The organism is Mycobacterium arosiense ATCC BAA-1401 = DSM 45069 (assembly GCF_002086125.1).
Lineage (GTDB): Bacteria > Actinomycetota > Actinomycetes > Mycobacteriales > Mycobacteriaceae > Mycobacterium > Mycobacterium arosiense.
On sequence record NZ_MVHG01000001.1, the window covers coordinates 1 to 115,343 of the forward strand.

At 66.9% G+C, this 115,343-nt stretch carries 102 protein-coding genes, 2 tRNA genes, 3 rRNA genes and 2 pseudogenes (1 of these 109 running past the window's edge); 72 read left to right on the top strand and 37 right to left on the bottom strand.

The annotated features are described in order from the left end of the window. Positions 1-1,084 (bottom strand): annotated as a pseudogene (locus BST14_RS00005) (13E12 repeat family protein); the annotation flags it as partial. Between the two features lie 242 nt (positions 1,085-1,326). Between BST14_RS00005 and BST14_RS00010 the strand changes: the two are divergent. From BST14_RS00010 to BST14_RS00025, 4 genes are all read left to right on the top strand, one after another. After that, positions 1,327-2,739 (top strand): IS110 family RNA-guided transposase, encoded by a 1,413-nt coding sequence (locus BST14_RS00010; RefSeq protein ID WP_083062566.1) that lies wholly within the window; start codon positions 1,327-1,329, stop codon positions 2,737-2,739. Positions 2,740-2,985: 246 nt separating this feature from the next. Beyond that, complete coding sequence (locus BST14_RS00015) at positions 2,986-4,137, top strand: metallophosphoesterase family protein (protein WP_083062567.1); 1,152 nt, start codon at positions 2,986-2,988, stop codon at positions 4,135-4,137. Further along, entirely contained in the window at positions 4,134-6,755 is a 2,622-nt protein-coding gene (locus tag BST14_RS00020; protein WP_083062568.1) for an AAA family ATPase, read from the top strand. Before BST14_RS00015 ends, BST14_RS00020 begins: the two co-directional genes overlap by 4 nt. Before the next feature lie 99 nt (positions 6,756-6,854). Next, on the top strand, positions 6,855-8,099 hold the full coding sequence (locus BST14_RS00025; RefSeq protein ID WP_083062569.1) for an alpha/beta fold hydrolase: 1,245 nt from the start codon (positions 6,855-6,857) through the stop codon (positions 8,097-8,099). Here the strand turns inward: BST14_RS00025 and BST14_RS00030 are convergent. From BST14_RS00030 to BST14_RS00045, 4 genes are read right to left on the bottom strand one after another with little or no spacing between them, the layout of a single operon-like run. Then, positions 8,086-9,720: an ABC transporter family substrate-binding protein gene (locus BST14_RS00030; protein ID WP_142279209.1), complete on the bottom strand. Its 1,635-nt coding sequence runs from the start codon at positions 9,718-9,720 to the stop codon at positions 8,086-8,088. The two genes, BST14_RS00025 and BST14_RS00030, sit on opposite strands and share 14 nt — an antisense overlap. Positions 9,721-9,766: 46 nt before the next feature. Then, the gene (locus tag BST14_RS00035) at positions 9,767-11,602 is read right to left on the bottom strand and encodes a dipeptide ABC transporter ATP-binding protein (protein WP_083062571.1); all 1,836 of its coding nucleotides are present in this window, start codon (positions 11,600-11,602) and stop codon (positions 9,767-9,769) included. Then, positions 11,599-12,534: an ABC transporter permease gene (locus BST14_RS00040; RefSeq protein ID WP_083062572.1), complete on the bottom strand. Its 936-nt coding sequence runs from the start codon at positions 12,532-12,534 to the stop codon at positions 11,599-11,601. Before BST14_RS00040 ends, BST14_RS00035 begins: the two co-directional genes overlap by 4 nt. Next, positions 12,531-13,508, bottom strand: coding sequence for an ABC transporter permease (locus BST14_RS00045; protein ID WP_083062724.1), 978 nt, complete (start codon positions 13,506-13,508; stop codon positions 12,531-12,533). The genes BST14_RS00040 and BST14_RS00045 overlap by 4 nt, the downstream gene beginning before the upstream one ends. Positions 13,509-13,720: 212 nt before the next feature. On the opposite strand from BST14_RS00045, the gene BST14_RS00050 reads away from it, so the two are divergent. Beyond that, positions 13,721-14,212: a beta-class carbonic anhydrase gene (locus BST14_RS00050; RefSeq protein ID WP_083062573.1), complete on the top strand. Its 492-nt coding sequence runs from the start codon at positions 13,721-13,723 to the stop codon at positions 14,210-14,212. A gap of 3 nt (positions 14,213-14,215) precedes the next feature. Here the strand turns inward: BST14_RS00050 and BST14_RS00055 are convergent, their stop codons facing one another. Further along, positions 14,216-14,656: a PaaI family thioesterase gene (locus tag BST14_RS00055; protein WP_083062574.1), complete on the bottom strand. Its 441-nt coding sequence runs from the start codon at positions 14,654-14,656 to the stop codon at positions 14,216-14,218. Positions 14,657-14,811: 155 nt separating this feature from the next. On the opposite strand from BST14_RS00055, the gene cysD reads away from it, so the two are divergent. Genes cysD through BST14_RS00070 form a run of 3 tightly spaced genes read left to right on the top strand, consistent with a single transcriptional unit; the run spans position 14,812 to position 18,186 of the window. Further along, the gene (gene cysD, locus BST14_RS00060; protein ID WP_142279201.1) at positions 14,812-15,801 is read left to right on the top strand and encodes a sulfate adenylyltransferase subunit CysD; all 990 of its coding nucleotides are present in this window, start codon (positions 14,812-14,814) and stop codon (positions 15,799-15,801) included. Further along, on the top strand, positions 15,801-17,642 hold the full coding sequence (gene cysC / locus BST14_RS00065) for an adenylyl-sulfate kinase (RefSeq protein WP_083062576.1): 1,842 nt from the start codon (positions 15,801-15,803) through the stop codon (positions 17,640-17,642). The genes cysD and cysC overlap by 1 nt, the downstream gene beginning before the upstream one ends. 58 nt (positions 17,643-17,700) lie before the next feature. Further along, entirely contained in the window at positions 17,701-18,186 is a 486-nt protein-coding gene (locus BST14_RS00070; protein ID WP_083062577.1) for an Rrf2 family transcriptional regulator, read from the top strand. A gap of 16 nt (positions 18,187-18,202) precedes the next feature. On the opposite strand, the gene BST14_RS00075 is transcribed toward BST14_RS00070, so the two are convergent. Both BST14_RS00075 and BST14_RS00080 read right to left on the bottom strand, forming a co-directional pair. Beyond that, positions 18,203-18,592 carry a VOC family protein gene (locus tag BST14_RS00075; protein WP_083062578.1) on the bottom strand — a complete coding sequence of 130 codons (390 nt, stop codon included), beginning with the start codon at positions 18,590-18,592 and terminating at the stop codon, positions 18,203-18,205. 46 nt (positions 18,593-18,638) lie between these two features. Further along, the gene (locus BST14_RS00080) at positions 18,639-19,061 is read right to left on the bottom strand and encodes a VOC family protein (protein ID WP_083062726.1); all 423 of its coding nucleotides are present in this window, start codon (positions 19,059-19,061) and stop codon (positions 18,639-18,641) included. 57 nt (positions 19,062-19,118) lie between these two features. Here BST14_RS00080 and BST14_RS00085 point away from each other — a divergent pair, with 57 nt between their 5' ends. Beyond that, positions 19,119-19,997, top strand: a complete 879-nt coding sequence (locus tag BST14_RS00085; protein WP_083062725.1) for an LLM class flavin-dependent oxidoreductase — start codon at positions 19,119-19,121, stop codon at positions 19,995-19,997. 70 nt (positions 19,998-20,067) lie between these two features. Next, on the top strand, positions 20,068-20,940 hold the full coding sequence (locus tag BST14_RS00090) for a tetratricopeptide repeat protein (RefSeq protein WP_083062579.1): 873 nt from the start codon (positions 20,068-20,070) through the stop codon (positions 20,938-20,940). A gap of 33 nt (positions 20,941-20,973) precedes the next feature. On the opposite strand, the gene BST14_RS00095 is transcribed toward BST14_RS00090, so the two are convergent. Beyond that, complete coding sequence (locus BST14_RS00095) at positions 20,974-22,701, bottom strand: potassium channel family protein (protein ID WP_083062580.1); 1,728 nt, start codon at positions 22,699-22,701, stop codon at positions 20,974-20,976. Between the two features lie 207 nt (positions 22,702-22,908). Then, on the bottom strand, positions 22,909-23,280 hold the full coding sequence (locus BST14_RS00100) for a nuclear transport factor 2 family protein (protein WP_083062581.1): 372 nt from the start codon (positions 23,278-23,280) through the stop codon (positions 22,909-22,911). A gap of 33 nt (positions 23,281-23,313) precedes the next feature. Between BST14_RS00100 and BST14_RS00105 the strand changes: the two genes are divergently transcribed. Next, positions 23,314-23,883 carry an NUDIX domain-containing protein gene (locus BST14_RS00105; protein WP_083062582.1) on the top strand — a complete coding sequence of 190 codons (570 nt, stop codon included), beginning with the start codon at positions 23,314-23,316 and terminating at the stop codon, positions 23,881-23,883. Between the two features lie 82 nt (positions 23,884-23,965). Here the strand turns inward: BST14_RS00105 and BST14_RS00110 are convergent, their stop codons facing one another. After that, positions 23,966-24,658, bottom strand: coding sequence for a VldE C-terminal domain-containing protein (locus BST14_RS00110; protein ID WP_211280623.1), 693 nt, complete (start codon positions 24,656-24,658; stop codon positions 23,966-23,968). An 86-nt stretch (positions 24,659-24,744) separates the two neighbouring features. On the opposite strand from BST14_RS00110, the gene BST14_RS00115 reads away from it, so the two are divergent. Beyond that, positions 24,745-25,248 (top strand): nitroreductase family deazaflavin-dependent oxidoreductase, encoded by a 504-nt coding sequence (locus BST14_RS00115; RefSeq protein ID WP_083062583.1) that lies wholly within the window; start codon positions 24,745-24,747, stop codon positions 25,246-25,248. Positions 25,249-25,275: 27 nt separating this feature from the next. Here the strand turns inward: BST14_RS00115 and BST14_RS00120 are convergent. After that, positions 25,276-25,348, bottom strand: a tRNA-Arg gene (locus BST14_RS00120). Positions 25,349-25,475: 127 nt separating this feature from the next. Here BST14_RS00120 and argS point away from each other — a divergent pair. From argS to BST14_RS00230, 21 genes are all read left to right on the top strand, one after another. Further along, complete coding sequence (gene argS / locus BST14_RS00125) at positions 25,476-27,128, top strand: arginine--tRNA ligase (RefSeq protein WP_083062584.1); 1,653 nt, start codon at positions 25,476-25,478, stop codon at positions 27,126-27,128. Between the two features lie 56 nt (positions 27,129-27,184). Then, positions 27,185-28,543, top strand: coding sequence for a diaminopimelate decarboxylase (gene lysA / locus BST14_RS00130; protein WP_211280628.1), 1,359 nt, complete (start codon positions 27,185-27,187; stop codon positions 28,541-28,543). Positions 28,544-28,546: 3 nt separating this feature from the next. Continuing rightward, on the top strand, positions 28,547-29,872 hold the full coding sequence (locus tag BST14_RS00135; protein WP_083062586.1) for a homoserine dehydrogenase: 1,326 nt from the start codon (positions 28,547-28,549) through the stop codon (positions 29,870-29,872). Then, on the top strand, positions 29,869-30,951 hold the full coding sequence (gene thrC / locus BST14_RS00140) for a threonine synthase (protein ID WP_083062587.1): 1,083 nt from the start codon (positions 29,869-29,871) through the stop codon (positions 30,949-30,951). The genes BST14_RS00135 and thrC overlap by 4 nt, the downstream gene beginning before the upstream one ends. A gap of 41 nt (positions 30,952-30,992) precedes the next feature. Next, positions 30,993-31,928 carry a homoserine kinase gene (thrB, locus tag BST14_RS00145; protein ID WP_083062728.1) on the top strand — a complete coding sequence of 312 codons (936 nt, stop codon included), beginning with the start codon at positions 30,993-30,995 and terminating at the stop codon, positions 31,926-31,928. Positions 31,929-32,195: 267 nt separating this feature from the next. Continuing rightward, positions 32,196-34,052: a transcription termination factor Rho gene (rho, locus tag BST14_RS00155; protein WP_083062589.1), complete on the top strand. Its 1,857-nt coding sequence runs from the start codon at positions 32,196-32,198 to the stop codon at positions 34,050-34,052. Positions 34,053-34,242: 190 nt separating this feature from the next. Beyond that, complete coding sequence (gene rpmE / locus BST14_RS00160; protein WP_083062590.1) at positions 34,243-34,473, top strand: 50S ribosomal protein L31; 231 nt, start codon at positions 34,243-34,245, stop codon at positions 34,471-34,473. Positions 34,474-34,572: 99 nt separating this feature from the next. Beyond that, positions 34,573-35,646 (top strand): peptide chain release factor 1, encoded by a 1,074-nt coding sequence (gene prfA, locus BST14_RS00165; RefSeq protein ID WP_083062591.1) that lies wholly within the window; start codon positions 34,573-34,575, stop codon positions 35,644-35,646. A gap of 69 nt (positions 35,647-35,715) precedes the next feature. Further along, positions 35,716-36,621: a peptide chain release factor N(5)-glutamine methyltransferase gene (prmC, locus tag BST14_RS00170; protein WP_368731243.1), complete on the top strand. Its 906-nt coding sequence runs from the start codon at positions 35,716-35,718 to the stop codon at positions 36,619-36,621. Beyond that, entirely contained in the window at positions 36,614-37,273 is a 660-nt protein-coding gene (locus BST14_RS00175; protein ID WP_083062593.1) for an L-threonylcarbamoyladenylate synthase, read from the top strand. The genes prmC and BST14_RS00175 overlap by 8 nt, the downstream gene beginning before the upstream one ends. Positions 37,274-37,320: 47 nt before the next feature. Then, a complete protein-coding gene (locus tag BST14_RS00180; RefSeq protein ID WP_066864565.1) occupies positions 37,321-38,511 on the top strand; it encodes a glycosyltransferase family 4 protein in 1,191 nt (396 codons plus the stop codon). A 215-nt stretch (positions 38,512-38,726) separates the two neighbouring features. Then, positions 38,727-39,221, top strand: a complete 495-nt coding sequence (locus BST14_RS00185; RefSeq protein ID WP_083062594.1) for an ATP synthase subunit I — start codon at positions 38,727-38,729, stop codon at positions 39,219-39,221. After that, on the top strand, positions 39,214-39,972 hold the full coding sequence (gene atpB / locus BST14_RS00190) for a F0F1 ATP synthase subunit A (RefSeq protein WP_083062595.1): 759 nt from the start codon (positions 39,214-39,216) through the stop codon (positions 39,970-39,972). The genes BST14_RS00185 and atpB overlap by 8 nt, the downstream gene beginning before the upstream one ends. Positions 39,973-40,057: 85 nt before the next feature. Beyond that, a complete protein-coding gene (locus BST14_RS00195) occupies positions 40,058-40,306 on the top strand; it encodes a F0F1 ATP synthase subunit C (RefSeq protein ID WP_024636915.1) in 249 nt (82 codons plus the stop codon). A gap of 9 nt (positions 40,307-40,315) precedes the next feature. Beyond that, on the top strand, positions 40,316-40,849 hold the full coding sequence (locus BST14_RS00200) for a F0F1 ATP synthase subunit B (protein WP_083062596.1): 534 nt from the start codon (positions 40,316-40,318) through the stop codon (positions 40,847-40,849). 6 nt (positions 40,850-40,855) lie between these two features. Continuing rightward, positions 40,856-42,196 (top strand): F0F1 ATP synthase subunit B/delta, encoded by a 1,341-nt coding sequence (locus BST14_RS00205; RefSeq protein ID WP_083062597.1) that lies wholly within the window; start codon positions 40,856-40,858, stop codon positions 42,194-42,196. Positions 42,197-42,263: 67 nt separating this feature from the next. Beyond that, positions 42,264-43,952 carry a F0F1 ATP synthase subunit alpha gene (gene atpA, locus BST14_RS00210; protein WP_083062598.1) on the top strand — a complete coding sequence of 563 codons (1,689 nt, stop codon included), beginning with the start codon at positions 42,264-42,266 and terminating at the stop codon, positions 43,950-43,952. A gap of 6 nt (positions 43,953-43,958) precedes the next feature. Continuing rightward, complete coding sequence (locus BST14_RS00215) at positions 43,959-44,867, top strand: F0F1 ATP synthase subunit gamma (protein WP_083062599.1); 909 nt, start codon at positions 43,959-43,961, stop codon at positions 44,865-44,867. An 18-nt stretch (positions 44,868-44,885) separates the two neighbouring features. Further along, positions 44,886-46,334 carry a F0F1 ATP synthase subunit beta gene (gene atpD, locus BST14_RS00220; protein ID WP_083062600.1) on the top strand — a complete coding sequence of 483 codons (1,449 nt, stop codon included), beginning with the start codon at positions 44,886-44,888 and terminating at the stop codon, positions 46,332-46,334. Between the two features lie 34 nt (positions 46,335-46,368). Further along, positions 46,369-46,734, top strand: coding sequence for a F0F1 ATP synthase subunit epsilon (locus BST14_RS00225; protein ID WP_083062601.1), 366 nt, complete (start codon positions 46,369-46,371; stop codon positions 46,732-46,734). A gap of 7 nt (positions 46,735-46,741) precedes the next feature. After that, entirely contained in the window at positions 46,742-47,185 is a 444-nt protein-coding gene (locus BST14_RS00230) for a DUF2550 domain-containing protein (RefSeq protein ID WP_083062602.1), read from the top strand. 17 nt (positions 47,186-47,202) lie between these two features. On the opposite strand, the gene BST14_RS00235 is transcribed toward BST14_RS00230, so the two are convergent. Next, positions 47,203-47,784 carry a cob(I)yrinic acid a,c-diamide adenosyltransferase gene (locus BST14_RS00235; RefSeq protein ID WP_083062603.1) on the bottom strand — a complete coding sequence of 194 codons (582 nt, stop codon included), beginning with the start codon at positions 47,782-47,784 and terminating at the stop codon, positions 47,203-47,205. Between the two features lie 68 nt (positions 47,785-47,852). Here BST14_RS00235 and murA point away from each other — a divergent pair, with 68 nt between their 5' ends. The 4 genes from murA to rrf all read left to right on the top strand — a co-directional run bounded on the left by murA (position 47,853) and on the right by rrf (position 54,586). Then, on the top strand, positions 47,853-49,106 hold the full coding sequence (gene murA, locus BST14_RS00240; protein WP_083062604.1) for a UDP-N-acetylglucosamine 1-carboxyvinyltransferase: 1,254 nt from the start codon (positions 47,853-47,855) through the stop codon (positions 49,104-49,106). A 361-nt stretch (positions 49,107-49,467) separates the two neighbouring features. Continuing rightward, positions 49,468-50,998, top strand: a 16S ribosomal RNA gene (locus BST14_RS00245). Positions 50,999-51,280: 282 nt separating this feature from the next. After that, a 23S ribosomal RNA gene (locus tag BST14_RS00250) occupies positions 51,281-54,391 on the top strand. A gap of 82 nt (positions 54,392-54,473) precedes the next feature. Further along, positions 54,474-54,586, top strand: a 5S ribosomal RNA gene (gene rrf, locus BST14_RS00255). Together the 16S, 23S and 5S rRNA genes form the textbook arrangement of a ribosomal RNA operon. A gap of 58 nt (positions 54,587-54,644) precedes the next feature. Here the strand turns inward: rrf and BST14_RS00260 are convergent. The 3 genes from BST14_RS00260 to BST14_RS00270 form a co-directional block, all read right to left on the bottom strand. Beyond that, positions 54,645-55,148, bottom strand: a complete 504-nt coding sequence (locus tag BST14_RS00260; protein ID WP_083062605.1) for a methylated-DNA--[protein]-cysteine S-methyltransferase — start codon at positions 55,146-55,148, stop codon at positions 54,645-54,647. Then, positions 55,145-56,632: a DNA-3-methyladenine glycosylase 2 family protein gene (locus BST14_RS00265; RefSeq protein ID WP_083062606.1), complete on the bottom strand. Its 1,488-nt coding sequence runs from the start codon at positions 56,630-56,632 to the stop codon at positions 55,145-55,147. Before BST14_RS00265 ends, BST14_RS00260 begins: the two co-directional genes overlap by 4 nt. 222 nt (positions 56,633-56,854) lie before the next feature. Continuing rightward, positions 56,855-57,754 (bottom strand): LysR family transcriptional regulator, encoded by a 900-nt coding sequence (locus BST14_RS00270; RefSeq protein ID WP_083062607.1) that lies wholly within the window; start codon positions 57,752-57,754, stop codon positions 56,855-56,857. A gap of 137 nt (positions 57,755-57,891) precedes the next feature. On the opposite strand from BST14_RS00270, the gene BST14_RS00275 reads away from it, so the two are divergent. Then, positions 57,892-59,073 carry an MFS transporter gene (locus BST14_RS00275; RefSeq protein WP_169926026.1) on the top strand — a complete coding sequence of 394 codons (1,182 nt, stop codon included), beginning with the start codon at positions 57,892-57,894 and terminating at the stop codon, positions 59,071-59,073. A gap of 17 nt (positions 59,074-59,090) precedes the next feature. On the opposite strand, the gene BST14_RS00280 is transcribed toward BST14_RS00275, so the two are convergent. Both BST14_RS00280 and BST14_RS00285 read right to left on the bottom strand, forming a co-directional pair. After that, entirely contained in the window at positions 59,091-59,465 is a 375-nt protein-coding gene (locus BST14_RS00280; protein WP_083062609.1) for a hypothetical protein, read from the bottom strand. Positions 59,466-59,524: 59 nt separating this feature from the next. Continuing rightward, positions 59,525-61,159, bottom strand: coding sequence for an adenylate/guanylate cyclase domain-containing protein (locus tag BST14_RS00285; RefSeq protein WP_083062610.1), 1,635 nt, complete (start codon positions 61,157-61,159; stop codon positions 59,525-59,527). A 45-nt stretch (positions 61,160-61,204) separates the two neighbouring features. Here BST14_RS00285 and nucS point away from each other — a divergent pair, with 45 nt between their 5' ends. After that, positions 61,205-61,876 carry an endonuclease NucS gene (gene nucS / locus BST14_RS00290; protein ID WP_083062611.1) on the top strand — a complete coding sequence of 224 codons (672 nt, stop codon included), beginning with the start codon at positions 61,205-61,207 and terminating at the stop codon, positions 61,874-61,876. A gap of 23 nt (positions 61,877-61,899) precedes the next feature. Further along, the gene (locus BST14_RS00295; protein ID WP_083062612.1) at positions 61,900-62,205 is read left to right on the top strand and encodes an Rv1322 family protein; all 306 of its coding nucleotides are present in this window, start codon (positions 61,900-61,902) and stop codon (positions 62,203-62,205) included. A gap of 9 nt (positions 62,206-62,214) precedes the next feature. On the opposite strand, the gene mce is transcribed toward BST14_RS00295, so the two are convergent. Further along, positions 62,215-62,682: a methylmalonyl-CoA epimerase gene (mce, locus tag BST14_RS00300; protein WP_083062613.1), complete on the bottom strand. Its 468-nt coding sequence runs from the start codon at positions 62,680-62,682 to the stop codon at positions 62,215-62,217. An 89-nt stretch (positions 62,683-62,771) separates the two neighbouring features. Between mce and BST14_RS00305 the strand changes: the two genes are divergently transcribed. Together BST14_RS00305 and BST14_RS00310 are read left to right on the top strand one after the other, a co-directional pair. Then, positions 62,772-63,953 (top strand): acetyl-CoA C-acetyltransferase, encoded by a 1,182-nt coding sequence (locus BST14_RS00305; RefSeq protein WP_083062614.1) that lies wholly within the window; start codon positions 62,772-62,774, stop codon positions 63,951-63,953. 177 nt (positions 63,954-64,130) lie between these two features. Then, positions 64,131-65,048: a tetratricopeptide repeat protein gene (locus BST14_RS00310; RefSeq protein WP_083062615.1), complete on the top strand. Its 918-nt coding sequence runs from the start codon at positions 64,131-64,133 to the stop codon at positions 65,046-65,048. Positions 65,049-65,051: 3 nt separating this feature from the next. On the opposite strand, the gene glgB is transcribed toward BST14_RS00310, so the two are convergent. Together glgB and BST14_RS00320 are read right to left on the bottom strand one after the other, a co-directional pair. Beyond that, complete coding sequence (gene glgB, locus BST14_RS00315) at positions 65,052-67,247, bottom strand: 1,4-alpha-glucan branching protein GlgB (protein ID WP_083062616.1); 2,196 nt, start codon at positions 67,245-67,247, stop codon at positions 65,052-65,054. A gap of 23 nt (positions 67,248-67,270) precedes the next feature. Beyond that, positions 67,271-69,364 carry an alpha-1,4-glucan--maltose-1-phosphate maltosyltransferase gene (locus BST14_RS00320; RefSeq protein ID WP_211280624.1) on the bottom strand — a complete coding sequence of 698 codons (2,094 nt, stop codon included), beginning with the start codon at positions 69,362-69,364 and terminating at the stop codon, positions 67,271-67,273. Between the two features lie 226 nt (positions 69,365-69,590). Between BST14_RS00320 and glgP the strand changes: the two genes are divergently transcribed. Continuing rightward, complete coding sequence (glgP, locus tag BST14_RS00325) at positions 69,591-72,248, top strand: alpha-glucan family phosphorylase (RefSeq protein WP_083062618.1); 2,658 nt, start codon at positions 69,591-69,593, stop codon at positions 72,246-72,248. Here the strand turns inward: glgP and BST14_RS00330 are convergent. Together BST14_RS00330 and BST14_RS00335 are read right to left on the bottom strand one after the other, a co-directional pair. Further along, positions 72,245-74,260, bottom strand: coding sequence for an ATP-dependent DNA helicase (locus BST14_RS00330; protein WP_142279203.1), 2,016 nt, complete (start codon positions 74,258-74,260; stop codon positions 72,245-72,247). The two genes, glgP and BST14_RS00330, sit on opposite strands and share 4 nt — an antisense overlap. 11 nt (positions 74,261-74,271) lie before the next feature. After that, positions 74,272-75,579 (bottom strand): nicotinate phosphoribosyltransferase, encoded by a 1,308-nt coding sequence (locus BST14_RS00335; RefSeq protein WP_083062619.1) that lies wholly within the window; start codon positions 75,577-75,579, stop codon positions 74,272-74,274. Between the two features lie 66 nt (positions 75,580-75,645). Here BST14_RS00335 and clpS point away from each other — a divergent pair, with 66 nt between their 5' ends. The 8 genes from clpS (at position 75,646) to rdgB (ending at position 81,526) form a co-directional block, all read left to right on the top strand. Next, complete coding sequence (gene clpS, locus BST14_RS00340) at positions 75,646-75,951, top strand: ATP-dependent Clp protease adapter ClpS (RefSeq protein WP_083062620.1); 306 nt, start codon at positions 75,646-75,648, stop codon at positions 75,949-75,951. Positions 75,952-75,975: 24 nt separating this feature from the next. Beyond that, the gene (gene aosR / locus BST14_RS00345; protein ID WP_083062621.1) at positions 75,976-76,557 is read left to right on the top strand and encodes an oxidative stress transcriptional regulator AosR; all 582 of its coding nucleotides are present in this window, start codon (positions 75,976-75,978) and stop codon (positions 76,555-76,557) included. A 10-nt stretch (positions 76,558-76,567) separates the two neighbouring features. Further along, positions 76,568-77,617: a P1 family peptidase gene (locus tag BST14_RS00350; protein ID WP_083062622.1), complete on the top strand. Its 1,050-nt coding sequence runs from the start codon at positions 76,568-76,570 to the stop codon at positions 77,615-77,617. A gap of 61 nt (positions 77,618-77,678) precedes the next feature. Continuing rightward, positions 77,679-78,371 (top strand): rhomboid family intramembrane serine protease, encoded by a 693-nt coding sequence (locus BST14_RS00355; protein ID WP_083062730.1) that lies wholly within the window; start codon positions 77,679-77,681, stop codon positions 78,369-78,371. Further along, positions 78,368-79,195 (top strand): glutamate racemase, encoded by an 828-nt coding sequence (gene murI, locus BST14_RS00360; RefSeq protein WP_083062623.1) that lies wholly within the window; start codon positions 78,368-78,370, stop codon positions 79,193-79,195. The genes BST14_RS00355 and murI overlap by 4 nt, the downstream gene beginning before the upstream one ends. Before the next feature lie 72 nt (positions 79,196-79,267). Beyond that, the gene (locus tag BST14_RS00365; RefSeq protein WP_083062624.1) at positions 79,268-80,050 is read left to right on the top strand and encodes a cyclic nucleotide-degrading phosphodiesterase; all 783 of its coding nucleotides are present in this window, start codon (positions 79,268-79,270) and stop codon (positions 80,048-80,050) included. Between the two features lie 85 nt (positions 80,051-80,135). Continuing rightward, on the top strand, positions 80,136-80,915 hold the full coding sequence (gene rph, locus BST14_RS00370; RefSeq protein WP_083062625.1) for a ribonuclease PH: 780 nt from the start codon (positions 80,136-80,138) through the stop codon (positions 80,913-80,915). Further along, complete coding sequence (rdgB, locus tag BST14_RS00375) at positions 80,912-81,526, top strand: RdgB/HAM1 family non-canonical purine NTP pyrophosphatase (RefSeq protein WP_142279205.1); 615 nt, start codon at positions 80,912-80,914, stop codon at positions 81,524-81,526. Before rph ends, rdgB begins: the two co-directional genes overlap by 4 nt. Before the next feature lie 34 nt (positions 81,527-81,560). Here rdgB and BST14_RS00380 read toward each other — a convergent pair whose 3' ends face one another. Then, positions 81,561-81,914 carry a DUF3817 domain-containing protein gene (locus BST14_RS00380; RefSeq protein ID WP_083062627.1) on the bottom strand — a complete coding sequence of 118 codons (354 nt, stop codon included), beginning with the start codon at positions 81,912-81,914 and terminating at the stop codon, positions 81,561-81,563. Continuing rightward, positions 81,911-82,291 (bottom strand): hypothetical protein, encoded by a 381-nt coding sequence (locus BST14_RS00385; protein WP_083062628.1) that lies wholly within the window; start codon positions 82,289-82,291, stop codon positions 81,911-81,913. The genes BST14_RS00380 and BST14_RS00385 overlap by 4 nt, the downstream gene beginning before the upstream one ends. Positions 82,292-82,384: 93 nt before the next feature. Here BST14_RS00385 and BST14_RS00390 point away from each other — a divergent pair. Continuing rightward, positions 82,385-82,468: transfer RNA gene (locus BST14_RS00390), tRNA-Leu, on the top strand. Between the two features lie 421 nt (positions 82,469-82,889). Next, positions 82,890-83,174 (top strand): annotated as a pseudogene (locus BST14_RS29295) (hypothetical protein); the annotation flags it as partial. Between the two features lie 4 nt (positions 83,175-83,178). Here BST14_RS29295 and BST14_RS00400 read toward each other — a convergent pair. Then, on the bottom strand, positions 83,179-83,601 hold the full coding sequence (locus BST14_RS00400) for a thiol-disulfide oxidoreductase DCC family protein (RefSeq protein ID WP_083062629.1): 423 nt from the start codon (positions 83,599-83,601) through the stop codon (positions 83,179-83,181). Between the two features lie 158 nt (positions 83,602-83,759). Between BST14_RS00400 and BST14_RS00405 the strand changes: the two genes are divergently transcribed. From BST14_RS00405 to BST14_RS00415, 3 genes are all read left to right on the top strand, one after another. Next, positions 83,760-86,375: an ABC transporter ATP-binding protein/permease gene (locus BST14_RS00405; RefSeq protein ID WP_083062630.1), complete on the top strand. Its 2,616-nt coding sequence runs from the start codon at positions 83,760-83,762 to the stop codon at positions 86,373-86,375. Beyond that, complete coding sequence (locus BST14_RS00410; RefSeq protein WP_083062631.1) at positions 86,372-88,123, top strand: ABC transporter ATP-binding protein; 1,752 nt, start codon at positions 86,372-86,374, stop codon at positions 88,121-88,123. Before BST14_RS00405 ends, BST14_RS00410 begins: the two co-directional genes overlap by 4 nt. A gap of 75 nt (positions 88,124-88,198) precedes the next feature. Beyond that, the gene (locus BST14_RS00415) at positions 88,199-89,266 is read left to right on the top strand and encodes a phosphotransferase family protein (RefSeq protein ID WP_083062632.1); all 1,068 of its coding nucleotides are present in this window, start codon (positions 88,199-88,201) and stop codon (positions 89,264-89,266) included. 4 nt (positions 89,267-89,270) lie between these two features. Here BST14_RS00415 and BST14_RS00420 read toward each other — a convergent pair whose 3' ends face one another. The 3 genes from BST14_RS00420 to BST14_RS00430 are packed head-to-tail and all read right to left on the bottom strand — an operon-like array spanning position 89,271 to position 91,771. Continuing rightward, entirely contained in the window at positions 89,271-89,699 is a 429-nt protein-coding gene (locus tag BST14_RS00420; RefSeq protein WP_083062633.1) for a pyridoxamine 5'-phosphate oxidase family protein, read from the bottom strand. A gap of 49 nt (positions 89,700-89,748) precedes the next feature. Further along, positions 89,749-90,570 (bottom strand): mycofactocin-coupled SDR family oxidoreductase, encoded by an 822-nt coding sequence (locus tag BST14_RS00425; RefSeq protein WP_083062634.1) that lies wholly within the window; start codon positions 90,568-90,570, stop codon positions 89,749-89,751. A gap of 28 nt (positions 90,571-90,598) precedes the next feature. Then, positions 90,599-91,771 (bottom strand): acyl-CoA dehydrogenase family protein, encoded by a 1,173-nt coding sequence (locus BST14_RS00430; protein ID WP_083062635.1) that lies wholly within the window; start codon positions 91,769-91,771, stop codon positions 90,599-90,601. Between the two features lie 129 nt (positions 91,772-91,900). Here BST14_RS00430 and fabG point away from each other — a divergent pair, with 129 nt between their 5' ends. The 6 genes from fabG to BST14_RS00460 all read left to right on the top strand — a co-directional run bounded on the left by fabG (position 91,901) and on the right by BST14_RS00460 (position 97,394). Beyond that, positions 91,901-92,635, top strand: coding sequence for a 3-oxoacyl-ACP reductase FabG (gene fabG / locus BST14_RS00435; protein ID WP_083062732.1), 735 nt, complete (start codon positions 91,901-91,903; stop codon positions 92,633-92,635). Next, positions 92,632-93,855: an acetyl-CoA C-acetyltransferase gene (locus BST14_RS00440; protein ID WP_083062636.1), complete on the top strand. Its 1,224-nt coding sequence runs from the start codon at positions 92,632-92,634 to the stop codon at positions 93,853-93,855. Before fabG ends, BST14_RS00440 begins: the two co-directional genes overlap by 4 nt. Then, on the top strand, positions 93,852-95,051 hold the full coding sequence (locus BST14_RS00445) for a CoA transferase (protein WP_083062637.1): 1,200 nt from the start codon (positions 93,852-93,854) through the stop codon (positions 95,049-95,051). Before BST14_RS00440 ends, BST14_RS00445 begins: the two co-directional genes overlap by 4 nt. A 23-nt stretch (positions 95,052-95,074) precedes the next feature. Next, complete coding sequence (locus BST14_RS00450) at positions 95,075-96,268, top strand: acyl-CoA dehydrogenase family protein (protein WP_083062638.1); 1,194 nt, start codon at positions 95,075-95,077, stop codon at positions 96,266-96,268. Positions 96,269-96,272: 4 nt separating this feature from the next. Further along, the gene (locus BST14_RS00455; RefSeq protein ID WP_083062639.1) at positions 96,273-96,953 is read left to right on the top strand and encodes a GntR family transcriptional regulator; all 681 of its coding nucleotides are present in this window, start codon (positions 96,273-96,275) and stop codon (positions 96,951-96,953) included. Positions 96,954-97,031: 78 nt separating this feature from the next. Next, positions 97,032-97,394 carry an Rv1352/Rv1906c domain-containing protein gene (locus tag BST14_RS00460; RefSeq protein WP_083062640.1) on the top strand — a complete coding sequence of 121 codons (363 nt, stop codon included), beginning with the start codon at positions 97,032-97,034 and terminating at the stop codon, positions 97,392-97,394. Here BST14_RS00460 and BST14_RS00465 read toward each other — a convergent pair. The 6 genes from BST14_RS00465 to BST14_RS00490 all read right to left on the bottom strand — a co-directional run bounded on the left by BST14_RS00465 (position 97,391) and on the right by BST14_RS00490 (position 104,481). Next, positions 97,391-98,917, bottom strand: a complete 1,527-nt coding sequence (locus tag BST14_RS00465) for a class I adenylate-forming enzyme family protein (protein WP_083062641.1) — start codon at positions 98,915-98,917, stop codon at positions 97,391-97,393. The genes BST14_RS00460 and BST14_RS00465 overlap by 4 nt on opposite strands. Further along, a complete protein-coding gene (locus BST14_RS00470) occupies positions 98,910-100,463 on the bottom strand; it encodes a class I adenylate-forming enzyme family protein (RefSeq protein WP_083062733.1) in 1,554 nt (517 codons plus the stop codon). Before BST14_RS00470 ends, BST14_RS00465 begins: the two co-directional genes overlap by 8 nt. A gap of 4 nt (positions 100,464-100,467) precedes the next feature. Further along, positions 100,468-101,937, bottom strand: a complete 1,470-nt coding sequence (locus BST14_RS00475; RefSeq protein ID WP_083062642.1) for a class I adenylate-forming enzyme family protein — start codon at positions 101,935-101,937, stop codon at positions 100,468-100,470. Next, positions 101,937-102,731, bottom strand: a complete 795-nt coding sequence (locus BST14_RS00480) for an enoyl-CoA hydratase/isomerase family protein (RefSeq protein ID WP_083062734.1) — start codon at positions 102,729-102,731, stop codon at positions 101,937-101,939. Before BST14_RS00480 ends, BST14_RS00475 begins: the two co-directional genes overlap by 1 nt. Then, positions 102,728-103,540 carry an enoyl-CoA hydratase/isomerase family protein gene (locus BST14_RS00485; RefSeq protein WP_083062643.1) on the bottom strand — a complete coding sequence of 271 codons (813 nt, stop codon included), beginning with the start codon at positions 103,538-103,540 and terminating at the stop codon, positions 102,728-102,730. The genes BST14_RS00480 and BST14_RS00485 overlap by 4 nt, the downstream gene beginning before the upstream one ends. 119 nt (positions 103,541-103,659) lie before the next feature. Further along, the gene (locus tag BST14_RS00490) at positions 103,660-104,481 is read right to left on the bottom strand and encodes an enoyl-CoA hydratase/isomerase family protein (protein ID WP_083062644.1); all 822 of its coding nucleotides are present in this window, start codon (positions 104,479-104,481) and stop codon (positions 103,660-103,662) included. A gap of 171 nt (positions 104,482-104,652) precedes the next feature. On the opposite strand from BST14_RS00490, the gene BST14_RS00495 reads away from it, so the two are divergent. Beyond that, complete coding sequence (locus tag BST14_RS00495; protein WP_083062735.1) at positions 104,653-105,348, top strand: hotdog family protein; 696 nt, start codon at positions 104,653-104,655, stop codon at positions 105,346-105,348. Next, positions 105,345-106,253 (top strand): enoyl-CoA hydratase/isomerase family protein, encoded by a 909-nt coding sequence (locus BST14_RS00500; RefSeq protein ID WP_083062645.1) that lies wholly within the window; start codon positions 105,345-105,347, stop codon positions 106,251-106,253. The genes BST14_RS00495 and BST14_RS00500 overlap by 4 nt, the downstream gene beginning before the upstream one ends. 17 nt (positions 106,254-106,270) lie before the next feature. Here BST14_RS00500 and BST14_RS00505 read toward each other — a convergent pair whose 3' ends face one another. Further along, entirely contained in the window at positions 106,271-107,083 is an 813-nt protein-coding gene (locus tag BST14_RS00505; protein WP_083062646.1) for a TetR/AcrR family transcriptional regulator, read from the bottom strand. A gap of 181 nt (positions 107,084-107,264) precedes the next feature. Here BST14_RS00505 and BST14_RS00510 point away from each other — a divergent pair, with 181 nt between their 5' ends. Together BST14_RS00510 and BST14_RS00515 are read left to right on the top strand one after the other, a co-directional pair. After that, entirely contained in the window at positions 107,265-108,062 is a 798-nt protein-coding gene (locus BST14_RS00510; RefSeq protein WP_083062647.1) for an SDR family NAD(P)-dependent oxidoreductase, read from the top strand. 43 nt (positions 108,063-108,105) lie between these two features. After that, positions 108,106-109,122, top strand: a complete 1,017-nt coding sequence (locus BST14_RS00515) for a dihydrodipicolinate synthase family protein (protein ID WP_083062648.1) — start codon at positions 108,106-108,108, stop codon at positions 109,120-109,122. Between the two features lie 61 nt (positions 109,123-109,183). Here BST14_RS00515 and mbp1 read toward each other — a convergent pair whose 3' ends face one another. Further along, a complete protein-coding gene (gene mbp1 / locus BST14_RS00520) occupies positions 109,184-109,423 on the bottom strand; it encodes a microaggregate-binding protein 1 (RefSeq protein WP_083062649.1) in 240 nt (79 codons plus the stop codon). A gap of 278 nt (positions 109,424-109,701) precedes the next feature. On the opposite strand from mbp1, the gene BST14_RS00525 reads away from it, so the two are divergent. The 6 genes in view from BST14_RS00525 to BST14_RS00550 are tightly spaced (at most 38 nt apart) and all read left to right on the top strand, a layout consistent with a single transcriptional unit that may run on beyond the window. Further along, positions 109,702-110,547, top strand: a complete 846-nt coding sequence (locus tag BST14_RS00525) for an enoyl-CoA hydratase (RefSeq protein WP_083062650.1) — start codon at positions 109,702-109,704, stop codon at positions 110,545-110,547. Positions 110,548-110,577: 30 nt separating this feature from the next. After that, positions 110,578-111,780, top strand: a complete 1,203-nt coding sequence (locus tag BST14_RS00530) for an amidohydrolase family protein (RefSeq protein ID WP_083062736.1) — start codon at positions 110,578-110,580, stop codon at positions 111,778-111,780. Positions 111,781-111,812: 32 nt separating this feature from the next. After that, positions 111,813-113,405 carry an acyl-CoA synthetase gene (locus BST14_RS00535; protein ID WP_083062651.1) on the top strand — a complete coding sequence of 531 codons (1,593 nt, stop codon included), beginning with the start codon at positions 111,813-111,815 and terminating at the stop codon, positions 113,403-113,405. Positions 113,406-113,443: 38 nt separating this feature from the next. Beyond that, positions 113,444-114,274, top strand: a complete 831-nt coding sequence (locus BST14_RS00540) for an amidohydrolase family protein (protein ID WP_083062652.1) — start codon at positions 113,444-113,446, stop codon at positions 114,272-114,274. A gap of 1 nt (position 114,275) precedes the next feature. Beyond that, positions 114,276-115,322, top strand: coding sequence for an acyl-CoA dehydrogenase family protein (locus BST14_RS00545; protein WP_083062653.1), 1,047 nt, complete (start codon positions 114,276-114,278; stop codon positions 115,320-115,322). Continuing rightward, positions 115,323-115,343, top strand: the 5' portion of a protein-coding gene (locus BST14_RS00550; RefSeq protein ID WP_083062654.1) for an acyl-CoA dehydrogenase family protein. It continues 1,173 nt past the right edge of the window; only the first 21 of its 1,194 coding nucleotides appear in the window; the start codon lies at positions 115,323-115,325; its stop codon lies beyond the right edge, outside the window.

A 115,343-nucleotide genomic window follows, 5' to 3' on the forward strand; every position in this document is an offset into this window, starting at 1 on the left:
TTTGGCGTACAACACGATTCGCTGTCCGGGGTTGGCGAGTCGCTTGGTGTGATACAGGGCCAGGGCTTTGCCTTTGTCGAAGATGGCCAGGTAGTGGTGGGCGTGGCGGGCCAGCCGGATGACGTCGCTCATGGGCAGCAGGGTGCCGCCGCCGGTCAGGGCCCGTCCGGCGGCGGCTTCCAGTTCTGCCAGGGTGGTGGTGACCACGATGGAGGCCGGCAGGCCGTTGTGCTGACCCAACTCGCCCGAAGCGAGTAGGCCCCGCAGCGCGGCGTTGAGTGCGTCGTGGTGGCGCTGGGCGGCGCTGCGGCTATCCCGTTCGATGGCCTGTTCGCTGGGGGCGCCCTCGATGCGGGGGGTGTCGTCGAGGGGGTTGCACATGCCGGGTGCGGCGAGTTTGGCCAGCACCGCTTCGAGGGTGGCGCGGGTTTCGGGGGTGAGCCAGCCGCGCAGCGCCGTCATGTCCGTCGGGTTGCTGGGTGCTAAGGGTCAGGCCGCGTTGGCGGGCGCGGTCTGCGTCGGTGAAGGTGCCGTCGGGGTTGAGGCAGTCGGCCAGCACGGCGGCGAGTTTGTCGAGGTGTTCGGGCCGGTAGCGGGTGCCTTCGGTGGCGAGTTTGGCCTCGGCCTGTTCGCGGGTGGCCGGGTCGATCCAGCCGGGCAATTGGTGGTAGAACTTGCGGATCACCGCGACCTGCCCGGGTCCCAGGGTGCCCTGGCGCTGTTTGGCGGCGGTGGCGGCCAGCGCCGGTGCGATGGGCTCGCCGGTCAACCCGTGGCGCGGGCCGAGGTCGGCGGCTTCCTTGATGCGTCGGGCGGCTTCGGCGCGGCTGATCAACGTCCAGTCGGCGATCGCATCCGAGAGCTTGCCGCCCAACTCCGCGGAAGTCGATTGCCGGGCAAGGGCGTTGATCAGCGGGTGCTCAAGGGACGGTATCCGCCGGCGCAGCCGCTCGAAGCGCTGCAGCAACGCCAGTTGCTCCGGGGTGGTCAACGCCTGGCAATCGAACGCTACAACCCCGTCGAAGGCCGCGTCGAGCGCGTCCAACGCCGACGACAGCGCCTCGCGATCAACCACTGCTCCCACACCCTCAAACTAGCCACCCCCACCGACATTTAGGTTTAGTGGGCGTCCGCGGACGGCGCGAGCCCACCGACCGGAACATCTTGGTGATTCCTGATTTTTGAGTGGCCGTCCGAGGGCGCGTCTCGGGTGCCGACTGGTGTCTCTATTCGGGAACTTGGAGCCGCTGGAGAGCGGACTTCTACTTACGGAATGTCTGGGCCATGCCCGTCGGAGCCGGGGACTGACCTGGATCCGTCGAAAGGATGTGCGTGGAACTGATATTGGGTATCGACCTGGCCTGCCGGACTGCTCACCAAGCATCGCTGGCTCGCCCTGATGGGACGTTCGTATGGACCGGACGAAAGTTCTTCACCCGACCCGCCGAACTTGAGAAACTTTGGAAGGCGATCGAACTCGGCAAGCAAGACACGCTGCGCGTCGTGATGGAGCCGACCCGCAACGCATGGGCCCCGCTCGCATCGTGGTTTCGCCACCGCGGCGCCCGGATCTCGATGGTGCCCACCACCCAGTCGGCAGACCTGCGCGCCTACTACTCCAAACACACCAAAAACGATCGTCTGGATTCCAGGCTGCTGGCCCGACTGCCGCTGCTGCACCCCGAAGGGCTGCGCGAGCACACCGGTGACGGTCCGGCCGAACCGCTGCGACGGGTCGTCAAAATCCGCTCCTCGATTGTCAAACGCCGCACCGCGGTCTTCCAGCGACTCGACGCCCAACTCGAGCTGCTCGGGCCGGCCTGGTACGACGCCCTGGGATCCAACTACGGCAAGGCCGCACTGGCGCTGCTCGCCCGCTACGGCGACCCCCACAGCCTGATCCGTCTCGGACACGCCCGGCTGACCCGGTTCCTGATCCGCCATTCTCGCGGCGCCTGGCGTGAACCCCACGCCACCATGCTGTTGACCGCTGCCCAAGAATCACTGCAGCTGTGGGGATCTGGCGCGGATGCCCGCATCGACTTCGCCGAACTGGCCGCCGATATCGCCACCGAGGCCGAACAAGCTCAGATGCTCACCGAGCAGATCGACGACCTCGACGAGCGCTGCGCCAACCTCTACGCCGAGGCCGACCCCACCGCAATCATCGCCTCAGCACCCGGCGTTGGGCCCGTCACCTGCGCCATCATCGCCGGCCGCATCGGCGACCCGCACCGATTTCATTCCCTGGCCGCGATCCGCGCCTATTCGGGTCTCGTTCCCAAGCTCAGCCAGTCCGGACAAGCCGAACACCAGCACGGGCTCACCAAAGCTGGCGACCCGCTACTGCGTGAAGCCCTCTTCAACGCCGCCGACCAGGCCCGCAAAATTGATCCGCAACTGGCCGCAAAATACCAACGCCTGATGAGCACCGAGCGACACCACGACTCAGCGATCTGCCACATCGCCACCATCCTGCTCACCCGCATTGCCACCTGCTGGCGCACCGGCCAGCACTACGTTCTGCGCGACACCGACGGCCGCCCGGTCACCGAGGAGGAAGGCCGCCGCACCATCCGCACCCACCACACCGTCGACAAGAAGACCCGCATCAACGCTGCTAGCAAGCGTTACTCACAACGCCAGAAAGGCAGGACAGGCCGGGAACAACAGGAGTCGCCAAGCGCTCCAATTCACCGGCCCGTCCATCCCAGGATAAAACCCACCGAAGTCGCTTAACTCCACCGAAGCCGCTTGACTCTCGTTAGGAACTCAGAACCCGGCCCACAAGCCGCCATAGATTCACACTCGCGCAATTGATTTGGGATGTGCGACTATTGTCCGCTCGATGCGCGGCACGGCCCAGGCCGGTGCCGTCCGATTTCTCGTACCGAGACCTGCCGGTCGAGGTCCCGCGTCTTGTCGGTGCGCAGACCTAAACTCGCGATGCCTCGGTAACACGCACTTGGAAAGGGGGTTGCGGGCATGCGATTCCTGCACACCGCCGACTGGCAGCTGGGCATGACCCGGCACTTCCTCGCCGGTGACGCGCAACCACGCTATTCGGCGGCCCGCCGCGACGCGGTTGCCAACCTGGGGGCGCTGGCGGCGGAGGCGGGCGCCGAGTTCGTCGTCGTGTCGGGTGACGTCTTCGAACACAATCAACTTCCCCCCAAGGTCATCGGGCAGTCCTTGGAAGCCATGCGCGCCATCGGGATTCCGGTCTACCTGCTGCCCGGCAACCACGATCCCCTCGACGCCTCGTCGGTGTACACCAGCGCGCTGTTCACCGCCGAGCGTCCCGACAATGTGGTGGTGCTCGATCAGGCCGGCGTGCACCGCGTGCGTCCCGGGCTCGAGATCGTCGCCGCGCCGTGGCGCTCGAAGGTCCCGACCACCGATTTGGTCGCCGACGTCCTGGACGGCCTGCCCGCTGCCGCGGTCACCCGGATCCTCGTGGCGCACGGCGGGGTGGACACCCTGGATCCCGATCGGGACAAGCCCTCGCTGATCCGGCTCGCCACGGTTGACGACGCGCTGTCCCGCGGCGCGGTGCACTATGTTGCGCTCGGGGACAAGCACTCGCTCACCCAGGTCGGCGGTAGCGGCCGGGTGTGGTATTCCGGCTCCCCGGAAGTCACCAACTTCGACGACGTGGAATCCGACCCCGGCCATATCCTGGTCGTCGACATCGACGAAGCCGACCCGCAGCGCGCGGTCACTGTGACCCCACACCGCGTCGGAACCTGGCGGTTCGTCACCATGCACCGGCAGGTCGACACCAGCCGCGACATCGCCGACCTCGACGTCAACCTGGACCTGATGACCGAGAAGGACCGGACCGTGGTGCGTCTGGCGCTGACCGGCTCGCTGACGGTCACCGACCGCGCCGCGCTGGACGCCTGCCTGGACAAATACGCACGGCTGTTCGGGTGGCTGGGCCTGTGGGAACGTCACACCGACCTGGCGGTGATGCCGGCCGACGGCGAATTCAGCGATCTCGGCATCGGAGGTTTTGCGGCCGCGGCAGTCGAAGAGCTGGTGGCGACCGCTCGCGAGGAGGGCTGCGCCACCGCCGCCGACGCGCAGGCCGCGCTTGCGCTACTGCTGCGCCTCACCGATCGGGGTGCGGCGTGAAGCTGCACCGGTTGACCCTGACCAACTACCGCGGGATTCCGCACCGGGAAATCGAATTCCCCGATCACGGCGTCGTGGTGGTGTGTGGCGCCAACGAGATCGGCAAGTCGTCGATGATCGAAGCCCTGGATTTGCTGCTGGAAGCCCGGGACCGCTCGACAAAGAAGGAAGTCAAACAGGTCAAGCCCACCCACAGCGACGTGGGCTCCGAAGTGTCCGCCGAAATAAGTTGCGGCCCTTACCATTTCGTCTATCGAAAGCGGTTTCACAAGAAGTGCGAGACGGAGCTGACGGTGCTTCGCCCGTGCCGCGAACAACTGACCGGCGACGAGGCCCACGAACGGGTCCGGGCGATGCTGGCTGAGACGGTGGACAGCGACCTGTGGCACGCCCAGCGGGTGCTGCAGTCGGCGTCGACCGCCGCGGTGGATCTGTCCGGGTGCGACGCGCTCTCCCGCGCACTTGATGTCGCCGCCGGCGATAGCGGGGGGCTGTGCGGCACCGAGCCCTTGCTCATCGAACGCATCGACGCCGAATACGGGCGTTATTTCACCCCGACCGGACGCCCGACGGGCGAGTGGGCCGCCGCGATCGCCCGGCTGGCCGACGCCGAGGCCGCGGTCGCCGAGTGCGCGGCCGCGGTCGCGGAGGTCGACGAACGGGTGGCCCGCCACGCCGTGTTGACCCAGCAGGTCGCCGACTTCTCCCAGCGGCGCATCGCCGTCGGCCCGCGGGTGGCCGCCGCGCAGGAAGCCGCCGAAAAGGTCGCCGCGCTCACCGCGGAGCAGCGCGAAGCCCAGCTGGTCGCCGACGCCGCGGTCGCCACCGCTGCCGCCGCCGACGGCGCCCATACCGCACGCCGGCAATTGCTGGCCGAAATCGACACCCGAGCGAAGGCTGTCGCCGAAACGCAGGCGCAGGCCGAAGAAGCGGTCGCTGCACAAGCCGCGGCGCACGCGGAGGCCGAAGCGTCCGACGCCGCGCTGCAGCAGGCCGCCGATGCCCTTGCCGAGCTGCACGGCCGGGCCGAATCCGCGCGGTGCACGGTTGATCGGCTCGCCGGCCGCGAAGAGGCCGACCGGCTGACCGCCAGGCTGGCCAAGATCGACGCCATCGAGCGGGATCGCGAGCGAATCGACGCCCAGCTCACCACCATCGCGGTCACCGAGGCGGTGCTACGACGCATCGAGGACGCCGCGGCCGCCGTCGACCGCACCGGCGACCAGTTGGCGCTGACCTCGGCGGCCATCGAATTCACCGCTGCCGCGGACATCCGCCTCATCGTCGGCGGCCGGCAGGTCTCGCTACAGGCCGGGCGGAGCTGGTCTACCACCGCCGCGGGACCTACCGAGGTGGAGGTCCCCGGAGTACTCACCGCCCGGGTCACCCCGGGCGCGACCACGCTGGACGTTCACGCCAAACATGCTGCAGCACAAGAAGAGTTGGTTGCGGCACTGGCGGCCGGAGACGTGGCCGACCTCGCCGCCGCGCGATCCGCCGACCAGCGCCGCCGGGAGCTGCAGGGCACCCGCGATCAGCTCGTCGCAACCCTGGCCGGCCTGTGCGGCGACGAGCGGATCGAGGAGCTGCGCTCGCGGCTCGCCCAACTGCACGCCCAACACCCCGCCGAGGCCGATGCCGTTCCCATGGACATCGGGGCCGCGCGCGCCGAACTCGCCGTGGTGGTTCAGGCCCGCGAGGCCGCGTCGAGCGAATGCGAGGCGCGCCGTCAGGCCGCTGCCGCGGCGGCTACCAGGCTCGCCGAGGTGTCAACGCGGGCAACGGTTCTGCAGAACACCCTGGCGGCTCAGCGCGCGGAATTGGATGCCGCCACCGGACGGCTGACCGCCGAGCGGGTGTCGGCCGGTGATGCGGAACTTGCGGCTTCGGCGGACACGGCGCTGCGCGCGGCGCAGGCCGCGCAACAACGCGTCACCGAAGTCGCGGAAGCCCTGGCCGCGGCCGCGCCCGATGCGGTCGCCATCGAATTGGCCAATGCCACAAGGGAAGCCGACTCGCTGCGCGAGCGCTATGAAGAGGTCGCGCGCGCACTGCGCGAAATCACCATAGAACTCTCGGTATTCGGCGGTGAGGGCCGCCAAGGCAAGCTCGACGCCGCGGAAACGGAGCGTGAACACGCCGCCAGCGAACACACCCAGGTGGGCGCTCGCGCGCGGGCCGCGCAACTGCTGCGCTCCGTGATGACGCGCCACCGCGACACCACCCGGCGTCGCTATGTCGAGCCCTATCGTGCGGAACTGCAGCGGCTCGGCCGTCCGGTGTTCGGCCCCACTTTCGAGGTCGACATCGACAGCGACTTGTGCATCCGCAGCCGCACGCTGGACGGCATCACGGTGCCGTACGAATCCCTGTCCGGCGGGGCCAAGGAGCAGCTCGGCATCCTGGCCCGGCTGGCCGGCGCGGCCCTGGTCGCCAAGGAGGACGCCGTCCCGGTGGTGGTCGACGACGCACTCGGTTTCACCGACCCGGACCGCTTGACCAAAATGGGCGAACTGTTCGACACCGTGGGAATCCACGGGCAGGTGATCGTGCTGACCTGCAGCCCCCACCGCTACGACGGTGTCAGGGGCGCGCACCGCATCGATCTCAGCGCTTAGCCCAACCGGCCGGCCGCGGCCGATATTGCCGGGCTCCGAGCAATCCGGTGCCACACCGGCGCCTCGCCTGCAGAATGGGACCATGTTGGGCCGACGCGAATGACGATGAACGCGAAGCGCAGCCGGATGCAGCAGAAGCTGGCGCAACTGCCCGGTGTGCGACCCGTGCGCAGGCCAATCTCACCGCACAGCGCCGAAGAGTTCGATCTTTACTACGTGCGCGCGGGCCGCAAGTCTTCTCGTCCGGTGGTCATCATTCCCGGGGGTCCGGGGGTGGCGTCGGTGCAGATGTACAAGGGGCTGCGGCGGCGCGCGGCGGCGGCCAGCCTCGACGTGATCATGATCGAACATCGTGGGGTGGGCATGTCGCGTCACGACGATTCGGGCGCCGATTTGCCCCCGCAGTCGATGACCGTGAACCAGGTGGTTGACGACGTGGCCGCGGTGCTCGACGACGCGCAAGCGGAGTCGGCCGTCATCTACGGGGCCTCGTACGGCACCTATATCGCCGCCGGGGTCGGGGTGCGGCATCCGCAGCGGGTGCGGGGCATGGTGCTCGATTCGCCGCTGCTGTCCCGGCACGACATCGTCATCGTGCGCCGCGCGATTCGCCGGTTGCTGCTCAAGGGCGACAGCCCCGAAACCGCTTCGGTGGCACCCAAAATGCGCAAACTTGTCGACGCCGGGATCATGGATGCGGCGGCAACACAGGTCGTGGCGACGATATACGGCTACGGCGGGACCGATCTGCTCGAGCGGCAACTCGACCTGCTACTCGATGGCCGGAAGTTGCTGTGGTGGGCGCTGTCCCGGTTCACCAGCCTGGGCAACCTGCCGTATCGCTACGAGGAAGACCTGGTGAGCCGCATCGCCTTCCGCGAACTGGACTACGCGGCCGAACCCGACGGCCTGCCGCTCGACCCGGCCGTGGCGGAAAGCAAAACGCGCACACAGCGGGTGACTTTCGAGGACGAGCCCTATGACCTGCCGGCCGAAATGCCGAAATTCGACTGGCCCACCGCGGTGGTCTCCGGTGGTCGGGATCTGATCACCCCGCCGGCGGTCGCCCAGCGGGTGGCGTCGCTGCTGCCCAATGCGCTGCTCTTGAGCCTGCCGAGCATGGCGCACAGCGCGTTGGACTTCCGTGAGGCCGTCGCGCTCGCCAGCGCGGATGCGGTTCGGCGGGGGGACCTCAACGGGCTGGCCGCACGGGTGGCGGCGCTGGACGCGCTGCCGCCGCGCCCCGAAGTGCGACTGCTGTGGAAGGCGCTCGGAGCGGCGGCGATCGCCGAGGGCGCGCTGCCGATCCCTCATCGGCTGCGGCAGCGGCTCAACTTCGCGTGAACCCGATAGCGGTGTAGTCGAGGTCGGCGAGGCCGGCCGCGCCGAAATTGGCCAGCGTGCTGCGCACCGCGACATCCCCGGGCGACTGCGTCAGCGGAAGGCTGAATCCCTCGGCCCAGATGAGCTTGTCGACATCGTTGGCCAGTGCCCGCGCCTTGGCCGGGTCGAGTTCTTCCAGGGTGTTCTCGATGGCCGCGTCGATCCGTTCACTGCCGATCTTGCCGAAATTACTTTCCCCGTCCGACTTGTAGATTTGGGTCAGGGCCGAGAGCGGGAATGCGTCCCCGAGCCAACCGAATTGGGCCATATCGAAAGCCCCGACGTTGATGTAATTGGTGAAAAAGCCGCTGCCGGACCGGGAGACCAGCTCGAGCTTGACCCCGATCTGGGCGAGGCTGTGCTGGGCGATCTGGGCGAACTGTCGGCTGCCCTGGGCGTCATAGAACAAATCGCGGATAACCAGCTGTCGGCCGTCCTTCTCCCGGAACTCGCCGGCCCGCTTCCAGCCCAACGCGTCGAGCTCCCGGCTGGCCGCGGCCGGATCGTAGGGAAGGACCGAGCTGTTGTCCTGATAGCCCTGCTGCCCTGCCACATAGATGTGGTTGCCCAGCGCCACCGGGCTACTGGTCAGACCGTATTGCACCACCCTGGCGATGGTCTGCCGGTCAATGCCCTTGGCCACCGCGACGCGCAGCGCCCTGTCGGACAGGATCGAGCCCGGGGCGCCGTTGAAAGTGAAGTGTGACCACGCCGGTGCGGGCGCGCGCCGGATCGAGATTCCCTTGGTGCGCTGGGCGATGGTCAGCTGGTCGATCGTGCCGACCCCGGTGGCGTCGATGGTGTTGTTCTGCAGCGCCGGCAGCCGCGCGGCATCGTCGAGCACCAGGTAGGTGATGGTGTCCAGGCGAGGCCGCGCCCCCCACCATTTCGGGTTGCGGCTCAACATGATCCGCTGGGTGGTCCGATCCAGCGAAGAGACGACGAACGGCCCGGCCGACGGGCCGGGAGCCGCCAGCTGGCCGTGGTTGAACGCCTCCGGGGTCGCCGTCATGCTCTTGGGCAGCAGCATGCCGTTGCCGGCGAACATGCCGCGCCATTCGGCGTACGGCTTGGCGAAGGTCATGATGGCCTGCCGGTCGTCGACGCCGCGGGTGACCGAGGCGACGCGGTCGGCGCCGCCGGGTCCGGCGATCTCGAAGGCCTTGTCGGCGCCGCTCAGGGCGTGGATCTGGCTGGCGATATCCTCCCAGGTGATCGGCGTGCCATCGGACCACACCGCCCTGGGGTTGATCGTGTACGTAACCACCTGTGGCGCGGTGCCGGTGAGCTCGATGCTGGTGAAGTAGTCGGTGTCGACCGTCGTGGAGCCGTCCGGCCCGATGATGAAGGCCCGCGGCAGGGTGGCCTTCATCATCGCGGAGACGTCGGCCGAATTGCCGTCGATGTGCAAGATGTTGAAGTTCGGCGGAAATTCGGTGAGCGCCAGCCGCAGGTCACCGCCGTCTTGCAGAGTGGCCGGATCGTGCGGGTTGACGTCGCTCGTCGAGCCGATCCGCGCGTTCTGGCCCGTTTCGGGGACCAGGCTGACGGCCGGCGAGCAGCCCGACAGTGCCAGCGTCATCGCGGAGAACACCGCGGCGAAGCGGATTCCCCGACGCGCCACCCGGCTAGGCACGTCTGGCCGGATCCGGTCGCGGCACCGCGTTCAGCAGCCGCCGGGTGTATTCGTGTCGCGGATCGTCGAAGACTCGGCGGCTCTCGCCCTGCTCCACGATCGAGCCGGCATACATCACCACGACGTCGTGCGCCAGGTGTTTGATAACCGAAAGATCATGGGAGACAAACAGATACGATAGGCCGAACCGCTCTTGCAGGTCCAACAGCAGGTTGATGATCCCCGCCTGGATGGATACGTCGAGCGCGGAAACCGGTTCGTCGAGCGCCAGGATCTTCGGTTGCAGCGCCAGCGCGCGGGCGATGCCAATGCGCTGCTTTTGCCCGCCGGAGAATTCGGCGGGGTAACGGAGCGCGTCGGCGCGGCGCAGGCCCACGATGTCCAGCAGCTCGGCGACGCGCGCATTGGTGTGACTCTTGTCGAACCCGTTGGCCCGCAAGGGTTCCGCCAGCAACTCGAACACCGGTAGCCGCGGGTCCAGCGACGCGACCGGGTCTTGGAACACGACCTGGATGTCGCGCCGCAGTGATCGCCTGCGCGCCGTGCTCAACGTGGTGACATCGGTGCCCAGCACTTCGATCGAACCCGATTGGGGCCCGGTGAGTTCCAGGATCTCGTGCAGGGTGGTCGACTTGCCCGAACCGGACTCCCCGACGATGCCCAGGGTGCGGCCCTGTCGCAGCTCGAAACTGACGCCGTCGACGGCGCGGATCTCACCGGCGCTGCGGCGCAACACGCCCTTCGTCAGCCGGTAGGTCTTGGTCAGGTCGCGCACCGCAACCACCACCGAGGTGTCGGCCGATCCCGCTTGAGGGGCTTCGGTGCTCACTCCGTAGATGTCCGCGGCGCTTCGGCCGTCAACCCGCTCGGTGCGGATGCAGGCCGCCCCGTGATCGGTGCCGACGGGAAGCAATTCCGGCTCCTCGAGCCGGCATTCGTCGATGGCCAGCGGACAGCGCGGCGCGAACGGGCAGCCGGGATCCAGGCCGACCAGCGACGGCGGCGCCCCGGGGATCGGCACCAGCCTGGTGCCCTGGGCGGCGTCGAGTCGCGGCACCGAACCCAGCAGCCCGACGGTGTAGGGCATGCGCCGATCCCGGTACAGCGTTAACACATCGGCTGATTCGACGATCCGCCCGGCATACATCACCAGCGCCCGGTCGGCGAACTCGGCGACCACACCGAGGTCGTGGGTGATGATGAGCACCCCGGCGCCGGTGATGTCGCGGGCCGTCTTGAGCACCTCGAGGATCTGCGCCTGCACCGTCACATCGAGCGCGGTGGTCGGCTCGTCGCAGATCAACAGGTCCGGGTCGTTGGCGATCGCGATCGCGATCACCACCCGCTGCCGCTCGCCGCCGGACAGCTCATGGGGGAACGCGCGGGCGCGCCGTTGCGGCTGGGCGATTCCCACCAGCTCGAGCAGTTCCACCGCACGCCTGCGGGCGGCCTTCTTGCCCACCCGGGGCTGATGGATCTCGATCGCCTCGGCGATCTGATCGCCGACGGTGTAGACCGGCGTCAGCGCCGACATCGGGTCCTGGAACACCATGCCGACCGTCTTGCCGCGAAAGCGCGACATGGCGTCGTCGCCGAGGCCCAGCAGTTCGGTGCCGTGCAACCGGACCGAGCCGCGCACTTGCGCGTATTCGGGCAACAGGCCGATCGCCGCCATGGCCGAAACGGACTTCCCGGAACCGGATTCGCCGACCATCGCGACGACCTCTCCCGGTTCGATGCGGTAGCTGATGCCGCGCACGGCGGTCACCGGCGCGCCGCCGGCTCCGAAGGTGACGGCCAAGTCGGTCACCTCGAGCAGCCCGCTCATCGGCCCCCACCCCGCAACCCCGCGCTGCCGGGGTCGAGCGCGTCGCGCAACCCGTCGCCGGTGAGGTTGGCGCACACCAGGATCAGCACCAGCACGCCCGCGGGAAACAGAAACACCCACGGAAAGGTGGTCGCCGATTGGGTGCCGTTGGCGATCAACGTTCCCAGCGACACGTCCGGCGGCTGGATGCCGAAACCCAAAAAGCTCAGGCCGGTTTCGGCCAGGATGGCCGAGGCGACGTTGAGCGCGGCGTCGATGATCAGGATGGAAGCCACATTCGGCACCACGTGGCCGATGATGATGCGACGGCTCGATACCCCCATATACCGCGCAGCCCGGATGAATTCGCGTTCCCGCAGACTCATGGTCATGCCGCGCACCATGCGTGAACTGACCATCCACCCGAACCCGGCCAAGAGCAACACCAGCATCAACACGTTGGCCGAGGTCTTGATGCGCGGCGTCACGATGGCGATGAGGATGAAGCTGGGCACCACCAACAGCAGGTCGACCACCCACATCAGCGCACGGTCGCGCCAGCCACCGAAATAGCCTGAGATCGACCCGACCGTGGCGGCGATGCCGGTGGAGATCACCGCGACGCACACGCCGATCAGCATCGACTTCTGCATGCCGCGCAGGATTTGCGCCAACAGGTCCTGACCCAGCGCGTTGGTGCCCAGCCAGTGCCGCGCGTTCGGCGGCTGCAGCAGCGCGGTGAAATCGAGGTCTTCGTAGGAGTACGGCAACACTGCGGGCAGCGCGTAGCAGCCGACGAACAACCCAACCAGCAGCGTCAGCGAGGCCACCGCCAACCGGTTGCGGCCAAACCGCCGAAGCACCAGGGCGCGCCGCGAGGCGAAGTCGGTGACCTCGTGACCCGAAAAGCCGTGGGCGCCATCGATATCCGGTGCGGGGGTGGCGGGGGTCATGACACCCGCACCCGTGGATCAAGAGCCGCGTAGAACACGTCCGAGAGCAGACCTGCCAGCAACACCACCGCACCGGAGAACAGGGTGATCGCCGCGATGATGTTGGTGTCCTGAGTCGCGATGCCCTGCACCAGCCATTCGCCCATGCCGTGCCAGCCGAAGATCTTCTCCACGAACACCGCTCCGGTGACCAGGCCGGCCACCCCGTAGGCGAACAGGGTGGCCAGCGGGATCAGTGCGGTCCGCAGCCCGTGCTTTACCAGCGCCCGCCGGCGGGTCAGCCCTTTGGCACGGGCGGTGCGAATGAAATCCTGGCCCAGGACGTCGAGCATCGCGTTGCGTTGGTATCGGCTGTAGCCGGCCGCAGCGGCCAGCGCCAGGGTCAGCGACGGCAGGACCAGGTGCCGCAACCGGTCGAGCAGTTGAGCGCCGACCCCGGCGGTCACCCCCGGTGAAGTCTCCCCGGTGTAGTCGAAAACGTGGATGCCCAACACCCAGTTCGCCCGCAGCGCACCAAGGATCAGCAGGCTGGCGATCACGAATGTCGGGGTGCTGAGCACCAGCAGCGCCACCATGGTGACGACGCGATCGCTGAGCCGATACTGCCGAATGGCGCCCCACGCGCCGGCCGCGATGCCCAGGACGGTGCCCGCCAGCGAACCGATGACGAGCAGGCGCAGGGTGACTCCGACGCGACGCCACAGTGTGGTCCCGACGGGCTGCCCGGTGACCGTCTTGCCGAAGTCGCCGCGGACGGCGTGTGACGCCCAGTGCGCGTAGCGGATCGGTATCGCCTCGTCTAGGCCGAGCGAGTGGGCTTTGGCATCGATCACGGCCTGCGGCGGCCGCGGGCTGCGCTGCAGCAGGCTGTCGAGTGGCCTGAAGGCCACCGACGTCAGGCAGAACGTGAGAAACGATGCCAGCGCCAGCAGCGCCACGTAGTTGAGCAACCGGCGTGCCAAAAACCGAGTCATGCCCGTCCGCACACCCCACGTCGCATTGGGACAGGCTATCGAGCCGGCGGCACAGCGTCGCGCGTTGCGGCGTCCGGCGCGCTCGGTCGCCTTTCGATCCGGTTGATTCTCACGGGTGAATCGCGTGTGATCGGTTGTTAGGATCCACCGCGGCACCGGGCCGTGCAGCAAACGCATACGTATCGGGCCGCGACACTCCCAAGGAGGCTGGTGTGACGGTTACCGATGATTACCTGGCCAATAACACCGACTATGCGAGCACCTTCAAAGGGCCACTGCCGATGCCGCCGGCCAAACATGTCGCGGTCGTCGCCTGCATGGATGCCCGGCTCGATGTCTATCGCATGCTCGGGCTCAACGAGGGGGAGTCCCACGTCATCCGCAACGCCGGCGGGGTCGTCACCGACGACGTCGTCCGCTCGCTGGCCATCAGCCAGCGGTTGCTGGGAACGCGGGAGATCATCCTGATTCACCACACCGACTGCGGCATGCTCACCTTCACCGACGACGACTTCAAGCGCGGCATCCAGGAGGAGACGGGCATCAAGCCCTGGTGGGCGGCCGAGGCGTTCGGCGACCCCGCCGAGGACGTCCGGCAGTCGCTGCGCCGCCTGGAGGCCAGCCCGTTCGTCACCAAGCACGTCTCCGCGCGCGGATTCGTGTTCGACGTGGCCACCGGCAAACTCAACGAGGTGACGCTCTAGCCGTCAGCCGACCTTGTAGGTCGCCAGCGCCTTGGCGACCAGCGTCCCCTCCGCGTCGACGATCTCGGCCTCGCAGTTGACCAGCGAGCGGCCGCGCCGCAGCGCCCGGCCGACGCCGATAACGTCGGTGGCCCGGGCCGGGGCGATGAAGTCCAGCGCCATGGAGACGGTCACGCCCCGCAATTCGGGTGGCGCCTGCGTTCCGCACCACGCCGCCGCCATGACGGTGAGATCGGCGAGCGTGGCGATGGCGCCGCCGTGGACCATGTCGCCGATGGTCACGTTGGACGGGTCCCAGGGCAACCGCAGCCGCACCTCGTCGTCTTCGAGCCGGTCGGCGACGATGCCCAGCTTGACCACGAATGGGGATTGGGGGAGGAACTGCGCGATGACGTCGCGACCGCTCGGTGTGGCTGTTCCGGCGGGTTGAGGGGTGGCAGTCATCCGTCCATGCTTTCGCACCGTCACCGGCCACAAAAGTACCGCCACGCCTGTTGACGCGATGTGTCCTGTGGCCGGCGCGCGCGCCACCGGCCCGGCGGCTCGTCATACCCGCGGTTGACAGCGCCAGCGGCGAGCTGGTCTCATATGTTGTTAAGATGCCAAACTTGGTCAGTTCTACCAGATTTAGCCCAGGGAAGCGTTTATTCGAGGAGGCTATGACCGGTGATCTGAAGGTTGCCCCGGCCGCCGGGCAGTACGAGTTGAGCCATCTGCGCTCGCTGGAGGCCGAGGCGATCCACATCATTCGCGAGGTGGCCGCGGAGTTCGAGCGGCCGGTGCTGCTGTTCTCGGGCGGTAAGGATTCCATCGTCATGCTGCACCTCGCGCTGCGGGCGTTCCGTCCCGGGCGGTTGCCCTTCCCGGTGATGCATGTCGACACCGGGCACAACTTCGACGAGGTGATCGCGACCCGTGACGAGTTGGTCGCCGAGCACGGTGTGCGCCTGGTGATCGCCTCGGTCCAGGACGACATCGACGCCGGGCGGGTCGTCGAGCCCCGCCAGGGGCGGAACTCGATTCAGACTGTGACCCTGCTGCGCGCCATCCGGGAGAACAAGTTCGATGCCGCCTTCGGGGGAGCGCGCCGCGACGAGGAGAAGGCCCGCGCCAAGGAACGCGTCTTCAGCTTGCGCGACGAGTTCGGCCAATGGGATCCCAAGGCGCAGCGGCCCGAGCTGTGGAACCTGTACAACGGCCGGCACCACAAGGGTGAGCATATCCGGGTGTTCCCGTTGTCCAACTGGACCGAGTTCGACATCTGGTCCTACATCGGCGCCGAGCACATCGCGCTGCCGTCGATCTATTACGCGCACCGGCGCAAGGTGTTTCGTCGCGACGGCATGCTGCTGGCGGTAGACCGCAACATGAAACCGGGCGACGACGAGCCGGTGTTCGAGGCGACGGTTCGGTTCCGCACCGTCGGCGACGTCACGTGCACCGGGTGCGTGGAATCGCAGGCCGCCACGGTGGACGAGGTCATCGCCGAAACCGCGGTGTCCCGGCTCACCGAACGCGGGGCCACCCGGGCCGACGACCGCATCTCGGAGGCGGGCATGGAAGACCGTAAACGGCAGGGATACTTCTGATGACAACGCTTTTGCGGCTCGCGACCGCGGGTTCGGTCGACGATGGCAAGTCCACGCTGATCGGCCGCCTGCTGTATGACTCCAAGGCCGTGATGGAAGACCAGTGGGCCGCGGTGGAACAGACGTCCAAGGACCGCGGCCACGACTACACCGACCTGGCGCTGGTGACCGACGGCCTGCGGGCGGAGCGCGAACAGGGCATCACGATCGACGTCGCCTACCGCTACTTCGCCACTCCCAAGCGCAAATTCATCATCGCCGACACCCCCGGCCACATCCAGTACACCCGCAACATGGTGACCGGCGCGTCGACCGCGCAACTGGTGATCGTGCTTGTCGACGCGCGGCATGGCTTGCTGGAGCAGTCGCGCCGGCATGCCTTCCTGGCGTCGCTGCTGGGCATCCAGCACATCGTGCTCGCGGTCAACAAGATGGACCTCATCGGTTGGGACAGAGAAAAATTCGAGGCGATCCGGGACGAATTCCACGCTTTCGCGGCACGCCTGGACGTGCACGACGTGGCCACCATTCCGTTGTCGGCGCTGCATGGCGACAACGTGGTGACCAAGTCCGACCAGACACCCTGGTACGAGGGCCCGGCGTTGCTGTCACACCTCGAAGAGGTGTACATCGCCGGTGACCGCAACCTAATCGACGTGCGGTTCCCGGTCCAGTACGTCATCCGCCCGCACACCCGCGAACACCAGGACCACCGCAGCTACGCCGGCACGGTCGCCAGCGGGGTCATGCGGCCGAACGACGAAGTGGTGGTGCTGCCGGTCGGCAAGCGCAGCCGGATCACCGCGATAGACGGGCCGTATGGTCCGGTGCAAGAAGCCTTTCCGCCGATGGCCGTGTCGCTGACCCTGGCCGACGAGATCGACATCTCGCGCGGGGACCTGATCGCCCGCACCCATAATCAGCCCAGGGTCGCGCAGGAGTTCGACGCGACGGTGTGCTGGATGGCCGACAATGCGGCGCTCGAGCCCGGCCGCGACTACGTCATCAAGCACACCACCCGGACCACGCACGCGAAGGTGACCGCGCTCGACTACCGGCTGGACGTCAACACCCTGCATCGCGACAAGAGCGCAACGGCGTTGCGGCTCAACGAACTCGGCCGCATTTCGCTGCGCACCCAGGTGCCGCTGCTGCTCGACGAGTACACCCGCAACTCCAGCACCGGCTCGTTTATCCTCATCGACCCGCACACCAACGGCACGGTGGCGGCCGGCATGGTGCTGCGCGACGCTTCGGCGCAGTCAGCGAGCCCGAACACCGTGCGGCACAAGTCATCCGCCATCGCCGAGGCGCGGCCCCGGGGTAAAACGGTGTGGTTCACCGGCTTGTCCGGGTCCGGCAAGTCGCCGGTGGCGATGATTGTCGAGCAAAAGCTGCTCGAGAAGGGTTCTGCGGCATACGTTCTCGACGGCGACAACCTGAGGCACGGTTTGAACGCCGACTTGGGCTTTTCCATGGCGGACCGGGCCGAAAACCTGCGCCGGCTGGCGCACGTGGCGGCGCTGCTCGCCGACTGCGGCAACGTCGTGCTGGTACCGGCGATCAGTCCGCTGACCGAACAACGCGAACTGGCGCGCCAAGTGCACGCCGACGCCGGCTTCGACTTCATCGAGGTGTTTTGCGACACCCCGATCGAGGAGTGCGAAAAGCGTGATCCCAAGGGCCTGTACGCCAAAGCCCGGGCGGGCGAGATCACCCAGTTCACCGGCATCGACAGCCCGTATCAGCCACCGGTACACCCCGATCTGCGCCTGACCCCGGACGGTACCGTCGAGGAGCAGGCACAGCGGGTCATCGACCTGCTCGAATCACGCGGGTAGCACGCCGGATCAGCCAGGCTGCACCGAAATTGTGCCTCCGAGTGGCACAATCCTGTGAGTGCGCATGTCGGCGAAGGCGGAGTATGCCGTGCGGGCGATGATTCAGCTCGCCACGGTGCCGGACGGAACGCTGGTCAAAACCGACGACCTGGCCCAGGCCCAGGGCATCCCGCCGCAGTTTCTCGTCGACATCCTGACCAACCTGCGCACCGACCGGCTGGTGCGAAGCCACCGAGGCCGCGAAGGCGGCTACGAATTGGCCCGACCCGGCAAAGACATCAGCATCGCCGACGTGCTGCGCTGCATCGACGGGCCGTTGGCCAGCGTCCGTGACATCGGGCTGGGCGACCTACCGTATTCCGGGCCGACTGCGGCGCTCACCGACGTCTGGCGCGCTCTGCGGGCCAGCATGCGTTCGGTGCTCGAAGAAACGACCCTGGCGGACGTCGCCACCGGTGGCCTGCCCAAGCACGTGGTGCAACTGGCCAACGACTATCGCAGGCAGGAAAGCCAGCGACACGGAACGGCGCGCACCGGCGACTGAGCGAGAACTTATCCGTTCAGCCCGCCGATCCGTACGGGCTGGTGAGGATCTCCATGGCGTGGCCGGAAGGGTCCGAGAAATAGACGCCGCGCCCGCCGTGATTGTGGTTGATCTCGCCGGGGCGTTTGGCGCCGGGATCGGCCCAATGCTGCAGGCCGCGTGAGGAGATCCTGGCATAGATGGCGTCGAACTCTTGCTCGGACACCAGGAACGCGTAGTGCTGGCGCGGGATGTCCGCGCCTTCCGGGGCATCCGCATAGTCCAGGCTTGCGCCGTGCTCGAGTTCGACAACCATGAAGTGGCCGAAAGGCTTTGGGCTGGGCAGACCGAACAGCTCGGTGAGGAACTCGGCCGATTCTCGTTTGTCGCGTGACGCCACGATGGTGTGGTTGAAACTGATGGTCATAGTTCTTTCCAGTCAACCACCCTCCGCCCGGCGCCACAACGCCGCGCTATTTCGGCGCGGTTAGCTCCAGGGCGATGTTGTCGGGATCGCGGAACTCCAAGATGTAAGACGGCCCGATGTCTTTGACCGGCTCGTGAACGACACCGACTTCGTCGAGATGCGCTGCTGCCGAATCCAATTCGTCTTTGCTGGCGAGCCGGAAGGCAATGTGGTCGAGGCCGACGCGATCCTCGTCGAAGCGGTCCGTGCCGACCGGGCGCAGTCCGAGTAGCGTGCCGCCGAGGTCGTAGATGACGCCGCCGAACAGAAAGCTCAACTGGCTGCGAATGAATTCGTCGGCGTTGTCTGGGACCTCGATCAACACCGGCCAACCGAACACGCTCTCGTAGAACTGCCGCGACCGCTCGATGTCGGTCACGGTCAGCCGGACATGTGCGATGGAACTACTGGTGAACGCCACCCGGTCCATGGTTCCACTGATGGGCCGCATGTTGAACATGCCAAAATCGCCGTCGTGCAGATTGCGATGACCATGCCGGTGATGGAGCCGGATCTGGATGCGACCGTGCTCGAGACGTGGGCGCGCGCCATTGACGAGGGGCCGTTCTCGTCGTTGTGCTGGGGCGAGCGCATCGCCTTCGACAACCCGGACAACCTGACGCTGCTGGGTGCGCTGGCCGCTTGGACCAAGCGGGTGCGGCTGTTGACCACGGTCATCGTGCCGCAGCTACACGATCCGGTCATGCTCGCCAAGGGTTTGGCGACCGGTGACCTGCTGAGCGGCGGCCGGCTCAGCGTGGGCGTCGGGGTGGGCGGCCGCCACGAGGACTACCACGCCGTGAGTGCCGATCCGGCCACCCAGACGATGCGCGGCATGGCCGAACGCGTGGCGGTGATGAAGCGGGTCTGGGCGGGGGAGAAGATCACCGACTCGGTGCTGCCCGTCGGTCCGGCGCCGGTCCAGCCCGGCGGTCCTCCGTTGTTCGTCGGCAGCATCGGACCGAAAACCATCCGCAGCGCGGCCGCGTGGGCCGACGGGTTGGCCGGCACCACCCTGGACCTCGACGTGGCCAAGCAGAACGAGCTGTTCGACGTGACCCGAGCGGCCTGGGCGCAGGCCGGCAAGCCCAAACCCCACCTGATCACTTCGTTCTGGTTCGCGTTCGGGTCACCCGAGGATTCTCGTGCCCAGATACACCGTCATCTGCGCCGCTACATGAACTGGATACCGGCCGACTACGTCGACGCGATGGCGCCGATGACGGGTTGGGCCGGCAGCGAGGACGAGCTGCTGAACGTGTTGCGCGGGTTCTGCGAGATCGGCACCGATGAGGTCCAGCTGATCCCGACCAGCTCGGACGTCGGTCAGCTTCGCCGCGCCGCAGAGGTGGCGGCTCGGCTGTAGCTTTACGGCAACGCTGCAGGTCAAATAAGGTGAATTGCCGCGTCGGCGCGGCGGCGATTTCATTAGCGGCATGACGCAGCAGGAGCTGCCCGCCCCGCTGGCCGAACTGACCGGGCTCATAACGGAGTGCGCGAGCAACGGCGATTACGCCGGGGCCGCGCGGCAGGCGAACGAGCTGGTCACCCTGTGCCGCGCAACGCTGGGCGAGCGTCATCCCACCGTGCTGGAACTCAAGGTGTCGCTGGCGACGGTGCAACTGCGAGCCGGCGACGATGCCGTCGCCTACGAGGAGTTCGCACGGCTGATACCGGACCTGGTCGAGGTGCTCGGGGGTGATCACCTCAGCACCCTGACGGCCCGGCACCTCCTGGCGGGCCGGCAACAACCGTCGCTGTCAGCGCTCGCCGAATGGTCGCAGCTTTTCGCCGACGAACAGCGCGTCTTGGGCGCCGGACACGAGAGCGTGCTGGTGGCACGCGAGAAGATCGCGGAGAAGCGTTGGGAAATAGGCGATCTCGTCGGTGCGATGGCCGAGGGTGAACACGTGCTCGCCGCTCGCCGGCGCGTGCTCGGTGACGACCACGCCGACACGCTCGGGACGCGGTTGATGCTGGCAATCTGGCGGGGCCGCTCCGGTGATGTCCCGACGGCCGTCGCCGAGCTTGAGCCGTTGATCGGCGAGCTGCGCGACAAGCTGGGCGACGACCACGCTCACCTGCTGGTGGCCCGGCACATGTTGACGCTGTGGGCCCCCGACCTGGTCGGCGTCCAGGACGAGGTCGCGGCATGGGAAGCGCTGGTCGCCGAAGAGGCGCGGGTGCTGGGCGATCAGCATCCGGTGACCGTCGCCGCCCGCCATGAGCTGGCCGGACGGTGCGCCCGGCACGGCGACCGACCGCACAAATTCGGCGGCCGGGGCTCGTTGGACTGGTCCGCTTCGTGACCCGGAAGTGCCGTTGAGCGCGTCCGGCGATGCTCAGATCGCGGCTCGATCCGCGGGGCGCTCGTCGTTCACGACAGGCTGGTGGGGTGGCTGCCCCTTGCGCAGCGTCTCCAGCAGCTCGCGGTAGGGCCCCACCAGATAGACGGTGTCCCCGCCGCGCAGCCAGGCGTCGCGGCGGGGGTGCAACTCGACGGGCGTATCCCGGCGGGTGATCGCGATGACACGGGTCTTGGTTGACATCTCGAACATGCGCAGCCCGTCGAGTTCGCTGCCCGCCGCCACGTGCATCGCGCCGACCATGAACGAACGCTGCCCGACCGAAAACGTGCCCAGCACCTGCAGGCCCATCGCGGCACCGATGAACCACGGCGCGGCCAGGTCGACGGTGGAGCGGACATTCTCGAAGCCGAACCGCTTGGCCACCGCGTCGCCGAGTGCGCGGTCATAGATGCGCAGCACGATGGGCACATCGGGCCGGTTGACCTCGGGCATCACCCGGGGGCCCAGCATCTCGCGCAGCACAATCCCCGTCTCGATGTTGACCATGTCGTCCTGGGTCAGCACCGCGACGGCCCGGGCGCGGTCGACGCGGGCCGCTTCCAGCGTCTGGCGCAGCGTCGCGTCGCCGAAGATCACCGGCACGTCGAGTTCGTCTGCGGTGGAGAGGAATCGGTTATTCTCGTCGCGCTCGATCACCGCGACGTCATATCCGGCGGCGGTGAGGTCGCCGACGACGCGGCTGCCGAACGAGCCCAGCCCCACGACGATGATGTGGTTGCGCAGATGACGTGCGCGCCGAACCCCGGCCGATTGCAGGAAGCGGCGTGACAGCAACAGGTCGGCCAGGAAGGCGACGAGCAGCGCGGTGGTGGTCACGCCGGCGAACATCAGGGCGACAGCGAAGATTCGCAGCCACGCGGACTGGTGCAGGAAGGTGAATTCGCCGTAGCCCACCGTGGTGATGGTCTCCGCGGTGAAGTACATGGCGTCGAGCCAGGACAGCCGCGGCTTCGTGTACGAGAAATGCACGACGGCCGTGGACGCGAGCAAAAGGCTGATTGCGAGCAACATCGCGGGGAAGAGCATGGGGTTGACGTCGTCGCGCATCGCACGCGCGGCATCCGAGACGCGCCGCATCCACGACTGGCGCGAGCGGGTCGCGGCCGGCCGGGGAGTCTTGATGCCGCGCGCCGCCAGCTCATCGGCGCTGCCGATCATTGCGGTCCAGTCACCCTTGCGCACTTTGTGATCTCGCCCGGGACAGGGCACCACCCCGTCGGACCTCGCGGCGTTCTCGCCATGAATGACGGCTACCGGTGCCAGGTCGCCGTAGATCTCTCGAAGTGTCGCGTCGCGCGGTGCCTCGGCGCCCGACACCAGAAATTTGATGCCGGCCGCCTCAACCGGGTGTGTGCTGCTCGCCAGACAGGCTTCGACGACCGACGGCGCCGCCAGATCGGCGACGTCCAGGATGGCCCCGGGACCGTTGTCGGCGGCCACCGCCGCACGCAGCACGTCGTTGCCCAGGCGGGCAACCACGCGCACGCGAGGATTCGTTTTCCTTGCCAGCAAGGCGATTTCGAGGTTTTTCGCGTCGTCGTCCCCCGCGCAGACGATGGCGTGCGCGCGGGCGAGGTCGGCGGCGGCGAGCTGCTCGCTGTGCAGCTTGACGATGGTGGCACCCGCGCGGTTCAGTTCCTCGGCAATCGTTGTTGCGAGCGCGTCGTCACCGCTGACGATGATGTGGCGGCGCGTGCTCATGTATCCCCATCTCTGATGACTTGGGCGCTCAGTTGTCGCCAACTGTCGGGCACCGTGTCGTTGGATGCCAGCGTGACATGTCCGCACGCCTTTTGAGGGGGATATCGAACGCTTGGCGGGCGGCGCCGGGATCGGATGGGCGATGTCGATCTGGGCAGCGTCGGAGCACCGGTGCAGTCCGGCCCGGCGCCAACAGGTTTGGCGGGTCTACAAGACCCGAACGTCGGCGGGTGACCAGAACGCGCGCATCGACGTGATCCTGGCGTCCCCGTCGAACGTCATCGTCGAGATGGGCGAGATCCGGGTGCGGCTGTCACCGGCGTCGAGCGTGAGGTGCCAGAAGAAAGCTGCTTCGCTGCCCGAGATCCGCACTTCGGCGAGTTCGGTGTCTTTCTTGGCGTCCTGAAACCCCGCATAGAAGGCGCGGATGGCGTCGGGCCCGCGGCGGATCTCGGACCCGATCGGGTCCTCGATCGTGGCGTCCTCGGCATAGAGCGCGACGATGTCGTCGGCGGTACCCGTGGCGACCAGCGCGAGGTAGCGATTGACGGTGTCGGTGATGGCTTCTGGGGACGGCATAGTCCGGACGCTACTCCTGGCCGTCGCCGCAGTATGAGTCGCGGTATTCACGGCAATACTGGCGGCGTGACTTTTATCGAATGCCTCGCCAGTCGCGAGATCTACCGCAACCCATGGATGGTGCTGCGGGAGGACGACATCCGCCGCCCGGACGGTAGCAAGGGCATCTACAGCGTCGTCGACAAGCCGGCCTACGCGCTCGTGATGCCGTACGACGGCCACCGCTTCCGGCTGGTCGAGCAGTTCCGCTATCCCCTCGGCGAGCGGCGTTGGGAGTTTCCCCAAGGCACCGCTGCCGATCTGGTCGACGCCGAACCGGCCGAGCTCGCCGAGCGCGAGCTGCGCGAGGAAACCGGGCTGCGCGCAACGTCGTTCGAGGCGCTCGGCCAACTCGACGTCGCACCGGGAATGACCAGTCAGCGGGGTTGGGTGTTCCTGGCCACCGGAATCGCCGAGGGAGAAGTCGACCGCGAGCACGAGGAGCAGGACATGCGCAGCGCGTGGTTCCCGCGTGACGAGGTCGAACGGATGATTCGCGGGGGTGTCATCGCCGACGCGCAGTCGGTGGCCGCCTATGGGCTGTTCCTGATGCGAGCGGGATGAATCCCCGCTCGAGAGCACCGCGATCGGGCCCGCGCCAAGGGGCAGTGGTTCGGTCCGCCGGGCTCACGATGGCCGTGACGGATCAGTCCGACGGGGCCGGGGTCATGGAGGCGATGTAATAGGTTTCGTGCCCGGTCGGATACCCGCCCCCGCCGGTCGCGATATGGACGTGGTCGTAGTGGTCGGCGGTCTCCGACCCCAGGTCGGCCATCCAGTTGCCTCCGCCGACGCCGGGGTAGATCTTCTGGCGCCAGATCACGTGGTTGATGCGCCATCGTTTCGCGTTGGCCAGGGCGTAGCCGGCGATCTGGTTGCCGAGCTCGATGCCTTCGGGGGAGTGGTAGTTCGGGATCATCACGTCGATCGCCAAGCCGTTGGGGTGCCACGGCAACGGGTCCTCGCGGTATCCGTAGATGGTCTTGATCTGGGGGAAGAGCACGGTGATGGCGCGGGCGGCCCAGATGGTCTTGACCTGCAACCGTTCTTCGGATCCCACGCTGTGCGGCAAGGCGAGCTGGAATTGCTGGCTGGCGGAGGGCGCGGGCGGTGCCAGGGCCGTTAACGATTCGATCTCGGCCGCACTGGCGGGGCGCGGCGCGCCGGGGGGCGGCGCAGGCGCCGACGCGCTGGTGGTGGGGCCCGGGACCGCCACGGGCGTTTCGACGCAGCAGCGCGTCTTGGTGCCCTGCGCGTGGATCATGGCCGCGGAGATGACGAGCGACGCCGCGACCGCCAGCCATCGCCCCCGGCCCTTGGCGAACACCTTCACGCCCACGACCAGCAGCTTAATGCCGTCTGTGACGCATGGGTGCGTTTTCACTTGCTTGTTCGGCCCCCGGGCAGGCCGGTCACAATGACCACATGCCCGGGCGATCGTTCGATGACGCGAACGCTTTGCACCGAACGATGCGTCGCTTCGCGTCCACGACCGTGGGTGTGGCGCTCCTTCGCCCGACCGCGCACCACCTCGATCGCCTTGTCGCCAAGGCCACCGGTGGCCGGCGAAACTTCGCCGAGGTCGCAACCGGCATCCCGGTGGTCATGCTCACCACGACGGGCGCCAAGTCCGGCGAGCCGCGCACCGTCGCCGTATACGGGATCCCGCACTCGGACGGCCTAGCCCTCATCGCATCCAACTTCGGCGGTACCAAGCATCCGGCCTGGTATCACAATCTGAAGGCCCACCCGCAGGCGACCCTGACGGTCGGCGGCGACACCTGGCCTGCCTCCGCGCGGCTCGCGACGCCCCGCGAACGCGACGAGATCTGGGCCAAGGGCCTCGAGCTGTATCCGGGCTGGCGGAAGTATGAGGTGCGGGCGAAAGATCGTCAGATCGAGGCGTTCGTGCTGACGCGAGTCGAGTAGTGGCACCATTTCGGCTGGTAGAAAGGGTGCCCCCGGCAGGATTCGAACCTGCGGCCTTCTGCTCCGGAGGCAGACGCTCTATCCCCTGAGCTACGGGGGCGCACCGACATACCTGTTGCGCCATGGGGCTATCGGACAAGCACGGACAGACTAACGCATCGAAGCGGCCACCCTGCCACCGCAATGGATTCGGGGTGGGGGCGCCCCAGCCAATAGGATGGACGCTCGTGACCCCCGCTGACCTGGCTGAGCTGCTCAAAACCACCGCCGCCGCGGTGCTGGCCGAGCGCGGGCTCGATGCTGCCGCCCTGCCGCAGACGGTCACCGTGGAACGTCCCCGCAATCCCGAGCACGGCGACTATGCCAGCAACCTGGCGCTGCAGCTGGGCAAGAAGGTCGGCGCCAACCCCCGCGACCTGGCCGGATGGCTCGCCGAGGCGCTGGCCTGCGCCGACGGGGTCGCGTCGGCGGAGGTGGCCGGACCCGGCTTCATCAACCTGCGCCTCGAGGCGTCGGCGCAGGCCGTCGTGGTCACCAACGTCATCGACGCCGGCGATCGATACGGTCACTCCGACGTGCTGGCCGGACGCAACATCAACCTGGAGTTCGTATCGGCCAACCCGACCGGGCCGATCCACATCGGCGGGACCCGCTGGGCCGCCGTCGGCGACGCGCTGGGCCGGCTGCTGTCCACGCAGGGCGCCGCGGTGGTGCGCGAATACTATTTCAACGACCACGGCGCGCAGATCGACCGGTTCGCCGGCTCATTGATCGCCGCCGCCAGGGGCGAGCCCACCCCGGAAGACGGCTACGCGGGCGCCTACATCAACGACATCGCCGCTCAGGTGTTGCAGAAGGCGCCCGACGCGCTGAGCCTGCCCGACGACGAGATGCGCGAGACCTTCCGCGAAATCGGTGTCGACCTGATGTTCACCCACATCAAGGAGTCGCTGCACGAGTTCGGCACCGACTTCGACGTCTACACCCACGAAGATTCGATGCACACCAAGGGCCTGGTCGACCAAGCGATCGCCAGGCTGCGCAAGACGGGCAACATCTACGAAAAGGACGGCGCAACGTGGTTGCGCACCAGCGCCTTTGGTGACGACAAGGACCGCGTCGTCATCAAGAGCGACGGCAAGCCCGCCTACATCGCCGGTGACATCGCCTACCACCTGGACAAGCGCCAGCGGGGCTTCGACCTGGCCATCTACATGCTGGGGGCCGACCACCACGGATACATCGCCCGGCTCAAGGCGGTGGCCGCGGCGTTCGGCGACGACCCGGCCGCCGTCGAGGTGCTCATCGGGCAGATGGTCAATCTGGTCCGCGACGGCCAGCCGGTCCGGATGAGCAAGCGGGCCGGAACGGTGATCACGCTGGACGACCTGGTGGAGGCGATCGGCGTCGATGCCGCGCGCTACAGCCTGATTCGTTCCTCGGTGGACACCCCGATCGACATCGACCTCGCGCTGTGGTCCTCGGCGTCGAACGAAAACCCGGTCTATTACGTGCAATACGCGCACGCCCGGCTCTCGGCGCTGGCCCGCAACGCCGTCGAGCTCGGCCTGATCCTCGACACAGGCCACCTCGAGCTGCTCAGCCACGACAAGGAGGGGGCGCTGCTGCGCACCATCGGCGAATTCCCGCGGGTGCTCGACACGGCGGCCACTTTGCGCGAACCCCACCGGGTGTGTCGGTACCTAGAAGACCTCGCCGGCGACTACCACCGGTTCTACGACTCGTGCCGGGTGTTGCCGCAAGGCGACGAGCAACCGACCGACCTGCACGCCGCGCGCCTGGCGCTGTGCCAGGCGACCCGCCAGGTGATCGCCAACGGGCTGGCGATACTGGGTGTCACCGCTCCGGAGCGCATGTGAACGTTCATCCCGCCGGTCCTCGGCACGCCGAAGAGTCCCGCCACGCCGAAAGCCCGCTGCGGCCGCAATCCCCCGAGGAGCTGCTGCTGCTGGCGCCGAACGTGTGGACGCGCAACACAATCCGCAATGACGATGGAGTCGCCGCCATTGCGGGGGTCCCGGTGACCGACCTCGCCCAGAAGTACGGCACCCCGCTGTTCGTCGTCGACGAGGACGACTTCCGGTCCCGTTGTCGTGAGATCGCGTCGGCCTTCGGCGGCGGCACGAACGTGCACTATGCCGCCAAGGCGTTCCTGTGCAGCGAGATCGCGCGGTGGATCGAAGAAGAAGGGCTGTCTCTCGACGTGTGCACCGGCGGCGAGTTGGCCGTCGCGCTGCACGCGAACTTCCCGCCGGACCGGATTACCTTCCACGGCAACAACAAATCCATCGCCGAACTGACGGCGGCGGTCAAAGCCGGTGTCGGCCATGTCGTTTTGGACTCGATGCTCGAGATCGAGCGCCTCGATGCCATCGCGGCGGAGGCGGGCATCGTCCAGGACGTTTTCGTCCGTCTCACGGTCGGCGTCGAGGCGCACACCCACGAGTTCATCTCCACCGCACACGAGGACCAGAAGTTCGGCCTGTCGCTGGCCAGCGGTGCGGCCCTGGACGCCGTGGGCAAGGTGTTCGAGACGCAGCATCTGCGGCTGGTGGGCATGCACAGCCACATCGGTTCGCAGATCTTCGATGTCGCCGGCTTCGAAATCGCCGCGCGCCGGGTCATCGGCCTGCTGCACGACGCCGTCGAGCGGTTCGGTGTCGACAAGACCGCACAGATCTCCACCGTGGATCTCGGTGGTGGGCTTGGCATCTCCTACCTGGCAGCCGACGATCCGCCGCCGATGGGTGAGCTGGCCGCCAAGCTGAGCGCGATCGTGCGGAACGAGTCCGCGGCCGTCGGACTGCCGACCCCGAGGCTGGTGGTCGAGCCCGGTCGCGCGATCGCCGGGCCCGGCACCATCACGCTCTACGAGGTGGGCACCGTCAAGGACGTCGACGTCAGCGCCACCGCACACCGGCGCTACGTCAGCGTCGACGGCGGCATGAGCGACAACATCCGCACCGCCCTGTATGACGCGCAGTACGACGCCCGGCTGGTCTCGCGGCTCAGCGATGCGCCGGCGGAGTTGGCCCGCGTCGTCGGAAAGCATTGCGAGAGCGGCGATATCGTGGTGCGCGACACCTGGGTCCCGGGTGATCTGCGGCCCGGCGACCTGATCGGGGTCGCCGCCACCGGCGCCTACTGCTATTCATTGTCGAGTCGCTACAACATGATCTGCCGCCCCGCCGTCGTCGCGGTGCGCGACGGCCGCGCGCGTCTGATCCTGCGTCGCGAGACGGTCGACGATCTGTTGAGTCTGGAAGTGAGGTGAATCGTGCCCCGTGACGAAAAGCCGGTCGGTGTAGCGGTACTCGGGTTGGGCAACGTCGGCAGCGAAGTTGTCCGGATCGTCGAGGACAGCGCCGATGACCTGGCCGCTCGTGTCGGCGCACCGCTGGTGTTGCGCGGCATCGGAGTGCGCCGCGTCGCCGACGACCGCGGTGTCCCCGTCGAACTGCTCACCGACGACATCGAAGAGCTCGCCGCGCGCGACGACGTCGACATCGTCGTGGAACTGATGGGGCCGGTCGAACCGGCCCGCAAGGCCATCCTGTGCGCCCTCGAGCACGGTAAGTCGGTCGTCACCGCGAACAAGGCGCTGTTGGCCACCTCCACCGGGGAGTTGGCGCAGGCCGCCGAAAGTGCGCACGTTGACCTGTATTTCGAGGCTGCCGTCGCGGGCGCCATCCCCGTCATCCGCCCGCTGACGCAGTCGCTGGCCGGCGACACGGTGCTGCGGGTGGCCGGGATCGTCAACGGCACCACCAACTACATCCTGTCCGCGATGGACAGCACCGGCGCCGACTACGACACGGCGCTGGCCGAAGCCAGCGCGCTGGGCTACGCCGAGGCCGACCCCACCGCCGACGTCGAGGGCTACGACGCCGCCGCCAAGGCCGCGATTCTGGCGTCCATCGCCTTCCACACCCGAGTGACCGCCGACGACGTCTACCGCGAGGGCATCACCAAGGTCACCCCGGACGACTTCGAGTCGGCCCAGGCCCTCGGTTGCACCATCAAGTTGTTGTCGATCTGCGAGCGCATCAAGACCGACGACGGCCAAGAGCGGGTTTCGGCGCGCGTCTATCCGGCGCTGGTGCCGCTGTCCCACCCGCTGGCCACGGTCAACGGCGCATTCAACGCGGTAGTGGTGGAGGCCAAGGCCTCCGGCCGGCTGATGTTCTACGGGCAGGGGGCCGGCGGCGCGCCGACCGCGTCCGCGGTGGCCGGTGACATGGTCATGGCCGCGCGCAATCGCGTGCTGGGCAGCCGCGGGCCGAAGGAATCCAAGTACGCCCAACTTCCCATCGCACCAATGGGATTCATTTCCACGCGCTATTACGTCAGCATGAACGTCGCCGACAAGCCCGGCGTGCTGTCCTCGGTCGCGGCCGAATTCGCCAAGCGTGAGGTGAGCATCGCCGAAGTCCGTCAGGAAGGCGTCGCCGACGAGGGTGGACGACGGGTGGGCGCCCGCATCGTCGTGGTCACCCACCGCGCCACGGATGGCGCGCTGTCCGAAACCGTGGAGGCCCTGGCGGATTTGGATGTCGTGCAGGGCGTGACCAGCGTGCTGCGATTGGAAGGGACCACGCTATGAGCGCCGCGCGCACCGCCGTCCACAAACCGTGGCCCGGTCTCATCGAGGCCTACCGGGACCGGTTGCCCGTGGGCGACGACTGGACCCCGGTCACCCTGCTCGAGGGTGGCACGCCGCTGATCGCGGCGGGCCGCCTCTCGGAAAAGACCGGTTGCAGCGTGCACCTCAAGGTCGAAGGCCTAAATCCCACCGGCTCGTTCAAAGACCGGGGCATGACGATGGCGGTCACCGACGCGCTCGCGCGCGGCCAGCAGGCCGTACTGTGCGCGTCGACCGGAAACACCTCGGCGTCGGCGGCGGCCTACGCGGCGCGCGCCGGCATCACCTGCGCGGTGCTGATACCGCAGGGCAAGATCGCGATGGGCAAGCTGGCGCAGGCGGTCATGCACGGCGCCAAGATCATCCAGATCGACGGCAACTTCGACGATTGTCTGGAATTGGCCCGCAAGATGGCCGCCGACTTCCCGACCATCGCGTTGGTCAACTCGGTCAACCCGGTGCGCATCGAGGGCCAGAAGACGGCGGCGTTCGAGATCGTCGACGCGCTCGGTACCGCGCCCGACGTGCACGCGCTGCCGGTCGGCAACGCAGGCAACATCACCGCGTATTGGAAGGGATACACCGAGTACCACCACGAGGGACTGATCGAGAAGTTGCCGCGCATGCTGGGCACGCAGGCCGCCGGTGCGGCCCCGCTGGTGCACGGCGCGCCGGTCAAGAACCCGGAGACCATCGCGACCGCGATCCGCATCGGCGCGCCCGCATCGTGGACGGCGGCCGTCGACGCGCAGCAGCAGTCGAATGGCCGTTTCCTGGCCGCGACCGACGAAGAGATCCTGGCGGCCTATCACCTGGTGGCCGAGTCCGAAGGTGTGTTCGTCGAACCCGCCTCGGCGGCCAGCATCGCCGGACTGCTCAAGGCCGTCGACGACGGTTGGGTGGCCCGCGGGTCGACGGTCGTGTGCACGGTGACCGGCAACGGCCTCAAGGACCCCGACACCGCGCTGCGCGACATGCCGACCGTGACCCCGCTGCCGGTCGATCCGGTCCTGGTGGTCGAAAAGCTGGGGCTGGCCTGACAAATGTGCGCACTCGCAACGAAGGGCTGTTGATGACCCCGATGCTGCCCGCGGGGCTGGTGGCCAGCGCCGTGGTGTCGGCGTCCAGCGCTAACCTCGGCCCCGGTTTCGACAGCATCGGCCTGGCACTGAGTCTGTACGATGAAATCATCGTCGAGACAACCGATTCCGGCCTGGTTGTGCTGGTCGAAGGTGAGGGTGCGGGCCAGCTCCCGGTTGGCCCGGAACACCTGGTGGTGCGGGCCGTGGAATGTGGGCTGTGGGCCGTCGGGGTCCGCGCACCCGGCCTGGTGGTGCGTTGCCGCAACGCCATCCCGCATTCGCGTGGCCTCGGCTCCTCCGCGGCCGCGGTGGTCGGCGGCCTGGCGGCCGCCAACGGCCTTATCGCACAGACGGATTGGAAACCGCTCAGCGAGACCCAACTGATTCAGCTGGCCTCGGAGTTCGAGGGGCATCCCGACAACGCGGCTGCCGCCGTCCTGGGCGGTGCGGTCGTGTCGTGGATCGACCGCGGTGGTGATCGCCCCGAGTACGCGGCGGCGCCGCTGCGGCTGCACCCCGACATCCAGCTGTACACTGCGATTCCCGAGGAACGCTCGCTCACCGCGGAGACCCGCGTGCTGCTGCCCGCGCAGGTGAGCCACGAGGACGCCCGCTTCAACGTCAGCCGGGCGGCGTTGCTGGTAGTGGCGCTCACCGAACGCCCCGACCTGCTCATGGCGGCCACCGAGGACGTCTTGCACCAGCCGCAGCGCGCGCCGGCCATGCCGGCCTCGGCGGAATATTTGCGGCTGCTGCGGCGTCATAACTTTGCGACGACGCTGTCCGGGGCCGGACCCTCGCTGATAGCGCTGACCACAGCCTCGGAGTTGCCCCCGGAAGTGGCGGACCATGGGGCGGCACACGGATTTGCCATCGCCAAAATGACGGCTGGCGAACCCGTTCGCTGGAGCCCGGGAGTCACCGTCGGCGGTTGATCCACAGCGTGGCCGGAGGGTTTGCTTGCTTCCGACAGGGATGCGGGCTATCCTCGGAGCCGTCCAGCAATCGCAGCATCTGCATCTGCATACATACTGCCTTGCCGCTAGGACAACACCAATTCTTCTTGTGGACGAGGTTCGCCGTTTACTCCGCCGATCCAGGCGATCACCGTTGCAGAGTCGATGATTGGGCGCACTCGGCGATTTGCCTGAATGCAACGAACCCCCCGTATGACCTGATCAGCGGGGGAAGAAAGGAAATCCGTGACTGATACGGACCTGTTCACGGCTGGCGAAAACACTGACGCCAATCAACTGTCGAATGCCGTGACCACCGACACTCAAGACGCGAAACCCACCGTCTCGGGAGTTGCACTGTCCACGATGGTGCTGCCCGAGCTGCGCGCGCTGGCCAATCAAGTTGGCGTCAAAGGGACGTCGGGCATGCGTAAGAACGAACTGATCGCCGCGATCAATGAGGTCCGGGGACAGGCCAATGGCGTTCCGGCCAATGGCACCAAGTCCGCTGAGGACAGCGGCACGTCGGATAGCAACGACGACGCCAAAAACGGCGCCGGCAGCGCCGAAACGGCGGCCGCCAAGGGCGACCAGAACGGTGCAAGCACCGAGGCGCCCCGCCGCGAACGACGGGGCGCTTCCCGCGAGGCCGGTTCAGCCGGCCGCGGCAACAAGGAGGCCGACCGCGGAGGCGCCGGCAACCGTGAAGGCGCAGCCACCGTTGAGGCCGAGCGCCGCGAGAAGCCCAAAAGCGACAGCCAGAACGACGACCGCGGCCAGGACGGCGGCGGCAACGAGCAGGATCAGAACTCGGGCGGCCAGCAGGGCCGCGGCGGTTCGAACCAGCAGGACGACGACGGCGAGGGCCGTCAGGGCCGGCGGGGACGCCGCTTCCGTGACCGCCGTCGCCGGGGCGAGCGCTCGGGCGAGGGCGGCGACACCGAGCTGCGCGAGGACGACGTCGTTCAGCCGGTAGCCGGCATCCTCGACGTTCTCGACAATTACGCCTTCGTGCGCACCTCCGGTTACCTGGCCGGCCCGCATGACGTCTATGTGTCGATGAACATGGTGCGCAAGAACGGCCTTCGTCGTGGTGACGCCGTCACCGGCGCGGTCCGTGTGCCCAAGGAAGGCGAACAGCCCAATCAGCGGCAGAAATTCAACCCGTTGGTGCGCCTGGACAGCGTCAACGGCGGCTCGGTCGAGGACGCCAAGAAGCGTCCCGACTTCTCCAAGCTGACGCCGCTGTACCCCAACCAGCGCCTTCGTCTGGAGACCACCAGCGACCGGCTGACCACCCGGGTCATCGACCTGATCATGCCGATCGGCAAGGGCCAGCGGGCGTTGATCGTGTCGCCGCCCAAGGCCGGTAAGACCACGATCCTGCAGGACATCGCCAACGCGATCACCAAGAACAACCCGGAATGCCACCTCATGGTCGTGCTCGTCGACGAGCGTCCCGAGGAGGTCACCGACATGACCCGCTCGGTCAAGGGTGAGGTGATCGCCTCGACCTTCGACCGGCCGCCGTCGGACCACACCTCGGTCGCCGAGCTGGCCATCGAGCGGGCCAAGCGGCTGGTCGAGCAGGGCAAGGACGTCGTCGTGCTGCTGGACTCGATCACCCGCCTCGGGCGCGCCTACAACAACGCGTCACCGGCGTCGGGCCGGATCCTGTCCGGTGGTGTCGACTCCACCGCGCTGTACCCGCCCAAGCGGTTCCTGGGTGCGGCCCGCAACATCGAGGAAGGCGGATCGCTGACCATCATCGCCACCGCGATGGTCGAGACCGGATCCACCGGTGACACGGTCATCTTCGAGGAGTTCAAGGGCACCGGTAACGCCGAGCTCAAGCTGGACCGCAAGATCTCCGAGCGGCGGGTCTTCCCCGCGGTGGACGTCAACCCGTCCGGTACCCGCAAGGACGAGCTGTTGCTGTCGCCGGACGAGTTCGGCATTGTGCACAAGCTGCGCCGCGTGCTGTCGGGGCTGGACTCCCACCAGGCCATCGACCTGCTGATGTCGCAGCTGCGCAAGACGAAGAACAACTACGAGTTCCTGGTCCAGGTGTCCAAGACGACACCAGGAATGGACAACGACTAGCCGCCCTCCTCGACCAGGCCGCCTGAGCAGATGTTGCACTAACCGATTGACAATGCCCCCGGCCGACGCCGTCGTAGTTTAAGTTTCGGCGCCGCCTATGCGCTGGGAATGTGGACGGGTAGCCCGTTGTTTTGGGGGAGCAGTGGTTGACCTGGCATAATCGACGCTCGACAAGATCGAAGAGGACAGCATGAAATCTGACATTCACCCCGCCTACGCGGAGACCACAGTGCTCTGTGGGTGCGGCAATACCTTCCAGACGCGCAGCACCAAGGATGGCGGCCGAATCGTCGTCGAGGTCTGCTCGCAGTGCCACCCCTTCTACACCGGCAAGCAGAAGATTCTGGACAGCGGCGGCCGGGTGGCCCGCTTCGAGAAGCGGTACGGCAAGCGCAACGCCGGAGCTGCTGCCGACAAATAGCTCGGTTACCGACGCCCGAACTGTGCGAATCGTCGCACGGGCCGGGCGTCGGTTTGCGTTTGCGGCAATGACGGGCGACACGGGGCAGGAGGTAGGGCGGTGACCAAGCCGGTGCAGACCATTGACGTGCTGCTGGCCGAGCACGCTGAGCTGGAGCGCCGGCTGGCCGACCCCGAGTTGCACGGCAATCCCGACGAGGCGCGCAAGGCCGGCCGCCGGTTCGCCCGCCTGGCCCCGATCGTGGGCACCTACCGCAAGCTGGTGGCCGCGCGCGACGACCTGGAGACGGCCCGAGAGCTGGCCGCCGACGACGCGTCCTTCGCCGCCGAGGTCACGGATCTCGAGACCCAGGTGGCCGAGTTGGACACCCAGCTCACCGACATGCTGGCCCCGCGCGACCCGCACGACGCCGACGACATCGTGCTCGAAGTGAAGTCCGGTGAGGGCGGCGAAGAATCGGCCTTGTTCGCCGCGGATTTGGCGCGGATGTACATCCGCTACGCCGAGCGGCACGGGTGGACCGTGACCGTGCTGGACGAAACCACCTCGGATCTCGGCGGCTACAAGGACGCTACGCTGGCCATCGCCAGCAAGGGCGACAGCGCCGACGGGGTTTGGTCCCGGATGAAATTCGAGGGCGGAGTGCATCGGGTGCAACGCGTCCCGGTGACGGAATCTCAAGGCCGCGTTCATACGTCGGCGGCCGGCGTGCTGGTGTACCCCGAACCCGAAGAAGTCGGCGAGGTGCAGATCGACGAGTCGGACCTGCGCATCGACGTCTACCGCTCGTCGGGGAAGGGCGGTCAGGGCGTCAACACCACCGACTCCGCGGTGCGCATTACGCACCTGCCCACCGGCATCGTCGTCACCTGTCAAAACGAGCGCTCGCAGCTGCAGAACAAGGCGCGCGCGCTGCAGGTCTTGGCCGCCCGTCTGCAGGCCCTGGCCGAAGAGCAGGCGCTGGCCGATGCCTCGGCCGACCGGGCCAGCCAGATCCGCACGGTGGACCGCAGCGAGCGCATCCGCACCTACAACTTCCCGGAGAACCGGATCGCGGACCACCGCATCAACTTCAAGTCGCACAATCTCGATCAGGTCCTAGACGGTGACCTGGACGCCCTGTTCGACGCCCTGGCCGCCGCCGACAAGCAGAGCCGGCTGCAACAGGCATGACGTCCCGCGGCGATGCAGAGTGAAGCGATGAGGCGGGGCCACGCCCCGCTTGCGGGGGAGAGCGGGACAATCCAGCTCAGCCTGCGGCGCGCCATCGACGATGCCGCGGCCACCCTTGCCGAGGCGGGAATCGATTCTGCGCGTTGGGATGCCGAACAGCTGGCCGCGCACCTGGCGGGCACCGACCGCGGGCGCCTGCCGCTGCTGGAGTTGCCGGGCGCGGACTTTCTCAGGCGCTACCGCGACGTCGTGGCCGCGCGCTCGCGACGGGTGCCCCTGCAACATCTGCTGGGGACCGCCGCGTTCGGACCCGCCCTGCTGCACGTCGGCCCCGGGGTTTTCATACCCCGCCCCGAGACGGAGGCCCTACTGGAATGGGCTATGGCGCAACAACTTACGCCTCGACCCGTCATCGTCGACCTGTGCACCGGGTCGGGCGCCCTGGCGGTGGCGCTGGCCCACCACCGGCCGGGGGCGCGGATCGTCGCCGTCGACAACTCCGAAGCCGCGCTCGCGTACGCCCGCCGCAACGTGCGCGGCACCGGAGTCGAGCTGGTGCGGGCCGATGTCACGGAGCTGGCCGGCGATCCTGGCCTGCTGGCCGAGTTCGATGGCCGGGTCGACATGGTGGTGACCAACCCACCCTACGTTCCCGACGATGCCGTCCTGGACCCCGAAGTCGCGCAACATGATCCACCCGCGGCCGTCTTCGGCGGTCCGGACGGAATGGCGGTGATCGCGCCTCTGCTCCGCGTCGCCGGTCGCTGGCTGCGCCCAGGTGGACTCATCGGCGTCGAGCACGACGACACCGCTTCGGCGCAGACGGTGGAATTGTTCGACCGCACAGGGGCGTTCGACGACATTCAGGCCCGCCGTGACCTGACCGGGCGGCCGCGCTTCGTGACGGCCCGCAGGAGGGCTGCGATGAGGCGGGGGCACCTCCCGCTTGCGGGGGAGAGCGGCGCCATTGACTGACGTCTTCGACTGTGCCGATCCCGATCAGCGCTCACTCGGGATTGCCGCCGCGGCGGCGGCGCTCAAGGGTGGCCGGCTGGTGGTCATGCCGACCGACACGGTGTACGGCATCGGCGCCGATGCATTCAACAGCGCCGCGGTCTCCGCGTTGCTGTCGGCGAAGGGGCGCGGGCGCGACATGCCGGTGGGCGTGCTGGTCGGCTCCTGGCACACCATCGAGGGGCTCGTCTACACCATGCCGGACGGGGCCCGCGACCTCATCCGCGCCTTCTGGCCGGGCGCGTTGAGCCTGGTGGTGAACCAGGCGCCGTCGCTGCAGTGGGACCTCGGTGATGCCCGCGGCACCGTGATGTTGCGTATGCCGTTACATCCCGTGGCGATCGAGCTGCTGCGCGAAGTCGGGCCCCTGGCGGTGTCCAGCGCGAACGTCTCCGGCCGCCCGGCCGCCGTGGACGCCACCGAGGCGCGCAGCCAGCTTGGCGATCTGGTCGACGTCTATCTGGAAGCGGGGCCGTCTGATCAGGGGGCGGCCTCCACGATCGTCGACCTCACCGGGGGCACGCCGCAGATTCTGCGGCCGGGCCCGGTGAGCGCGGAACGGATCGCCGAAGTGCTCGCCCTCGATCCGGAAAGCCTGACCGCCCAGGCCTGACTGGAGCGGTTGTCGAGGTCCCAGCTTTGTCCAGTACGGTCACGGTGATGTCCAGCGACGTAACCAACCTTGCCGGTGGTTTACTCGCGTTGGGCGACCGCGGCGCCGGCGTCCCGCTTCGTGAGCTGGCGCTGGTGGGCTTGACCGCGGCGATCATCACGTACTTCGCCACCGGCCCGGTACGGGTGTTGGCGACCCGGCTCGGCGCGGTCGCCTACCCGCGGGAGCGCGACGTCCACGTGACTCCGACGCCCCGAATGGGCGGGCTGGCAATGTTTCTCGGCGTCATCACGGCCGTCTTTCTGGCGTCCCAGCTTCCGGCGCTCACCCGTGGCTTCGTCTACTCCACCGGTATGCCCGCGGTCCTGGTCGCCGGCGCGGTCATCATGGGCATCGGCCTGATCGACGACCGTTGGGGCCTCGATGCGTTGACCAAGTTCGCCGGTCAGATCACGGCGGCCAGCGTGCTGGTCACTATGGGTGTGGCATGGAGCGTGCTGTACATCCCTATCGGCGGCGTGGGCACCATCGTGCTCGATCAGGCCTCGTCGATCCTGCTGACCCTGGCGCTCACCGTGTCGGTCGTCAACGCGATGAACTTCGTCGACGGCCTCGACGGCCTGGCCGCCGGTCTCGGGCTGATCACCGCGTTGGCCATCTGCATGTTCTCGGTCGGGCTGCTGCGCGACCACGGCGGTGACGTCTTGTTCTATCCGCCCGCGGTGATTTCAGTGGTGCTGGCCGGGGCGTGTCTTGGGTTCCTGCCGCACAACTTCCACCGCGCCAAGATCTTCATGGGCGACTCCGGCTCGATGCTGATCGGTCTGATGCTGTCGGCCGCGTCCACGACGGCCGCCGGCCCCGTCTCGCAGAACGCCTACGGCGCGCGCGACGTGTTCGTCCTGCTGTCGCCGTTCCTGCTGGTCGCCGCGGTCATCTTCGTGCCGATGCTCGATTTGCTGCTGGCGATCGTGCGCCGGACCCGCGCGGGTCGCAGCGCGTTCAGCCCCGACAAGATGCATCTGCATCACCGGTTGCTACAGATCGGTCATTCCCACCGCCGGGTGGTGTTGCTGATCTACCTGTGGGTCGGGATCGTCGCGTTCGGTGCCGCCAGCACAATCTTTTTCCGCCCCCGCGATACCGCCGCGGTGATGCTGGGCGCCATCGTGGTGGCCGGCATCGCGACGGCGATCCCGCTGTTGCGCCGGGGCGACGACTACTACGACGAAGGGTAGTAGGGGGGTCCTTCGTGTGGTACGGTCCTGGTAGAACCCCAAAAAGCCGTGCAGGCTACCGGCCTATCGGAGGGTGGTCCGACCGGGCTGATTCGGGACCGGCCGCGGGAGATACCCCTTGGGTGATTCAACTGTGACGTGCGATACGCTCGGCGGGCCACCGATCACTCGGTCGGGGGGTTCCCGTTCCATCAACCTGGGATTGAGGTGCTGCAGTGACGACACCAGCGCAGGACGCGCCGTTGGTGTTTCCCTCTGTTGCTTTCCGTCCGGTTCGGCTCCTGGCGATCAGCGTTGCCATCACAGCGGTGGCGGTGCTCGCCGCCGGGCTGTCCGGTCATCTGATGGTTGGGGTCTTCTTCGGCATCGGGCTTCTCCTGGGTTTGCTCAACGCGGTGCTGGTGCGTCGCTCGGTTGAGTCGATCACCGCCAAAGACCACCCGCTCAAGCGGTCGATGGCGCTCAACTCGGCGTCACGGCTGGCCATCATCACCGTCGTCGGGCTGATCATCGCCTACGTCTTCCGGCCCGCCGGCCTGGGCGTCGTATTCGGATTGGCGCTTTTCCAGGTCCTGTTGGTCGCCTCGACCGCGCTTCCGGTGTGGAAGAAGCTGCGCGCCGGCGACTGGGCGGCGTCGTCGGGCGGTGCCGAAGGCGGCGTGAGCGCAGGGTCGGAAGGACCGCAAGGAAGGAACACCACCGATGCCTGAGACGACGTTCCTGGCCGAGGGCTCGATCGAGGTTGGCGCGCACACCCACGCCAAGTGGCTCGGCCTGACCGTCAACACCGACACGATTCTGGCGACGGGGATCGCCGCGGTGATCGTGCTGGCACTGGCCTTCTTCCTGCGCGCCAAGATCACCTCCACCGGTGTGCCCAGTGGCGTTCAGTTGTTCTGGGAGGCCATCACCGTCCAGATGCGCGATCAGATCGAAAGCGCGGTCGGCATGCGCATCGCGCCGTTCGTGTTGCCGCTGGCCGTCACCATCTTCGTGTTCATCCTGATCTCCAACTGGCTCTCGGTGCTTCCGCTGCAGTACACGGACAAGTCCGGACACACCACCGAACTGCTGAAGTCGGCGGCGGCGGACATCAATTACGTTCTGGCGCTGGCTCTGTTCGTGTTCGTCTGCTACCACGTGGCCGGCATTTGGCGCCGCGGCGTCATCGGGCACCCGCTCGCGGTGCTCAAGGGCCACGTGGCGTTCCTGGCGCCGATCAACCTGGTCGAGGAGCTGGCCAAGCCAATCTCGTTGTCGCTCCGACTTTTCGGCAACATCTTCGCCGGCGGCATCCTGGTCGCGCTGATCGCGCTCTTCCCGCCGTACGTGATGTGGGCGCCCAACGCGATCTGGAAGGCCTTCGACCTGTTCGTCGGGGCGATTCAGGCCTTCATCTTCTCGATTCTGACCATCTTGTACTTCAGTCAGGCGATGGAGATCGAGGATCACCATGACTGAGACCAGCATCAATTGTTCTGACCCACGCACCATTACAGAGACCTGGTAGACCCCCTACCAGATATCAAGGAGGATAAGAATGGCTCTGGACCCCCAAGTCGCTGCCGCTGCACTCATCGGCGGTGGACTCATCATGGGCGGCGGCGCGATCGGTGCCGGTATCGGTGACGGTATCGCCGGTAACGCGCTGGTTTCCGGTATCGCCCGGCAACCCGAGGCGCAAGGCCGGCTGTTCACGCCGTTCTTCATCACCGTCGGTCTGGTTGAGGCGGCCTACTTCATCAACCTGGCCTTCATGGCGCTGTTCGTATTCGCCACCCCCGTCGGCACCTAGTTCGCTGCGATGGGTGACGCGACTCTGAGCGTTCTGGCATCCAGCCAGGTGGTGGCCGAGGGAGGCAGCAACTTCCTCGTCCCGAACGGCACCTTCTTCTTCGTGCTGGCCATCTTCCTGATCGTGCTGGCCGTCATCGGCACCTTCGTTGTGCCGCCGGTCATGAAGGTGTTGCGCGAGCGCGACGCCATGGTTGCCAAGACGGCTGCCGACAACAAGAAGGCGGCCGAACAGTTCGAAGCGGCCAAGGCCGACTACGAAGAAGCCCTGACCGAAGCGCGGGTCCAGGCGTCGTCTCTGCGCGACAACGCCCGCGCCGAAGGCCGTAAGGTGGTGGAAGACGAGCGCGCCCGTGCCGAACAACAGGTGATGTCGACGTTACAAATGGCATCCGAGCAATTGAAGCGGGAGAGGGACGCCGTGGAACTGGATCTGCGCGCCAACGTTGCCGCGATGTCGGCGACACTGGCCAGCCGGATCCTGGGCGTCGAGGTCGCGCCCGCCACCGCGAGCGCATCCGCAACAGGGAAGTCCGGGCGGTAATCACGTATGTCGACTTTCATCGGGCAGTTAATCGGATTCGCGGCCATCGTGTTTCTGGTCGTGCGGTATGTCGTGCCGCCGGTGCGTCGTCTGATGACCGCTCGGCAAGACGCCGTGCGCCAGCAGTTGAAAGACGCTGCGACGGCGAGCGATCGATTGGCCGAGTCGACCACGGCACACAGCAACGCCGTCGAATCCGCCAAGTCGGAGGCCGAACGGATCGTCGAGGAGGCCAAGACCGACTCGGGCCGCATCGTCGAACAGTTGCAGGCCCAAGCCAACATCGAATCCGAACGCATCACCGGGCAGGGCAGCCGCCAGGTCGACCTGTTGCGCACCCAGCTGAGCCGGCAGCTCCGTATGGAACTCGGGCACGAAGCGGTGCGTCAAGCGGGTGAGTTGGTGCGCAACTACGTCGCCGACCCGGCACAGCAGTCGGCCACCGTCGACCGGTTCCTCGACGAGCTCGACGAGATGGCTCCCGCATCGGCCGACGTCCAATATCCGTTGATGACCAAGATGCGCTCGTCGAGTCGCGTCGCACTGGCCGATCTGTCGGATAAGTTCAGCACCATAGCCAAAGATCTTGACAACAAAGCTCTATCGGCGCTTTCCCGGGAGCTGGTCGATGTCGCGCAGATGCTGGACCGCGAGATCGTCGTCACGCGCTATCTCACCGTTCCCGCCGAGGATGGCGCCCCCAGGGTCCGGTTGATCGAGCGACTGGTTTCCGGCAAGGTCGGCGACGCCACACTCGACGTGCTGCGCTCGGCGGTCTCGGAGCGTTGGTCGGCCAACTCCGATCTGGTCGACGCCATCGAACACGTGTCTCGACAGGCGCTGCTCGAAGTCGCCGAACGCGACGACAAAGTCGACGAGGTCGAAGAACAGCTGTTCCGGTTCTCCCGCATCCTCGACGCACAGCCGCAACTTTCCATCCTGCTGGGTGACTACGCCGTTCCGGTCGAGGGTCGGGTCGCGTTGTTGCGCAAGGTGCTTGACAGCGCAAGCGGCAGCGTCCACCCCATTGTGACCGCATTGCTGACCCAGACGGTCGAACTGCTCAGGGGCCAGCCCGCCGAGGACGCCGTTGAGTTCTTGACGAAAGTCGCCGTGGCGCGCCGCAACGAGATCGTCGCCACGGTCAGGGCCGCGGCCGAACTCAGCGATGCCCAGCGGTCTCGTCTCAACGACGTGCTCGGCCGCATCTACGGTCACGCGGTGGCGGTGCAGCTGCAGATCGATGCCGAACTGCTGGGCGGTCTGCTCATCTCCGTGGCCGATGAAGTGATTGACGGGACACTCGCTTCTCGCCTTGCCGCGGCCGAGGCTCAGTTGCCCGACTGACACCAACCATCATCACAAACCTATTCCGACGCACGCGAACCACGATCAAGTAGGAAGACGAAAAGCCATGGCCGAGTTGACAATCTCCGCTGATGACATCCAAAGCGCCATCGAGGAGTACGTAGGCTCTTTCACGTCCGACACCTCCCGAGAAGAGGTCGGCACCGTCGTCGACGCCGGGGACGGCATCGCGCACGTCGAAGGCCTGCCCTCGGTCATGACCCAGGAGCTGCTCGAGTTCCCCGGCGGCGTCCTCGGCGTCGCGCTCAACCTCGACGAGCACAGCGTCGGCGCGGTGATCCTGGGTGAGTTCGAGAAGATCGAAGAGGGCCAGCAGGTCAAGCGCACCGGCGAAGTCCTGTCGGTCCCCGTCGGCGACGCGTTCCTCGGACGCGTCGTCAATCCGCTCGGCCAGCCGATCGACGGCCGCGGAGACATCGACACCGACATCCGTCGCGCGCTGGAGATCCAGGCGCCCTCGGTGGTGCAGCGGCAGAGCGTGAGCGAGCCGCTGCAGACCGGCATCAAGGCGATCGACGCCATGACCCCGATCGGTCGCGGCCAGCGCCAGCTGATCATCGGCGACCGCAAGACCGGCAAGACCGCCGTCTGCGTGGACACCATCCTCAACCAGCGGGAGAACTGGGAGAGCGGCGACGAGCGCAAGCAGGTGCGCTGCGTGTACGTGGCCATCGGCCAGAAGGGCACCACGATCGCCTCCGTCCGGCGCGCCCTGGAAGAGGGTGGCGCGATCGACTACACCACCATCGTCGCGGCGCCCGCCTCCGAATCGGCCGGCTTCAAATGGCTTGCGCCGTACACGGGTTCGGCCATCGCCCAGCACTGGATGTACGACGGCAAGCACGTGCTGATCGTCTTCGACGACCTGAGCAAGCAGGCCGAGGCCTACCGGGCGATCTCATTGCTGCTGCGGCGCCCGCCGGGCCGCGAGGCGTACCCCGGCGACGTGTTCTACCTGCACTCGCGCCTGCTGGAGCGCTGCGCCAAGCTGTCCGACGAACTCGGTGGTGGCTCGCTGACCGGCCTGCCGATCATCGAGACCAAGGCCAACGACATCTCGGCCTACATTCCCACCAACGTCATCTCCATCACCGACGGGCAGTGCTTCCTGGAGTCCGACCTGTTCAACCAGGGTGTGCGGCCCGCCATCAACGTCGGTGTGTCGGTGTCCCGCGTGGGTGGTGCGGCGCAGATCAAGGCCATGAAGGAGGTGGCCGGCTCGCTGCGGCTGGACCTGTCGCAGTACCGCGAACTGGAATCGTTCGCCGCCTTCGCCTCCGACCTGGACGCGACGTCCAAGGCGCAGCTGGAGCGCGGTGAACGGCTCGTCGAACTGCTCAAGCAGCCGCAGTACCAGCCCATGCCGGTCGAGGAGCAGGTCGTTTCGATCTTCCTGGGCACCGGCGGTCACCTGGACTCGGTGCCCGTCGAGGACGTCCGGCGCTTCGAGACCGAGCTGCTGGACCACATGCGGGCCTCGGAAGAGAAGTTCCTGGCCGGCGTCCGCGACAGCGGCAAGCTCTCCGAAGAGGGCGAGAATCAGCTCACCGAGATCATCAACAACTTCAAGAAGGGCTTCGCGGCCACCGGCGGCGGATCGGTGGTGCCCGACGAGCACGTCGAAGCCCTGGACGAAGAGGATCTGGAAAAAGAGTCCGTACAGGTCAAAAAGGAGAAGCCGAAGGACAAGAAGGAATCCAAGGGTTCCAAGGCCTCCGGCAAGGACAAGAAGTAGCCACCGATGGCAGCAACACTTCGCGAATTGCGCGGCCGGATCCGTTCGGCCGGGTCGATCAAGAAGATCACCAAGGCCCAGGAGATGATCGCGACCTCGCGCATCGGCAAAGCGCAGGCCAGGTTGGAATCCGCCCGGCCGTATGCATTTCAGATCACGTCGATGCTCACCACGCTGTCCTCCGAGGCCGCTTTGGACCATCCATTGTTGGTCGAACGTGACGAGCCGAAGCGGGCCGGCGTCCTGGTGGTGTCCTCCGACCGTGGTTTGTGTGGCGCGTACAACTCGAGCATCTTCCGTCGCTCCGAGGAGCTGTTTTCCCTGCTTAGGGAGGAGGGCAAGGCGCCGGTCGTCTATACGGTGGGCCGAAAGGCGCTGAATTACTTCAAGTTCCGCAACTGGGACATCACCGACTCGTGGACGGGGTTCTCCGAGCAGCCCTCGTATGAAAACGCCGCGGAGATCGCGTCCACCCTGGTCGAGACGTTCATGGCCGGCACGGGCGATGACGAGTCGCAGGACGGCCAGGGTGTCGACGAACTGCACATCGTCTACTCGGAGTTCAAGTCGATGATGTCGCAGGCCGCGGTGGCCCACCGCATCGCTCCGCTGGTCATGGAATACGTCGAGGACACCGATGAACTCCACACCTTGTACTCGTTCGAGCCGGACGCGACAACGCTTTTCGAGGCCCTGCTGCCGCGGTACGTGACGACCCGGGTTTACGCGGCACTACTCGAATCGGCGGCATCGGAGCTTGCGTCGCGGCAAAGGGCGATGAAGTCGGCAACGGACAACGCGGACGACCTGATCAAGGAGCTCACGCTGATGGCGAACCGCGAGCGGCAGGCTCAGATCACCCAAGAGATCAGCGAAATCGTCGGCGGCGCAAACGCGCTGGCCGACGCTAAGTAGCACACGAGGAAGAAGAAAATGACTGCTACTGACGAAAAGACCACCAACTCCGACACCAGCGGCCGCGTCGTGCGAATCACCGGCCCGGTGGTCGACGTCGAGTTCCCGCGCGGGTCCGTGCCGGAATTGTTCAACGCGCTCAACGCGGAGATCACGTTCGAGGAGCTCAAGAAGACCCTGACGCTCGAGGTGGCGCAGCACCTCGGCGACAACCTGGTGCGCACCATTTCGCTGCAGCCCACCGACGGTCTGGTGCGCGGGGTCCAGGTGACGGACAGTGGCAAGCCGATCTCGGTGCCGGTCGGCCAAGAGGTCAAGGGTCACGTCTTCAACGCGCTGGGCGACTGCCTGGACAAGCCCGGTTACGGAGAAGAGTTCGAGCATTGGTCGATTCACCGCAAACCGCCGGCCTTCGAAGAGCTCGAGCCCCGCACCGAGATGCTCGAGACGGGTCTGAAGGTCGTCGACCTGCTCACCCCGTACGTGCGTGGCGGCAAGATCGCGCTGTTCGGCGGTGCCGGCGTGGGCAAGACGGTGTTGATCCAGGAGATGATCAACCGTATTGCCCGAAACTTCGGTGGCACTTCGGTTTTCGCCGGTGTCGGTGAGCGCACCCGCGAGGGCAACGACCTGTGGGTCGAGCTCAAGGAAGCCGACGTACTCAAGGACACCGCGCTGGTGTTCGGTCAGATGGACGAACCGCCCGGCACCCGTATGCGCGTGGCCCTGTCCGCGCTGACCATGGCCGAGTGGTTCCGTGACGAGGCCGGCCAGGACGTGCTGCTGTTCATCGACAACATCTTCCGGTTCACGCAGGCCGGATCCGAGGTATCGACCTTGCTCGGTCGTATGCCGTCGGCCGTGGGGTACCAGCCCACGCTGGCCGACGAGATGGGCGAGCTGCAGGAGCGCATCACCTCGACGCGAGGCAAGTCGATCACGTCCATGCAGGCCGTCTACGTGCCCGCCGACGACTACACCGACCCTGCGCCGGCAACCACGTTCGCCCACCTGGACGCCACCACCGAGCTGTCGCGTTCGGTGTTCTCCAAAGGCATCTTCCCGGCAGTGGACCCGCTGGCATCCAGCTCGACCATCCTGGACCCGAGCGTCGTCGGAGACGAGCACTACCGGGTGGCGCAGGAAGTCATCCGAATCCTGCAGCGGTACAAGGACCTACAGGACATCATCGCGATCCTCGGTATCGACGAGTTGTCCGAAGAGGACAAGCAGCTCGTTCAGCGGGCACGCCGAATCGAGCGATTCCTGTCGCAGAACATGATGGCGGCCGAACAGTTCACCGGCCAGCCCGGCTCGACGGTGCCGCTGAAGGAGACCATCGAGGCGTTCGACCGCCTGACCAAGGGCGATTTCGACCACATCCCCGAGCAGGCGTTCTTCTTGATCGGTGGCCTCGACGACTTGGCGAAGAAGGCCGAAAGCTTTGGCGCCAAACTGGATTCCTGAGGCGTGAGCGAAAAGGCTCTGAAAGGCTCGTGGCATGGCTGAATTGAACGTTGAGATAGTCGCCGTCGACCGAAAGATCTGGTCGGGTGAAGCAACGTTTCTGTTCACTCGCACCACCGTCGGTGAGATCGGCATCTTGCCGCGGCACATTCCGCTGGTAGCGCAGTTGGTCGACGACGCAATGGTGCGCGTCGAACGAGAAGGTGACGACGATCTGCGGGTCGCGGTGGACGGCGGATTCCTGTCCGTCACCGAGGAATCGGTGACAATCCTCGCCGAATCAGCCGAGTTCGAGTCGGAGATCGACGAGAGCGCCGCCAGAGAGGCTGCTGAGTCGGACGATCCGCGTATCGCGGCCAGGGGGCGCGCACGGTTGCGCGCCGTCGGCGCGATCGACTAATCGGCCGATGAGCGCGCCCATGGTTGGCATGGTCGTGCTCGTCGTCGTGCTGGCGAGCGCCGTCGTCGCGCTGAGCTATCGATTGTGGAAGCTGCGCCAGGGCGGCACGGCGGGGATCATGCGAGACATTCCCGCGGTCGGAGGCCACGGCTGGCGCCACGGTGTGATCCGTTACCGCGGTGGTGAAGCCGCGTTCTACCGGCTGTCCAGTCTGCGATTGTGGCCGGACCGACGGCTGAGCCGACGAGGCGTGGAGATCGTGTCCCGCAGGGCGCCACGCGGCGACGAGTTCGACATCATGACCGATGAGATCGTCGTCATCGAGCTGCGTGACACCACCCAGGACCGCAGGTCTGGCTACGAGATCGCGCTCGACAAGGGCGCGTTGACGGCGTTCCTTTCCTGGCTGGAATCGCGTCCGTCGCCGCGGTCCCGCCGGCGCAGCCTCTAGATCGGGCTTAAGGCATACTACGCGCCGACGTTCCCGCCGCCCGGTTTCCAGAGCACATCGCCACCCGGGTTGGCCACCCGCGACAGGATGAAGAGCAGATCCGAGAGGCGGTTCAGGTACTTCGCGGGCAGCACATTGACCTGCCCCGGCGCGGCATCGACCGCGGCCCATGCCGATCGTTCGGCCCGGCGCACCACGGTGCGGGCGACGTGCAGATACGCCGACAACGGCGAACCACCAGGCAGCACAAACGAATTCAACTTCGGCAGGGGCTCGTTGTATGTGTCACACCAGTTTTCGAGCCTATCGATGTAGGGCTGGGTGACTCGCAGTGGGGGATATTCGGGGTTGTCGACCACGGGAGTCGACAGATCCGCGCCGGCGTCGAACAAATCGTTTTGGATCTGTCGCAACACGCTCGCGAGCTGCTCGTCGGGCCGTCCCACGGCGACCGCGACGCCGATTGCCGCGTTGGCTTCGTCGCAATCGGCGTAGGCCACCAGCCGGGGATCGTTTTTGGAGACCCGCGAGAAGTCGCTCAATCCCGTGGTTCCGTCGTCGCCGGTTCGTGTGTAGATGCGAGTCAGGTGTACGGCCATGAGCAAACCGTACTCGGGTGTGGCTCGGGCGACTGACAAGGCGATACCGCTTCACTAGACTGACGCGGGTGGCTGAGCGATTCGTGGTGACCGGCGGCAACCGGTTGTCCGGCGAAGTCGCAGTAGGGGGCGCAAAAAACAGCGTGCTCAAGCTGATGGCCGCGACGCTGTTGGCCGAAGGCACCAGCACGATCACCAACTGCCCCGACATCCTGGACGTGCCGCTGATGGCGGAGGTGCTGCGCGGGCTGGGCGCAACCGTTGAACTGGATGGCGATGTCGCCCGGATCACCTCACCCGATGAGCCGAAATACGATGCCGACTTCGCCGCGGTGCGGCAGTTCCGCGCGTCGGTGTGCGTGTTGGGACCGCTGGTCGGCCGGTGCAAGCGCGCCCGTGTCGCGCTGCCGGGCGGTGACGCGATCGGTTCGCGCCCACTGGACATGCATCAGGCCGGCCTGCGGCAGCTGGGTGCGCAATGCAACATCGAGCATGGATGCGTGGTGGCGCAGGCCGATGCGTTGCGCGGCGCGGAGATTCAGCTGGAGTTCCCCTCGGTCGGCGCCACCGAGAACATCCTGATGGCCGCGGTGGTGGCCGAGGGCGTGACCGTCATCCACAACGCGGCGCGCGAGCCCGACGTCGTGGACCTGTGCACGATGTTGAACCAGATGGGCGCGCAGATCGAAGGCGCCGGCTCGCCGACGATGATCATCACCGGCGTCCCGAAGCTGCACCCGACCGAGCATCGCGTCATCGGGGATCGCATCGTCGCCGCCACCTGGGGGATCGCCGCCGCGATCACCCGCGGCGACATCACGGTGACGGGCATCGACCCGGCGCACCTGCAGGTGGTGCTGCACAAGTTGCACGACGCCGGCGCCACGGTGACCCAGACCGACGACAGCTTCCGGGTGGCGCAGTACGAGCGCCCGAAGGCCGTCAATGTGGCGACCCTGCCGTTCCCCGGGTTCCCGACAGACCTGCAGCCCATGGCCATCGCCCTGGCGTCGATCGCCGACGGCACATCGATGATCACCGAGAATGTATTCGAGGCGCGCTTTCGGTTCGTCGAAGAAATGATCCGTTTGGGCGCCGATGCCCGAACCGACGGACACCACGCCGTCGTTCGGGGGCTGCCGCAATTGTCGAGCGCGCCGGTGTGGTGTTCGGACATTCGGGCCGGCGCGGGCCTGGTATTGGCCGGGCTTGTCGCCGACGGAGACACCGAGGTTCACGACGTCTTCCACATCGATCGCGGCTACCCGTTGTTCGTGGAAAACCTGGCGATTTTGGGAGCGGAGATCGAGCGGGTACAGTAACCAAAGTCAGTGCCCCACAAGCGCGATCACCAACGCGAAGGTGGACGAGAGCGGGGCCTTGACTCCCTTGCTGGATTGGTACTAGCCTGGCACGGCTACTCCCGAGACGATCTCTAGCAGATCAGAATTGGGAGTTGACTCACCTGCCGGATCTGTATTAAGCTGGCAGGGTTGCCCCAAAACGGGCGAAACAAGTGTTGTTTGAGAACTCAATAGTGTGTTTGGTCTTTTTATTTGTTGTTGTTTTTTGACCATACTTTGCACCCCCCGTGTGTGGGTATGGTCGTTTTTTGATGCCAGTTTTTTGGCGTCTTGTCAGGTATCTCTGATTTGAAATTCACCTCGCTCTGCGAGGAGATTTTGTTTGGAGAGTTTGATCCTGGCTCAGGACGAACGCTGGCGGCGTGCTTAACACATGCAAGTCGAACGGAAAGGCCCCTTCGGGGGTACTCGAGTGGCGAACGGGTGAGTAACACGTGGGCAATCTGCCCTGCACTTCGGGATAAGCCTGGGAAACTGGGTCTAATACCGGATAGGACCTTTAGGCGCATGTCTATTGGTGGAAAGCTTTTGCGGTGTGGGATGGGCCCGCGGCCTATCAGCTTGTTGGTGGGGTGATGGCCTACCAAGGCGACGACGGGTAGCCGGCCTGAGAGGGTGTCCGGCCACACTGGGACTGAGATACGGCCCAGACTCCTACGGGAGGCAGCAGTGGGGAATATTGCACAATGGGCGCAAGCCTGATGCAGCGACGCCGCGTGGGGGATGACGGCCTTCGGGTTGTAAACCTCTTTCACCATCGACGAAGGTCCGGGTTTTCTCGGATTGACGGTAGGTGGAGAAGAAGCACCGGCCAACTACGTGCCAGCAGCCGCGGTAATACGTAGGGTGCGAGCGTTGTCCGGAATTACTGGGCGTAAAGAGCTCGTAGGTGGTTTGTCGCGTTGTTCGTGAAATCTCACGGCTTAACTGTGAGCGTGCGGGCGATACGGGCAGACTAGAGTACTGCAGGGGAGACTGGAATTCCTGGTGTAGCGGTGGAATGCGCAGATATCAGGAGGAACACCGGTGGCGAAGGCGGGTCTCTGGGCAGTAACTGACGCTGAGGAGCGAAAGCGTGGGGAGCGAACAGGATTAGATACCCTGGTAGTCCACGCCGTAAACGGTGGGTACTAGGTGTGGGTTTCCTTCCTTGGGATCCGTGCCGTAGCTAACGCATTAAGTACCCCGCCTGGGGAGTACGGCCGCAAGGCTAAAACTCAAAGGAATTGACGGGGGCCCGCACAAGCGGCGGAGCATGTGGATTAATTCGATGCAACGCGAAGAACCTTACCTGGGTTTGACATGCACAGGACGCGTCTAGAGATAGGCGTTCCCTTGTGGCCTGTGTGCAGGTGGTGCATGGCTGTCGTCAGCTCGTGTCGTGAGATGTTGGGTTAAGTCCCGCAACGAGCGCAACCCTTGTCTCATGTTGCCAGCGGGTAATGCCGGGGACTCGTGAGAGACTGCCGGGGTCAACTCGGAGGAAGGTGGGGATGACGTCAAGTCATCATGCCCCTTATGTCCAGGGCTTCACACATGCTACAATGGCCGGTACAAAGGGCTGCGATGCCGTAAGGTTAAGCGAATCCTTTTAAAGCCGGTCTCAGTTCGGATTGGGGTCTGCAACTCGACCCCATGAAGTCGGAGTCGCTAGTAATCGCAGATCAGCAACGCTGCGGTGAATACGTTCCCGGGCCTTGTACACACCGCCCGTCACGTCATGAAAGTCGGTAACACCCGAAGCCAGTGGCCTAACCTTTTGGAGGGAGCTGTCGAAGGTGGGATCGGCGATTGGGACGAAGTCGTAACAAGGTAGCCGTACCGGAAGGTGCGGCTGGATCACCTCCTTTCTAAGGAGCACCACGAAAAGCATTCCAATTGGTGGAGTGTGAGCCGTGAGGGGTTCTCGTCTGTAGTGGACGAAAACCGGGTGCACAACAGCAAATATCGCCAGACACACTATTGGGCCCTGAGACAACACTCGGTCGATCCGTGTGGAGTCCCTCCACCTTGGTGGTGGGGTGTGGTGTTTGAGTATTGGATAGTGGTTGCGAGCATCTAGATGAACGCGCGGTCCTTCGTGGCCGGCGTGTTTATCGAAATGTGTAATTTCTTTTTTGGTTTTTGTGTGTAAGTAAGTGTTTAAGGGCGCATGGTGGATGCCTTGGCATCGAGAGCCGATGAAGGACGTGGGAGGCTGCGATATGCCTCGGGGAGCTGTCAACCGAGCATTGATCCGAGGATTTCCGAATGGGGAAACCCAGCACGAGTGATGTCGTGTTACCCGTATCTGAATATATAGGGTGCGGGAGGTAACGCGGGGAAGTGAAACATCTCAGTACCCGTAGGAGAAGAAAACAATTGTGATTCCGTCAGTAGTGGCGAGCGAACGCGGAACAGGCTAAACCGCACGCATGTATAACCGGGTAGGGGTTGTGTGCGCGGTGTTGTGGGAGTGATATGTCTCAGCTCTACCTGGCTGAGGGGTAGTCAGAAAGTGTCGTGGTTAGCAGAAATGGCCTGGGATGGTCTGCCGTAGACGGTGAGAGCCCGGTACGCGAAAACCCGACACCTACCTTGTATCAGTTCCCGAGTAGCAGCGGGCCCGTGGAATCTGCTGTGAATCTGCCGGGACCACCCGGTAAGCCTAAATACTTCTCGATGACCGATAGCGGATTAGTACCGTGAGGGAATGGTGAAAAGTACCCCGGGAGGGGAGTGAAATAGTACCTGAAACCGTGTGCCTACAATCCGTCAAAGCCTCCTCGTGGGGTGATGGCGTGCCTTTTGAAGAATGAGCCTGCGAGTCAGGGACACGTCGCGAGGTTAACCCGTGCGGGGTAGCCGCAGCGAAAGCGAGTCTGAATAGGGCGCATCCCCTTTGGGGTGTAGTGGCGTGTTCTGGACCCGAAGCGGAGTGATCTACCCATGGCCAGGGTGAAGCGCGGGTAAGACCGCGTGGAGGCCCGAACCCACTTAGGTTGAAGACTGAGGGGATGAGCTGTGGGTAGGGGTGAAAGGCCAATCAAACTCCGTGATAGCTGGTTCTCCCCGAAATGCATTTAGGTGCAGCGTTGCGTGGTTCACCACGGAGGTAGAGCTACTGGATGGCCGATGGGCCCTACTAGGTTACTGACGTCAGCCAAACTCCGAATGCCGTGGTGTAAAGCGTGGCAGTGAGACGGCGGGGGATAAGCTCCGTACGTCGAAAGGGAAACAGCCCAGATCGCCGGCTAAGGCCCCTAAGCGTGTGCTAAGTGGAAAAGGATGTGTAGTCGCAGAGACAACCAGGAGGTTGGCTTAGAAGCAGCCACCCTTGAAAGAGTGCGTAATAGCTCACTGGTCAAGTGATTATGCGCCGATAATGTAGCGGGGCTCAAGCACACCGCCGAAGCCGCGGCACATTCACTTTTACGGTGAGTGTGGGTAGGGGAGCGTCCCTCATTCAGCGAAGCCTCCGGGTAACCGGTGGTGGAGGGTGGGGGAGTGAGAATGCAGGCATGAGTAGCGATAAGGCAAGTGAGAACCTTGCCCGCCGTAAGACCAAGGGTTCCTGGGCCAGGCCAGTCCGCCCAGGGTGAGTCGGGACCTAAGGCGAGGCCGACAGGCGTAGTCGATGGACAACGGGTTGATATTCCCGTACCCGTGTATAGGCGTCCCTGATGAATCAGCGGTACTAACCACCCAAAACCGGATCGACCATTCCCCTTCGGGGGCATGGAGTTTCGGGGCTGCGTGGGACCTTCGCTGGTAGTAGTCAAGCGATGGGGTGACGCAGGAAGGTAGCCGTACCAGTCAGTGGTAATACTGGAGCAAGCCCGTAGGGAGAGCGATAGGCAAATCCGTCGCTCATTAATCCCGAGAGGTGATGCATAGCCGATTGAGGCGAATTCGGTGATCCTCTGCTGCCAAGAAAAGCCTCTAGCGAGCACATACACGGCCCGTACCCCAAACCAACACAGGTGGTCAGGTAGAGAATACCAAGGCGTACGAGATAACTATGGTTAAGGAACTCGGCAAAATGCCCCCGTAACTTCGGGAGAAGGGGGGCCGGAATACCGTGAACACCCTTGCGGTGGGAGCGGGATTCGGCCGCAGAAACCAGTGGGTAGCGACTGTTTACTAAAAACACAGGTCCGTGCGAAGTCGCAAGACGATGTATACGGACTGACGCCTGCCCGGTGCTGGAAGGTTAAGAGGACCCGTTAACCGTAAGGTGAAGCGGAGAATTTAAGCCCCAGTAAACGGCGGTGGTAACTATAACCATCCTAAGGTAGCGAAATTCCTTGTCGGGTAAGTTCCGACCTGCACGAATGGCGTAACGACTTCCCAACTGTCTCAACCATAGACTCGGCGAAATTGCACTACGAGTAAAGATGCTCGTTACGCGCGGCAGGACGAAAAGACCCCGGGACCTTCACTACAACTTGGTATTGGTGTTCGGTACGGTTTGTGTAGGATAGGTGGGAGACTGTGAAGTACAGGCGCCAGTTTGTATGGAGTCGTTGTTGAAATACCACTCTGATCGTATTGGACACCTAACGTCGAACCCTTATCGGGTTCACGGACAGTGCCTGGCGGGTAGTTTAACTGGGGCGGTTGCCTCCTAAAATGTAACGGAGGCGCCCAAAGGTTCCCTCAACCTGGACGGCAATCAGGTGTTGAGTGTAAGTGCACAAGGGAGCTTGACTGTGAGACTTACAAGTCAAGCAGGGACGAAAGTCGGGACTAGTGATCCGGCACCTCTGAGTGGAAGGGGTGTCGCTCAACGGATAAAAGGTACCCCGGGGATAACAGGCTGATCTTCCCCAAGAGTCCATATCGACGGGATGGTTTGGCACCTCGATGTCGGCTCGTCGCATCCTGGGGCTGGAGCAGGTCCCAAGGGTTGGGCTGTTCGCCCATTAAAGCGGCACGCGAGCTGGGTTTAGAACGTCGTGAGACAGTTCGGTCTCTATCCGCCGCGCGCGTCAGAAACTTGAGGAAACCTGTCCCTAGTACGAGAGGACCGGGACGGACGAACCTCTGGTATACCAGTTGTCCCACCAGGGGCACGGCTGGATAGCCACGTTCGGACAGGATAACCGCTGAAAGCATCTAAGCGGGAAACCTTCTCCAAGATCAGGTTTCTCACCCTTTTAGAGGGATAAGGCCCCCCGCAGACCACGGGTTCGATAGGCCAGACCTGGAAGCCCAGTAATGGGTGCAGGGAACTGGCACTAACCGGCCGAAAACTTACCAACACACAATCGCAACCACAGTCCATTTCACGGCAGCAATGCCGCGAAACACCACACCCCCCACCAAACAAATTTAAAATAGAGTTACGGCGGCCACAGCGACAGGGAAACGCCCGGTCCCATTCCGAACCCGGAAGCTAAGCCTGTCAGCGCCGATGATACTGCCCATCCGGGTGGAAAAGTAGGACACCGCCGAACATACACAAAAACACCCCCGGCAACGGGGGTGTTTTTGCATGCACGATTAATGCGGTATCTAATCGAATAACGTCAGGTTCGCGTTGACCGTCGAGTGCCTGCGCTCCAGATCGAGAAGCCTTCGCTTCCGGTCGAGCCCGCCGCCATAACCGGTGAGGCTGCCGCTGGCACCGATGACCCGGTGGCATGGCACGACGATCGCGATCGGATTGTGCCCGTTGGCCAATCCCACGGCGCGTGCGGAGCCGGCGGCACCGATCTGGGCGGCGATCTGTCCGTACGAGCGCGTCTGTCCGTACGGAATTGTCAGCAGCGCATTCCATACCCGGCGCTGGAATTCGGAGCCCTGCAGATCGAATTCGAAGTCGAAGTCGGTGCGGTCGCCGGCGAAATACGCGGCGAGCTGTTCGACTGCCTTGCCGAACGCCCCGGGGTTCGGCGACCAGCCGGCGCGGTTCGGTTCATAGGTCTGATCGACCATCCGCAGATGCGTCAGCACCGAGCCGCGGCCGGCCAGGGTCAGCAGCCCGATCGGGCTGTCGATAGTGCGGTACTCGATCATGCGACCTCCTGTGGCGGCCAATGGTTTACCGGATGCTCGAGAGTGGTCCAGAGGTATTGAGTGGCATAGGAACGCCATGGTCGCCACCGTGCACCGCGCGCGGCGAGGGACCGTTCGTCGGACGGCAGGCCCAACTGCTTGGCGGCCAGGCGCAAGCCGAGGTCGCTGGCGGGAAACGCGTCGGGATCGCCGAGGCCGCGCATGGCGATGACCTCCGCGGTCCATGGGCCCACCCCGGGCAAGGCGAGCAACTGGGTTCGGGCCCTTTCCCAGTCGCACCCGGCACTCAGCACGACACTCCCGTCGGCGAGGCCGGCGACCAGAGCGCTCAGCGTTCGCCGCCGGGTTTTGGGCACCGCCAAATGCACCGGGTCGATCTCCGCCAGCTGCTCGACGGACGGGAAGACGTGGGTCAGGGAGCCCGCCGGGTCGTCGATCGGCGGTCCGTAGGCGGCGACCAGGCGGCCGGCATGCGTGCTCGCCGCCTTGGTGGACACCTGCTGGCCCAGCACCGCGCGCACCGCGAGCTCGGCCTCGTCGACCGTCCGCGGAATTCGCTGCCCGGGCGCCTTGGCTACGACGGCGCTGAACTCGTCGTCGGCGCTGAGCGCCTCGTCCACGGCTTCCGGGTCCGCATCGAGGTCCAACAGTCGCCGGCAGCGCGCGATGGCCGTCGTCAGGTCGCGGAAGTCGTCGAGCACGAGCACGCAACGGACGTGATCGACAGCGGGCGTCAGGGCGACGATCGCGTTGCCGTACGGAAGGCGCAGACTGCGCCGGTAAGCGCCATCGCGAATCTCCTCGCAACCGGGCACCGCGCCCGCCGCCAGATGTCCGAAGACACCGGCGTACGCGAAGGGTGCGCGCACCGGGAGCCGAAGGCACACGGTGCCAGGCGAATTCGGGGCGGCGGCGGCGCGTGCCGCCGTGTGCCGCCGCAGCGCGCTCGGTGTGTTCTCGAACACCGAGCGCACGGTGTCGTTGAACTGACGGATGCTGGAAAAGCCGGCGGCGAATGCGACGTCGCCGAACGGCAGATCCGTCGTTTCGATCAGCACCCGGGCGGTTTGGGCTCGTTGTGCGCGTGCCAGGGCGAGCGGGCCGGCCCCAACCTCGGCCTGCAGGAGGCGCTCCAGCTGCCGGGTGGTGTAACCGAGGCCGGCGGCCAGGCCGGCCACACCCGCACGGTCCACCGTGCCGTCCGCGATCAGGCGCATCGTTCGCGCCACGATGTCACCCCGCACGTTCCATTCCGGAGACCCGGGCGAGGCGTCGGGGCGGCACCGCTTACACGCGCGAAAGCCGGCGCGCTGCGCGGCGGCCGCGGTCGGATAGAACCGCACGTTACGGGCGAACGGTGGCCGCACCGGGCAGCTGGGCCGGCAGTAGATCCGCGTGGTCAGCACCGCGGTGACGAACCAGCCGTCGAACCGGGCGTCCTTGGACTGGACGGCGCGGTAGCAGCGTTCGAAGTCGTCGTGCACGGTTTTAAGACTTACACCCGGCCACCGACAAAACTGGCGGAAAAGCGACATCGTCGTGGGTTGCGCCCGGGCGACCGTCAGCCTCGTCGGCGGCTCACCGTCCGGTGCGGGCTTTTCCGCCCATTCCAGCTTTTCCGGCGCGCGATGGCATTAACTGTGACGCAACCCGCTGGCTCCGGTGATCGCCCGAACGGGAGTCGATGCCGGCATCGCACGTTGCTTTCAGCCGATCGGGGTCCTCGTCGGGTGGTGTTCTACCGCCGCGGCGGCCGCGATGAAGTCGCGTGCCGAGCGAGACAACGGTCGATCGGAGTTCCAGACCAAGCCGACATCGCGGTAGGCGTCGGCGTCGACCAGGCGAAGCACACGGGCCCCGGGGGCGTGCTCGCTGCCGTCGATGGGTACCAGGCTGACACCCAGGCCCGCGGCGACCAGGCCGGCGACGGTCGTGAGGGTCGGGGCTTCCAAGCCGATTCGGGGCCGAAATTGCGCTGCCGCACACAGGTCGTCGAGCAGTGCTCGCATGCCGAATCCGCGGTGCATGGTCACGAAGCGCTCGTCGGCCAGATCGATCATCGACACCGCCGCAACGTGCGAGAACCGGTGGTCGTCAGGAACGGCGATGCCCAGCCGTTGACGAAACAGGCTGCGCCAGGCCAGCGTTCGTTTCCGTGGCCGTGGCGACACCACTCCGATGTCGACGACGCCGGACCGCACGCGATCGACGATCGATTCGGCGGGCCCCTCCTGAAGCGTGAACGTCACCCGCGGTGACGATTGCCCGAACCTCGAGATCAACCGCGGAACCACCGTCGCCCCGAACGAGCTCAGGAACGCCAACCGGATCTCGCTGACGGCCGGATTCGTCAGGTCATCGATCTCGCGCCGGGCCGAATCCAGCTCCAGCTGGGCCCGCCGCGCATGCTCGTAGAAGATCCGGCCGTACGTGTTGAGGGCGAGACGCCGGCCGTGCCGGTCGAACAGCGGCACCCCCACCTGCCGTTCCAGGCGAGCCAGCATCCGGGTCAGCGTCGGCTGGGCGACATTGAGCTGCTGCGCCGCAGCCGTGACGTGTTGCAATTCGGCGAGTGTGATGAACCACTCGTAGTCGCCCGCCGCCATCCAGCCACCTCTGCTTATGCGTCCAATGCATCATAGCCACCGAAATAATTCATTTCCTTCGCAGCGGTGCGGGCCGAAGCATCGTTGCCGTGCCCCACGTCGTCGCGCATCAGGCCGGATCCACGGGATATCGGCGAATGACCATCGCGCTGTACGGCGCCGGCCTGTCCAGTTTCGCCGCCATGTACTGCACGCAGGCCCTGCTCCCGGCGTTGTCCGTGTCCTATCGGATCGCCCCGGCCACCGCGGCGCTGACGGTTTCACTGACGACGGGCATGTTGGCGCTGTCGATCATCCCGGCCAGTGTGCTATCCGAGCGCCACGGGCGCATCACCGTGATGCTGACGTCGGGCATAGCGTCCAGTGTCATCGGGCTGTTGTTGCCGCTGAGTCCCACCCTCGGCGTGCTGCTGGCCGGACGCGCGCTGCAGGGCGTCGCGCTGGCCGGCATACCGGCGGTCGCCATGGCGTTCCTGGCCGAGGAGGTGCACGCCTCGTCGCTCGGTTCGGCGATGGGCCGCTACGTCGCGGGGACCACGGTGGGAGGGTTGGTCGGACGGATCGTGCCGGCCCTGGTCGTCGACGCCAGCAATTGGCGCGTCGCGCTGCTGGTGTGCTCGGTGATGACGCTGGCCGGCACGGCGGTGTTCGCCCTGTTGGTGCCCAGGTCGCAGTTCTTCACCCCGAAGGCGGCTAGCGTGCGCGACACCGTGCGCAACCTCGCCGGACATGTGCGAAACCCGGTGCTGCTGAAGCTGTTTGCGTTGGGCTCGGTGATGATGGGGGCGTTCGTCACGGTTTACAACTACCTCGGGTACCGGTTGACGGACCGGCCCTTCGGATTGGCATCGTCGGTGGTCGGCCTGCTGTTCGTCCTGTACCTGGTGGGTACCTGGACGTCGGTCGTGGCCGGGCGGCTCGCCGACCGCAGGGGGCGCCGGCTCGTGCTCGGCTGCGCGTTACCGGTGACCGTGACCGGCCTGCTGCTCACCGTATCGCCCGCGCTGGGCGTCATCGTCGTCGGTGTCGGCGTCTTCACCGGCGGATTCTTCGCCGCGCACACCGTAGCCAGTGGCTGGGTGGGCGCGGTGGCGCACCGCGATCGCGCGGAGGCGTCCGCGCTGTACCTGTTCAGCTACTACCTGGGCGGATCGGTGGCCGGTGCCTTCGGCGGCGTCGTCTACGGTGTCGGCGGCTGGCCGGCGACGGTGTGGTTCGTGGCCGGGCTACTGGCGGCCGGTACGTTGCTCGTCGCAATGTTGATGCGGCAGAGCGGGTCTCGGGCCAACGGGCGCCGCGCCGGCGCCGTCGTCCGATGATCCGCTGGCCCCCAGGCTCAGCCGGGCGGCGTTCCGACACAGACGCCACCGGCGCAGGCACCCGCGCCGCCCGGTCCCGCGGAGGCCCCGGCGCCCGGCACGCCCGCGCTGGCCCCACCGGGCCCGGCGCCGGCACCCGAACCACCCGGCCCGGCGGTGGTGGCGCCACCCGGCCCGACGCCGGGTCCACCGCCACCCGGGCCGCCGGTCCCCGGGGCCGACGGCGCCGTCGTGGTCACGCTCGCCGGTGTCGTGACGGTGGTGGTGACGGTCGACGTGCTGGGGTTCTTGTTGTTGGTGCCCGAGCTGCAACCCGCGGTCAACGAACTCAGTGCGATCGCCGCGGCGATTCCCGCGGCGACCGAAACACGGGTGACTCCACTGCCGGTCATGTGCAAACCATTCTCTGAGGGGTCGGTTCTCGTGTCCCTCTACCCATTCCGGCCCGAGATCAACCGTGTGCGGCCGATGGGTCATCAACCGCGGCGGGCGCCGCCAGTCGGGTGGGACGCTCATGGCCGCGAAGGGTCACGCTGTCGCCCAAAGACCAACGCGCCCGCTCGGTTTCGCTTGCGCGCTCGATGGCGTCGGCCGTCGCGAGCAAGCGGCTCGAGTGCGACTTGGCCAGCTCGCACAGCCGGGCCGCCTCGTTGACCGGCTCACCGATCACGGTGTACTCGAAGCGTTCCCTGGCTCCGACGTTGCCGGCGACGACCTGCCCCGCGGCCACGCCGATGCCCGCCTCGAGTTCGGTCATCTCGCCGGCCAGCCGCCCGGCGATGCACCGTGCGGCGCCCAGGGCCGCGTCTTCGGGATTGTCCAGGCGGTTCGGCGCTCCGAAGATGGCCAGCGACGCATCGCCCTCGAATTTGTTCACCAGCCCGCAGTGGCGATCCACCTCCTCGACCACGATCGCGAAGAAACGGTTGAGCACCGCAACGACTTCGGATGGGGGTTGGCTGGTCACCAGCTGCGTCGACCCAAGGATATCGATGAAAATGACGGCCACATGCCGTTCTTCGCCGCCCAGCTTCGGCTTCTTGCGTTCCGCGGCCAGCGCCACTTCGCGTCCGACGTGGCGACCGAAGAGATCGCGAACCCGCTCGCGCTCGCGCAGACCGTCGACCATCGCGTTGAAACCGCGCTGCAGCTCACCGAGTTCAGTGCCGTCGAACACCACCAATTCGCCGCACAGGTCCCCCTTTTCGACACGCTGAAGCGCCGCCCGCACCACGCGCACCGGTGTCGCCGTCAGCCAGGCCAGGATCCACATCAGGATGCAGCCGAAGATCAGAGCGGCCGACGACACGATCAGCACACCGACCGCGAACTGGGTCTCGGTGAGATTCTTCAGCCACACCTCGAACAGCGCCAGAAGCGCGATGCCGATGACGGGCACGCCCGAACCGAGAAACCACACCGTCATGGTTCGGCCCATGATCCCTGCCGCCAGCCGCCGCGGCGGCGGGCCCGCCTCGAGGGCCTGAGCCGCCACCGGGCGCAGGGCGAACTCGGCGAGCAGATAACTGCCGGTGGCCACCAGAACACCGCAGAAGCTGACCCCGACCAGAAAACGCGGGATGAACATCGTATTGACCAGGCCATAGAGGACCGAATAAAGCACCGCTCCGGTTCCCCACAGGACCAGGTCGACCATCGCGATCCGCCACGGGGCGATGAACGTGTTGCGCTCGTCCTCGGGTGTCGGAGTGCGCTCCTCGATGGCCCAGCGCAACGCCAGGACGGTTCTGCGGGTGATCCAAAAGGTGCCCAGCGTCAGCGCCAGGAGGATGTAGGCCGGTGACACTCCGAACGTGATCCACGCGGGCGCGTCGTCGAAAATGCTCGGCGCTGGGATGGCGACGATCACCAAGACCAGTCCCGCGCCGATCCCGAGCAGGTTCGCCCCCAGCACCAGGACGGTCATGATGATCTGGATGCGCACCCGGCGACGGCCCTGGCTTTCCGACACCCGCCCCAACAGCAGGGAGCCGTACGCGGGCGTGGTCGGCAGACGGCCGCTCTGACGGGTGACCCGTTCGAGCACCCGGCCGATTCGCTGCGCCACGGACTGGTTGGCCGACATGGTGGCGTCAGCCTAATTTGTCGGCCACGCTCTAAGGTGAGTCGGGTGCGTCTCGTGATCGCTCAATGCACCGTGGACTACGTCGGCCGGCTCACCGCGCATCTGCCCTCGGCGCGCAGGTTGTTGCTCTTCAAGGCCGACGGATCGGTCAGCGTGCACGCCGACGACCGCGCCTACAAGCCGCTGAACTGGATGAGCCCGCCGTGCTGGCTGACCGAGGAGGCCGGTGATCATGCGCCGGTATGGGTGGTCGAGAACAAGGCGGGCGAACAGCTGCGTATCACCGTCGAGGAGATCGAACACGATTCCAGCCACGAACTCGGCGTGGACCCCGGCCTGGTCAAGGACGGCGTCGAAGCGCACCTGCAGGCGCTACTCGCCGAGCACGTGCAACTGCTGGGCGAGGGATACACGCTGGTTCGCCGCGAGTACATGACCGCCATCGGTCCCGTCGATCTGCTCTGCCGAGACGAACGCGGGGGCTCGGTTGCGGTGGAGATCAAGCGACGCGGCGAGATCGACGGCGTCGAACAACTCACCCGATACCTGGAGTTGCTCAACCGCGACACCGTGCTCGCGCCGGTCAGGGGCGTGTTCGCCGCTCAGCAGATCAAGCCGCAGGCCCGCACGTTGGCCACCGATCGTGGTATCCGTTGTCTGACATTGGATTACGACAAGATGCGGGGGATGGACAGCGACGAGTACCGGCTGTTCTGAGGGTTCGCCGCTACACTGACCGGATGGCTCGGCGCCGCACCCCGCCACGCCGGCAGCGACCGTTGGCGCCGCCGGCGCTGCGGCGGGTGGAGGTCGGCCCGGACGGCCGCGAGTACGAGGTCCGGCCCGTGCCGGCGGCCCGTGCGGCCAAGACCTATCGGTGCCCCGGCTGCGATCACGAAATACGTTCCGGCTCAGCGCATCTGGTGGTGTGGCCCGCCGATTCCTCGCCCGCGGGCGGGTCGGGTGACGTGGAGGACCGCCGGCATTGGCACACGCCGTGCTGGGCGCACCGCGCTACCCGCGGTCCCACCAGGAAGTGGTGGTGAAGGTCCGGGTCAGGCGGCCGGCTCGACGAGCTCGATGAGCACTCCGCCGCCGTCCTTGGGGTGGATGAAGTTGATCCGGGAGTTTGCCGTGCCGCGCCGGGGTGCGTCGTAGATCAGCCGCACGCCCTGCTCGCGAAGCCGGGAGACCAAGGCGTCGAGGTCGCTGACCCGAACGGCCATCTGCTGGATGCCCGGCCCGCGCTTGTCGAGAAACTTGGCGATCGTCGAGGACTCGTCGATCGGGGCCATCAACTGGATCTGCGCGGTACCCGCCGGGGCGTCGCGCACGGCCAGCATGGCTTCGCGGATTCCCTGCTCTTCGTTGACTTCCTCGTGCACCAAGATCATGCCGAGGGTGTCGTGGTACCAGTCAATGGCGGCGTCCAGGTCGGCGACTGCGATGCCGACGTGATCGATCGCCGTCACCAGTGAGGTGGCCAGGATCTGACGGGCGTCAACTTGATCGGTCGTCATCACATAACGGTAACCTGGCGGCAAAGATTGCGCTTCTCCGGGAGTCCGGAACGGCCATCCGGGGAGCGCCTAACGGGCTTTAGGAGATAGTCATGACGACGTCGGTGATCGTTGCTGGGGCGCGGACACCCATCGGCAAGCTGATGGGTTCGCTGAAGGACTTTTCGGCCAGCGATCTGGGGGCCATCGCGATCGCCGGGGCGCTGGAAAAGGCCAAGGTGCCGGCCTCCGCCGTCGACTACGTGATCATGGGTCAGGTGTTGACGGCCGGCGCCGGCCAGATGCCGGCACGCCAGGCGGCCGTGGCGGCCGGCATCGGCTGGGACGTTCCGGCGTTGACCATCAACAAGATGTGCCTGTCCGGCATCGACTCCATCGCCCTGGCTGACCAGCTCATTCGCGCCGGGGAGTTCGACGTGGTGGTGGCCGGCGGCCAGGAGTCCATGACCAAGGCGCCGCACCTGCTGATGGACAGCCGCTCGGGCTACAAGTACGGCGACGTGACGGTGCTGGACCACATGGCCTACGACGGCCTGCACGACGTGTTCACCGACCAGCCGATGGGCGCGCTCACCGAGCAGCGCAATGACGTCGACCAATTCACCCGGCAGGAGCAGGACGAGTTCGCTGCCCGGTCGCACCAGAAGGCCGCCGCGGCCTGGAAGGACGGCGCCTTCGCCGACGAAGTGGTGCCGGTCAACATCCCTCAGCGCAAAGGCGATCCGCTGCAGTTCACCGAGGACGAGGGGATCCGCGCCAACACCACCGCCGAGTCGCTGGCCGGCCTCAAGCCGGCGTTTCGCCGTGACGGCACCATCACCGCCGGATCGGCCTCCCAGATCTCCGACGGCGCCGCCGCGGTGGTGGTGATGAGCAAGGCCAAGGCGCAGGAGCTGGGGTTGAGCTGGCTGGTCGAGATCGGCGCGCACGGCGTGGTGGCCGGACCCGATTCCACGCTGCAGTCGCAGCCGGCCAATGCGATCAAGAAGGCGATCAGCCGAGAGGGCATCTCCGTCGACCAGCTGGACGTCATCGAGATCAACGAGGCGTTTTCCGCGGTGGCGCTGGCCTCGACCCGCGAACTGGGCGTGAATCCCGACCTGGTCAACGTCAACGGCGGGGCGATCGCCGTCGGGCATCCGATCGGAATGTCGGGAGCGCGGATCACGCTGCACGCCGCGCTGGAGTTGGCGCGACGCGGCTCCGGATACGCCGTCGCGGCGCTGTGCGGGGCCGGCGGGCAGGGCGACGCCCTGATTCTGCGCGCGGGTTAGCCACCGATCGGACCGCTTGCGACGTTGCTGGCGCGGCGCGCCGGCGAGACACTGTGATGTTCGTCATATCCGCCGATCGCGGGCCTTTTCGTGCGCATTTCGGCCGGTCGCGCCGCCCTGTGAACGGCTCGGCCACCGGGTGGATGGGTAGCCGGTCCGCATGACAAACTTGACGGCGTGAGTCGTCCGCGCCCTCCTATCGGCCCCGCCCTGGCTGGTGCGGTCGATCTGTCCGGTCTCAAGCAGCGGCCCCAGCCCACGGGTGGGCCTGCCGCAGGATCCTCCCGGTCGGCCGCCGAGGGCGACCCCGGAATCATCGCGGTCACCGAGGCCAATTTCGAGGCCGAGGTCCTGCTGCGGTCCGAGGAAGTGCCCGTCGTGGTGCTGCTGTGGTCGCCGCGCAGCGATGCGTGTGTCCAGCTGCTTGACACGTTGGCCGGGCTGGCCGCCCAGGACAACGGCAAGTGGTCGTTGACGACGGTCAACGTCGATGTCACGCCCCGGGTGGCGCAGATATTCGGTGTCGACGCCGTCCCGACCGTGGTGGCATTGGCCGCCGGGCAGCCGATATCGAGTTTCCAGGGAATGCAGCCGGCCGAGCAGTTGCGCGGCTGGCTGGACCAGATTCTCTCGGCGACCGCCGGAAAGCTCAAGGGCTCAACCGGTTCCGCGGAGGCGGAGGCGGTCGACCCGGTGCTGGCCGCGGCCCGCCAACAGCTGGAAGACGGCGACTTCGAGGCGGCCAGGGCGTCGTATCAGTCGATCCTGGACGCCAATCCGGCCAACGCCGAAGCCAAGGGCGCGATTCGGCAGATCGAATTCCTCACGCGCGCAACCGGGCAACGCCCGGACGCCGTCGCCGTCGCCGACGCCGCGCCCGGTGACATCGAGGCCGCCCTCGCGGCGGCCGACGTGCAGATCCTCAACCAGGAGGTCGGGCCCGCCTTCGATCGCCTGATCGCCTTGGTGCGCAGCACATCCGGCGACGATCGCACCCGGGTGCGCACCCGGGTGGTCGAGCTGTTCGAGCTGTTCGACCCGGCCGATCCCGAGGTCGTCGCCGGACGGCGCAACCTCGCCAACGCGCTGTACTGAGGTTTACTCGGGGGCCAGCCACAGCGCCGACGTGGGCGGCAGCACCAGCAGCGCCGACGCCGGGCGGCCGTGCCACGGGTCTTCCGTGGCGTCCACGCCGCCCATGTTGCCGATCCCGGATCCGTTGTAGGCCGTCGCGTCGGTGTTGAGCACCTCGCGCCACCGGCCGGCCGACGGCAGCCCCAACCGGTACCCACTGTGCTCGGCGCCCGCGAAGTTGAACACGCAAGCCATTACCGAGCCATCCCTGCCGTAGCGCAGGAAGCTCAGCACGTTGTTGCCCGAGTCGTTGGCGTCGATCCAGGAGTAGCCGTCCGGCACGGTGTCCTGGCTCCACAGCGCCGGGTGGCTGCGGTAGATGTCGTTGAGGTCGCGGATCAGGCGCAATACCCCGTTGGAGAATCCCTGCTCGTCGAGCTGCCACCAATCCAGACCGCGTTCCTCGGACCACTCGGCGCGCTGCCCGAATTCCTGTCCCATGAACAACAGTTGCTTACCCGGGTGCGCCCACTGGTAGGCGAGCAGGCTGCGCAGCCCGGCCGCCTTGACGTGGTTGTTGCCCGGCATCCGGCCCCACAGCGTTCCCTTGCCGTGCACCACCTCGTCATGGCTGATCGGCAGCACGTAGTTCTCGCTGAACGCATAGAGCATCGAGAACGTCATCTCATGGTGGTGATAGCTGCGGTAGATGGGGTCGCGGCTCATGTAGTCGAGCGTGTCGTGCATCCAGCCCATGTTCCACTTCATCGAAAAGCCCAGGCCGCCAAGGTTTGTCGGCCGCGTCACGCCGGGCCACGAGGTGGACTCCTCGGCGATGGTGACGATGCCCGGCGCGGTCTTGTGCACCGTGGCGTTCATCTCCTGCAGGAACTGCACCGCCTCCAGGTTCTCCCGGCCGCCGTAGATGTTCGGGGCCCAGCCCCCTTCGGGCCGCGAGTAGTCCAGGTAGAGCATCGAGGCGACCGCGTCCACGCGCAGGCCGTCGACGTGAAATTCCTGGAGCCAGAACAGCGCATTGGCCACCAGGAAGTTACGCACCTCGCGACGGCCGAAGTCGAATACGTAGGTGCCCCAATCGAGTTGCTCACCCCGGTTGGGGTCGGAGTGCTCGTAGAGCGCCGTGCCGTCGAACCGGCCGAGCGCCCAGGCGTCCTTGGGAAAGTGCGCCGGCACCCAGTCCACCAGCACACCGATGCCGGCCTGGTGCAAGGCGTCGACCAGCGCCCGGAACTCGTCGGGAGTGCCGAATCGCGATGTCGGCGCGTAGTACGACGTCACCTGGTAACCCCACGATCCGGCGAAGGGGTGCTCGGCGACCGGTAGCAGCTCGACGTGGGTGAACCCGTGTTCCACCACGTAATCCGTCAGCTCGCGGGCCAGCTCGCGGTAGTTGAGGCCGGGGCGCCAGGAACCCAGGTGAACCTCATAGGTGCTCATCGGCTCGAACACCGGGTTGCGTTGCGCGCGCTCGGCCATCCAGTCGGCGTCTTCCCACGTGTAGGTGCTGCGCGTCACCCGGGATGCGGTGTGCGGCGGCACCTCGGTGGCGAACGCCATGGGGTCGGCGCGCTCGGTCACCACACCGTCGGCCCCGTGCACCCGGAACTTGTACAGCCCCTCGGGGGGAAAGTCGGGCCAGAACAGTTCCCAGACACCCGATGAGCCCAACACCCGCATCGGGCCTTCGTTACCGGTCCAGCCGTTGAACTCACCGATCAGATTGACGCCCTTGGCGGCCGGCGCCCAAACCGCAAACGACACTCCGGTGACGACACCGTCGGCCGTGGTGAACGAACGTGGATGCGCGCCGAGGACCTCCCAAAGCCGCTCGTGGCGTCCCTCCCCGAACAGGTGAAGGTCGACCTCGCCCAGGGTCGGCAAGAAGCGGTAGGCGTCGGCGACGACGTACGGCTCGGCACCCTGATAGGTGATCTCCAGCCGGTAGTCGATCAGGTTGACGAACGGCAACGCCACGGCGAAAAGACCGGATTCGATGTGCTGCAACGGAAACCGGTCATCGCCGACCAGTGCGACAACTTCGGCCGCATGCGGCCGATACGCCCGGATGACGGTGTGATCGTCGTATTCGTGGGCGCCCAGAATGCCGTGCGGGTTGTGGTGCGTGCCGCCGATCAGGCGCGACAGGTCGGCCGGATCGGGCGCCAAGTGCGTCCGAGCGAGTTGGTCGGCTTGGCTCATGTCCCTTTCACCTCCGGTCCTTTTCATCGCCTGCGTAGCAATGTCATTCGAGAGTCATACGGTATGAGTGGCATGTTGATGATGTGTGCGACCGCCTGCCCGGGGTCGATGCGAACGTAGTTGGACTGGCCCCACTGGAATTCCTGGCCGGTGATCTCGTCGCGCACCCAAAAACGCTCGTAGGGCTCCATACCCAATGCGGCCATATCCAAAAACAGCGTCGCCTCCTCGGCGCCGAACGCGTTGAGCGTCACCACCACCAACACGCAGTCGCCGGTCGCGGGGTCGAACTTGGAGTAGGCCAGCAGCGCATCGTTGTCCAAGCCGTGGAAGTGAATCGTGCGCAACTGCTCCAGCGCGGGGTGCAATCGGCGAATTGCGTTGAGCTGCGTGATGAATGGCTCCAGCGATCGGCCCTCGGTGAGCGCGGCCGCGAAATCGCGGGGCCGCAATTCGTACTTCTCGGAATTCAGATACTCCTCGCTGCCCTCGCGCACCGCGCGGTGCTCGAACAGCTCGTAGCCCGAGTACACGCCCCACGCCGGGCCCATGGTCGCCGCCAGTACCGCGCGGATGGCGAACATCCCCGGCCCGTTGTGCTGCAGGATCGCATGCAGGATGTCGGGGGTGTTCACGAACAGGTTGGGCCGGCGGAAGTCGGCGAGGTTGGCGATGTCGTTGCCGAACTCGGTCAGCTCCCACTTCGCCGTGCGCCAGGTGAAGTAGGTGTAGGACTGCGTGAACCCCAATTTGGCCAGGCCATACTGCCGCGCCGGCGGTGTGAAGGCCTCCGACAAGAACAGCACATCGGGGTCGATGGCCTTCACCGCGGCGATCAGCCAGGCCCAGAAGTCGGGTGGCTTGGTGTGCGGGTTGTCGACGCGAAAGAACTTGACGCCGTGGTCCATCCAGTGCCGGACGACGCGCAGCACCTCGTCGTAGAGGCCGGCCGGGTCGTTGTCGAAGTTGATCGGATAGATGTCCTGGTATTTCTTCGGCGGGTTTTCCGCGTAAGCGATGGTGCCGTCGGGTAATTCGGTGAACCAGTTGCGGTGATCGCGCGCCCACGGATGATCCGGTGCGCACTGCAGCGCCAGGTCCAGTGCGACCTCCATGCCCAACTCGCGGGCGGCGGCGACGAAGGCGTCGAAGTCCTCGATGGTCCCCAAATCCGGGTGGATGGCGTCATGGCCGCCCTCGTCGCTGCCGATCGCCCAGGGGGACCCCACGTCTCCGGGCGCCGCGGTCGGAGAGTTGTTGCGCCCCTTGCGATGTACTTTGCCGATCGGGTGGATCGGCGGCAGGTAGACGACGTCGAATCCCATCGCCGCGATGCGGGGAAGCTGGGCGGCCGCCGTGGCGAAGGTGCCGTGCACGGGCTTGCCGTCGGCGTCCCAGCCACCGGTCGAGCGGGGAAACATCTCGTACCAGGAGCCGAACCGGGCCAGCGGCCGGTCCACCCAGACGCCGTACTGTTCGCCGCGGGTGACCAGATCGCGCAGCGGGTAGTCGGCCAGGATTTCCTCGATCTGGGGCCCCAGCGCCAGCGCGGTGCGGGTGACCGGGTCGCCGGGTTGGCGCAGCGCGGCCGCGGCGGCCAGCAGCGGTTCGCGCAGTGCCCGCGGCACGCCCGTCGCCGCGCGCTCGAACAGCCCCGCACCTATCAGAAGATCGTTGGACAATTCGGTCTCGCCCTGACCGGCGTCCAGCTTGGCGACCAGTCCGTGCCGCCATGAGTGAATGGGGTCGCCCCACCCGTCGACCCGGAAGGTCCACAGCCCGACCCGGTCGGGGGTGAACTGGCCGTGGAACACGTAAGGTTCGGGGCCCGTCGTCATCGGCAGCGACAGGGGTTTGATTCGTTGCTGGTCCACCTTGCCGTCGCGCTCGGTCGCCGGCTTGGCCGGGGCCTGGACGGCCTTGGTCCGGCGGGTCTCGGTCACCTGCGGGTAGCCAGGCCCGAGGTAACGCACGACCAACGTCGCCGCGACGGCCTCGTGGCCCTCTCGCCATACTGCGGCGCTGACCGGTACGACCTCGCCGACCACAGCTTTCGCGGGATACGCGCCACAGGACACGACCGGCTGGACGTTATCGATCTCGACACGACCGGTCACCAGCACTCCGTTCCGATTATGTGCGGCCAAGCCCGCGGTGTGCGCCGTGCGGAATGCCGCCCGTCGGGAAACTTCCTGTCGTGGGGAAACTTCTGGGCGGGGAAGCATCGTTGCGACCCCGATAACTACCCGATACCCACCCTAGTGTCCGGTCACACACCGCCGGGGAAATGCTGTCCGTCCGGTCGCCGTGCGCGGGCCGGGAACCTCAGTAAGGTAGGGACGCGTGAAAGCCCTCCGCCGGTTTACCGTCCGTGCTCACCTCCCGGAGCGCCTGACCGCGCTGGACCAGTTGTCGACCAACTTGCGATGGTCGTGGGACAAGCCCACTCAGGATCTCTTCGCCACCATCGACCCGGACCTGTGGGAGCGGTGCAGCAGCGATCCGGTGGCGTTGCTGGGCGCGGTCAAACCGGCGCGGCTCGACGAGTTGGCGCTCGACGAGGCCTTCCTGCGCCGGCTCGACGAGCTGAGCGCCGATCTCAACGACTATCTGAGCCGCCCGCTGTGGTACCAGCAGCGGCAGGAGCAGGGCGCCGAGATGCCGGCCGCCATCGCGTACTTCTCGATGGAGTTCGGCATCGCCGAGGTGCTGCCCAACTACTCCGGCGGCCTGGGGATCCTTGCCGGTGACCACCTGAAGTCCGCATCCGATCTGGGCGTCCCGCTGGTAGCGGTGGGCCTTTATTACCGGTCGGGGTATTTCCGGCAGTCGTTGACCGCCGACGGATGGCAGAACGAGACCTACCCGTCGCTGGACCCGCAAGGCCTGCCGTTGCGGCTGCTCACCGATGCGACCGGCGAGCCGGCCCTGGTTGAGCTGATGCTGCCGGACTCCGCGCAGCTGCACGCGCGGATCTGGGTCGCCCAGGTGGGCCGAGTTCCGCTGCTGTTGCTGGATTCCGACGTTCCCGAGAACGAGCACGATCTGCGCGGCGTCACCGACCGCCTGTACGGCGGCGACCAGGAACACCGGATGCGACAGGAGATCCTCGCCGGCATCGGCGGGGTGCGAGCGATCCGTGCCTTCACCGGCATTCACGGCCTGCCCGCGCCCGAGGTGTTCCACATGAACGAGGGCCACGCGGGTTTCCTCGGAGCGGAACGCATCCGCGAACTGATGACCGGTTCCGGACTGGATTTCGACAGCGCGCTGACGGTGGTGCGCTCCAGCACGGTGTTCACCACCCACACCCCGGTACCCGCCGGCATCGACAGGTTCCCCGTCGAGATGGTGCGACTGTACTTCGACGATCACGCGGGCGACGACGCGAAATCCGGTGAGAAGGCAGCGAGCTCGGACGCCGCCGGTGCGCCCGTGTTGCTGCCGGGGGTGCCGACCGCCCGCATCCTGGCGCTCGGCGCGGAGGACGACCCGACCAAATTCAACATGGCCCACATGGGGCTGCGGCTGGCCCAGCGCGCCAACGGTGTGTCGTCGCTGCACGGCCGGGTGAGCCGGTCCATGTTCAACGAACTGTGGCCCGGCTTCGACGCGAGCGAGGTGCCGATCGGCTCGATCACGAACGGGGTCCACGCGCGCACCTGGGCGGCACCGCAGTGGCTGCAGTTGGGTCGAGAACTGGCCGGCTCGGATTCGTTCAGCGATCCGGGGGTCTGGCTGCGGCTCAAGCAAGTCGACGCGGGACACCTGTGGTGGATCCGCTCGCAGCTGAGGTCCCTGCTGGTCGACGACGTCCGGCAGCGGCTGCGCCGCTCCTGGCTGGAACGGGGCGCTTCGGAGGCTGAATTGGGTTGGATCGCAACCGCATTCGACCCAGAGGTGTTGACTATCGGGTTCGCGCGACGGGTGCCGACGTACAAGCGGCTGACGCTGATGCTGCGCGATCCGGATCGGCTGGAACAGCTGCTGCTCGACTCCGAACGTCCGATTCAGTTGATCGTGGCCGGTAAGTCGCACCCGGCCGACGACGGCGGGAAGGCGTTGATCCAGCAGGTGGTGCGCTTCACCGACCGGCCCGAGGTCCGCCACCGCATCGCCTTCCTACCCGACTACGACATGTCGATGGCGCGGCTGCTGTATTGGGGCTGCGACGTCTGGCTGAACAATCCGCTGCGGCCGTTGGAGGCGTGTGGCACTTCGGGAATGAAGAGCGCGCTCAACGGCGGGCTGAACCTGTCCATCCGCGACGGCTGGTGGGACGAATGGTACGACGGCGAAAACGGTTGGGAGATACCGTCGGCGGACGGCGTGGCCGACGAGGCGCGGCGCGACGACCTGGAGTCCAGCGGGCTCTACACGTTGCTGGAAGAGGCCGTGGCGCCGAAGTTCTACGAACGCGATGAGCACGGTGTGCCGCCCCGCTGGATCGAAATGGTGCGCCACACGGTGCAGACGCTCGGTCCGAAAGTGCTGGCCTCGCGCATGGTGCGCGACTACGTCGAGCAGTACTACACCCCCGCGGCGCAGTCGCTGCGCAAGACGATCGCACCCGTCGACGGCGCCGAGGGGGCGGCGGGCGGCGAGTTCGGCGCGGCCCGAGAGCTGGCCGCCTACCGCACCCGCGCCCAGGAGGCCTGGCCCAAGATCGTCATCACCGACGTCGACAGCACCGGCCTGCCGGACAGTCCGGTGCTGGGCTCCAAGCTGACCCTGACCGCCACCGTCCAGCTGGCCGGGCTGGCGCCCGACGAGGTCACCGTCGAGGCGGTGGTCGGCCGGGTCGACGCCAGCGACGCGCTGCTGGAGCCGGTCACCGTCGAGATGTCCTACACCGGTAGCGCCGAGGGCGGCAACCAGGTGTTCTCGACGACAACGCCGCTGCCGCTGGCCGGTTCGGTCGGCTACACCGTGCGCGTGCTGCCCCGCAATCCGATGCTGGCGGCCAGCAGCGAGCTCGGGTTGGTGACCCTGGCCCGCTAGCCGGACCGGGTCAGGCCCGAGTGCCCCTGGTCCGCCGCCTGCGCCGTTCGCAGCCGCTGCAGCGCCTGACGCACCTGCTCTCCGTTGGTGGTCGCCCAGAACGGCGGAAGCGACGCCCGCAGGTAGCCGCCGTAGCCGGCGGTGACCATGCGGGAGTCGAGCACCGCGACCACGCCCCGGTCGGTGACGCGGCGCAACAGCCGGCCCGACCCCTGCGCCAGCAGCAGCGCCGCGTGACTGGCCGCGACCGCCATGAAGCCGTTGCCGCCGCGCGCCGCGACCGCGCGCTGCCGCGCGCCCAGCAATGGGTCGTCGGGCCGGGGAAACGGGATGCGGTCGATCAGCACCAGCGACAGCGACGGCCCGGGCACGTCGACGCCCTGCCACAGCGACAGGGTGCCGAACAGGGAGGTCTGGGGGTCGGCACTGAACTGCTCGACGAGGGCCGAGGTGCTGTCGTCGCCCTGGCACAGCACCGGCGTCGACAGCCGGCCGCGCATCGCCTCGGCGGCGGCGCGGGCCGCGCGCATCGACGAGAACAACCCCAGGGTGCGTCCATCGGCGGCGGCGATGAGATCGGCGATTTCGCTCAGCTGCTCGGCCGAGCCGGTGCCGTCGCGTCCCGGTGGCGGCAGATGCGCGGCCACATACAGGATCCCGGCTTTCGCGTGCTCGAACGGCGAACCCACGTCCAGGCCGCGCCACCTCGCGTCGTCGTCCCCACCGGTCAGTCCCCACGCCGTCGCCATCGCGTCAAAAGAGCCGCCGATGGTCAGCGTGGCCGACGTGAGCACCGCCGTCGACCGCGCGAACACCCGGGACCGCAGCAGCCCGGCGACCGACAGCGGCGCCACCCGCAACACCGGACGCAATGCGCCCCTGAGCTCCTCGTGCTCCAGCCACACCACGTCGGTGCGGTCGGGGATGGCCGGGCCGAACGACGCCAGCACGCGCGACGCCGTGTCCGATATCTCGCCCAGCGCCGCAACCGCTTCGGCGCGCGCCGACGCCGCCTTAGGGTCGTTCGTGCTGTCGATCGCCGAGCGCGCCGCGGCCGCCACGTCGCGCAGCGACGCCAGATACGTCGCCAGTTCCTCGTCGAGGCGATCGATGCGGCCCGGCGTGCCGTCGTGAATGATCGAGGCGAAGTTGGCCGTTGTCGCCTCCAGGCGCTGGATCAGTTCCGGCTCCACCAGGCGGGCGATCCGCCGGGCGGTCACGCCGAGGGCGGCGGACGTCAGCTCCGCGGTGGCCACCGACGTCACCCGGTCCACCAACTCGTGTGCCTCGTCGACGACCAACAGCGCATGCTCGGGCAGTACCGCCGACTCGGCCACCGCATCGATGGCCAACAGCGCGTGGTTGGTGACGACGATATCGGCCTGACCCGCACGGCTGCGCGCCCGTTCGGAGAAGCACTCGGCACCGAACGGGCAGCGCGCCACCCCGAGGCATTCCCGCGCGGACACGCTCACCTGCGACCAGGATCGATCCGGCACGCCGGGCTTGAGGTCGTCGCGGTCGCCGGAATCGGTGTTCGACGCCCATGCGGTGAGCCGCTGCACGTCGCGGCCCAGGGCGCTGACGGCCGTCGGGTTGAACAGTTCCTCCTGGGGCCGGTCGTCGGCCTCCTCGCCGTCGGCGGCCGCGCCGTTGTGAATCTTGTTCAAACACAGATAGTTTCGCCGGCCTTTGAGCAATGCGAACTGCGGGCGGCGCGGCAGCGCATCGGCGAGCGCATCGACCAGCCGGGGCAGATCGCGGTCGACGAGCTGGCGCTGCAGGGCGATCGTGGCCGTGGACACGACGACGGGGGAGTCGTCCTCGAGGGCGTGCACGATCGCGGGCACCAGATACGCGAGCGACTTGCCGGTACCGGTGCCGGCCTGCACCACCAGATGTTCCTCGGTGGCGAAGGCCCGCTCCACCGCGGCGGCCATCTCCTGTTGGCCGCTGCGCTCACTGCCGCCGAGCGCGGCCACGGCGGTGGCCAGCAGCTCGGACACGGACACGTCGGACGTGGCTACCCTCTAATCTGCGTCGTGATGACCGCGGGATCGCCGTGCGACAAGTTCAGTCCCTCCCACGGCAGACTGCGCAGCCCGGAAGTTACCAGTTCGCGCGCCGCCGCGAGGTTGGGTTTGGACACCAGCTCGCCACCGCGCACCAGGGGGACCGTCAGCATCCGGGCGGGTTCGGAGACGTCGGGCTGATGTCCGGCCGGGTACACCACCTCCTCGGTGATGGTCCCGGAGTCGCGGGACAACCGCAGCGCCTCCTTGCGTCCGCCGTGAGATTCCTTGTGGCTGCTGCGCTTTTGCACAGGCATGCCGTCCACCTCGACGAGTTTGTACACCATGTCCGCCGTCGGGGCGCCCGAGCCGGTCACCAGCGACGTCCCCACGCCGTAACTGTCCACCGGTTCGGCGGCCAGGGCGGCGATGGAGAACTCGTCGAGGTCACCCGAGACCACGATGCGGGTCCGGGTGGCACCCAGCTCGTCGAGCTGGCGGCGGACCTGGCGGGCCAGCACGCCCAGCTCGCCGGAGTCGATGCGCACCGCGCCGAGTCCCGTACCGGCGGCGGCCACGGCATTGGCCACACCGGTCGTCACGTCATAGGTGTCGACCAGCAGGGTGGTGTCCACCCCGAGCGCGTCGACCTGTGCCCGAAACGCCGCCAGTTCGGTCGATTCCGTGGGGGAGCCGGCGCGGGCGTGCAGCATGGTGAACGCGTGCGCGGAGGTGCCTTCGGCGGGTATTCCGTAGCAGCGCTGAGCCTCCAGGTTGGAGGAGGCGTCGAAGCCGGCGATGTAAGCGGCGCGTGCCGCGGCGACCGCCGCGGCCTCGTGGGTTCGCCGCGATCCCATCTCGATCAGTGATCGTCCCCTGGCCGCGCTCACCATGCGCGCCGCGGCCGAGGCGACGGCGGTGTCGTGATTGAAAATCGACAGCGCCAGCGTCTCGAGCACCACGCATTCGGCGAACGTCCCGCTCACCGAGAGCACCGGGGACCCGGGGAAGTACAGCTCGCCTTCGGCGTAGCCGTCGATGTCGCCGCCGAACCGATATTCGCGCAAGTACCGCAACGTGTCTGGGTCGAGGAACTGCCCCAGCGACTGGCACGCCTGGTCATCGAAGGCGAATTGCGGCAGCGCCTCGAGCAGCCGGCCGGTGCCGGCGACCACGCCGTAACGGCGTCCTTGGGGGAGTCGGCGGGCGAAAAGCTCGAAGGTGGTCCGTCGATCGGCGCTGCCGTCTCGCAGCGCCGCCGCCAGCATCGTCAACTCGTACTTGTCGGTCAGCAGCCCAGTAACGACCGGGTCGTTCATTCCATAAAGGTATCGGCTGGGATCGGGGCTCGGAAACGTCGTCCAACCCTCGGTATCGTGTAGGCCATGGTTGTTATGTCAGCGCCCACCAAGCCGGGCACTACAGGACAACGAGAGTTCGCTCCGGTAGAGACCACGGCGAGCCCGTGGGTGACGATCGTCTGGGACGACCCGGTCAACCTGATGACCTACGTGACCTACGTATTCCAGAAGTTGTTCGGCTACAGCGAGCCGCACGCCACCAAGCTGATGCTGCAGGTGCACAACGAGGGAAAGGCCGTGGTGTCCGCCGGCAGCCGGGAGTCCATGGAAGTTGATGTGTCCAAGCTGCACGCCGCCGGTCTGTGGGCGACGATGCAGCAGGACCGCTGAGCCTCGAGGCGCTGGCGATTTCCTGTGCGCAAATGGAAGCGGGTTGAGACCGCCAACGGTCCCCGTTTCCGGTCGTCGCTGGCCTCCCACGAGGCCGCCCTGCTCAAGAATCTGGCCACGGCGATGATCGGCCTGCTCGACGAGCGTGAATCCGCTTCGCCGCCAGACGAACTCGAGGAGATCACCGGAATCAGGACCGGGAACGCCGAACCGCCCAAAGATCCCACGCTGCGTCGGCTGCTGCCCGACTTCTATCGCCCCGACGACGACGACGCCGAGCGCCCCGATGCCGCGGCCAGCCTGAACGCGGCCTTGCGCAGCCTGCACGAGCCCGACATCGTCGACGCCAAACGCGTTGCTGCGCAGCGGTTACTGGGTACGGTCCCCGACGATGGCGGTCGCTTCGAGCTCACCGAGGAAGACGCGAACTGCTGGATCGCGGCGGTCAACGACATCCGGCTGACGCTGGGAGTCATGCTCGAGGTCGGGCCCGACGGCCCGGAGCGCCTGCCGGCCGACCATCCGCTGGCCGTGCACTTCGACGTCTACCAGTGGCTGACCGTCCTGCAGGAATACCTGGTCTTGGTGCTGATGGGTCCTCGATGACGGGCGACTTGTGAACGCCATCACCGACGTCGGGGGTGTGCGCGTCGGCCACCATCACCGGCTGGACCCCGACGCGGCCCTGGGCGCCGGCTGGGCCTGCGGCGTCACCGTCATACTCGCCCCGCCGGGGACCGTCGGCGCCGTCGACTGCCGCGGCGGTGCGCCCGGCACCCGCGAGACCGACCTGCTGGACCCGGCCAACACGGTGCGGTTCGTGGACGCGGTGTTGCTCGCCGGGGGCAGCGCCTTCGGCCTGGCCGCCGCCGACGGCGTCATGCGCTTCCTGGAAGAACACGAGCGCGGCGTGGCGATGGACGGCGGGGCGGTGCCCATCGTGCCGGCAGCGGTGATCTTCGATCTGCCGGTCGGGGGTTGGGAGTGCCGCCCGACGGCGGAGTTCGGTTACGCGGCCTGCGTGGCCGCCTTCGGCGGCGAGGCCGCCGGACAGGTAGCCGTCGGGACCGTCGGCGCCGGGGTGGGCGCGCGCGCCGGGGCGCTCAAGGGCGGTGTCGGGACGGCGTCGCGGGCGCTGCCGTCCGGCGTGACCGTCGGGGCGGTGGCCGTGGTGAACTCCGCCGGCGAGGTCGTCGACCGGGCCACCGGCCTGCCGTGGATGACGGACCTGACCCAGCAATTCGGGCTCCGGCCGCCACCGGCCGAGCAGATCGACGCCCTCGCCCAGTTGCCGTCCCCGTCGGATCCGGCGGACCACCCCCTCAACACCGTCATCGCGGTGGTGGCCACCGACGCCGCCCTGAGCGCGGCGGCGTGCCGGCGGGTGGCGATCGCCGCGCACGACGGCCTGGCCCGCAGCATCCGGCCGGCGCACACACCGGTCGATGGTGACACCGTGTTCGTGCTGGCGACGGGGGCGGTCGAGGTGCCGCCCGCCGGGAATGCGCCCGCCGCCTTCTCGCCGGAGACCCGGCTGGCCACCGAGGTCGGCATCGCCGCCGCCGATTGCCTGGCCGAAGCGGTATTGGGTGGTGTGCTGGCCGCCGAATCGATCGCCGGCATACCGAGCTATCGCGACGTGCTGCCGGGCGCATTCGGTCGATGAGAGGCGACCGGCCGCTGCGCCGGTAGCCTTGACGATGCTGAACACGCTAGAAGGGCAGGCGATGAGCAGAAGGGGCGCTCGTGGCTTCGCGGGGCGCACCGGCGCGCCTGGCGCCCAGCCGAAGAAGCGGTCCACCGCGACCACCGGGGCCGCCACCATCCTCACCTTCGTGGTGCTGCTCTACCTCGTGGAGCTCATCGACCAGCTGACCCGGCATTCGCTGGACGCCAACGGCATCCGGCCGCTGGAAGCCGACGGGCTGTGGGGCATCGTGTTCGCCCCGGTGTTGCACGCGGGCTGGCAGCACCTGATGGCCAACACCGTGCCGCTGCTGGTCCTCGGATTCCTGATGACGCTGGCCGGCCTGTCCCGATTCGTCTGGGCGACCGCCATCGTGTGGATCCTCGGCGGCTTCGGCACCTGGCTCATCGGCAACGTCGGCAGCAGCTGCGGCCCCACCGACCACATCGGCGCCTCCGGTCTGATCTTCGGCTGGCTGGCCTTCTTATTGGTGTTCGGGATCTTCGTGCGCCGGATGCGCGACATCATCATCGGGCTGATCGTCATGTTCGCCTACGGCGGCGTTCTGCTCGGGGCCATGCCGGTGCTCGGCCAATGCGGGGGCGTGTCGTGGCAGGGCCACCTGTGCGGAGCGATCGCCGGCGTCATGGCCGCCTATTGGTTGTCCGCCCCGGAACGCAAGGGCCGGACGTCCAGGAAAGCCGGCACCACCGTGCCGCGGCCCAAGACATGAGCTCGCCACTGGCACCCATCGGCGTCTTCGACTCCGGTGTCGGGGGACTCACGGTCGCGCGGGCGATCATCGACCAGCTGCCGGACGAAGACATCATTTACGTCGGCGATACCGGCCACGGCCCGTACGGGCCGCTGACCATCCCCGAGGTCCGCGCGCACGCGTTGGCCATCGGTGACGATCTCGTCGGGCGTGGCGTCAAGGCGTTGGTCATCGCCTGCAACACCGCGTCGGCCGCGTGCCTGCGGGACGCTCGCGAACGCTACGACGTGCCCGTCGTCGAGGTGATCCTGCCCGCGGTGCGCCGCGCGGTCGCCACCACCCGCAACGGGCGCATCGGCGTCATCGGCACCCAGGCGACCATCAACTCGCACGCCTATCAGGACGCGTTCGCCGCCGCCCGTGACACCGAGATCACCGCGGTGGCGTGCCCGCGCTTCGTCGACTTCGTGGAGCGCGGCGTGACCAGCGGGCGTCAGGTGCTCGGGTTGGCCGAGGGCTATCTGGAGCCGCTGCAGCGCGCGCAGGTCGACACGTTGGTGCTCGGCTGCACGCACTATCCTCTGTTGTCCGGGCTCATCCAATTGGCGATGGGTGACAACGTGACGCTCGTCTCCAGCGCCGAGGAGACCGCAAAGGAAGTGCTTCGGATGCTGACCGAACGGGACCTGCTACGCGCGCACCCGGATGACCCCGGCACCGCCCCGCCTTCCCGGGTCTTCGAAGCCACCGGCGACCCCGAGGCGTTCACCGATTTGGCGGCGCGCTTCCTCGGTCCCGCCGTCACCGCTGTCCGGCCCGTTGTGCAGGTGCACATTGATTGACCTGCGGAGGAGATTCCCGTCACACCAATGCGGCCATGTTTTCGTCACGGTCCGATCGGGCATGGCACAGTAGTGTCCGTGCGAATAACCGTGCTCGGCTGCTCGGGCAGCGTGGTGGGTCCGGACTCGCCCGCGTCGGGTTATCTGCTACGGGCACCCGACACTCCGCCGTTGGTCATCGACTTCGGCGGGGGCGTTCTCGGGGCGCTGCAGCGCTATGCCGACCCCGGTTCCGTGCACGTGCTGTTGTCGCATCTGCACGCCGATCACTGTTTGGATCTGCCCGGCCTGTTCGTGTGGCGGCGCTATCACCCGACGCGTCCGCTGGGTAAGGCGTTGCTCTACGGGCCGGGCGACACCTGGTCGCGGTTGGGCGCGGCGTCGTCACCCTACGGCGGTGAGATCGATGATTGCTCGGACATTTTCGACGTTCGGCATTGGGTCGACGGTGAGGCGGTGACGATCGGCGCGCTGACGGTGACGCCACGGGTGGTGGCCCATCCGACGGAGTCCTACGGCCTGAAGATCACCGACCCCTCCGGCGCGTCGTTTGTCTACAGCGGTGACACCGGCGTCTGCGGTCAGCTCGTCGAGCTGGCTCGCGGCGCCGACGTTTTCCTCTGCGAGGCGTCGTGGACGCACGCGCCGGATCGTCCGCCCGCGCTGCATCTGTCGGGCACCGAGGCAGGACGTGCCGCGTCCGAGGCCGGCGTTCACGAACTGTTGCTGACACACATCCCGCCGTGGACGTCGCGCGAGGACGTGATCAGCGAGGCCAAGGCCGAGTTCGACGGTCCCGTGCATGCGGTGGTGTGCGGCGAGACGTTCGATATCCGCCGCTCCGAGCGGGTCTGAGTCAGCGCGACGGCGCCCAACTTGCCGGCCTCCTCAGCGCGGGGCGCGCATCGTCGGCAGGGCTTCGTTGGCTTAGGGTTGCGGGGTGACGAGACGAGAAGACGGCCGCCTTGACGACGAGCTTCGGCCCGTGGTCATCACCCGCGGTTTCACCGACCACCCCGCCGGCTCGGTATTGATCGAATTCGGCCACACCAAGGTCATGTGCACCGCCAGCGTGACCGAAGGGGTGCCGCGGTGGCGCAAGGGGTCGGGCCTGGGGTGGCTGACCGCGGAGTACGCGATGTTGCCGTCGGCCACCCATACCCGTACCGACCGCGAGGCGGTGAAGGGCCGCCTGTCCGGGCGCACGCAGGAGATCAGCCGGCTGATCGGGCGGTCGTTGCGTGCCTGCATCGACTTGGCGGCGCTCGGCGAGAACACCATCGCCGTCGACTGCGACGTGCTGCAGGCCGACGGCGGCACCCGCACCGCGGCGATCACGGGTGCCTTCGTGGCGCTGTCCGACGCGGTGACCTATCTGGCGGCGGCGGGGAAGCTGTCGGACCCCCGGCCGCTGTCGTGCGCGATCGCGGCGGTCAGCGTCGGTGTGGTCGACGGCCGGATCCGCGTCGATTTGCCCTATGAGGAGGACGCCCGCGCCGAGGTAGACATGAACGTCGTCGCCACCGACACCGGGACGCTCGTCGAAGTGCAGGGGACCGGCGAGGGGGCGACGTTCCCGCGGTCGACGCTGGACAAGTTGCTCGACGTCGCGCTGGCCGCCTGCGACAAGCTGTTCGCCGCGCAGCGCGAGGCGCTCCAGCTGCCGTACCCGGGTGTGCTCCCCGACGGTCCCCCGGTGCCGAAGGCGTTCGGCAGCTGACGCGCCGGCTGCTGGTCGCCAGCCGCAATCCGAAGAAGCTGGCCGAGTTGCGCCGGGTGCTCGACGCCGCCGGCCTGACCGGCTTGACGTTGGTGTCGCTCGACGACGTGGCGCCGTTCGACGAAGCCCCGGAGACGGGCGCGGTGTTCGAAGACAACGCGTTGGCCAAGGCGCGGGATGCCTTCAATGCGAGCGGGTTGCCAAGCGTGGCCGACGATTCCGGGCTGGAGGTCGCCGCGCTCAATGGCATGCCCGGCGTGCTGTCGGCGCGCTGGTCGGGTCGACACGGTGATGACCCGAATAACACCGCGTTGCTGCTGGCGCAGTTGCGCGACGTGCCCGACGGACGGCGCGGTGCGGCGTTCGTCTCAGCCTGCGCGCTCGTGTCGGCCGCCGGGGAGGTCGTCGTCCGCGGCGAGTGGCCCGGCAGCATTGCCCGCGAACCGCGCGGCGACGGCGGCTTCGGCTATGACCCGGTCTTCGTTCCGAACGGACACGACCGCACGGCGGCAGAGCTGAGCCCGGCGGAGAAGGACGCCGTTTCGCATCGCGGGCGGGCGCTGCGGCTGCTGTTGCCGGCATTCGAGGCGCTGGCCCGATCTGGGGGCTAGGCCGCTTGGTCCGCCGCCGCATCGGCGGCTTTCGTCACAGCAGCCCGAAACGCGCCTTAACGTCCCTGGTCTGGAAGTGCTCGACGATGATGCCGAGCAGCGGGATGGTGCCGGACAGCAGCACGCCGACCGTCTTGCCGAGCGGCCAGCGCACCTTGACCGCCAGGTTGAACGCGGTCAATACGTAGATGAAATACACCCAGCCGTGGACCACTTCGATCCACCGGATCTCGTGGCCGAAGGCCAGGTGCGAGACGATCTCGTAGCACAGCGCGATCAGCCATAGACCGGTCGTCCACGCCATGATCCGGTAGCCGAGCAACGCGGTGCGGATTTTGTCGGCGGGCACCGCAGGCACTGGTGCTCCGGGCGTCTCCGGTGCGGTCATGGGGTTGTCCTCTTCTGTTTTTCGGCGTCTTGTGCGGCGAGCTGGGCCAGGTAGGTGTTGTACTCCCGCAGCGCGGGGTCGTCGGGTGCCGGCGCGGCGGGCTTGGGCCGCTCGGGTAGCAGCCCGGGGGGTATCTCCGTCATCGCGTCGGCGCACCGCGGCGGTGGTGGTTCGGATTCATAGCGAACGAATTTGCGGTACGCGTATACGCAGAATCCCGCGAACAGCGGCCACTGCAACGCATAGCCGAGGTTCTGAAAGGAGCCCGAGACGGAATTGAACCTGGTCCACTGCCACCAGCCCAGGGCCAGGCAGCCGCATGCCGCGACGATTACCAGCGCGATGAGCGCGGGCCTGCGACGATGCGTAGTGGACACCCCTTGACCGTACCGCTGACTATTTACCCCGACGAATTCGTCGAGCCCGTGCCGCCGGCTCGGTGGCGTCGCAAGCGATACGATCGGCAAGCCGCGGGCGTGGCGAAATTGGCAGACGCGATGGTTTTAGGTGCCATTGCTCGAAAGAGCTTGAGGGTTCGAGTCCCTCCGCCCGCACTGACGGCTTATTGCGGCGGGGGTGGCACGACGGGTCGGCACACATTGGCCCCCGGGTCCCACCAGTTGCCGGGACCGCAGTCTTGGGGCGGCGGACCCCCTAACGGCTGGCAGGCGTTGGGCCCTGGGTTCCACCAGTTGCCGGGACCGCAATCGGGCGGTGGCGGCGCCCCTAATGGCTGGCAGGCGTCGGCTCCTGGGTTCCACCAATTGCCCCGACCGCAGTCTGGGGGTTGAGCGGAACTGGTCCCTAAAGACACCGCTGTCACGTACGCCGCGGGCGCTATCACCATCATGACGACGCCGGCGACCCGGCGAATAAGCATGCTCATCGGAAGGACCTTCCATCAGGCAACCTGTAGTTCTACAGATTGACCTTCGCCCTGAGTCTTAAACCGCCACCCGCGGGCGTGTTTGCTGGGCAGGGCTACGACAGCCGCGCGCCAGGGCGAAAGCGGGCGGGCCCCGTCCTTTCGGCATTTCCGCCGGGCCGGCCGCACCGGTCGACCCCGAGGAGTCCGCACTCCAACACGAGCGGGTCGCCAGGACGCAGGATTGGACCGTTGTGCAGGGCGTGCCCGATACGGGAGTGCACCGCCAGGCCGCGATGAAGCACCGTCAAGCGGCCGATGAGGAGGACCGCAAGCTCGCCGAGTTGAAGCGCAAAGAATCCGAAGCGGACCTGGCCCGCGACGTCGGCCAGTAACCGGTCACGCCACGAAGCGGGCGCGTACCTGGGGGGCCGGCAGCGGGCAACTGTCGTACTTGCCGCCGACGCGATAGCGGATCGCGGCGAACCGGTCGTAGAGCCAGTCGAGTATTGGGCCCGGGACGATGCGGGCGAGGGCGAGCGCCCGCCACGGTCCGCCGAGGTAGTCCGCCACGCGCAGGACCGCCCGGGATCGGACGGCCACCCGTTCGGAGGGCCGGCCCGGGTCGTCGACAAACACCACCGAATCGACGTTTCCGATCTCGGGATGCCGCTCGAGGATCGCTTTGGCGAAGACGGTCTCCAATGCCGCAAAGCGCAGGGGACCGGCGGGATCGAAACGCAGGATCGTACGCACCGACCGATTGCACACCCCGCACACTCCGTCGTACAGCAGCACGGGCGCCGCTGACCCTGCGCTCATGTTGTCCAGGATACCGACGGGCCCGGACGCCGGCCGCGGCGCAGATTGACGTATGGTAAGGCAACCCTTAGTTTGTACTGGCCTCACGGCGGTGATGCCGCCGGGTCGTCAGATCGGCGAGCCGTTGCGGCGCGGGGCGCCGCGAGAAAGGACCGCAAATGGCACGCGGGTTCTCCGCTGTGATGCTGCGCAGCTTCGGCGCGCGCGACCACACTGCGACGGTGATCGAAACCGTTCGGATCGCACCGCACTTCGTGCGGGTGCGCATGACGTCGCCGACGCTGTTCGAGGACGTGGATGCCGAACCGGCTGCGTGGCTGCGGTTCTGGTTTCCGGACCCGGACGGATCGAAAACGGAATTTCAGCGCGCGTATACGATCTCGGAGGCGGACGTTGCCGCCGGACGCTTCGCGGTCGACATCGTGCTGCACGATCCCGCCGGCCCGGCGTCGCAATGGGCGCGCACCGTGCAGCCCGGCGCCACCATCGCGGTCATGGCGCTGATGGGTTCGTCGCGGTTCGACGTGCCCGACGAGCAGCCGGCCGGATATCTGCTGATCGGCGACTCGGCGTCCATCCCGGGAATGAACGGCATCATCGGGGTGGTCCCCGACGACGTCCCGATCGAGATGTACCTCGAACAGCACGACGACAACGACACGCTGATCCCGATCGCGCAGCACCCCAGGCTGCGACTGCACTGGGTGACCCGCCACGACGAGAAGTTGCTGGCCGCGGCGATCGAAAACCGGGACTGGTCGGACTGGTACGCGTGGGCGACGCCGGAGGCCACGACGCTCAAGCAGGTGCGGACGCGGCTGCGCGACGAGTTCGGCTTTCCCAAGTCCGAGGTGCACGCCCAGGCGTACTGGAGCGCCGGACGCGCGATGGGCACCCGGCGCGGTGACGAGCAGGCGGAATCCGACAGCGCCGCACCCGTGACCTCCACGGAAGACGTTGCCGCGCGGCTGGATTCGGCGCCACAGGTGCCCGACGCCCCGCCCGAACCGGCGGCCCGGGGGCATTGGCGTGCCCAGGGCGCGGGCCGACTGCTCGCGCCGCTGCGCTCGGCGCTGATCCTCTCGGGTGTGTTGCAGGCCGTGATCACGCTGGTGCAACTGGCGCCGTTCGTGTTGCTGGTCGAGCTGGCCCGGCTCCTGGTCTCCGGCGCGCCCGCCGCCCGACTCTTCGACATCGGCATCGCGGCGGTGTCGCTGCTGGGTTTGGGAGCGTTGCTGGGTGCGGCCCTCACGCTATGGCTCCACGTCGTCGACGCGCGGTTCGCCCGTGATCTGCGATCGCGACTGTTGCACAAGCTGTCTCGGTTACCGCTGGGCTGGTTCACCGCACGCGGTTCGGGGTCGATCAAGCAGCTGCTGGCCGACGACACGCTGTCCTTGCACTACCTGGTCACCCACGCCATCCCGGACGCGGTCGCCGCCGCCGTCGCGCCGGTCGCGGTGCTGGTCTATCTGTTCGTCGTCGACTGGCGGGTGGCGCTGGTGTTGTTTTTGCCGGTCCTGGTGTACCTGGTGCTGACGTCGTCGCTCACCATCCAGTCGGGCCCGCGCATCCCGCAGTCGCAGCGCTGGGCGGAGACGATGAGTGGCGAGGCCGGCGCATACCTGGAAGGTCAGCCGGTGATCCGCGTCTTCGGTGGCGCCGCCGCCTCCAGCTTCCGGCGCCGCCTGGACGAATACGTGGGCTTCCTGGTCGCCTGGCAGCGCCCGCTGGCCGGCAAGAAGACGGTCATGGACCTGGTCACCCGCCCCTCGACGTTCCTGTGGCTCATCGTTGTCACCGGCACCCTGCTGGTGGTCGCGGGCCGGATGGATCCGGTGACTTTGCTGCCGTTCTTGTTGCTGGGCACCACGTTCGGCGCGCGGTTGCTCGGCATCGCCTACGGTCTGGGCGGCATCCGCGCGGGCATGCTAGCCGCCCGGCGCCTGCAGAACGCCCTCGACGAGCCCGACCTCGCCGTGCACGACCACCACGGGGTCAACGGGGATCCGGCGTCGACGGTGGTGTTCGACCACGTCGGCTTCGGCTACCGGCCCGACGTGCCGGTCATTCACGACGTCTCGCTGACATTGCGGCCGCGGACGGTCACCGCGCTGGTCGGCCCCTCGGGGTCCGGCAAGTCGACGCTGGCCGCCCTGCTGGCCCGGTTCCACGATGTCGGGCAAGGCGCGATACGCGTTGGGGGACAAGACATTCGGTCAATGACCGCCGACCAGCTGTACGCCCAGGTTGGATTCGTGCTGCAGGAAACGCAATTGGTGCACGGGACCGTCGCGGAAAACATCGCGCTGGCCGTCCCCGACGCCACCGCGGCGCGAGTCGAACAGGCGGCGCGCGACGCCCAGATTCACGACCGCATCATGCGGCTGCCGGACGGCTACGACACCATGCTGGGCGCCGGCAGCGGGCTGTCGGGTGGTGAGCGTCAACGGCTCACGATCGCTCGGGCGATCCTGGCCGACACCCCGGTGCTGATCCTCGACGAGGCCACCGCCTTTGCCGACCCGGAATCGGAATACCTTGTGCAGCAAGCCCTCAACCGGCTGACGCGGGACCGCACCGTGCTGGTGATCGCGCATCGATTGCACACCATCACCCGGGCCCACCAGATCGTCGTGCTCGACCACGGCCGCATCGTCGAACGTGGCACGCACGACGAGTTGCTGAGCGCCGAGGGCCGGTACCGACGACTCTGGGAGGGTGGTCGTCGTGACCGGGTAACCGCGGGCATGGCCCGCGAGGGGGCGCGATGATTCGCACGTGGTTGAGGCTGGTTCCGGCGGGGCGCCGCAACCGGGTCATCACCTACACGGTGCTGGCACTTGTCTCCGTGGTGGTGCGGGCGGCGGCCACCGTTCTGCTGGTCCCTTTGGTGGGGGCGTTGTTCGGCGACGCCCCGCAGCGCGCGCTGGCCTGGCTGGGCTGGCTGACCGCGGCCACCGTGACCGGCTGGGTGATCGACACCGCAACCGCGCGTATCGGTTTCAACCTGGGTTTCGCCGTGCTGGATCACAGCCAGCACGACGTCGCGGATCGGCTGCCCGGCGTGCGGCTGGATTGGTTCACCGCCGAGCACACCGCGATCGCCCGGCAGGCGATCGCCGCCACCGGGCCGGAGTTGGTCGGTCTCGTCGTCAACCTGCTGACGCCGCTGATCTTTGCCGTCCTGCTGCCCGCGGCCATCGCGGTCGTGCTGCTGCCGGTCTCCTGGCAGCTGGGGGCCGCCGCGCTGGGGGGCCTGCCGCTGCTGTTGGGCGCGCTGTGGGCGTCGGCCCGTTTGAGCCGGCGCGCCGACTCCGCGGCGGCCGAGGCCAACAGCGCGCTCACCGAGCGGATCATCGAGTTCGCCCGGACCCAGCAGGCGTTGCGCGCCGCGCGGCGCGTCGAGCCCGCGCGCAGCCTGGTCGGCGATGCGCTGGCCGCACAGCACGGCGCCACCATGCGCCTGCTCTCGATGCAGGTCCCGGGCCAGCTGCTGTTCAGCCTCGCGAGCCAGCTCGCGCTGATCCTGCTGGCGGGGGCCACCACCGCGCTGACCGTGAACGGAACCCTCTCGGTGCCCGAAGCCATCGCGCTGATCGTCGTCATCGTGCGCTACCTCGAGCCGTTCACCACCATCAGCGAGCTCGCGCCGGCGCTGGAGAGCACCCGCGCCACGCTCGACAACATCCGCGCGGTGCTCGCCGCGCCGCTGATGACCGCCGGCGCCGCTACGCGCGCGGGCGGCGCCCCGCCACGTATCGAGTTCGACGACGTCGTGTTCCGCTACGACGGCGCGGGCGCACCGGTCCTCAATGGCGTGAGCTTTGCGTTGGATCCGGGCAGCACGACGGCGATCGTGGGACCGTCCGGTTCGGGCAAGAGCACGATTCTGGCGCTGATCGCCGGGCTGCATGAGCCCACCGGCGGCCGCGTGCTGATCGACGGTGTGGACGCGGCGACGCTGGACCGCGAGGCCCGGCGGGCGGCGGCCAGCGTCGTTTTCCAGCACCCCTACCTGTTCCACGGGTCGATCCGCGACAACGTGTGCGCCGGAGATCCCGGCGCCGGCGACGACCGGTTGGCGCGGGCGGTGGCGCTCGCGCGCGTCGACGAGCTGATCGGACGGCTCCCCGACGGCGCCGACACGATCGTCGGCGAGGCCGGTTCGGCCTTGTCCGGCGGTGAGCGCCAGCGGGTCAGCATCGCCCGTGCGTTGCTCAAACCAGCGCCGATCCTGCTGGTAGACGAGGCGACCAGCGCGTTGGACACCGAGAACGAAGCCGCGGTCGTCGACGCGCTGACCGCCGACCCGCACACACGCACGCAGGTGATCGTCGCGCACCGCCTGGCCAGCATCAGTCACGCCGACCGCGTGCTGTTTCTGGACAACGGCCGGGTGATCGAGGATGGCACGGTCGACGAATTGCTCGCTGCCGGCGGCCGTTTCGACGAATTCTGGCGCCAGCAGCACGAAGCCGCCGAATGGTGCATCCTGGGCGGGCTAGCGCACCGCGGTTGACCGCAACTGTTGCGGTATGCCTTACAGTTTGTCGGACGAGCTGTCGGCGCAGGAGGAGGCGTGCTTGTGGGTGCTGTGCTGTCGATACCGCGTTATCCCGGCGACGTGACCCCGCAGTGGTTGTCGGCCGCGCTGTCCGGCAACGGTGTGCCCGTCGAGGTTGCCGACGTCGACGTGGTCGCGATCGGCACCGGGCAGACCGGCGCGACCTACCGGGTCACCGCCCAGTACGCGACGGATCCCGGCGACCTGCCGCAAACCTTTGTCATCAAGCTGCCCGCCCAGGACGACACCGTGCGCGACCGGGTTGTCATCGGCTACCGCAGCGAATGCGCGTTCTATTCCTCGGTGACCGATCGCGTGCAGGTGCCCACCCCGCGGTGCTTCTATTCCGAGATCACCGACGATGCAATGGATTTCGCCCTGCTGCTGGCGGATCAGGCGCCGGCGGTGCAGGGCGATCAGCTCGTCGGCTGCGGGGAAACCGAGGCGCGCCTTGCGGTTACAGCGCTGGCCGGCCTGCACGCCCCCAGCTGGTGTGATCCCGTCTGGCTCGATTTCCCGGGCATCGCGTTTGGCCGGCCGGATGAGGCCGGTGCGGGCGGCATGGGCGAGGTGGCGAAGTTGAGCGCGGACATCACCCTGGAGAAGCTGGGCGGGCGGATGAGCGCCGAAGACCGCGATACCTTCAGTGCGGCAATGGGTTTGATCGCACCCTGGTTGCTGTCCGAGTACGATCGGTTCGCCCTGCTGCACGGCGACTACCGCCTGGATAACCTGCTGTTCGATCCGGAGCGAACCAGGGTCGCCGTGGTGGACTGGCAGACGCTCGGGGTGGGTCTGCCGGCCCGGGATCTGGCGTACTTCACCGCGACCAGCCTCGATCCGCAGCTGCGTGCCGACATCGAGGAGGGGCTCGTCACCGACTATCACCGCGCGCTGACCGCCGGCGGGGTCAACGACTACGACCGCGATACCTGTTGGCGCGATTACCGCCTCGGCGTGCTGCAGGCCCCGCTGATCTCGGCGCTCGGTTTCGCGTTCGCGGCGGCCACCGAGCGCGGCGACGACATGGTGCTGACCATGCTGAGCCGCGGCTGTCGGGCGATCCGCGAGCTCGGGACGCTCGAGCTGATCGGCTGAGCGCTCAGAGGTCGCCGGTGAAGTCGGCGCTGAGCCAGCGGTCCGGGCGGATGGTGAACAACACCTCTTCGACGCCTTCCATGCTTTGGGCGAACGCGCGGCCGCCCTCCTCACCGAGGTACCGGATGGCGATCGATTCCTGCAGGTCGGCCGGGGCCGGCTTGGTGGTCTCGACGATCGAGCCCTCGACCACCACGTACTGATACGGCGGCTCCTCGCGCTGCACCACCAGCGTCACCGCCCCCGCCCGCTCGATGAGGCGAGCTTTGCGGGTCGACGCCCCGGTCATGATCCGGATGTTTCCGCCAGGGGTGTAGTCGTACCAGATCGGGACGCTGGCCGGCGGCCGGCCTTCGGTGGCGGCGACGGACAACACGGCCACGTGCTGGTCGGCGAGGAACTCTTGGCGCTCGGATTCGCTGAAAGCTCTCATGCCGAATGCCAACGTCCGGGCGACGAAGCTATTCCCGGGCGAGCGATGATCAGTACTGCGTCGACCCCTGATCGACCGGGATCTGGGCGGCGGTGACCTTCCGCGATTCGTCGCTGGCCAGCCAGCACACGGTGTCGGCGATCTCCTCCGGCTCGGCGACCCAGTCGGGCAGAAACGGCGTGAGGACGTGCGACAGCTGTGGGTTGGTCTCCATGGTCCTACCCACCGCCGTGACCATGTCCCCGGAACCCATCGGGGTGTTCACCGGACCCGGGTGCACGCTGTTGACCCGGATCGAATGCTTGCCGAGTTCCGCGGCGAAGGCCCGCGCCAGCCCGGTGACGGCGTGCTTGCTGGCGGTGTAGTGAATCATGAACGGCTGCATCTTCATACCGGCCGCGGAACTGATCAGGATGATGGACCCGCCCCGGCCGCCCTCGATGATCTTGTCCGCACCGGCCATCACGGTGTTCCAGGTGCCGGTCACATTGATGTCCATGACGTCGCGGAAGTTCTCCGGTGTGATCTCATCCCAGGCCTGCGGAGCCGCGACCCCGGCGTTGGCGACGATGACGTCCAGCCGGCCAAGCTCGGCCACGCCGTCGGCGACGGCCTTTCGCAGATTGTCGAGGTCGCGAGTGTCCACGACCGAGGCGATGATTCGGCGATTCGTGGCTTCGACCAGACGCACGGTCTCGCTCAGGTCGTCGGGAGTCGCCGGGTCGTAGGGCACGCAGGACGGGAGCTTGCCGGCGATGTCGACGGCGATGATGTCGGCGCCTTCGGAAGCCAGGCGCACCGCGTGCGCCCGGCCCTGGCCGCGGGCCGCGCCGGTAATGAATGCCACTTTTCCGGCAAGCTTGCCGCTCATAATTCTCCTTTGACGGGTATGGCCACGGTCATCGCTGCGCCGCTTTGACAAGGTTCGATCCGATGATCAACCGCTGGATCTCACTGGTGCCTTCATACAACCGCAGCAGGCGCACGTCGCGGTAAATGCGTTCGACGGCAACGCCTCTCATGTAGCCGGTGCCGCCGTGAATCTGCACCGCGAGATCCGCGACGTTGTTGGCCATCTCGGTGCAGAAAACCTTGGCGGCCGAGGGTGCGATCCGGCGATCCTCGTCGGCGACCCACAACCGGGCGGCTTCGCGCACCAGGGCACGGCCGGCCATCACCCCGGTCTGCTGGTCGGCGAGCATGCCCTGCACCAACTGAAAGCTACCGATCGGCGTCCCGCCCTGCGTCGCGGTCGCCGCGTAGGACACCGATTCGTCGAGCGCGCGTTGCGCGGCGCCCACCGCAAGGGCGGCGATGTGCACCCGGCCGCGGGCCAACGAGGTCATGGCCGCTCGGTAACCGTGGTCTTCGCTGCCGCCGACGAGCGCTTCGTCACCGACGCGGACGTCGGTGAAGTTGACGTCCGCTGTCCAAGCTCCTTCCTGGCCCATCTTGGCGTCTTTGGCGCCCACCTCGACGCCCGCGACACCCGCCGGTACCAGGAAAACGGCGATCCCCGGCCCCTTCTCGTCGGCCGGCCGGGTCCGCGCGAACACCACAAACAGGTCGGCGACCGGCGCGTTGGTGATGAAGCGCTTCTGCCCGGAGATCACCCAATCGTCACCGTCGCGACCGGCTGTGGTCCGCAAGCCCGCCGGGTTCGATCCGGCGCCGGGTTCGGTCAGGGCGAAGGAGGCGACGACGTCGCCGGATGCGATCGACTCCAGCCAGCGGGACTTCTGTTCGTCGGTGCCGAACCCGACCAGGACTTGTCCGGCGATGCCGTTGTTGGTGCCGAACATCGAGCGCAGCGCCAGCGACGTGTAGCCCAGCTCCATCGCGAGCTCGACGTCTTGCCTCAGGTCGAGGCCAAGGCCGCCCCACTCCTGGGGAATCGCGTAACCGAACAAACCCATCTTCTTGGCTTCGTCGCGCAGGTCGTCGGGGACGCGATCGCCCTCGAGGATCTCCTGCTCGCGGGGGACGACCGCGCTGCGGACGAACTGCCTTGTCTGAGCGAGGATCTCGCGGAAGTCCTCGTCGGAGACTTCCGCGACTTCGGCGGTGGCCATTAGCTCCACACTCCTCTCTGAATCCGGGGCACCCCGGTTCAGAGCAGGATCCTATATCAAATATGATATTTGCCTCAGAGTGCCCGGGTGGCGGCGACGACAGCGAAGGATGGGTGATCGGAAGTGGCGATGTTGACGGGTCAGACCGCGGTAATCACCGGCGGAGCGCAGGGGTTGGGCCTGGCCATCGCGGAGCGCTTCGTCGCCGAGGGCGCGCGGGTGGTGCTCGGCGACATCAATCTCGAGGAAACCCAGGCCGCGGCCAAGCAGTTGGGCGGTGACGAGGTGGCGGTGGCGGTTCGGTGTGACGTGACCCGGTCGTCGGAGGTCGAAACCCTGATCCAGACCGCGGTCGAGCGCTTCGGCGGCCTGGACATCATGGTCAACAACGCCGGGATCACCCGGGACGCGACGATGCGCAAGATGACCGAGGAGCAGTTCGATCAGGTCATCAACGTGCATCTGAAGGGGACGTGGAACGGCACCAGGCTGGCCGCGGCCGTCATGCGGGAGAACAAGCGCGGCGCCATCATCAACATGTCGTCGGTGTCCGGCAAGGTCGGCATGATCGGCCAGACCAACTACTCGGCGGCCAAGGCCGGCATCGTCGGCATGACCAAGGCCGCCGCCAAAGAGCTGGCCTACCTCGGCGTCCGGGTGAACGCGATCGCCCCCGGCTTGATCCGCTCCGCGATGACAGAGGCTATGCCACAGCGCATTTGGGATTCCAAGGTTGCCGAAGTGCCCTTGGGTCGGGCCGGTGAGCCCAGCGAGGTCGCCAGCGTGGCGCTGTTCCTGGCGTCCGACCTGTCGTCGTATATGACCGGCACGGTCATGGAAATCACCGGCGGCCGCCACCTATGAGCGCGATGCGCCAGGCCGTCGTCTGCGAACCCGTTCGGACCCCCATCGGCCGCTACGGCGGAATGTTCAAGGCCTGCACCGCCGTTGACCTCGGCGTCACCGCGCTCAAGGGGCTGCTACAGCGAACCGGCTTGGCGCCCGACGCCGTGCAGGACGTGATCCTCGGCCACTGCTACCCCAACAGCGATGCGCCCGCGATCGGGCGCGTGGTGGCGCTGGATTCCGGTCTGCCGGTGACGGTTCCGGGCATGCAGATCGATCGGCGGTGCGGCTCGGGCCTGCAGGCGGTGATCCAGGCGTGCCTGCAGGTGGGCGCGGGCGACAACGACCTGGTGGTCGCAGGGGGCTGCGAGAGCATGAGCAACGTCGCTTTCTACTCCACCGACATGCGCTGGGGCGGGGCCCGCACCGGTGTGCAGGTGCACGACGGGCTGGCCCGCGGACGCACGACCGCCGGCGGCCGCAACTACCCGGTGCCGGGCGGAATGCTGGAAACGGCCGAGAATCTGCGCCGCCAGTATGGTATTTCGCGCCGGGAGCAAGACGAGCTGGCGGTGCGATCCCACCAGCGTGCCGTCGCCGCGCAGAAAGACGGCGTGCTGGCCGAGGAGATCATTCCAGTCATCGTCAGGACTCGACAGGGCGACGAACTCATCGACACCGACGAACACCCGCGCGCCGACACCTCGGTCGAGTCACTGGGCAAGCTCAAACCCGTTCTCAGAGAGGATCCGGAGGCGACCGTCACCGCGGGCAACGCCAGCGGGCAGAACGACGCGGCATCGATGTGCGTGGTCACCACACCGGAGAAGGCCGACGAATACGGCCTGAAGCCGCTGGTGCGCCTGGTGTCGTGGGGCGTGGCCGGGGTCGCGCCCAACGTCATGGGCATCGGACCCGTGCCGGCGTCCGAGGTGGCGCTGGCCAAGGCGGGACTGCGGTTATCCGACATCGACCTCATCGAGCTCAACGAGGCCTTCGCCGCGCAGGCGCTTGCGGTGATGCGGGAATGGAAGTTCGGCGCCACCGATCACGAGCGCACTAACGTGCACGGGTCGGGCATCTCGCTGGGACATCCGGTCGGCGCGACGGGCGGGCGGATGCTGGCCACCCTGGCGCGCGAACTTCATCGTCGTCAGGCGCGCTACGGCCTACAGACCATGTGCATCGGCGGCGGCCAGGGTTTGGCCGCGGTCTTCGAGCGGGTCGCGGCGAAATGAGCGATCCGGGGTTACCGCTGGACGGCCTCACCGTGGTGGAGGTGTCGAGCTTCGTCGCCGCGCCACTGTGTGGCATGACGCTGAGTCAGCTTGGCGCGGAGGTGATCCGGGTCGACCCGATAGGCGGCGCGTCCGATGTCCAGCGGTGGCCGCTGGCGGCGGACGGCACCTCGATTTACTGGACCGGCCTGAACAAGGGGAAGCGGTCGGCCACCATCGATCTGCGGTCCGCGGAAGGCCACGAGCTGGTCCAGCGGCTCATCGTCGAGGGCGACGGCGTCGTCGTGACGAACGCCGCGGGCTTGTCCTGGCTCAGCCACGAAGTGCTGACGGCCAAGCGCCCCGACGTGATTCACGTTCAATTGCTCGGGCGCGGTGACGGATCCACCGGAGTGGACTACACGGTGAACGCGGGGCTGGGCTATCCGCTCGTCACCGGTCCGGCCGATCATGCCGGTCCGATCAATCACGTGCTCCCGGCCTGGGACGTGTGCTGCGGACTGTATGCCGCGCTGGCGGTCGTCACCGCCGTTCGCCACCGCGAGCGGACCGGGGCGGGGGCGCGGATCAGCCTGGCGCTGGAGGACGTCGCCCTGGCCACCGCGGGCAACCTGGGGTTGCTGACCGAGCCGCAAGTCAATGGGGCACAACGCGAACGGCTCGGCAACGCGATCTACGGCCAATACGGGCAGGACTTCACCAGCAGCGACGGGGCCAGGTTCATGGTGGTCACCCTGACCGGTCGGCACTTCCGCGACCTGCTCGCGGTGACGGGAACCGGCGCCGCGGTGTCGGCGCTCGCCGAGGCGCTGGGCGCCGATTTCGGATCCGAAGGCGACCGCTATCGCTACCGCGACGTGCTGTCGAGTCTGTTCGCCACCTGGTTCGGCGCCCACACCGCCGACGAGATCACCGCCGCGCTGGCCGACACCACGGTGCTCTTCGAGCGGTACCGCACCTTCGCCGAGGTCGCCGCGGGCCCGAAAGTCACTGACAATCCGCTGTTTTCCCGATTGCGCCAGCCCGGTCTGGGCGAATACTTCGCGCCGGGCCTGCCGGCCGCGTTCGACGACAGCCATCCGCCCAGCGCGCCGGCGCCTGCCCTGGGACAAGACACCGCCGACGTCCTTGCGCGCCTGGGGTACAGCGCCGCCGACATCGCGCGTCTGACCGACGCCAAGACCATCGCCTGCTGAGCAGCCGGAAGGGAACACAGCACATGACCAGACTCGCCCAGACCCTCGGATTGACCGAATTCCAGACCGAGATCATCGGTACGGTACGGCAATTCGTCGAGAAGGAGGTCATCCCCCAGGCGGCCGAGCTGGAACGCGCCGACACCTACCCGCAGGCGATCGTCGATCAGATGCGAGAGATGGGCCTGTTCGGTCTGACGATTCCGCAGGAATACGGCGGGCTGGGGGAGTCGCTGCTGACCTACGCGCTGTGCGTCGAGGAGCTGGCGCGCGGCTGGATGAGCGTGTCCGGCGTGCTCAATACCCACTTCATCGTGGCGTACATGCTGCGCCAGCACGGCACCGACGAACAGAAGCGGCGGTTCCTGCCGCGGATGGCCACCGGCGAGACCCGCGGCGCCTTCTCGATGTCAGAGCCGGAGCTGGGTTCCGACGTGGCCGCGATCCGTACCCGGGCCCGGCGCAACGATAACGGCACCTACACGATCGACGGCCAGAAGATGTGGCTGACCAACGGCGCCACCTCGACCCTGGTGGCCGTGCTGGTGCGCACCGACGAGGGATCGGACAAGCCGCACCGCAACCTCACCGCGTTCCTCGTGGAGAAGCCGGTTGGTTTCGGCGAAGTCGTTCCGGGCCTGCACATTCCGGGCAAGATCGACAAGTTGGGCTACAAGGGCATCGAGACGACCGAGATGATCTTCGACGGCTACCGGGCCGGGGCCGACGACGTCCTCGGTGGTGCCACCGGGCAGGGTTTTCTCCAGATGATGGACGGCATCGAGGTCGGCCGCGTCAACGTTTCGGCGCGGGCGTGCGGTGTGGGGATTCGCGCCTTCGAGCTCGCGGTGCGCTACGCCCAACAACGCCAGACCTTCGGCAAGCCGATCGCCGAGCACCAGGCCATCGCCTTCCAACTGGCCGAAATGGCGACCAAAGTGGAAGCGGCCCACCTGATGATGGTCAACGCCGCGCGCCTGAAGGATTCGGGCGAGCGCAACGACCTCGCCGCTGGGATGGCCAAATATTTGTGCAGCGAATACTGCGCCGAGGTCACCCAGCAGAGTTTCCGGATTCACGGTGGCTACGGATATTCCAAGGAATACGAGATCGAGCGGCTGATGCGCGACGCGCCATTCCTGCTGATCGGCGAGGGCACCAGCGAGATCCAGAAGAACATCATCAGTAAGCGACTGCTCGCCGAGTATCAGGTCTAGGGAGATGAGCGTTCCGGATTTCGCTGCGCGGCCTCAACTTTCGGAGGACGTCGCGCGGATCATCCGCGGACGGGTATTCGACGGCACGTACGCCGCCGGATCGTATGTCCGGCTGGACCAATTGGCCGCGGAGTTGGGCATCAGCGTCACACCGGTGCGTGAGGCGCTGTTCGCGCTGTGCGCCGAGGGACTGATCAACCAGCAGCCCCGTCGCGGCTTCGCGGTGTTGCCGGTCACCGGCCGCGACGTCACCGACGTGGCGAACGTGCAGGCGCATGTCGGTGGCGAATTGGCCGCGCGGGCGGCGATCAACATCAGTGACGACCAGCTGCACGAGCTCAAACGGATCCAGGCCCAGCTCGAAGATGCCTACGCTGGTGACGACCACGAGCGCACCGTCCGGCTGAACCACGAGTTTCACCGCGCCATCAACGTCGCGGCGGACTCGCCCAAGCTGGCTCAGCTGATGTCGCAGATCACCCGTTATGCCCCCGAGTCGGTGTTTCCCGCCATCGAAGGCTGGCCGGAGCAATCGATGCAGGACCATCGGCGGATTTTGTCCGCGCTGAAGAAGCGCGACGGCAAGCTCGCCCGCGCGGCGATGTCGGAACACCTTGCGGCCGGTGCGGTTCCGTTGATCGACCACCTGGTGGCACGCGGGGTGGTGACCGACGGCAATGCCTGACCTAGTCGCCATCTCTTGTCGCACAGCCGGGTTGGGCATACGCTGCCAGCAGGGTGGGCCACGGACGGAGAGAAAAAGATGTCCGCAATGCTTCGCGCATCGGCCCTACTCGTTGCGACCATGACGGCGATCGCCGCCGCGCCGAAGGTCGTTGCCGACCCGGTCGACCCGATCCCGGGCACTGGGGTCTTCGTCGTCGGCCCCGACATTGCGCCCGGTCTGTACCGAACGGCCGGTTCGGCGTCGGCGCTCGGGGTCTGGATCAACAACGTACCGACCCAGGACTCGATGTGCGCGTGGTTCACCTACAGCACGCCCGACGCGAACAAGGACCATGTGGTCCAGACGAACATGTCGGTGGGTCCGATGTTCGCGAACATCAACACCACGATCAAGGCTTTCGAGTCGCAGAACTGCCAGCCGTGGACGCGGGTGCCCTAGGGCTGGGCCGCTTCGATCAGCATCTTGCGCAGCCGGCGGACGTCGACCTTGCCGGTGCCGCCGCGCGGCAGGTCGTCGTCGGAGTCCAGGAGTAACCACACCGTCGGGACCTTGAAGGCGCTCAACACAGTTCGCGCGGAGGCGCGCAGCTGCTCGGCGGTCCGTGCGCGGCACACCACCGCCGCGCCGACCCGTTCGCCCGAGTCGCCCGGAACGTTGGTGACAACCGCGTTGTCGACGCCGTCGATCGTGCGCAGCGCCCGCTCAACCTCGGCGGGGTAGACGGTGGCACCGCTGACTTTGAACATGTCGTCGGATCGCCCGTGATAGAACAGGAATCCGTCTTCGTCGAGGTGCCCGAGGTCGCCGGTGGGGTAGAAGCCGTCGACGGTGAACAGGTCCTCTCGGGTGCGACCGCAGATGCCTCGCAGGGTGTGAGGTCCCCGGATCGCAATCATTCCCACGCCCTTGGTCGGGACGGGCGCGCCGCTGTCGGGGTCAACGATGCGGACGTCCATGCCCGCGAACGGCTTTCCGCAGCTTCCCCATGCGGAGGCCGGCATGTCGGTGTCCGCGGGGTAGCCGCAGTACGGCCCGAAGGCCTCGGTCATCCCGAACAGCGTCGCGCGCGCCCCGGGCTGGGCGCGTTGCTCGGGCGGCAGCAGGGCTTGCAGGCTTCCCGCCTGTAGGGCCGAGAGGTCTGCACCGACCTGTTCGGCGTGCCGCGCCAACGTCTCCGCCTGGTCCGGCCAGCCCCGAAACAGCGTGACCCGTTCGTCTTCCAACAGCCGCAGGGTGGTTTCCGGCCGCGGAATCTCCTCGGTCACCAGGGTGGCGCCGGCCAGCAGCGCGGACAGAATTCCGCTGCCGAAACCGCCCACCCAGAAGAAGGGCATCGGCAGATACAGGCGGGTCTGGGCGGTGATGCAGCGGGCCGCAAGGCCGGACTGCACGGCGCCCAGCGCGCTGCCGTGCGAGTGGATGACCCCCTTGGGCGCTCCGCTGCTGCCGGAGGTGAACATGATGGCCAACGGATCGGCGGGGGTGACGGTCGCCGTCATCGCGTCGAAAATCTTACGGGCGCCCTCACTCGCGGGAGCGGCATCCACCTGGTCGGCCGACCAGACCTGGCGCAGCGCGGGCAATTCGGATTGCCCCGCCGCCCGAAGGTCATCGAGATAGCGGTGGCTGCGGAACTCTTCGACGCTGACCAAGAATTGCACGGCGGCCGCCCGCAGCTGCGCCGCGAGTTCGCCCGCCGTCAGCAGGGTGCTCAGCGGGACCAGGACCGCGCCGATGCGGGTGAGCGCGATGGCGACCCGCACCCAACGGGTGCCATTCGGCATGATGAGCCCCACCCGGGTGCCCTTGCCCACGCCGGCTTCGACGAGGGCCGCCGCCAATTCGATGGTGGCCGAATCGAGTTCGCGGTAGGTCAGCCGAGAGGTGGGGTCGATCACGAAAGGTTTGTCGCCGTCGTGCTCGGCCCGCAACCGCACCAACCGGTCGATGATGCTAGTCATCGAACAGCTCTCTGAGACGTCGCATGTCGACCTTGCCACTGGACATCAGCGGAACCTCCGCGTTGTGCAGGGCGACGAATCGCTTGGGAACCTTATAGGCGGACAGTTCCGTCCTGAGCCGCTCCACCAGGGCGGCTTCGTCGAGCGCCGGGGCACCGTCCGCCTGGACAACCACCGCGGCGACGACCTGTCCGCGCCGGGCGTCGGGTAGGCCGAACACGTAAGCCGACGCTGCGCCGCTGACCCTGCGGATGGCCTGCTGAACTTCGGCTGCCGAGACGTTGGCGCCCGCCGTTTTGATCATCGCGCCGCGCCGGCCGGCGAAATAGACGAATCCGTCGGCATCGATGCGTACCAAGTCGCCGCTGTGGAACCAGCCGTCGGCATCGAAACACTCTTCGCGGCTGCGCTTGTAGTAGCCCTGCATCAGGTACGGCCCGCGAAGGCACAATTCGCCGACCTCGCCGGCGGGGACTTCGCTCGCGGTGTCGGGATCGATGACCTTGATCTGGAATCCCGGTGCCGGTTTTCCGAATGAGCCGCGCCGTTGCTCGGGCTGCTCGGATTCGTCATCGCCGATCAGCACGACGCCGCCGGCCTCGGTCATGCCCAGCATGTTGTGCCGCAATTCCGGGTCGGCCGGGCGGGCTTCGGGAGCCATGATCGGGTACAGATTGCCGCGCCGCATCGACGACAGATCGCGTTGCGCGAAGCTTGGGTGGTCCGCAAGGTGGGCGATCCCGGCCGTAAAGCCGTTGGTCATGGTTGGCCTTTCGGCCTCCAGCAGGTCGAGCGTCTCCCCGGCATCGGCGGCGTTGGAACACAGCAACGTCGAGCCGGCCACCAGCGTCGCGAGGAGGCCGAACGCTAGTCCACCGATCCAGAAGAACGGCGAATTGCAGAACAACTTGTCGTCGGCCGTCAAACCACGGATGAGGTTGAGATTTCGTTGATGCGCCAGCACGGCGCCGTGGGTGTGCACGACCCCTTTCGGGGCGCTGGCGGAGCCCGAGGTGTAGACGATCGTCAGCGGATCGCATTCTGCGACGTCGTCTTCCAGCGCTGTCAGAAGCGCCGGGTCGACGGAATCGGCAAGCCCGCACACGTTCTCGTACGTGACGGCGACGTGACGCAGGTGCGGTGCTGCGGCACAGAACAATCGGGAATCGAGATCGGCGCCCCCGAGCATCTCGGACAGTCGTTGCGCGTAGTCGTGAGAACGGAAGCGCGCGGCGGTCAACAAGATTTCCACATCGCTGTCGACGAGTTGCTCGCGCAGCTCGCGGGCGGTGACGAAGGTGGACAGCGGGATCACCACGGCACCGATCCGGGCCGCGGCCAGCATTCCGACGACGAACTCTGATCCGTTCGGGTAGAGCAGCCCCACATGGGTTCCTTTACCGGCGCCGAGGGCGATCAGGCCGCGGGCCAGCCCCGCCGACCGGCGCTCGGCGTCGGCATAGCCGATGCGGTCACCGTCGCACACCAGAAACGGATGATCGCCGCGCCGGCTGGCCTGATGCCGCAGGACCTGGGCGACCGTCATTAGTTCAACGGGCATGGTCGCGCCGCGCTGCGGGCTCACCGAAGAGGCCCCGGATCGCGCCGAGATCGGGCTTGCCCGACGGTGTCCGAGGGATGCCGTCGACGATCGCGATTTCGGTTGGAATCTCGTAGCGCGCCAGACGCTCTCGCAGATACTCGACCAGCGCGCCGGCGTCGGTCGATGCGTGCTCGCGCAGCTCGACGACGGCGACCGGTGTTTCGCCCAGCCGGTCGTCGGGGCAGGCGATCACGGCCGCGCCGGCCACCGCGGGGTGGCTCTCCAGTGCGGCGCGGACGTCGTCGGGCATCACCTTGAAACCACCGCGGATGATCGCCTGGTCGGCACGGCCGACGATCCACAGAAACCCGTCGGCGTCGATGCGCGCCAGATCGGTGGTCCGCATCCATGGTGTGATGGGCCCCAGTTGGCCCGGTTTGACCTCCAGCAGGCCGACCTCGTTGGGGCCCAGCGGTGTTCCGTCCTCGGCGACCACCCGCAGCCGCGCGCCCGGGTTGGCCCGGCCGACGCTGCCCCGTTTGGCCTTCCAGTACCGCTGATGGTCCGAGAGGGTCCAGCCCGCCACCCCACCGCCGAATTCGGTTGCCGCATAGGAGGTCAACACCGGAACGCCGTACTTCTCGGTGAAGGCATCGGCATCCTCGGCCGACAACGGGGCCGTGCCGCAGCTAACGGCCCGCAGGCTCGCCAGGTCGGCGCGCGGCACATCGGAGTGCAATACCGTGCGCAGCGCCGCCGGCACCAGCGACGCCGTCCGGGGCCGGTGCTTGCGCACCGCCTCGGCCCAGGCGTTCAGCTCGAATCGTTCCAGCAGCACGAACGGCCTCGCCTCGGCGATGCATTGCAGCACCCGGAATACCCCACCGATGTGCACCAACGGCGAGTTCACGATCGCGACGCCGCGGCGCAGCTCTGTCGGTGAGGCCGCTCCTTCGGCATCCGGACCGATCACGCTGCGCGCCAGCATGTCGTAGCTCAGATCGATTCGCTTGGGCGGGCCGGTCGTGCCGCTGGTCAGCATGCGGACGGCGACACCGAACCGCGGGCCGGAGTCGCCGACGCGCGGCGCGCAGATGTCGGTGTCCTCCAACCCGCCCGAAACCGCGACCACCCGCGTGCCCGCGGGCACCAGCGCGCTCAGATCGCCGGCCTCCCCGACGATCACGGGAAGCTGCAGACCCGCGACGTCGTCCTTGGTGCGCTCGTCGCCGCGAGAGGGGTTGATGACCACGACCGTCCCGCCGCCCAGCAGCACGCCCAGAAAGGCTGCCACGTGCCCCGGGCGGTTGCGCAACAGCATCCCCACTTCGGCTCCACCGGTGATCGCGGCGATGCGGCCTGCCGGCGTGGCGACCCGGGCCCAGGAAATCCATTGGCCGCCATACTCGATGGCGGGCGCGTCCGGCTGCAGGTCGAGCACGTCGGCGATGCGTTGAGCCAGCGGGTGACGCGACATCAGCGAATCTTCGGTTTGCTGGTCGCGCCCCGGCCCCCGGCGTCGTTCGCCGCGGCCAGTTCCGCGGTGCCCAGCGGGTTTCCCAGCCGGGTATAGATCAGGTTCTGCTCCATTGCCGCGCGGTACGGCTTGTCCAGCGATTCCCAGATCGCTTTCACCGTGCCGGCCGTCGCGGTCGGCGGCTTGGCGGCGATGGTCGCCGCGATCTCGTGGGCGCGGCGCCAAAGCCGATCGGCGGCGACGACCTCGGAGACCAATCCGATCCGCAGCGCGGTGTCGGCGCCCACCCGTTCGTCGTTGCCCATCAGGGCAATTCGTAACGTCTCACCCAGGCCGATGCGGCGCATCAGGCCGATCGGCTCCAATGCGCACACCAGGCCCGCCGACACGTGAGAGTCGAAGAACGTGGCGTCCTCGGAGCAGATCACCACGTCGGATTCATTGATAAAGTAGAAGGCGCCCGCGGTGCACATACCCTGAACCGCACACACCACGGGTTTCCACATCTTCTGCCATTTGGGACTCAGTGCTTCGCCGGGATCCTCGTGGTTCCAGACGTTTTCGGGCTGGCCGTACGGCGTCTTGATGTCCAGCCCGGCGCTGAACGCCCGATCGCCGGCGGCACGCAACACGACCGCATGCACCGACTCGTCGAGTTTGACCGTGCGCCACGCGCGGGCCATCTCCTCGCACATGGTGCGGTTGAACGCGTTGAGCCGTTCGGGGCGATTCAGCGTGATGGTCGCGACATGGTCGCGCGCGTCGATCTCGAGCAGAATGGTTTCGAACGTCATCGGCACTGCCAATTCGGCTTGCGCTTTTCGACGAAGGCCCGGGGGCCTTCGGCCGCGTCCTCGGTGCGCAGCACCCGCTCGCGGAAGGTCTCGGCGAGTATCTCCGCCTCGTGTAGGGGCACGTTGAGGCCCTTGAGGATCGCCTGCCGGGTGCCGCGGACGGCCAGCGGCGCATTGGAATTGACGATGTCGGCGATCTCGTGGGCGCGCTCTAGCAGGCGGTCGTGCTCCACGATCTCGCTGATCAATCCGAGCTCATAGGCGCGTTGCGCGCTCATTCGCTCGTGCTTGCCCATCAAGGCCATTCGCAGCGTGATCGAGCGGGGCAACACCCGAGACACTCGCACCAATTCGCGGCCGGCCACCAGCCCGATGCTGACGTGCGGATCGAAGAAGGTGGCCTGCTCGGATGCGACGACGATGTCGGTCGTGGTGACCCAGTCCATGCCGGCGCCACAGCAGATCCCGTTCACGGCGGTCAGCACCGGCTTGGCCATGGTGCGAAATGGCGGCGTGCCCTCCTGCGGCGCCTCCCACTGGTCGTACGTCGAGAGGTAGGGCCGCTCGTAGATCACCCTGCCGTCTTCGGGAATCTCCTTGACGTCGGCGCCGGTGCAGAACGCGCGGCCGGTGCCGGTGACGATGGTCAGCCAGACATTGTCGTCGTTTTCGGCCTCGTCGTAGGCGGCCCGCAGCTCGGTGATCATGTGCGGGCTTAGCGCATTGAGGGCGTCAGGACGATTCAGGGTGATCGTCGCGGTGTGCCCGTCGACTTCGTACTTGATGGTGTCGAACGAATTAGTGGGCATCGGTCATCCCTTCGTGCGGTGCCTGGCGCGACGCTCGAGTGTGGGGCCTATGGACGGATTTGAGGCAATTCCCGTGCATAGCACCCACACTCGGCGTCGTGGGATTGTTTCTGACCCGGTTAGCATCCACGAAAATCCGGATCCCGTCGCTGCCGGAAGGCCTCCAGGCCCTCCTTGAAATCACTTGTTCGGCAAGATAATTCGAGATTGAACAGCTCCTGGGTCAGCGACTGGCTCAGCGTCGCATGCTGGCCGAAGTTCAGGGCCTGTTTGGCCAGGCCGAGCGCGGCCGTGGGTCCGCAGGCCAGTCGGCCGACCAGCTCCTCGGCGGCGCGGTCGAGGTCGGGGTCGGCGACCGATTGGTGAATCAATCCCCAGTCGGCGGCATCCGGCGCGCCCACCTTCTCGCCGAGCAGCAGCATTCGCCGGGCCCGCGCCAGGCCGATAAGCCGCGGCAGCAGCCAGGTGGAGCCCGAGTCCGGGCTGAACCCCCGGTCGGTGAATGGCTCCCAGAACACCGCGTCGTCGGCGGCCACGGTGAAGTCGGCGGCCAGCGCCAGATTGCAACCGAATCCCACCGCCCAGCCCCGCACGCTGCACACCACCGGCAGCTGGATGCCTGCGGCGAGCTCGATCACGCGGTGAGCGGCGAGGGGAATCCGCCGCACCAGATCACCGGTGCGGGGACGTTGGCCGCCGGGGTCGTTGGCGGCCACCCAGTCGGCGCCGGCGCAGAAGTCATCGCCGGCCCCCCGGATGTGCACGGCCCGCAGCGAATCGTCGGCCGCGGCGCCCGTGAGCGCATCGACCAGAGTCCCAATCATCGACTGCGTCAACGAATTACGCCGCGATGGGCGATCAAGCGTCAACAGTAACACCGCATCGTCGCGGTGCACTGTCACCGAACCCTCGGCACCGGCCGTGTCGGCCCCCTGACTCACCGTCGAATCCGGCCTTTCTCCGCCGATACGGTTACCCATACAGTAGGCAATACGAGATACGCTGTATAAGTTAGCAAGGATACGCTGCCTGCGAAACAACCCGGGGTGAAAGAGAGAACCAATGCCGCGCCGGCGACGATGCAGAGCCGCAGCGACCAGGAGGTGGCGCCGATGACCTTGTCCGAGGGACGGGCCGCGTCGGCGTCGGCGGGCAACGGCGATGCCAGATTCGGCGAGGCGCCGCTTGCCCAGACCGTGGCCGCGGCCGCCGCCATGCGGCGCCTGAGTGCGCTGCTGGTGTCCCTCGAGCACCCACACGGCGCGGTGGACGCCATGCTGGAGAAGTTCGCCGAGTGGGAAAGCGAGCTGGCGGCCGCGGCGCCGACGGACAACGCGCCGCGCATCGGCGAGCTGCCCGACGACTCCCGCCGCGTCTACCTCAATCACGCGACCGATATCGGTGCGTACAACCCGTGCTTTCCCGAGTACCGGTTCGACCGCATCGACGCCGAGAACGCCACCGGCAGTGTCGAATTCCCGCTGGTGTACGAGGGGCCGCCGGGGCTGGTGCACGGCGGCTTCCTCGGCGTCTTCTTCGACTGCGTCATCCAGCACCACAATTGCGTCACCGGCCTGTCCGGCAAGACACGATCCCTGCTCGTGACCTTTCGCCGGCCGACCCCGGTGCTGACCGAGCTGCGCTTCGACATTGCCCGAACCCAGGGCGAAAGGGGCATCACGTCGACCGGGCGGCTGTCGCTCGACGACGAAGTCCTGTGCACCGGCGAGGTGAACACGTTGGCGTCACGGCCGGAGAAGCTTGCCGGATCGCGGTTCGGCAGGCGCCGAAAGGAGTCCGATACATGACCGCCTCGAGCACCTCTGACGATCGCGTGCTCTTCGACATCGATCCCGATCGGCGCATCGCGACCATCACGCTGAACAATCCCAAACAACGCAACTCCTACGACGCGGCCATGCGTGAGGCCGTCGCCCGGTGCCTGGATCGGGTGGCCGAGGACGACGACCTGACGGTGGTACTCCTGCGCGGCGCCGAGGGGGTGTTCTCCACCGGCGCGGACATGAACAACGCCTACGGGTGGTACGGCTCGGCGGCGGCAGGGGACCGGGCGGCCGGTGACGACCGGGCCGCGAAACGTCGCCCCAGCCAGCGACGGCGACTTACGGTGGACCGCAGGTCTTTTGGCTTTTACCACAATTTCATGGGCTTCCCGAAGGTGACGGTGGGGGAGATCGCCGGTTACGCGCTCGGTGGCGGCTTCGAGATGGCGTTGATGACCGACATCTCGGTCATCGCGCGTGACACCAAGATCGGCATGCCGGCGACCCGATTTCTGGGCCCCGCGCTCGGCAGCCTGCACATGTTCTTTCACCGGCTCGGGCCGGTGCTGGCCCGGCGGCTGCTGTTGACCGGCGACGTCATCGAGGCCGGTGACATCGAGCATTTGGGGATCTTCACCGACACCTGCGCACCCGGCGCGGTGACCGCTCGGGCGCGCTACTGGGCCGAGAAGGCGGCGAAGATGCCCGCCGACGGGGTCGTCATCGCCAAGGAGGCATTCCGACTGGTCGAGCAGTGCCAGGCGTATCAGGGCGAGGAGGCCGCCAGCTATCTGTTCCACGCGTTCGGCACCAACCTGCAGTTCGGGCCGGGCGAATTCAATTTCGTCAAGACCCGCGCGCAGCACGGCGCCAAAGAGGCGTTCCGGTTACGCGACGAGCACTTTCACGTTCCGGAACCCGAGGGCTGACAATTCTTTCGGCGCGGCTAGCGAGCCGCCGCCGCCTTGGTGCGGCCCCGAGCGGCCGTCGACTTGGCCGGCTTGCGCTGCCGCGATGGCGAAGGCTTGGCGCCCTTCGACGCTTTCCCTTCGTCGATCAACCGGCTGGCGTGATCGAGGATGCACGTGAGCCCGTACTCGAAATTCGTTTCATCGGGCGCGCCGATGCGGTGGCCGATCCGGGTCACCTGAGCGAGCAGCGGGGTCTTTTCGGGGTCGATGGCAACGGCATCTTCGATGGCCCGCGGTCCGATGTCCGATGACTGGTTCTTTTCATAGAGCCGCTGCAATACGACCGAACCGCGCACGTGCACCGAGATCGCAGAATAGGTGTCGAACGCATCCTCCGGTGACAGCCCGGCCTGCACCAGGTTGGCGACCGCCTTCTCCATCTCCTGAGCGCCCATCCGCGCCGCCTTCGGAGAAAGAGCGGCCCGAATCAGAATCAGGTCGCACAGAATTGGGTTGCCCATGAACGTCTTACGCATCAAGCGCGCGTGGTTGGCCAGCGTCTCACGCCAGTCGCTGGCTTCGACATAGGGCGTGGCGAACACGTACTTGCTCAGCGCGCGGTCGGTCATCGCGTTGAGCAGGTCGTCCTTCTTGCGGAAGTACCAGTAGATGCTCGTCACACCGACGCCGAGGTGTTTGCCGAGTAGCGGCATGCTCAGGTTGTCGATCGACACCTGCTCCGCGAGTTCGAATGCGCCGCTGATGATGTCGTCGGGATTGATGGACCCCCGCTCGCGTCGTTGACGCTTATCGGCGGTTGCCTGTTTTGCCACTACGGGCACCTCCATCAAAATCCGTTTTGTGCATGCGGTCTGGCCGGTACCATTGAATTTACCGGCACTTCTGTTTTGACCTGCGTCTATGCCTTCGTGTCACTTTATCCCTCTGCTACTGTAATACCTATCGTAGGCTTTTTGGTAAACCGGCTGGACAGGCGAAAATGACCAGACTAGGGCTACGGATTGCGCAATGGATCTAGGGCTGGCGAATGCCACTGCGGTGGTTGTCGGCGGTAGCCGCGGGATGGGATTGGCGACGGCACGCTGCTTCGCCGACGAGGGCGCCCGGGTCGCGGTGGTCGGCCGCAGGCGCGACGCCCTGGACGCCGCGGTGGCCGATCTCACGCAGCGCGGTAGCCCGGATGCGATCGGGCTGACGGCCGACATCGGGGACGACGGTGCGGTGGGCAAGGTGTTTGGCGAGCTCGCCCAGCGATGGGACGGTGAACTCAACGCGCTGGTCGTCACGGTGGGACCGGGCGCGGCCGGCACGTTCGAGCAGCTGACCGACGAGCAGTGGCGCCTGGCCGTCGAAGACGGCGTGCTGGGAATGGTGCGCTGCGTCCGCGCGGCGCTTCCGTTGTTGCGCAAGGCGCACTGGGCCCGGATCGTGAACTTCTCCGCACACTCGACGCAGCGGCAAAGCGTCATGCTGCCCGCGTATACGGCGGCGAAGTCGATGCTGACCAGCGTCTCGAAGAACCTGTCCCTGCTGCTGGCCAAGGACGAGATCTTGGTCAACGTGGTCTCGCCGGGCAGCATCGCATCGGAATCGCTGATCGGCTGGGCGAATTCGGTGGGGGTGGACGGCAACGACCCCTACGCCCTGATGGAAGCGATCGGCAAGCATTTCGGTCATCCCGCGCACATGCCGCGTGCCGGCTTGCCGGAGGAAATCGGGCCGGTCGCCGCGTTCCTCGCCTCGCGGCGCAACTCCTACATGACCGGCGCCAACATCAACGTCGACGGCGGTTCGGACTTCACCTGACGGTGGATCGAGGAAATCGATTGGCAGACAAAAGGAGTCGATTGTGGCGACGGCAGCGGAGGCGCGTGCGTGGGCGCCCGGCGCATTGCGGGGGATCGGTGACTCCCTCTACACCCCATTCTGCGGCGACGACGGCGATGACATCGACTGGGACGCCTATCGAACGCTGGTGCGCTATTGCGTCGGTGATCTCGGGCATCCGATGTTGTGGTGTACCAGTGGAATCGCGGAGTTCTGGTCGTTGACGCTCGATGAACGCAAACGCCTGCTGGAGGTGGCCGTCGAGGAAGCGCGCGGCATCAATCCCGGCGTGGTGGTGCAGGCGTGCACGGCGGCCATGTCGGCGAAGGACTGCCTGGACCTGACGCTGCACGCTCAGGAGGCGGGGGCCGACATCGCCTACATCCAAACGCCGATGATGGAGGCGCACGGCGGCGACGGCGTGCTGCGCTTCTTCAAATACGTGGCGGCGCGGACGGACATCGCTCTGGGCATGTTCAACTCGCCGTCCTCGGGTTACGTCTTGACGCCCGTCGAGAGCGCCCGTATCTACGACGAGGTTCCCGCGGTGTGCGCGACCAAGGAAGGGGCCTTCCGGCCGGCGAGCAGCCGGATGCTGCATCAGCTGGCGCCCGGTCTCTCGGTGTGGGAGTGCGACAAGACCGTCTACCGGGCCGGCTGGCTGCGCGACGGGATCGTCTGTCCGGCGCAATTAGGCACCGCCGGCTACCTTTTCGAGACGCCCGCCCGGCGACTGTTCTCCGAATACTGGGATTTGATTCACAGCGACAAACTCGTGGAGGCCATGGACTACGGCCGGGAGTCGGGCCTGGACCAATTCGACCTCGACATCGGATCCTGGTGGACGTGCTACCCGGGCCGCGCGGATTACTTCACCCACTGGGGCGGCGCGTTCAAGTATGCCGCGTCGCTCCTGGGTCTGCCGGTCGGCGCATATCCGCACTCCCGCCCCCCGCAGGCCGAGCTGCCCGCCGAGGCGAAGGCCCAGATAGAGAACGCCTACCAGCGGCTGGGCCTGCTGGAAACCGCACTGGGGTAACAGGTTTACCCGCCCGAAGCGGGCCCGGTCAGTGACCGGGCCCGCTCGACTGGCTGACCGGTTACTGCTGCTCGGCCCGCTCGCGCTCCTCGTAGGCCTTGGCCTTACCGCGGGCTTTCTCGGCGGCGGCTTCCTTCTTGCCGGCGTTGCGCTGCGCTTCCGCCTTGTCCTGCTGAGCCTTGCCCTCTTCGGTCAGGCCGTCGTTGCCGATGATGATCCCGATGACCTGCTTGGTCTTGCCGAGGACATCCTCGACGAGGCCGCGGACGAGCTCGACCGGACCACTCTTGACGTCAACCATTACGGCTACCTCCCTTGTCGACTGCTTGTCCCGGGTTTCCCGATCGCGCGCCCCGCGCAAACATGACATCAACGTGTCGCGCACCACATGCGTTACGGCGGGCGACGCTGCCCGCCGGGCGGTCGCTCCGCGGGCGCCCGAGCTTGGCGTTGCGATGCGTGAAACCGCAGTTTGGTCGGGTTTCGCCGCCGGGTCGCGGCGGTTGTGGAATGCGGTACCGATAGGTATACAGTATGGGTACAAACTCGCCAGTCGATCAGCTATGAGGGGACGGTCTGATGAGCGCCGCCAACCGTGTGGTCACTGACGAGGCGGTGTTGTATGAGACCACTGAAACCGGTGTTGCGATTCTGACGTTCAATCGCCCGGATCGGCTCAATGCGTGGGGCCCCGACATCGCCGCCGGGTTCTACGCGGCGATCGACCGCGCCGAACAGGACCCTGCCGTCCGGGCCATCGTGTTGACCGGCCGGGGCCGGGGGTTTTGCGCGGGCGCATATCTGGGCGCGCCGGGTTCGGCACCCGACTACGGCGAGACCATCGAGAAGGCCGGCAAGACGAAGCTGGCCGATTTGGTCGGGGAGCGCCCACCCCATTTCCTGACGACGTTGCGCAAGCCCGTCATCGCGGCCATCAACGGGGCTTGTGTGGGCATCGGGCTGACCCAGGCGCTGATGTGTGATGTCCGGTTCGCGGCCGCTGGCGCGAAGTTCGGCGCGGTGTTCGCGCGTCGCGGTCTAATCGCGGAGTTCGGCATCTCCTGGATACTGCCGCGGTTGACCAGCTGGGGCGTCGCCCTCGATCTGTTGCTCAGCGGGCGGACGTTCCTCGCCGAGGAGGCGGCCGAGCTGGGTCTCGTCAAAGAGGTTGTCGCGCCGGACGATTTGATGAAGCGTGCCCTCGAGTACGCCGAGGACATCGCCGCGAAATGCTCTCCGGCGTCGATGGCGGTGATCAAGAGGCAGGTGTACGGCGACGCGACCCGCGACGTCGAGCAGGCCAATTCGCTCGCCGAGGTTTTGTTGCACGAGGCGATGCCGCGCCCCGACGTCGTCGAGGGCATCACGAGCTTTCTCGAGAAGCGGCCGCCGCGATTCCCGTCGCTCGATTCGACCGACGCTTAATGTTCGCCGGTAACGGCGGAAAGGATGAACATGGCTGAGTTGGGTTACCAGGCGATCGACGTCGACAATCACTACTACGAGCCGCTGGACTCGTTCACCCGCCACCTGGACAAGAAGTTCAAGGGGCGGGGCGTCCAGATGGTCAACGAGGGCAATCGGACGTGGGCCGTGATCGGCGGCCGCATCAACCACTTCATCCCCAACCCCACCTTCGACCCGATCATCGTGCCGGGTTGCCTTGACCTGCTCTTCCGCGGCGAGATTCCCGAAGGCGTCGATCCGGCCTCGCTGATGAAGGTCGAACGGCTGGCGGAGCACCCCGAGTATCAGAACCGCGATGCCCGGATCGCGGTGATGGACACCCAGGACATCGAAACGGTATTCATGCTGCCGACATTCGGATGCGGAGTCGAGGAGGCGCTCAAGGCCGACATCGAGGCGACGATGGCGTCGGTGCATGCGTTCAATCTGTGGCTCGACGAGGACTGGGGTTTCGACCGGTCCGATCACCGAATCATTGCCGCACCGATCATCTCCCTGGCCGATCCGGCCAAGGCCGTCGAAGAGGTGGAGTTCGTGCTGGCCCGCGGCGCCAAGCTGGTGCTGGTGCGCCCGGCGCCGGTGCCCGGCTTGGTCAAGCCGAGGTCGCTGGGTGATCGCAGCCACGACCCGGTCTGGGCGCGGCTGGCCGAGGCCGGGGTGCCGGTCGGATTCCACCTGTCCGACAGCGGTTATCTACACATCGCGGCGGCCTGGGGCGGCAAAGCGACGTTCGAGGGCTTCGGCGCCAAGGATCCGCTGGATCAGGTGCTGCTCGACGACCGTGCCATTCACGACACGATGGCCTCGATGATCGTGCACGGGGTGTTCACCCGTCACCCGAAACTCAAGGCGGTCAGCATCGAGAACGGCTCGTACTTCGTGCACCGGCTGATCAAGCGATTGAAGAAGGCGGCGAACACCCAACCCCGGTACTTCCCCGAAGATCCGGTGGAACAGTTGCGCAACAACGTTTGGATCGCGCCCTACTACGAGGACGATCTGGCGGATCTCGCCGGCGCCATCGGCGTCGACAAGATCCTGTTCGGTTCCGACTGGCCGCACGGGGAAGGCCTCGAGTCGCCGGTGTCGTTCGCCGAGGAGCTGACGGGCTTCAGCGAGTCCGATGTTCGAAAGATCATGCGCGACAACGCGCTAGACCTGCTCGGCGTCCAAGTCGGTTCGGCCGCTTGATCCCCCTTGATCACCCAAGGCCGGCTACGTCAGTGAGCGAATGGACCATAGGGGCGGTTCTCGACGAGATCGCCCACGTCGTCGGGGACCGGACGATGACGATTTGCGGCAGTCGCCGCAGCACCTTTCGCGAGTCGGCCGAGCGCACCCGCAGGCTGGCAAACTTCTTGGCGGGCAACGGGTTAGGGGCACACCGGGAACGCGCAACCCTGCAGAATTGGGAATGCGGGCAGGACCGGGTGGCGCTGGTCATGCACAACGACCTGTACCCGGACGCGGTCATCGGCTGCCTCAAGGCCCGCACCGTGCCGGTGAACATCAACTACTACTACACTCCGCACGAGGTCGGCGAACTGCTCGACTATGTCAAGCCACGAGCGGTCATCTACCACCGCGCGCTGGGCGCGAAGTTCGCCGAGGTGCTGTCTCGTGACGGCGTAGAAGTGCTGGTGTCGGTCGATGACGGCAGCGGGGCTCCGGAACTGTCGGGCGCGATATCGTTGGATGACGCGCTGGCACAAGGGGATACCGACCGCGGTGCGACGGCGTCCCCGGACGATCTGCTGATGATCTGCACCGGCGGCACCACCGGTCGGCCCAAGGGTGTGCTGTGGCGACAGTCCGACATCTACGTGTCCTCGATGGTGGGCGCCGATCACGCCTGCGCACAGGAGATTCACGACAAGGTCGGCGGGCCGGCCGGGGCGCCGTGGTTCGCGGTGTCCCCGCTGATGCACGCGGCCGGCATGTGGACGGCGTTCGCGGCAATCATGGCCGGAACGCCGGTGGTGCTCTACGACACCGCCAAAAAGCTTGATCCGCGTCTGGTGTGGGCGACGGCCGAGCGCGAACGGGTCGGCATGATGACCATGGTCGGGGACGCCTACGCAGCGCCACTGGTGGCCGCACTGCGGAGCGGCTCCTACGACTTGTCCTCGCTGTACGCGATCGGCACCGGCGGCGCCGCAACGAATCCGTTGTATCAACAAGCCCTGGTGGAGCTCATACCCCAGCTCACCGTCATCAACGGCTACGGCTCATCGGAGACCGGGAACATGGGCTTCGGCCACAGCCGGCGCGGCTCCCAGGCCAACACCTTCACGCTGCGCGAAGGCGGTTTGGTTCTGTCCGAGGACTACAGCCGCTTCCTTTCCCCCGGCGAGCCGGAGGTGGGCTGGGTCGCCCGGGAAGGGCGAATACCGTTGGGATATCTCGACGATCCCGAGGCCACCCGCAAGACCTTCCCCGAGATCGACGGCAAACGAGTGGTGATCTCGGGTGACCGTGCCGCGCTGGAAGCCGACGGCACGTTGCGGTTGTACGGCCGTGGCTCGTTGGTGGTCAACACCGGCGGCGAGAAGGTCTTCGTCGAGGAAGTCGAAGAGGTGCTGCGGGCCCACCCGGCGGTCGCCGACGCGCTGGTGGTCGGCCGACCCAGCGAGCGCTGGGGCGAAGAGGTGGTCGCGCTCATCGAACTGCGGGACGGGGCCACCGGGAATGAGAAGGCCGCCGAGGAGCTCGACACGATCTGCACGTCGCGCCTGGCGCGGTTCAAGGCGCCCAAGGAGTTCCTCGTCGTTGAGCGGGTTCAGCGCTTGGGCAACGGTAAGGCGGATTACCGTTGAGCGAAACGTTACGCAACAGCAAAGGCGCCGATGTCGACATGAAAGCTATTGATTGCCTGGTCAATGTGCATTTCGGCGAGACCGAACAGCAGCCGACCTGGATGCTCAAAGTGCGTGACGAATACTTCAAGGGTCCGGAGTCCATGTTCGCACCGGTCGAGCTGTCGAAGCTGCTCGACGAGATGGACGCCCAGGGTGTGCGCAAGGCGATCTTGATGGACAGCCTGGTCAAGCCGTCGGTGACCGCGCGCAAATTCGTCGAGGAGAAGCCCGACCGTTTCGCCCTGGCGATGGGCGGGGTCAATCTGCTGCGCCCGATGCCGTCCCTGCGCGAACTGTCGGCAGTCGTCAACGACCTGCCCGTCGCCTATGCCGCTGTGGGACCGAGCTTTTGGGGCGACGGTCAGTACCCGCCCAGTGACGCGGTCTATTACCCGCTGTACACCAAGTGCGCCGAGCTCGGGCTGCCACTGTGTATCAACACCGGCATTCCCGGACCCCCGATCCCCGGGGAGGCGCAGAATCCGATCCACCTCGACCGGGTCTGTGTGCGATTCCCGGAAATGAAGCTGTGCATGATCCACGGCGCGGACCCGTGGTGGGACGTCGCGATCAGGCTGTTGATCAAGTACGCCAACCTGCGGTTGATGACGTCGGCGTGGTCGCCGAAGCGGCTGCCGGAGAGCCTGTTGCACTACATGCGGACCCGCGGGCCGAACAAGGTGATCTTCGCTTCCGACTGGCCGGTGCTGAAAATGCACCGCGTGGTTCCCGAAGCGGCGGGGCTGGACCTGCCCGCCGATGTGCTCGACAACTATCTCTACAACAATGCCCACGAATTCTTCTTCGGTGGCCAGGAGGAAGGCTGAAATGGACCGCTATGAGCTACGTAGGCTCGACTACAGCCTGACGTCGGATCACAAGGCGTTGCAGGCCGCCTACCGCGACTTCTTCAAGACGCATTGTTCGATCGAAACGGTGCGCGCCGCAGAGGAAACCGGGTTCGACAAGAACCTGTGGGAGCGGTTGTGCGCCATGGGAGCAACGACCATGGCGGTGCCGGAATCCGCGGGCGGAGACGGTGCCACCCTCGTCGACCTGACCCTGGTGGCCGAGGAGATCGGCCGGTCGCTGGCGCCGGTACCGTGGATCGACCAGGTCTGCACCGCACGGCTGCTCGCGCACCTCGGCGCGGTCGAACCCGATGTCGTCCACGGCAAGCGCCTCGTCGCCTTCGACCCGCAGCACGAGAGTGGCCGCGGGGCGCGGCTTTTGCCCACCGGGTCGATCGCCGATGAGATCATCGTGCGCGACGGCGACGACGTCGTCGCGTTGACGTTCGGCACGCGCCCGACCAAGGTGGACAACATCGGCCGCCTGCCGATGGCCTGGGTGGATCCCGCGTCCGCGGATACCCGCACCGTGCTGGCCGGCGGGTCCGAGGCGCTAGCGGAATATCGACGGGCGCTGGATGAATGGCGGGTGCTGAGTGCGGCGGCGTTGGTGGGCCTGGTGGAGGAGACCATGACCATCGCGGCCGAATTCGCCAAAACCCGCTACACGCTGGGTGTGCCGATCTCGACGCTGCAGGCCATCTCGCATCCGTTGGCCAACATCGCGATCACCGTGCAGGGCGGCCGCAATCTGGCGCGGCGCGCGGCCTGGTTTCTGGACAACGAGCCGCACGAGCGTCCGGAGTTGGCGCCCTCGGCGTTCGTGTTCATGGCGGAGGAGGCGGCGAAGGCCGCCACCATGGCGGTCCATATCCAAGGGGGACTGGGTGTTTCGGCGGAGGCCGCCGCGACGGCTTATCTGGTGCGAGCCCGTGGCTGGGCATTGGCCGGCGGGGATCCCGGCGCCAGCGCCAAGTATGTCGCCGAGCTGGTCGCCGCGCGTGAAAGTGGAAAGGGCGCCTAAGTGGATTTCTCACGGGTCACG

Excerpts from the sequence above, each read along its gene's own strand:
- BST14_RS00010 (WP_083062566.1), top strand. The coding sequence starts at position 1,327 with ATGTGCGTGGAACTGATATTGGGTATCGACCTGGCCTGCCGGACTGCT.
- BST14_RS00015 (WP_083062567.1), top strand. The coding sequence starts at position 2,986 with ATGCGATTCCTGCACACCGCCGACTGGCAGCTGGGCATGACCCGGCAC.
- BST14_RS00025 (WP_083062569.1), top strand. The coding sequence starts at position 6,855 with ATGACGATGAACGCGAAGCGCAGCCGGATGCAGCAGAAGCTGGCGCAA.
- BST14_RS00030 (WP_142279209.1), bottom strand. The coding sequence starts at position 9,720 with ATGACGCTGGCACTGTCGGGCTGCTCGCCGGCCGTCAGCCTGGTCCCC.
- BST14_RS00035 (WP_083062571.1), bottom strand. The coding sequence starts at position 11,602 with ATGAGCGGGCTGCTCGAGGTGACCGACTTGGCCGTCACCTTCGGAGCC.
- BST14_RS00040 (WP_083062572.1), bottom strand. The coding sequence starts at position 12,534 with ATGACCCCCGCCACCCCCGCACCGGATATCGATGGCGCCCACGGCTTT.
- BST14_RS00045 (WP_083062724.1), bottom strand. The coding sequence starts at position 13,508 with ATGACTCGGTTTTTGGCACGCCGGTTGCTCAACTACGTGGCGCTGCTG.
- BST14_RS00055 (WP_083062574.1), bottom strand. The coding sequence starts at position 14,656 with ATGACTGCCACCCCTCAACCCGCCGGAACAGCCACACCGAGCGGTCGC.
- cysD (WP_142279201.1), top strand. The coding sequence starts at position 14,812 with ATGCCAAACTTGGTCAGTTCTACCAGATTTAGCCCAGGGAAGCGTTTA.
- cysC (WP_083062576.1), top strand. The coding sequence starts at position 15,801 with ATGACAACGCTTTTGCGGCTCGCGACCGCGGGTTCGGTCGACGATGGC.
- BST14_RS00075 (WP_083062578.1), bottom strand. The coding sequence starts at position 18,592 with ATGACCATCAGTTTCAACCACACCATCGTGGCGTCACGCGACAAACGA.
- BST14_RS00080 (WP_083062726.1), bottom strand. The coding sequence starts at position 19,061 with ATGGACCGGGTGGCGTTCACCAGTAGTTCCATCGCACATGTCCGGCTG.
- BST14_RS00085 (WP_083062725.1), top strand. The coding sequence starts at position 19,119 with ATGACCATGCCGGTGATGGAGCCGGATCTGGATGCGACCGTGCTCGAG.
- BST14_RS00090 (WP_083062579.1), top strand. The coding sequence starts at position 20,068 with ATGACGCAGCAGGAGCTGCCCGCCCCGCTGGCCGAACTGACCGGGCTC.
- BST14_RS00095 (WP_083062580.1), bottom strand. The coding sequence starts at position 22,701 with ATGAGCACGCGCCGCCACATCATCGTCAGCGGTGACGACGCGCTCGCA.
- BST14_RS00100 (WP_083062581.1), bottom strand. The coding sequence starts at position 23,280 with ATGCCGTCCCCAGAAGCCATCACCGACACCGTCAATCGCTACCTCGCG.
- BST14_RS00105 (WP_083062582.1), top strand. The coding sequence starts at position 23,314 with ATGAGTCGCGGTATTCACGGCAATACTGGCGGCGTGACTTTTATCGAA.
- BST14_RS00115 (WP_083062583.1), top strand. The coding sequence starts at position 24,745 with ATGCCCGGGCGATCGTTCGATGACGCGAACGCTTTGCACCGAACGATG.
- thrC (WP_083062587.1), top strand. The coding sequence starts at position 29,869 with ATGAGCGCCGCGCGCACCGCCGTCCACAAACCGTGGCCCGGTCTCATC.
- thrB (WP_083062728.1), top strand. The coding sequence starts at position 30,993 with ATGCTGCCCGCGGGGCTGGTGGCCAGCGCCGTGGTGTCGGCGTCCAGC.
- rpmE (WP_083062590.1), top strand. The coding sequence starts at position 34,243 with ATGAAATCTGACATTCACCCCGCCTACGCGGAGACCACAGTGCTCTGT.
- BST14_RS00180 (WP_066864565.1), top strand. The coding sequence starts at position 37,321 with ATGTCCAGCGACGTAACCAACCTTGCCGGTGGTTTACTCGCGTTGGGC.
- atpB (WP_083062595.1), top strand. The coding sequence starts at position 39,214 with ATGCCTGAGACGACGTTCCTGGCCGAGGGCTCGATCGAGGTTGGCGCG.
- BST14_RS00200 (WP_083062596.1), top strand. The coding sequence starts at position 40,316 with ATGGGTGACGCGACTCTGAGCGTTCTGGCATCCAGCCAGGTGGTGGCC.
- BST14_RS00205 (WP_083062597.1), top strand. The coding sequence starts at position 40,856 with ATGTCGACTTTCATCGGGCAGTTAATCGGATTCGCGGCCATCGTGTTT.
- atpA (WP_083062598.1), top strand. The coding sequence starts at position 42,264 with ATGGCCGAGTTGACAATCTCCGCTGATGACATCCAAAGCGCCATCGAG.
- BST14_RS00215 (WP_083062599.1), top strand. The coding sequence starts at position 43,959 with ATGGCAGCAACACTTCGCGAATTGCGCGGCCGGATCCGTTCGGCCGGG.
- atpD (WP_083062600.1), top strand. The coding sequence starts at position 44,886 with ATGACTGCTACTGACGAAAAGACCACCAACTCCGACACCAGCGGCCGC.
- BST14_RS00225 (WP_083062601.1), top strand. The coding sequence starts at position 46,369 with ATGGCTGAATTGAACGTTGAGATAGTCGCCGTCGACCGAAAGATCTGG.
- BST14_RS00230 (WP_083062602.1), top strand. The coding sequence starts at position 46,742 with ATGAGCGCGCCCATGGTTGGCATGGTCGTGCTCGTCGTCGTGCTGGCG.
- BST14_RS00235 (WP_083062603.1), bottom strand. The coding sequence starts at position 47,784 with ATGGCCGTACACCTGACTCGCATCTACACACGAACCGGCGACGACGGA.
- BST14_RS00260 (WP_083062605.1), bottom strand. The coding sequence starts at position 55,148 with ATGATCGAGTACCGCACTATCGACAGCCCGATCGGGCTGCTGACCCTG.
- BST14_RS00270 (WP_083062607.1), bottom strand. The coding sequence starts at position 57,754 with ATGGCGGCGGGCGACTACGAGTGGTTCATCACACTCGCCGAATTGCAA.
- BST14_RS00275 (WP_169926026.1), top strand. The coding sequence starts at position 57,892 with ATGACCATCGCGCTGTACGGCGCCGGCCTGTCCAGTTTCGCCGCCATG.
- BST14_RS00280 (WP_083062609.1), bottom strand. The coding sequence starts at position 59,465 with ATGACCGGCAGTGGAGTCACCCGTGTTTCGGTCGCCGCGGGAATCGCC.
- BST14_RS00285 (WP_083062610.1), bottom strand. The coding sequence starts at position 61,159 with ATGTCGGCCAACCAGTCCGTGGCGCAGCGAATCGGCCGGGTGCTCGAA.
- BST14_RS00295 (WP_083062612.1), top strand. The coding sequence starts at position 61,900 with ATGGCTCGGCGCCGCACCCCGCCACGCCGGCAGCGACCGTTGGCGCCG.
- BST14_RS00305 (WP_083062614.1), top strand. The coding sequence starts at position 62,772 with ATGACGACGTCGGTGATCGTTGCTGGGGCGCGGACACCCATCGGCAAG.
- glgB (WP_083062616.1), bottom strand. The coding sequence starts at position 67,247 with ATGAGCCAAGCCGACCAACTCGCTCGGACGCACTTGGCGCCCGATCCG.
- BST14_RS00335 (WP_083062619.1), bottom strand. The coding sequence starts at position 75,579 with ATGAACGACCCGGTCGTTACTGGGCTGCTGACCGACAAGTACGAGTTG.
- clpS (WP_083062620.1), top strand. The coding sequence starts at position 75,646 with ATGGTTGTTATGTCAGCGCCCACCAAGCCGGGCACTACAGGACAACGA.
- BST14_RS00355 (WP_083062730.1), top strand. The coding sequence starts at position 77,679 with ATGAGCAGAAGGGGCGCTCGTGGCTTCGCGGGGCGCACCGGCGCGCCT.
- murI (WP_083062623.1), top strand. The coding sequence starts at position 78,368 with ATGAGCTCGCCACTGGCACCCATCGGCGTCTTCGACTCCGGTGTCGGG.
- BST14_RS00380 (WP_083062627.1), bottom strand. The coding sequence starts at position 81,914 with ATGACCGCACCGGAGACGCCCGGAGCACCAGTGCCTGCGGTGCCCGCC.
- BST14_RS00400 (WP_083062629.1), bottom strand. The coding sequence starts at position 83,601 with ATGAGCGCAGGGTCAGCGGCGCCCGTGCTGCTGTACGACGGAGTGTGC.
- BST14_RS00405 (WP_083062630.1), top strand. The coding sequence starts at position 83,760 with ATGGCACGCGGGTTCTCCGCTGTGATGCTGCGCAGCTTCGGCGCGCGC.
- BST14_RS00410 (WP_083062631.1), top strand. The coding sequence starts at position 86,372 with ATGATTCGCACGTGGTTGAGGCTGGTTCCGGCGGGGCGCCGCAACCGG.
- BST14_RS00420 (WP_083062633.1), bottom strand. The coding sequence starts at position 89,699 with ATGAGAGCTTTCAGCGAATCCGAGCGCCAAGAGTTCCTCGCCGACCAG.
- BST14_RS00425 (WP_083062634.1), bottom strand. The coding sequence starts at position 90,570 with ATGAGCGGCAAGCTTGCCGGAAAAGTGGCATTCATTACCGGCGCGGCC.
- BST14_RS00430 (WP_083062635.1), bottom strand. The coding sequence starts at position 91,771 with ATGGCCACCGCCGAAGTCGCGGAAGTCTCCGACGAGGACTTCCGCGAG.
- fabG (WP_083062732.1), top strand. The coding sequence starts at position 91,901 with ATGTTGACGGGTCAGACCGCGGTAATCACCGGCGGAGCGCAGGGGTTG.
- BST14_RS00440 (WP_083062636.1), top strand. The coding sequence starts at position 92,632 with ATGAGCGCGATGCGCCAGGCCGTCGTCTGCGAACCCGTTCGGACCCCC.
- BST14_RS00445 (WP_083062637.1), top strand. The coding sequence starts at position 93,852 with ATGAGCGATCCGGGGTTACCGCTGGACGGCCTCACCGTGGTGGAGGTG.
- BST14_RS00450 (WP_083062638.1), top strand. The coding sequence starts at position 95,075 with ATGACCAGACTCGCCCAGACCCTCGGATTGACCGAATTCCAGACCGAG.
- BST14_RS00455 (WP_083062639.1), top strand. The coding sequence starts at position 96,273 with ATGAGCGTTCCGGATTTCGCTGCGCGGCCTCAACTTTCGGAGGACGTC.
- BST14_RS00460 (WP_083062640.1), top strand. The coding sequence starts at position 97,032 with ATGTCCGCAATGCTTCGCGCATCGGCCCTACTCGTTGCGACCATGACG.
- BST14_RS00465 (WP_083062641.1), bottom strand. The coding sequence starts at position 98,917 with ATGACTAGCATCATCGACCGGTTGGTGCGGTTGCGGGCCGAGCACGAC.
- BST14_RS00470 (WP_083062733.1), bottom strand. The coding sequence starts at position 100,463 with ATGACGGTCGCCCAGGTCCTGCGGCATCAGGCCAGCCGGCGCGGCGAT.
- BST14_RS00475 (WP_083062642.1), bottom strand. The coding sequence starts at position 101,937 with ATGTCGCGTCACCCGCTGGCTCAACGCATCGCCGACGTGCTCGACCTG.
- BST14_RS00480 (WP_083062734.1), bottom strand. The coding sequence starts at position 102,731 with ATGACGTTCGAAACCATTCTGCTCGAGATCGACGCGCGCGACCATGTC.
- BST14_RS00485 (WP_083062643.1), bottom strand. The coding sequence starts at position 103,540 with ATGCCCACTAATTCGTTCGACACCATCAAGTACGAAGTCGACGGGCAC.
- BST14_RS00495 (WP_083062735.1), top strand. The coding sequence starts at position 104,653 with ATGACCTTGTCCGAGGGACGGGCCGCGTCGGCGTCGGCGGGCAACGGC.
- BST14_RS00500 (WP_083062645.1), top strand. The coding sequence starts at position 105,345 with ATGACCGCCTCGAGCACCTCTGACGATCGCGTGCTCTTCGACATCGAT.
- BST14_RS00505 (WP_083062646.1), bottom strand. The coding sequence starts at position 107,083 with ATGGAGGTGCCCGTAGTGGCAAAACAGGCAACCGCCGATAAGCGTCAA.
- BST14_RS00510 (WP_083062647.1), top strand. The coding sequence starts at position 107,265 with ATGGATCTAGGGCTGGCGAATGCCACTGCGGTGGTTGTCGGCGGTAGC.
- mbp1 (WP_083062649.1), bottom strand. The coding sequence starts at position 109,423 with ATGGTTGACGTCAAGAGTGGTCCGGTCGAGCTCGTCCGCGGCCTCGTC.
- BST14_RS00525 (WP_083062650.1), top strand. The coding sequence starts at position 109,702 with ATGAGCGCCGCCAACCGTGTGGTCACTGACGAGGCGGTGTTGTATGAG.
- BST14_RS00530 (WP_083062736.1), top strand. The coding sequence starts at position 110,578 with ATGGCTGAGTTGGGTTACCAGGCGATCGACGTCGACAATCACTACTAC.
- BST14_RS00540 (WP_083062652.1), top strand. The coding sequence starts at position 113,444 with ATGAAAGCTATTGATTGCCTGGTCAATGTGCATTTCGGCGAGACCGAA.
- BST14_RS00545 (WP_083062653.1), top strand. The coding sequence starts at position 114,276 with ATGGACCGCTATGAGCTACGTAGGCTCGACTACAGCCTGACGTCGGAT.